Genomic DNA, 113,435 nt, shown 5'->3' with positions numbered 1-113,435 from the left:
GAGGTCGATGCGCTTGTCGATCGCGCGCGGCACCGCCTCGCGCACCACCTCGATCGTGAGCCGCGCGATGTCGCAGGACTGCCGCCCGATGCTGCCGCCGTTGCCTTCCGCGCGGGCGAGCGAGAGGAGCTGGTTGACCGTGTGCGTCGCGCGCACGCTGGCTCGGCCGATCTGCTTGAGGGACTTCTTGAGTTCTTCCGCGTTCGCGCCTTCACGCTGCGCGAGGTCGGCCTGCATGCGCAGCCCCGCAAGCGGCGTCTTCAACTGATGCGCCGCATCCGCGAGGAAGCGCTTCTGCGTGCCGATCGAATCGTTGAGCTTGCGCAGCAGGTCGTTGACCGAGAGCACCAGCGGCACCACTTCGAGCGGCACCGAGGATTCGTCCAGCGGGCTCAGGTCGCCCGGCCGGCGCTCGCGGATGCGTGCTTCCACCACCGACAGCGGCTTGATGCCGCGCACGAGCGCCAGCCAGATCAGCAGCACCGCCAGCGGCAGGATCGCGAACTGCGGGAGCAGCACGCCCTTGATGATCTCCGTGGCCAGCACCGATTGCTTCTCGCGCGTCTCGGCCACCTGCAGCAGCGCCATCGGCGCCTCGGGGTTGATGCCGGCGATCCACAGCGACGCGATGCGCACTTGCTGCCCCTGAATCAGGCCGTTGCGCAGGTAGACCACACCGGGCATCGGCGGCTCGTCGGAACTGGGCGGCGGGACGTCAGGCTCGCCGCTGAGCAGTCCGCCGTGCTCGTCGAGCAACTGGTAGTACACGCGATCCGCCTCGTCGCCGCCGAGGATCTCGCGCGCCGGCTGCGGCAGCACGAACTGGATGCGGCCATGGTCCACGTCGACCAGCCGCGCGAGGGTCTGGATGTTGGATTCGAGCGCCCGGTCGAACGGCGCATTGGCGATGCCTTGCGCCACGAGCCACGTCACGCCGATGCTCACCGGCACCAGCAGCAAGAGCGGCGTGAGCATCCAGTCGAGGATCTCGCCGAACAGGGAGCGCTGGGCGCGCTGAAAAAGTTTCACCGGACGGTCACCAAGCCGGCGAGCGGCTCGTCACGAGGGGATCTTCTCGAGGCAATAGCCGAGGCCGCGCACGGTCGCGATGCGCACCGGGCCCTTTTCGATCTTCTTGCGCAGGCGGTGGATGTAGACCTCGATCGCGTTCAGGCTGACCTCTTCGCCCCATTCGCACAGGCGCTCGACGAGCTGGTCCTTGCTGACGAGGCGGCCGGCGCGCTGCAGCAGGACTTCGAGCAGGCCGAGTTCGCGCGCGGAGAGTTCGATCATCTTGCCGTCGATGGTCGCCACGCGACCGGCCTGGTCGTAGACCAGCGGACCATGCTTGATGGCATTGCTCGTGCCGCCCATGCCGCGGCGCGTGAGGGCACGCACGCGGGCTTCGAGTTCCTGCAGCGAGAAGGGCTTGGCCATGTAGTCGTCGGCGCCGTAGTCGAGACCCTTGACGCGCTCCTCCACGCTGTCCGCGGCGGTGAGCACGAGCACCGGCAGCTGCGAGCCGCGTGCACGCAGCCGCTTGAGGATTTCGAGGCCGTGCATGTTCGGCAGGCCGAGGTCGAGGATCAGCAGGTCGAATTCGCTGTTGGTCATCAGGGCCGCATCGGCCTGCGAGCCCGTCGCCACGTGATCGACCGCCGAGCCGGAGGTGCGCAGGCTGCGCAGCAGGGCGTCGGCCAGCACCTGATCGTCTTCCGCAATGAGTATTCGCATCCTGAGTTCGCCCCCAGCCTCGCCCACTTCGTGTGGCTCTGCACCCCCTTCCGGGGGCAACCCCAGCGGCCCGGCGGGGCCGGTTCCGCGGGGTTTCTGGGTTTCGTCGCGCCCAAATTTTAGGCTGCTGCGTAGGCTTCCAGGCCGATGGTTACTACGGTGGCGATCTCGTCGCCGACGCTCGCGCGGAACTCGGATTCGGCTTGGGCGACGGCGTTGCGGAAGGCTTCGAGCCATGCGAGGCCGTCGGCGGTGAACATCACGCGACGGGCGCGTGCATCGAGCGGATCGGGCTCGCGCGTGACGAGGCCCCAGGCCTCGCACTGGTCGACCAGCGTGCCCATCGCCTGCTTGGTCATGCCGGCGCGCTCGGCCAGTTCGGTCAGGCGCGAGCCATCGCGCGACAGGTGCCGCGTGATGTGAATGTGCGCCGCAGTGACCTGTGCGCGTGCCGCCAGGTTGGAAAGTGCCAGCGGCACGTCCGCGTCGTGCGCCATCAGGCTGAGCACCCGCTCGTCGAAGCGGCGCATGGCATGGCCCAGCAGCCGGCCCAGGTGGGTCTGGCGCCAGGCGTCGTGGTCTATGGAAGAGAGTTGATCGACCATGGTGATTTGATAGTAAATCAAACTGACCAAAAAACGAGCCAGCGCCAATCCATTGACCCCTACACTACTGTTCAAGCATCCAGCCTGTGATTAAGCGCAGCGGGATGAATCCAGCACAACCCATTGATATTCAAGGAGTTTTCACATGGACGCAGTCGTCAAGGGCGCAAGCCTCTCGGGCCCCAACAGCGAAAAGGCCAAGGCCCTTCAGGCGGCGCTGGCCCAGATCGAGAAGCAGTTCGGCAAGGGCACGATCATGCGTCTGGGCGAGGGCGAGGTGATCGAAGACATCCAGGTGGTCTCCACCGGTTCGCTGGGGCTCGACATCGCACTGGGCGTCGGCGGACTGCCGCGCGGCCGCGTGATCGAGATCTACGGACCGGAATCCTCGGGCAAGACCACGCTCACGCTGCAGGTCATCGCCGAGATGCAGCGCCAGGCCGGCACCTGCGCCTTCGTCGATGCCGAGCATGCGCTCGACGTGCAGTACGCGCAGAAGCTGGGCGTCAACCTGCCGGATCTGCTCATCAGCCAGCCCGACACCGGCGAGCAGGCGCTCGAGATCGTCGATTCGCTGGTGCGCTCCGGCGCGGTCGACCTGATCGTCGTCGACTCGGTCGCCGCGCTCACGCCCAAGGCCGAAATCGAGGGCGAAATGGGCGACTCGCTGCCCGGCCTGCAGGCCCGCCTCATGAGCCAGGCCCTGCGCAAGCTCACGGCCACGATCAAGAAGACCAACTGCATGGTCATCTTCATCAACCAGATCCGCATGAAGATCGGCGTGATGTTCGGCTCGCCCGAAACCACCACCGGTGGCAACGCGCTGAAGTTCTACGCCTCCGTGCGCCTGGACATCCGCCGCATCGGCACCATCAAGAAGGGCGACGAGGCGATCGGCAACGAGACCAAGGTCAAGGTGGTCAAGAACAAGGTGTCGCCACCCTTCAAGACGGCCGAATTCGACATCCTGTTCGGCGAAGGCATCAGCCGCGAGGGCGAGATCATCGACATGGGCGTCAACGCCAAGCTCATCGACAAGTCGGGCGCCTGGTATGCCTACAACGGCGAGAAGATCGGGCAGGGACGCGACAACGCGCGCGAATTCCTGCGCGAGAACCGCGAGCTCGCGCGCGAGATCGAGAACAAGGTTCGCGAATCGCTGGGCATTCCGCTCCTGGCCGAATCGGCGGCCGAGGCAGCACCCGAAAAGCCTGCGAAGGGTGACAAGTAAAAGGGAAGAGGGAAGGGCGGGCCCGTCGCTCAAGGGCCGCGCCCTGCGCCTGCTGAGCCAGCGCGAACACTCGCGCGCCGAGCTCGAGCGCAAGCTGCGCAAGTACGAGGAAGAGCCCGGCGCGCTGGCCCGGGCACTCGACGAGCTGGCGGCCAAGGACTTCATCAGCGAGGCGAGGGTGGTGCAGTCCGTGCTGCATCAGCGATCGGCCCGGCTCGGCGCCGCGCGTGTGCGCCAGGAGCTGCTGCACAAGGGCATCGCGCCCGAGGCGGTCTCCGAGGCGGTGGCCAGCCTGCAGGAGACGGAGCTGGAGCGTGCGCGCGACGTCTGGCGCCGACGCTTCGGCGCGCCGCCGCAGGACGCGACCGAGCGGGCGCGTCAGATGCGATTCATGATGGCCCGCGGCTTCGCGACCGGTGTGATCGCCAAAGTCCTGAAATACGACCCCGAAGACTAGGCCGGCGAAGCCCGGCCGTGCGCGAAACACCGCGGAACCGGCTTTGCCGGGCCGCCGGTGTTGCCCCCGGTAGGGGGTGGGCGGCTACACGAAGTGAGCAAGCCTGGGGGCGAGCTAAATCCCCAGCATGAGCCGCAGGTTCTGCACTGCGGCCCCGCTCGCGCCTTTGCCGAGGTTGTCGAGGCGGGCGATGACCACGGCATGCCGATGGTCCTCGTTCGGGAACACGCGGATCTCGAGCTGGTTGGTGTCGTTGAGCGCGAGCGCGTCCAGCTTGCCGTCCGCGGTCGGCGGCAGCACCTTCACGAACTGCTCGGGCGTGTTGCTCCTGGCGTAGTGCGCCGCGAGCGCGTCCTGGAGGTCACCGGCCTTCGGCCGATTGGGCAGGTCGTCGAGATGCAGCGGCAACTGGACCAGCATGCCTTGCTTGAAATTGCCGACAGAGGGGATGAACACCGGGCGGCGGGTGAGGCCCGTGTACTTCATGATCTCCGGGATGTGCTTGTGCTTGAGGCCGAGCGCGTAGGTCTCGAACAGCGGGGCTTCGCCCTTTTCGTACGCCTCGATCATCGTGCGTCCGCCGCCGGAATACCCGCTGACGGAGGGCAGGGCGATCGGGAAATCGCGCGGCAGCAGGCCGGCATCGACCAGGGGGCGCACGATCGCGATCGCACCGGTCGCATAGCAGCCGGGGTTCGCGACGCGGTCGGCTTTGGCGACGGCTTCCTTCTGTCCCGCCGCGAGTTCCGGGAAGCCGAACACCCAACCGTCGGCCACGCGGTGCGCCGTCGAGGCATCGATGATCTTCGGACGGCGGCCGGAAAGCTGATCGATGAGCGCCACCGATTCCCGGGCGGCATCGTCGTGCAGGCAGAGAACGACGAGATCCACGCCGGCCATCAGCTCGCGCTTGGCGGCGACATCCTTTCGCAGCTCGGGAGCGATGCTGACGAGTTCGACCTGCGGCATGTTCTGGAGCCGCTCGCGGATCTGCAGGCCGGTGGTGCCGGCTTCGCCGTCGATGAAGACCTTGGGCATGGTGGGGCCTCTGGAGAAAGTACGTATTGACCGCAAAGAAGGCTCTGCCGTGGTGCGGCGCACCATGATACAGTCCTTGGCTGTCCGCCGCCCCCGCCTTCGGCGCCGTGGCCTGTGGGCAACAGCCAATTCTCCCGTTCTCCAAACCCCGTTCCGAGAGACACCCTCATGAAGATTCACGAGTACCAAGGCAAGGAAATTCTTGCCAAGTTCGGCGTGCCTGTGCCGCGAGGCATTCCGGCGTACACAGTGCAGGAGGCGGTCGAAGCCGCCCAGAAGCTCGGCGGCCCCGTCTGGGTTGTCAAGGCGCAGATCCACGCAGGTGGTCGCGGCAAGGGTGGCGGCGTCAAGGTCGCCAAGACCATCGAGGACGTGAAGAAGCTGGCCGGCGAGATCCTCGGCATGCAGCTCAAGACTCACCAGACCGGCCCTGAAGGCCAGAAGGTCCGCCGCCTCTACATCGAAGACGGCGCCGACATCCAGAAGGAGTACTACGTCTCCGTCGTGACCGATCGCGCCACCCAGAAGGTCGCGGTCATCGCCTCCAGCGAAGGCGGCATGGACATCGAGGAAGTGGCGCACTCCACCCCCGAGAAGATCGTCACCGAGTTCGTCGACCCGCTCACCGGCCTCGGCGATGCGCAGGCCAAGAAGATCGCCGACGCCATCGGCATCCCGGCCGACTCCACCGCCCAAGCCGTGGACGTCTTCAAGAAGCTCTACACCTGCTACATGGAAACGGATGCCTCGCTGGTCGAGATCAATCCGCTCAACCGTGACAGCAAGGGCAACATCGTCGCGCTCGACGCCAAGTTCAACTTCGATAGCAACGCGCTGTTCCGCCACCCCGAGATCGTGGCGCTGCGCGACCTCGACGAAGAAGACCCGGCCGAAGTCGAAGCCAGCAAGTTCGACCTCGCCTACATCAGCCTCGACGGCAACATCGGCTGCCTGGTGAACGGCGCGGGCCTCGCGATGGCCACCATGGACACCATCAAGCTCTTCGGCGGCGAGCCGGCGAACTTCCTCGACGTGGGCGGCGGCGCCACCCCCGAGAAGGTCACCGAAGCCTTCAAGATCATGCTGAAGAACAAGAACGTGAAGGCCATCCTGGTCAACATCTTCGGCGGCATCATGAAGTGCGACACCATCGCCACCGGCGTGATCGCCGCGTGCAAGGCCGTGAACCTGCAAGTGCCGCTGGTCGTGCGCATGAAGGGCACCAACGAAGCCGAAGGCAAGCAGCTCCTGGCCGACTCCGGTCTGCCGATCATCAGCGCCGACACCATGGCGGAAGCGGCCCAGAAGGTCGTGGCAGCGGTCAAGTAAGGAACAGTCATGTCGATCTACATCAACAAAGACACCAAAGTCATCACGCAGGGCATCACCGGCAAGACCGGCCAGTTCCACACCGAGAAGTGCCAGGAATACGCGAACGGCAAGAACGCCTTCGTCGCCGGCGTGAATCCGAAGAAGGCCGGCGAGTCGATCTTCAACATCCCGATCTACGGCTCGGTCAAGGAAGCCGCCCAGCAGACCGGCGCAACCGTGTCGGTGATCTACGTGCCGCCACCCGGCGCCGCCGCCGCGATCTGGGAAGCCGTCGAGGCCGACCTCGACATGGCGATCTGCATCACCGAAGGCATTCCGGTTCGCGACATGCTCGAAGTGCGCAACAAGATGAAGGCCAAGGAAGCCGCCGGCGGCAAGAAGACGCTGCTGCTCGGCCCGAACTGCCCCGGCCTGATCACGCCCGACGAGATCAAGATCGGCATCATGCCCGGCCACATCCACCGCAAGGGCCGCATCGGCGTGGTCAGCCGCTCCGGCACGCTGACCTATGAAGCCGTGGCGCAGCTCACCGAGATCGGCCTCGGCCAGTCGAGCGCTGTCGGTATCGGCGGCGACCCGATCAACGGCCTGAAGCACATCGACGTGATGAAGGCCTTCAACGACGATCCCGACACCGACGCCGTCATCATGATCGGCGAAATCGGCGGCCCCGACGAAGCCGACGCCGCCCGCTGGTGCAAGGAAAACATGAAGAAGCCGGTCGTCGGCTTCATCGCAGGCGTCACGGCGCCTCCCGGCAAGCGCATGGGCCATGCCGGCGCGCTGATCTCCGGCGGCGCCGACACCGCGGACGCCAAGCTGGCGATCATGGAAGAGTGCGGCTTCACCGTCACGCGCAACTTCTCGGAACTGGCCAAGCGGCTCAAGGCGCTGATCTGAGTTTGCCGCTCGCGTTCTAACCACAAGAACGAAGGCGCCCGCAATCCAGGTTGCGGGCGCTTTTTTAATCAAACAACAGTGGGATAACGAGACATGGAATTTCTACAAACGACGGACTTCTGGATCGGACTGCTCAAGATCGTCTGGATCAACATCATCCTGTCCGGCGACAACGCCGTGGTGATCGCGATGGCAGCGCGTTCGCTGCCGCCGCATCAGCAACGCACGGCGGTGCTGTTCGGCTCCGGTGCCGCGGTGGTGCTGCGCATTGCGCTCACGGTTGTGGCGGCAAAGTTGTTGGCGCTTCCTTACTTGCAGATCGTCGGCGGCGCGCTGCTGCTCTGGATCGGGACGCAACTGCTCAGCGAAGAAGATGAGGGCGAGGGCGAAGACAAGGAATACGGCAGCATGTTGGCCGCCGTGCGCACTATTTTGCTGGCCGACCTCGTCATGAGTCTGGACAATGTGATCGCCGTCGCCGCGGCCGCCCAGGGCAGCATGGTGCTCCTCATCCTTGGGCTGGCGATCAGCATTCCGCTGGTGATTTTTGGCAGTACGCTCATGATCAAGCTTATGGAACGTTTCCCGATCATCGTCATGCTTGGCGCCGCCCTCATCGGCTGGGTCGGCGGCGAGACGATCGTGAGCGATACCATCCTGAGCGATGTCCTGGCAGCGAATCCGTGGCTCCACTATGCCGGGGCCGTGGCGGGTGCCGTCTTCGTGGTGTTGATCGGCCGCTGGCTGCAGAAGCGCGGCCAGGCCGGGAAGCTGGCCACCTGAACCACACCGTCCATACACCCATGTCGAACACGAGCGCGCCCGTATCCGTCGAAGCCGGCGCGCTGTCGTGGGATTTCGCCGCGCTCACGGACCCGGGCCGGGTACGCGCCAACAACGAAGACACCATTGCCTTCGATGCGTCCCTGGGGCTGGTTCTTCTGGCCGACGGCATGGGCGGCTACAACGGCGGCGAAGTGGCGAGCGGCATGGCGATCGCGCTTCTCCAGGCCAGCTTCGGACGGTGGCTGGCGCATGCGGGCCCGCACGCGCATCCCAAGGCGATCCGGCGCGCCCTGCAGGCGGGCACCGATGAGGCCAATGCGGCGATCCTCGAAGCGGGCATCGCCAATGTGCAGCTCCAGGGCATGGGGACCACCCTCGTGCTGGCGACCTTCGGCCAGCAGCGGGTCATCGTCGGCCACATCGGCGATTCCCGTTGCTATCGCCTGCGCGGCGAAAAGCTCGAGTTGCTCACGCGCGACCATTCGCTGCTCCAGGAGCAGCTCGATGCGGGCGCCATCACACCGGAGCAGGCGGTCCAGTCCCCGCATCGCAACCTCGTGACGCGGGCGCTTGGCATCGAGCGGCAGGTCGAGCTCGAAATGCATGAACACAGCGTTCGGCCCGGCGATCTCTTTCTGCTATGTTCGGACGGCTTGAGCGAGATGGTTCCGGACGCGCAGCTTTTCACACTTTTGTTACAGAATATCGCGCTCCCGGAAAAAGCAACACTTTTGGTTGCAGCTGCGAATGAAAATGGGGGCAGGGACAATATTTCAGTTGTCCTGGCCCGGGCATGTGGAGCAGGAGTGCCCGAGACACCCGCATAGACGAGGAACACAAAAAGGGCCGGTGTGAACAAAAAAAGGATATCCAGGAGTCGGCCATGCCGAAATTGATCGTTTCGATCGACGGGGTCGTCATCAAGGAAGTGACGCTCGCCAAGGACCGCACCACGCTGGGACGGCGCCCGTACAACGACATCGTTGTCGACAACCTCGCCATCAGCGGCGAGCATGCCGTGCTGCACATGATCGGCGGCGATGTCTACCTGGAAGATCTAAACAGCACCAACGGCACCTACGTCAACGGACGACCGATCAAGAAGCAGGCGCTTGAGCAGAACGACGTCATCGAGGTCGGCAAGTACAAGGTGCGCTATGTGGCGGGTTCCGGCGCCGCAGATGCATCCGTCGCGACGCGTGCGGTCGTCCCGCCGGCGCCCTCTGGACCGATTCCCCTCTCATCCGCGCCCACGGTGCAGGCCCCACTTGGCGGCGGAACTGCAGGCGTCGCGGTCATTCGTGTTCTCTCAGGCAGTGGGGCGGGGCGCGAACTGTCGTTGCAGAAGGTCGTGACGACCATCGGCAAGCCCGGCGTGGCCGTGGCGGCAGTCACCCGCCGCCTGCATGGTTACGTGGTCGCGCCGATCGACGGCGGCACGGCGCTCAATGGCGAACCGCTCGGCAGTGAGGCCGTTGCGCTGCAGGATGGCGACGTGCTCGAACTCGGCGGCACGCGGATGCAGTTCGTCGTCAGCTGACCGTTCGCTGGGGCCCGTCACGCCCGAGAGCTCGCCGCAATGAGTGCGCTGCGCCAGCACTGGGCGCGGATCGCCATCACGCTGGTGCCCGTCGTGTTCGCCCTGGCGCACGCGGGCGGCTTGTGGCAATCGACTTTCCTGGACGCTCTCGATCACTTCATCTACGACACGCGCCTGCGCGCCACGATGCCGCGGACGCTCGATCCGCGCATCGTGATCGTCGACATCGACGACGCGAGCTTGCAGCAAATGGGGCAGTGGCCCTGGCGCCGTGACCAGTTGGCAAAGCTCACAACCGAAGTGATCGACCGCCAACAAGCCGCGGTGCTTGGCTTTGACGTGCTGTTCGTCGAGCCCGACTCATTTTCCGCGCACGACTTTCTGCCGCACCTGGAGGAGGGTCCGTTCGCCGGGCAACCTCAAGCTGTGGAGGCCATCAGGCGTTTCGCGCCGAAGGTGGATCCGGATGCCGTTCTTGCCGGCGCGCTTATCGGGCGCCCCGTCGCCCTCGGCTTCTACTTCACCCGGACCAAGGTGTCGCAGGCGAGGGGGCAACTCCCGGCACCGGTCTTGCCGCCCGACAGCTTTCCAGATGGTCGTCACTATGCGACGCGATGGAACGGGTTCGTCGGAAGCATTCCGGAGCTGGCCGAGCGCGCTCCGGCAGGAGGCTTTCTCAATGTGCTGCTCGATGCCGATCAGGACGGTGTCGTGCGCTCCGTGCCGCTCATTGCGCGCTACGTCGGGCAGGTCGGACAGCCCGGCTATTACGAGTCTCTCGCACTTGCCGTGTTCCGCACGGCCACGGATTCCCGGGCGCTGGTGCCGATCTTCGCGCCGGGCGGCGGGGGCGGCGCACCGCCAATGGAATCGCTCGCGCTCTCGAACAGCGCCAGGCAGCTTCGCGTGCCGCTGGACGCCAGTGCCAGCATCCTGGTTCCTTATCGCGGCCCCGGCGGTGCAAGCGGAGGATCGTTTCGGCACATCCCGGCTGCCGACGTGATCCACGGAGCGCTGGCGCCCGGCGAACTCAAGGGCAAGATCGTGCTGGTGGGATCCAGCGCGCCGGGGCTGGAGGATCTCCGCTCCACGCCGGCGGGCGCGGCCTTTCCGGGCGTCGAAGTGCATGCCAACATCATTTCCGGTCTGCTCGACGGCCGGCTCCATGGCGTTCCCGACTATGCCGTGGGCTACGAATCAATCGTCCTGATCATTGCCGGCCTCGTGCTGGCGTTCGGACTTTCGCTCGGTACGGTGCAGCGTGCGGTGGCGATCGCCGTGCTCACCGTCGCGGTCGTGATCGGCATCAACAGCTTGCTCTTCATGCGGGCCAACCTGGTGCTGCCCCTGGGCGCGACGCTGGCCATGATCGGTGCGGCCTTCGTCCTCAACATGAGCTGGGGTTACCTGGTCGAGGCCCGCGCGAGCCGGCGTCTGGCCAGCCTGTTCGGCACCTACGTGCCTCGCGAACTGGTCGCCGAAATGCAGGTCGATCCCGCCCGCTACAGCATGCGGGCAGAGAGCCGGGAACTCACCGTGATGTTCTGCGACATGCGCGGATTCACCCGGATGGCCGAGCACATGGCGCCGCTGGACCTGCAGGATTTCCTGAACGATGTCTTCAGCCGTCTGACCGAGGTCATCAGCGCGCATCGCGGAACGGTCGACAAATACATCGGTGACTGCGTCATGGCGTTCTGGGGCGCGCCAGTGGACACCCCGAACCATGCCGAGCTGGCGGTGCGGGCGGCGATCGACATGGTCGCGGCGGTCCGGGAGCTGAACGAAGTCCATCGCCGAACCGGCCGGCCGCAGATCAGCGTCGGCATCGGCCTGAATTCCGGCGTCATGAGCGTCGGCGACATGGGTTCCGCCATCCGCCGCAGCTACACGGTCGTCGGCGACGCGGTCAATCTCGCCTCCAGGATCGAGGGTCTCGGGGTGCATTACGGCGTCGAAATCGTCGCCACGGAAGCGACGCAAATGCTCGCGCCGTCGATCGGCTGGCAGGAACTCGATTGCGTCAGGGTCCAGGGCAAGCTCAACGCGGTGCGGATCTTCACGCCAGTCGATGCAGCACGTGCGCCGACCGCGGAGGGCCAGGAGGCGCTCGAACGCTGGAACGCCGTGATTTCGGCCTACCGCGCCCAGGATTGGCAGCGCGGCCAAGCTATGCTTGCGCCCCTGCTTGCCATGGATGCCAAAAAAGTCCTTTACCAGCTGTACGAACAGCGATTAGCCTCAATGGCGTTGCAGCCAAAAGACCCGGATTGGGACGGTGCGACCCGGTTCGAATCGAAATAACAGCCGACGAGCTGAAAGGTCAAGGTCTAGCGAAATGCAGGTGCGTGTATTGGGGTGCTCCGGCGCCATCGCCAAGGACTGCCGCACGACTTCATTCCTGGTCGATAGCGACCTGCTGGTCGACGCTGGCACCGGCGTCGGCGACCTCACCCTCGACGAGATGGCCGGGATCGACGACGTGGTGCTCACGCATTCACATCTCGACCACGTCGCAGCCCTGCCGCTGATGCTGGACGCCATCGCCAGCCGCCGCACGCAACCACTGCGGGTGCATGCGCTTCGCGCCACCATCGAGGCCTTGCGGGCCCATGTCTTCAACAACGTCATCTGGCCCGATTTCGCGAGCATTCCGAGCCGCGAGGCGCCGTTCGTGAGCTTCCACGATCTGGTGATCGGGCAACAGCTGCAGCTGGGCAGCAGCGCGCTCAAGAACATCGAAGTACTGCCGGCGGTTCATACCGTGCCCGCCTGCGGCTTCGCCGTGCGCCCGGCCCAGGGCGGGCCCCACTGGATCTTCAGCGGGGATACCGAGCGCAACGCGCCGTTCTGGGATCGCGTGAACCAGCTCGATGTCGGCATGCTCGTGATCGAGACTGCGTTCAGCAACCGCGAAAAGGTGCTGGCGCAGCGCAGCCTGCACCTGTCGCCATGTGCCTTGGCCGGCGAGTTGGCGCAGATCGCCCCAGGCAAGGACTTTCCGATCTACATCACCCATACGAAGCCCGCGGAAACCGGCGAGATCATGAGCCAGATCGAGGAGCTCACCAAAGGCACGTGCCCGGACGGCAACCGGGGCTGGGATATTCGGTGGCTTCAGGCCGCTGGCACGTTCGAAATCTGACCAGCTTTGGCAGGAGTGACAAAAAACGTCACCTCTTGTTCGGTCTTCGCAACAAGGTTTGTCACACGTTGTAACCAGAACGAGAACAAGTTCCTCCCGACTGGGGCTTCAGACGACGGTGGCGCGCATGGCATGGATGCTGCGGTTACTTCAGCGCACCGGGGGCTCTCCTCGGGGTCCCTAGCAACCAACCAGGAGTAGTGAAATGAACCGTCGTTCCATCGCACGCCGCGCACAAGCCGGCTTCACCCTTATCGAATTGATGATCGTTGTGGCGATCATTGGTATCTTGGCCGCCGTCGCCCTGCCGGCCTATCAGGACTACACCGTCCGCGCCAAGGTATCGGAGATGGTCCTGGCCGCCTCGTCCTGCCGCACCTCGGTCACCGAGATGTACCAAAGCGCATCGCAGGCCGACATCAGCGCCAGCCTCCCCAACGCCTGCTCGACGACCGCTAGCAAGTACGTCAAGAAACTTGCGGTCGACGCCAACGGGGTTATTACCGTTCAAGGCGACGCTGCCACGCTGGGCGGTTCGGTGGTGGCTAACAAGGACTCCATCTCGCTGACGCCGTACATTGATGCAGCTCAGGCGACGGCCATGGACGGAACGAAAGATGGCGGGAAAGTCATTGCAGCTTGGAAGTGCCTGACGGATGCCACGAATCCCTTGGACAACCGCTACCTGCCGGGCTCCTGCAAGTAATCGAGCTGGCAGCACACACCAAGAGCCGCCCGAGGGCGGCTTTTTCGTTTCAAGTCCCCAAGTCGCCGAACCCAGTTGTCTCTATCAGCCGGCGCGGAATGGCTCGCGCCTATCGAGGGAACAGCGAGCGCACCTTTCCAATGGCGCTCGAGTGTCCAAATTCGCCCGAAGCGGCGATGCGCTCCGTGACCTCAAGCAATCCCTTGATGAGGCTGAACGCCGCGAACGGCAGCCTGTCGGCGTAGGTTCGGTGATGTCCATGTGTGTGTCTTCCGGCGTCGCCGTGGAGTTGATGATGCCGCGCAGTTCGCCGCGGGCTTTTAGGATCCTTCGGCTCATCGATCACCATCTCGCCTCGCTCGGACCGGTTCACAAATCAGGTCGCCTGCCCCGTCAATGCTGATCGCTCACAGGCGTGTTGTCGACACAACCTCCACCCGCACCCGAGACTTCACCGCCTTTCCATCGAGCTGGCCCGGTGAGAACTTGGTACCCATAAAGGCTTCGCGTGCGGCTTCCTCAAGAGCTTCCGGCAGTCTGGCTCATCCCCTTGGATGCGCTGGACCTTGCCATCCTCGTCGATGAACAGCGCAAGAACGCCCGTGAGCCGGGTGGCTTCCGTCACCCCAGGTGGCGCGCTGACGATGACGGGTCCCTGAACAACGGGGACGACCGAGAGTTGGGAGTGGGGAATGTATTCACCTTCTTGTTCGGCTGCATATCGCGCAACCGCCAGGACATCTGGCGAGCCGGATGTTTCCGGTGTTATCGCACTCTGGTCAGACGAGGCCTCGTGCGCCGGCCCGAGAGACGCCCCGGATCGTTCGACCGGCGGTTTTGTCTTGCGGCTGACAAGGTCTGCCGTCGCGGCGGCATCGGGCGCAGGCACCAATGTCTCCGGAGCCTGAGTCGCATTTCGAGACACCGGCGTTTGGACAAGCCTGGCGTGGAGCGTTCCGGCCGAGCCCGCGTAAGCGACCGGGACTTGCGCCCGTCCGGAGGAAGGCAGCCCGAGATCGATCAACAGCAGATGGATCGCAAGGGATGCCGCCGCGCACACCGGCAATGCGTGCCTCAATTCGCGTGCGCGCGCTCCCTCATTCCAGCGGACGCCCCAGGGTGCCGCAACTGCTCCGGTCGTCGACGCTTCAATCCGACAGTTCGCGCCACGAAGTCCGATGCGCGCTACCGGTCCCCGTCGTCGGCTTGTTCGGCGGCGTCTTCGTTCCCAGACTGCCGTCGCTTCCCTGCACGATGACGCGGACGTTGCCGTTCGTGTCCTTCACCCAGCTCAGACCGACGATCAGCGCGTTGGCGCTGAACTGCTGGCCAACAGGGTTGTTGGTGATCACGCCGCCATTGGCCACGTTGAGGAAGTACAGCCATGACGAGCCCCCCGACGAGCAGGCATCGCCGGTCGGGATCGCCGACGAGACGACGAGGGAATTGAACTGCAGCCCCATGTTCGTCGCCACGCGCTCGCCGGTGTGCGGCATATCAACCCACCAGCCGCCCTTCGTCGCCCAGTCCACTGAGTTGTTCGATACCGAGGCACTGACCGCAGTCGCGGCAGCCCCGTCCAGCGTGAAGGTCTGCTTCACGAAATCGGCCGTGTCGGCGCGGACGTCGCCCCAGGACGTCGCCGTCAGCGGATCCTTGACGGCATAGACAGACTGCTGCGTCGTATCCGTGATGTCCGTGACGCCTAGGTAGCGGCCCGTCCCGACCACGACCACCGGCTTGCCGGAGACCTGCGCCAGTTCCGGCTTGGTGGTGATGGGTTGCGTCGTCGTCGTGTTGACCTGGAACTTGGCGAGCTTCTGGGCGGCCTGGTTGGGCGCCACGAGCTTGTCGATGTCGAACCGCCACAAATTGCCCTGGAGGTCGCCGCCGTAGTAGCGCTTCGCCGTGTTATCCGAGGTGCTGTCGATCCAGGCGTTGATCTTCGCCAGGCCGCTCGGATCGCTGCTGCTGCCGACACCCGTCGAAATATCGAACAGCTTGGCGCCGGTGTTGGCATTGAGCACATAGAGGTGCCCCTGCCCATCGCCGCTCGTGTTGTTGTAGCCCGAGGTGAAGGCCACCACCCATGTTCCGTCGGCACGCTTGGTGATGATCGGATTGCCATAGGTCAGGCCCATGTTCGCGTCGGTGAACTCCCACAGGGTCGCCGGGTTGTTCGGATCGGTGATGTCGAGCGCGTAGTAGCTGCGGCCGCCGGAGTTGAGTCCGGCCACGAGGATGGTCTTCCAGTTGTTGCCGACCTTGATGTCGCCCATGACCGGTGCACCGTCGGTGAGGTACTGGTGCTTGTTCGCGTAGTTCGCATCGGCCAGCTTGTAGAGGTTGGGCATCACCGCGGTGGGGATGTAGGCCCAGAGTTCTGTGCCGCCCGAAGAGGTTGCGTCGGCCTGGAAGGCGTGCAGCATGCCGTCGTTGGCCGCCACATAGACGACATTCATGCGGGTGCTCTGCGCCGTCACGAAGTCCGCGTAGCCCGCATCCCCGTACTTGAACGGCGGCTTGCCCACGTGCACCGGGGCTCCGTTGATGATGTCACCGAGGACATGATCCCGCTTTCTGAAGAGCGCCGCGGACGTGGTGCTGATGCCCGTGGAAGAAGTCGTGACCACGGTCTCGTAGGTCCGGTCCCCCTTCAGGTAGTTGACGAGGTTGGAGCCGGTATTGGCAAGCGCCTTGTCGGCGGTGTTGAGCGTTGAGCACTGCGATGCCACGACGGACTGGGAACACAGGTTGTCGAAATACGCCTTCTGGGCCGTGCTCAGGTTGCCGTAGGTGAAGGCCTGAAGTCCGCCGGTCCCGGCGAAGTAGATCTTGCGGCTCGACACCCCCATGGCGTCGAGCTTGGCCTGCGCAGACCAGCTTGGCGTCGTCGTGATCGTTGCATCGGCGGCGTTGAGCGGATAGGCCTTCAGGTCGCCCGTCCACGACACCGTGGTGTAGCTGGCGCCATAGACCTGGTTGTTGTTGCCCGCGACGAGTTCGAGCGAACTGGTCGACGCCGCAGACGCGGAGCCGGCGACCTGCTGCACGCTGTTGATCACGCCGTTGATCGCGTCGGCCAGCAGCCCCGCATTGAGCGCCGAATAGTACTGGCCGCGGCCGTTGACGGCGGCGTGCCAGAGGTCGTCGACGTTGGTGGCGTTTCCGCCGTTCGAGGTTTCTGCTGGCGCCGGCCAGTTCAGCGCACCGCTCTTCAGGTCCGCGAAAGCCCCGACGGTCTGCGTCAGGTAGTTGCGGTCGTAGGGCAGGGTTCCGCTCACGCCCAACCCGATGGTGAACGTGTTCATGTGCTGCTTGGTGTTGGTGTCGCCGCCGGCGGGGCGAACGATGTCGGAGCAGACGTTCTCGCCGGAGGAGCCTGACGTGCAATTGTTGAGCGAGGCGTCCCGCAGGTCGGTGGTGTAGTAGTACTCGGCGACGTCCGCAAGCGTGTTGGATGCGCCGCCTGAAGTAGAAGGCGTCTGGCTCGTGCTCGAGGTGACCACGGAAGAGACCTGGGGCGATGTGTAGGTGTAGGTCAATCCGGGAGACCAACTGCCATCCACGTGCGTAGAGCCGACGCTCGGCAGGTTGATGGGGCCCTTGTCGCAGGAGACGGAGGTAGTCTCTGCCGAATAGGCGTTCGCGGGAGGCTCGATCGGATCGCTCGTGGTGGGGCTGGTCGTGCCCGATTTGTTGGTGTCGGTGATCGCGACCGTTGCAGGGTTGTTGGGATCGTTGGCCCAGTTGCCAATCGTGGGTGTGGATTGGGTCGTGGAAGTCACGACACCATTCGTCGTCACGACGGTGACGGTGTAGGAGGAAGTGCCGACCTGCGGCGTGGTGAACTGTTGTGTCTGCGTTTCGGTCGCGGTTCTTTGCTTGACGGTGACCAGGTAGTAGTTCTTCTTGGTGCAGTTGGCTGTCGTCGTGCCGCCATTGTTCTGAGTGCCCGGGCCAGTACTCGTCGCGCTGGTGATCTTCGTCCAGTTGATGGTTCGCGACTGCTGGTTGGAGACCTCGCTCCGCGTAGCCGGCGACGAATAGGTCGTCACTTTGGTGAGGATGTTGACCGTCTCGTCCAGCATAGGGCGATCTTCGGCGCCGTCCTGATTGCCGACATAGGTCGAGTTGTCGAGTTTGTACGGCCCGAACTTCGGCGAGCTCGTGCTCTCCAGGCCGGTGTTCCAGTAGCCGTCGGTCGACAGCAGTGCATAGTTGCGCTGGCAGGAATACTGAACCGGATCGTAGGTCTGTCCGGATACCTTGTTCGCGTAGTAGCGCCCGGCTTTCGAGAGCGCGCCGCGCAGTGGCGTGTTGCCGCTCGGGGTCGCGGCGTACAGGCTGGTGTAGAAGTTCGTCTTCTGCGTCGCGTCGAAATCCTTGACGTCCCGGAAGTTGTTGGTGCCGTCCACTGCGGACTTGTCGCTGATCGTGCTGAACCCGACGCGATAGCTCGAGTCGAGTGCCGCGATCGCGCGCCCCATGGCGGTTCGCATCAGCAGGTAGCGCTTGCGGTAGTACGAATACCAGTTGGCGTAGTTCTGGGCCTCGGCGGCGGATCCGCTGGTCAACGTGACTTTCGAGAACACCGTACTGGAGCTTCCGGCCGAGGTGTTGCACTCCTGGTAGAAAGTCGTGTTCAGAGGACCATTGCTGTCATAGGTCCAGCCCATCTTCGGTTGCTTGGTCCCGTTGTTGCCGTTGTAGACGTAGTAGTAGCTGTTGGTGAGGTCCTTGGTGGTGCTCGACGACGAGAACCCGTCGTCCTTCGCGGCGATGAAACTTGCGTTGGGAAAAGAGGTTCCGTCGGCGTTGAGCGGCGGCGAGTAGGTCAGCGTCGGGTCGTACGCGACTCCGTTGCATTGGGCCGAGTAGTAGCCGTAGGTGCTGGTGCCGTTCATGTCGTCCGGCATGTAGGCCGAACCCATGCTGCCCGAGTTGTCCAGGATGAACAGCAGGTTGGGTTTGGCCTGCACGTTGGGACGCGTCGCCAGCGGCTGGTTCGACAGGTCGGTCTCTCCGGCCTGGGCCCACGGAGCCCATGACGCCATCAGGAGCGCGGACACCAGCGTCAGCCTCGCGCAAGGGGCGAGGTGCCTTCGCTGCGCGAGGGCCAGGGGAGCTATTGAAGTGGTCTTCATGGCAGTGGGTTCCTCTCTCCGTGGGCGCAGGTTGGCGCTCCCTCGTCAGAAATGCACGATCGTTTCGGTGAAGCTGGTCGTGTTGCGCGCACCCTGCACGCGGACCAGGACCCGGTAGTAAGCAGTGATTGCCGAGCAGTCCAGCGACTGATTGGCGTAGTCCTGTGCCCCCTTGGCCCCGCACGAGTCCGAGGTCGTGGCCCTTTGCGCACAGTTGATGGTCTTGTCCGTCGTGAAGTCCCCGGCCTTCGAGCACAGCCTGAAGATGACGTACCGCGCGGCGTTGCCGTTGATCGTGCCGGCGCTCGCCGTCTGGATGGCGCATCCGTTGTAGCTGCCGTCCAGTGTGCTCTTGCAATTGTTGCCGTCCCAGTCGATGAGTTGGCGGTTGGCCGTGGTGGCGAGTTGCTGCCCCGTCGCGTCGACTGGTGGCTTCACGGTGACACCATCCGACGCGAATTCCTGCGTGCTGGCGTAGTAGCCGTTGGCGGACATGTCGGTGTTCAACGTGGTGCTGTTCACGGTCAGCCAATTGATGGCCTGCCTTGCAGCCTGGTCCGCAGCGGCTGTCGCGTCCTGCTTGAAGCCGATGTTGCCCAGCAAGAGCGCGCTGGTGTCGACGGAGCGGACCAGCGCCAGCGTCGCGAGCGAAAGAGCGACCAGGGCGAGCAGCGCGAACAGCAGTGACACGCCGCGCTCGCTGCGTCGACTCGATGAAACGGGTGGATTCGGCAGGTTCATGGTGCTTGATCAGGAGTTCCAGAGCACGTTCCGCAGCGGGACAATCGTGTCGTAGACCTTGTAGCGGTAGTGCTGCCAATCGGTGAGCTGGTCCACCTTGAGCGCGATGCACTTGCTGGTGCCGTGGCACGTGGCCGTGCCGGCGATCGTGGCTGTGGAACCGACATCCCACTGCGGTGAATTCGTGGCCGTGGTGACGATGTCCTTCTCGTACTCCGCGCTGCGGGCCACCACGGCGATGCGGATGGCCACCACCCTGCGCCAGTCGGCATTGGTCAGCGGCGTCACGTTGTCATAGGTATCGACGATGACGTTGCCGCTGGGATCGACAGTCCCTTTTCCGTAGAGCGCCTGCAGATTCACGATCTGCGGATAGAGGTCCTGCGGCGAGGTCAGGCCATTGACAAGCGAGAGATCCTCGACCTGCAGCGTCTCGGCGTTGTTGGTCGTATTGATGGAATACGTCCGCGAGACGAACGACCCCATGTTCAGCAGGTAGTCGCCCTTTTGGTAACCGGCGGCGGGAAGCACGCTGTTCTGGTTCCATTTGCTGCTGCTGGTCAGTACGTGCGGAACCACGGTCGCGCTCAGCGTGGTGGTCACGTCGGAGGTGTCGTTCGTGACGCTGAACAGGCTGCACCAGTGGGTCGCGTCCTGCGCTGCAGGCACTGCGATCATCCAGGTTCCGGCCGTCGTGCCGAAGGAGGCATTGACCGAGAAGTGGTTGTCGGTGCTGGTATGGGCGCCCGCGAGTGCGACGGGAATGGAGAACCCGGTCGAGCGCCCGCGCAGGATGGTGATCTTGTCGGATGCGCCGTTCGCGCCGTCCTCGATGACGACGGGCGCCAGCGTGAAAGTGAATGCCGCATTGGTGTCGAACTGCGCCTTCACGGGGCAGCCCAATGCGTCCAGGCTCTGCGTCGCGCCGTAGCCCGCCATCTGGATTTCCCGCTGCAGCGTGTAGAGCGCCATGGCGCCGTTCACCTGCGCGTCGCTGCCCATGGACACCGAACGCTTCTTGCCCTCGGCGAGAACCAGGACCTGTGCGATCACCAGGACCGTCAACATGCCGAGCACGAGGCCGACCATGAGTTCCACCAGCGTGAATCCGCTCTGGCCGGCGCGTGTGAGGATGGACTTGCGCATATCGATCAGCCCCCGGGTTGTGCCACGGTGGTGTGGGTCACGTACTGGTGCGACTCGCCGCCCGGTACGGCCCAGGTGATGGTGACCGCCACGTCTCCGGTCGTTGCATCGACCGTGACGGCGCCGGTGCCGGCGGGCAGGCTGTTGCTCACCTTCGTCTGCCATTCCTTGCACATGGGCTTGGAGGCGCACCCCGAGCCGTTGTAGCTCGCCATGTTCGTCAGGTCGGCCCACATGCGGCCGACGATATCGTTGGCGAGCAGCGAAGCATCGGCGCGGAACTTGGCGTTGGTCTGCGCATGCGTCATCGCGGTCTGCAGGCCGACCAGGCCGATCACCCCGAGCATGAAGATGAGCATCGCGACCAGGACTTCGATCATCGCGACGCCGCGCACGCGACCGCCGGAAGACGCGCGCTGCCTTCTTCGGTTCAGGTTTCGGGTGTGCATCTTCATTCCTCGCTTCAGCACTTGCGCGGATCGGTGTTGTCGGAGACGCGGGGGTCGCACATGCGAACCAGCCCGGCCGAGGAGAGGACGAGCCGCAGATCCAAGCTGTTCTTGGTGCCCTTGACGTCGATCTTGCGGATGGAGTCGGCGTTGGCAACACGGCCGAATCCGTCGAACGTGACGGTCGTAGCGGCGGTGGTGCCGTCGGATTGCAAGGCGGCAACGCTGACGCTGCCACCCGCGTCACCAACGGCGCGGCCCGTGACGATCATGGGCGAGGAGGTCGTCGACGGTTCGTCGGCGCAGTGGCCAACCGGTGAATTCACGCTCACCACCCAGGAGCCGCTGACACTCGACAACGTGCAGTCGTTGCTCAGGACGCTGGGGTTGCTTGGCGCCACGAGCCAGAACGAAACGTTCTGATTGCGGCGCACCGCCTCCCCGCGGGCGATCTGAAGTCCGTTCTGAAGGGTGTCGGCGACGTTGCGTATGCGCGCGTTGCCCATCCAACTCGCGACATTCGGTGCCGCGACGGCGAGGATCATCGCCAGCACAGCGACGGTGACGACGATTTCAACGAGCGTGAAGCCGCGTTGGCGCATGATCTTTTCGCCCGTGGTCAGCAGGTGGTTGATTTGGTGAGCCAGCAACTCACGCCGCTCACGGTCGTGCCCTTGAACTTCGTGGTGGCGCGATCACCGTTCTGGTTGATCGTGTACACGTTACCCAGCGCCTGGCCGGCGCTGCCCGTTGCAGTGACGGTGTAGGTCTGTTGCGTCGTGTCGCCCGTGCCGGTGTTGGTGGCGCAGCTGAAATTGAAGTACTTCGCACTGCTCGGGGCGAAGCTGTTCCACGTGTTCGCCGTCGAATCCGATGCGCAGGCCGTGCTGGAACCGTAGTTCCGGTTGTCCTGGTAGTACTGCTCCATCTTCGCCCGGTAATCGGACAGGAACCCGAAGGCTTCCTGGACTTGACCGCGCCGGATGTAGTCGTTGTATGCCGGCAGCGCCACGGCCGCCAGGATGCCGATGATCGCCACCACGATCATCACTTCGATCAACGTGAAGCCCCGGGCGTCAACGCGTCCGGCGGCGGTGCGTGAGCAGAGCTGTTTTTTCACGGTGCGGGCTTTCGGGTTGCGGGAGCAACCTGCGGAAAATCAGATGTTTCTGATTGTGTTGCCCGCCTTTTGGTGGGAATGCACCGCTGATCAGCGGCCGGCCACCGTCCGTCTTTTTTGGCCGTTGGCAGGCCAACTCCCGCACGCTTGCGTGAAATGTCTTGTTTGGGAGAGAGATGTGGTTGCGGCGGCTGGGAATGGCCTGCCAACGGCCGCCAAGGGGTATGGGCTGGGCCGGGCGCCGTCTCCCGAAGACAGAGGCGATGAGATGGTGCCGGGCGGTGTGTTTAGCGCCCCGCCACCCAACTCCCCGACTTGCCCCCATGCTTCTCCAGCACGCGAACGTCCGTGATCGTCATCCCCCGGTCCACCGCCTTGCACATGTCGTAGACGGTCAACAGCGCCACCTGGACCGCGGTCAGCGCCTCCATCTCGACCCCGGTCGGCCCCACCGTCTCGACCGTCGCGGTGCAGGTGACTTGCGGTACGGGGCCGTCCGCCAGCGCAAAGTCGACCGCGACCCGGGTCAATGCAAGCGGGTGGCACAGCGGAATCAGGTCGCTGGTCTTCTTGGCCGCCTGGATGCCGGCGATGCGAGCGACGCCGAGCACGTCGCCCTTTTTCGCCGTGCCGGATTCGATCAGCGCCAGCGTCGCGGCCTGCATCTCGATGCGGCCGGTCGCCACTGCCACGCGGTGGCTGGCCGGCTTGGCGGCCACGTCGACCATGTGGGCCCGACCCTGGGCATCGAAATGGGTGAGTGTGCTCATTGTGAACGTTCCGCTGACTGCCGCATCATACGGGGCCGAGACGATGACGAATGCCGCGTTCCGATGACTGCATCCTCTGATTTCCACCCCAGGCAACCCTCTGGCGGCCGCCGTCCGCTGCGTGCCCTGTGCGCCGCCCTGGCCATCGCCGCGCAACTGCTGATCCCGGTCCCGGCGGCGGCCCAGCTGCCGAGCATGGGCGACGGCGAAATGACCGCCGCGGCCGAGCGCCATCTCGGCGACACGATTGCCCGCGAGCTCTACCGCGACCCCGACTACATCGATGACCCGGTGCTGCTCGAATACGTGAACGACATCTGGCAGAAACTGCTGGGCGCGGCGCGGATGCGCGGTGAGCTCACGCCGGAACTGGAAGAGCGGTTCGCCTGGACCATTCTTCTGGGCCGTGACCGCACGATCAACGCCTTCGCGCTGCCGGGCGGCTACCTCGGCGTGAACCTGGGGCTGATCGCGGTGGTCGGCAGCCGGGACGAACTTGCCACGGTGCTCGGGCACGAAATGTCGCACGTCACCCAGCGCCACATCGCGCGCATGATGACCTCGCAGAACAAGCAGCTGCCGCTGATGCTCGCGGGCATGATCCTCGGCATGATCGCGGCGAGCAAGAGCCGTCAGCCCGACGCCGGCCAGGCGGTGATGATGGGCAGCCAGGCCGCGTTCATGCAGAACCAGCTGAGCTTCTCGCGGGACATGGAGCGCGAGGCCGACCGCATCGGCTTCGGCGTGATGAGCCAGGCGGGCTTTGCGCCGCAGGGTGCGGCGTCGATGTTCGAAAAGCTCCAGTACGCCTCGCGTCTGAACGACAACGGCTCGTACCCCTACCTGCGCAGCCACCCGCTGACCGGCGAGCGGATCGCGGACATGCAGGCGCGTTTCCAGATGCAGCCCGGAACGAAGACGCCCCTGCCCCTGCTCATGGATCACTCGATGATCTCCGCCCGCGCGCGCGTGCTGACCCGACCGGGCGTCGATGTGCTGCGCCAGTGGGTCGATGTGCCTTCCGGCAGCGAGTTCGCCCGGAGCTCGCCCGCGCAGCAGGCCGGCTTGCTCTACGCGGCGGCGCTCTCCGCGAGCGAGCTTCGTGATTACAAGACGGCACGTGCGTTGGCGCAGCAGCTGCAAACGCGCACCGCCGGGGATCCCGCGGCCGCGCGACTGGCGCGCCTGCTCTCGGCGGAGATCGAGTTGGCGGCAGGCGCCGCGCCGGCCGCTACGGCGCTGCTCAATCCCAAGGCCCAGGACCGGCCGGAAATGCTGCTCGCCGCGCAGGCCGCCGCGGCGACGCGCAACCCGGCGCCGATGGTTCAGCCTTTGCGTGATTGGGTCGCGACGCATCCACGCGACGCGACCGCATGGCGGACCTTGTCGAGCCTCTATGGCGCGCAGAACGACGCCGTTCGAGCGATCCGCGCCGATGCCGAGGCCAACGTCGCGACCCTGGACTATCCGGCGGCGCGCGACCGCCTCAAGGCGGCGCAGGACCTGATCCGCGCCAGCGCACGAGCGCCGGGAGCGACCGTGGACAACTACGAGGCCTCGATCATCGACACGCGCGCGCGCGCAGTGGAGGCGCTCGTGAAGGAGCAGGCCGCAGACATGCGCGCCAACAGGTGATCGAGGTCAGCGCCTGGCGAACAAGCCGCCCAGCGCGGATTCGATGATCAGCCCCAGGATCGAATAGAGCAGCGACCCGATCAGCGCGGCGACGAAGCCGTCGACGTGAAAGCCGGACAGCAACCCCGAAGCGGCCCAGAAGAGTAGTGCGTTGATCACGAACAGGAAAAGTCCCAGCGTGACGATGGTGACCGGCAAGGTCAGCACCACCAGCACCGGGCGCATGAACATGTTCAGAAGACCGATCACCGCGGCAGCGAGAAGCGCCGAGGTGTAGGTCGTGATCTGCACGCCGCTGTAGACGTAGGCGACTGCCAGCAGCGCGAGCGCGCTCAGCAACCACTTGATGAGAAGACGCATTCGCCCGGCGCGTGCCTACTCGGACAGCTCGTTCGCCAGCAGCAGCAGCGCACCCATGCCGACCACTGCGCCCGGGAGAGCCCAGCTCGATTGCCCCGGCGGTGCCACATCCGGTGCTACGGGCTCGAGGTCGACGCCCACCTTCGGCCGGCGCGCGTCGATCACCTGGGCTGCACCGTGTTCGAGCTTCAGCCGCTTGGTCAGGTCCGTCAGCGGCCCCTTGGCGAGGACCGGCGTGACCTGGCTTGCCCGCGCCTGCAGCAATGGCAGGAGTTGTTCCTGCACCTTCGCGAACCACTTGCTGCGCCAGTTCTCGCGCGCGCTGTGGCTGACCCATTTGCTGATGCGGTGCGTCATGCGCGGGGCGCAGGCCACCAGCACCCAGTGGCGCACCAGGACATCGGCCTGCGAGGCCGCCATCCGGGCGAGAAACTCGCGCGCGTAGGCGGGGTCGTCGACGTAAAGAATGACCTTTTCCATGAGTGCTCCTTCTTTCGTTGGTTGGAGTGGCAGAGACATTGGGTCCAGGGGACTGATCAGGCCGTGACGGTCTCGCCCACCTTGGTGCGGCGGGCGGCCAGCCATTTGCCGATCCCGAGCACCAGTAGCGCGCCGATGACACCCGCTGCATAGCGGACGAGGTCGCTCTGTGGCAGCTTCGGCACCCAGGTCCAGTCGGCCGGGTTCGCGATGGACGGGTCCGACACCGCCATCGTGCCGGCGATCCAGCCGAGCAGCATGCCGCCGAGCGTGATGATGATCGGGAAGCGGTCCATCAGCTTGATGACCAACTGGCTGCCCCAGACGATGATCGGAATGCTCACGAGCAGACCGAAGATCACCAGCGGCATCTGGTGGCCCTCGCCCGCGCCTTGCGCGGCGCCGGCGATTGCGATCACGTTGTCCACGCTCATCACGAGGTCGGCCACGATCACGGTCTTCACCGCGGCCCAGAGCTTGTCGCTCGCGGCGATGTCCCCGTGGGCGTCGTCATGTTCCGGGGCCAGGAGCTTGACGCCGATCCACACCAGCAGCAGCGCGCCGGCCAGCTTCAGGAACGGGATCGCCAGAAGGGTGAGCGCGAAGAAGATCAGGACGACGCGCAGAAGAATCGCGCCCGCGGTCCCCCAGAGAATGCCCTTCGTGCGTTGCGCCGGTGGCAGCTTGCGGCAGGCAAGCGCGATCACGACGGCGTTGTCGCCACCGAGCAGGATGTCGATCATGATGATCTGGCCGACCGCGACCCAGAACTCGGGGGTCAGAAACTGTTCCATAAAGTCCTCTGTTCGTTTCGATTCCTTCCGTGTAGGTCGGATTGAAGCGCTCGGATGAGGACCCTCGCCCTCGTGGAACATGCAATCGCTTCGATCGAACCCGCACAGGTCAAATCGAAGGTCTTGCTCGACAGCGTGGGGCTGCCCGACAGGCCGGAAGTGTTGTGCTTCGTATTGACGACCTGGCGATACCCGCTTCTCGGAAAGGCGGGCGGGAGCTACTCCCCTTCGTGGGCGGGATTAGAGCATCGCCGCCGCATCGTGGCAACCCGACGCGCGGAGGGATTTAAAAGAAAGGCGCCGGAATTCCGCGTGGCTAAAGGCTCGGCTGCTATGCATTCGCTAGCGCGCAAATCCTTTGCGGATCCCGGGAAATAGCCGGACTATGATCGCCGCCTTGCATTTTTCGACCCATGGCCGCCATTCACATCACCGACATCGAGGCCGCCATCAATTACTGGCGCGACCGGAAGCCCTCGCCCGACGGGATCACCCTCGCACCCGAGCTGCGGGCTCTGGCCGAGGTCTATGCGCTGATGATCTTCCACCACGAAGACGAGGTCGACGAAGTCGGCTTTCCCGCCAAGGCCTGGGACGCCTGGCTCGCCTGGTACCAGACCACGCCCGACACGCCCTGCATCGCGATCTGCTCCACCAGCCAGGGCGACGATGAGTGCAAGGGCTGCGGACGCAGCTTCGACGAAGTCCAGCATTGGCCCGCCATGACGCCGGCGGAGAAGCGCTCGACCTGGCGCCGCATCACGATGCAGGATTCGGCCTGGCGCTTCAACCGGTATTCGGAGCGTGCCCGTGAGGCCGAACACATCCGCCCGGATGACGAAGACGGCGAGCCGGTTCCCGAAAGCGACAAGAACGCAGGCTGAGCCCATGCGCCGCATCGCGCAAGCCCCCAATCTCGCCATTGCGACCCTGTGGGTGCACGCCCTGCGCGAGGGCGGCGTCGATGCCTCGGTACAGCGCGAATACCTGGGCGCCGCAGCCGGCCAGTTGCCGCCCGATCAATGTCTGCCGGAGGTCTGGATCGAGGACGAAGAGCAGTTCGATCTCGCCGAACGCCTGCTGCACGAATTGCGGCACCGGCCTCAACGGCGCTGGCAGTGCCAGTGCGGTGAACTCGTGGAAGGCGGCTTTGAGCAGTGCTGGCGATGCGGCGCCATGATGCCGCGCATTTAGCTGGCCCCCAGCCTTGCCCACTTCGTGTGGTTCTGTCGTGCGGCCGCCAGAGGCGGCGGCTCTTCGCGCACGTCCAAGCCTGCGCAGGCAGGCTTGGAGCCGCGGCCCTCAGCCCCCTTTCCGGGGGGCAACACCAGCGGCCCGGCAAAGCCGGTTCCGCGGTGTTCCAGGCCGGGCTTCGCCGGCCGTGAGCGCCGGGGCCTCGGGTGGCGCGCAGCGCACGCCCATTCGTGGGCAGTCGCGGAACCGGCTTTGCCGGGCCGCTGACTGCGCCCCCGGTAGGGGGTGGGCGGCTACGCGGAGCGAGCAAGCCTGGGGGGGAGCAACAAAACCGGCTCGATGTCGACGTGGCGCGTACCGTCGCCGAGCATCAGCACGCCTTCCTGAATGGTCGCCTGCAATTGCATCGAACGCTGCGCCAGCGTGGCCAGCGATTGTGATGCCGCAGTCGGGATGCGGAACACCGACAGGTTCTGCGGCCGCGTCAGCTTGCCCTCGATGCCGCGCCACCAGATTTCGGCAGCATGGTTGAAGGCGTAGACGATCACCTCTTCGGACTTGCCGCAGGCTTTCACGATCGGCTTGTCCTCGGGCTGTCCGACTTCGATCCACAGCTTGGTCTCGCCGGTGAAATCGCGCAGCCAGACGTCCGGCTCGTCCGGATTCGACAGCCCGGCGCCGAACGCCAGCGTGCCGTCGCCGTTGCAGACGTCCTGCAGCTTGTACGCGTTGAGCGCCAGCGCGGCGAGGCGAATCATCATCCGCTCGTCGGTCTCGCTCGGATGCCGCGCCAGCGTCAGCGCGTGGTCCGCGTAATAGCCGTGATCGATGTCCGCGACGGCGAGATTCGCCTTGAAGATGGTGGATTTAAGTGCCATCAGATTCGCCGCCGGGGCGCCCCAAGGCGAATCAACCCCCTCGGGGGGCAGCGAGGACACGAAGTGCCGAGCGTGGGGGCGTTCATTCGCCGCCGGGGCGCCCCAAGGCGAATCAGCCCCCTCGGGGGGCAGCGAGGACACGAAGTGCCGAGCGTGGGGGGGGCCTTCATGCCCGCCGGGCCAGTTCGGCTGCCTTGCCGATGTAGCTGGCCGGCGTCATGGCGAGCAGGCGCTCCTTCTCCGCTTGGGGAATCTCGAGCGAACGGATGAGCCCGTGCAGCGCTTCGGCGGTCACCGTCTTGCCGCGGGTGACTTCCTTCAACTGCTCGTAAGCGCCCTGCACGCCGAATCGGCGCATCACGGTCTGGATGGGCTCGGCGAGCACCTCCCACGATGCGTCGAGGTCTTCCGCGAGCGCTTCCTCGTTCAGCTCGAGCTTGCCCAGACCTGTCGCGAGGCTTGCATACGCCAGGGTCGCATAGCCGAGCGCCACGCCGATGTTGCGCAGCACCGTGCTGTCGGTCAGGTCGCGCTGCCAGCGGCTGATCGGCAGCTTTTCGCTCAGATGGCGCAGGATCGCGTTCGCGAGACCGAGGTTGCCCTCGGCGTTCTCGAAGTCGATCGGATTGACCTTGTGCGGCATCGTCGACGAGCCGATCTCGCCCTTCTTCAGGCGCTGCTTGAAGTAGCCGAGGCTGACGTAGCCCCAGATGTCGCGCGAGAAGTCGACCAGGATCGTGTTGAGGCGCGCCACCGCATCGAAGATCTCGGCCATGTAGTCGTGCGGCTCGATCTGGATGCTGTAGGGCTGGAACGTCAGGCCCAGGCCCAGCGGCGCCGGCGTCTCGACCACCTTGCGGCTGAAGGCTTCCCAGTCGAAATCGGGCCACGCAGCCATGTGCGCGTTGTAATTGCCCACGGCGCCATTCATCTTGGCGAGCAGCTTCACCCCGGCGATCTGCTCGCGCGCCTTGGCGAGGCGCACGGCGACATTGGCGATTTCCTTGCCCACGGTGGTCGGGCTGGCGGTCTGGCCGTGCGTGCGCGAAAGCATCGACACGTCGGCGAACTTGGTCGCCATCTCGCGCAGCGTCGCGATGAGGCCGTCGATCGCGGGCAGCACCACCTTCTCGCGCGCCGCCTGGATCTGCAGGGCGTGGCTGGTGTTGTTGATGTCCTCGCTCGTGCAGGCGAAGTGCACGAACTCGGAAGCGGCAAGCAGCTCGGGGCGGGCCTCGAACTTGGACTTGATCCAGTACTCGACCGCTTTCACATCGTGGTTGGTGGTCTTCTCGATCTGCTTGATCGCGATCGCGTCGGCTTCGGAGAAGTTGGAGACGAGCCCGAGCAGGTACTTGCGGGCGCCGCCGGTGAGGGGCTTGAATTCGGCGAAGCCGCAGTCGGAAAGGGCGATGAACCATGCCACTTCCACCTGCACTCGCCTGTGCATGTAACCCTGTTCGCTCATCAGCGGACGCAGGGCCGCCAGCTTGGCCGCGTAGCGGCCGTCGAGCGGGGAAAGGGCGGAAACAGTGGAGAAAGTCATGCGCCAATTTTAGGTCGCGCCATGTTCCCGGCAATTTCGGTCGGCCGTGGCTTCCCGGTAGAAGGCGATCCGTCCGGCCGTGGCGCTGGCCTCGTTCTCATAGAATCAAAGCGCTACAACGATGACCCTGATGGGGGGAATGCCCGCATGAAACTGATCGGATCCGCTGCCAGCCCTTACGTGCGCAAGGTGCGCGTGGTCATGGCCGAGAAGCGGCTCGACTACCAGTTCGTGTTCGAAGACGTCTGGTCTGACGACACCACGATTTCCAGTGCCAACCCGCTCGGCAAGGTGCCTTGCCTGATCATGGACGGCAGCGAAGCGATGTTCGACTCGCGCGTGATCGTCGAGTACCTCGACACGATGTCGCCGGTCGGCAAGCTGATCCCGCAGCAGAGCCGCGAGCGCGCCGAGGTCAAGACCTGGGAAGCGCTGGCCGACGGCGTGATGGATGCCGGTGTCCTGTGGCGCCTCGAGGTCACCTGGCCCAAGCGCAGCGAGGGCGAGCGCAGCCAGGCGTGGATCGATCGCCAGCGGGCCAAGGTGCTTGCAGGCATCGCGGCCATGTCCAAGGGGCTGGGCGACAAGCCCTTCTGCAGCGGCATCCACCTCAGCCTGTCGGACATCGCGGTTGGCTGTGCGCTGGGATGGATCACCTACCGCTTCCCGGAGATCGACTGGCGCGCCGACCACGCCAATCTCGCCAAGCTCTACGACAAGCTGATGCTGCGCCCGAGCTTCGCCGATACCCAGCCCTGACGCCTTCGGCGTCCACAAGGCAGAAAGCCCCGCATCGCGGGGCTTTTTTGTTGTCCGGCCGCTGGATCAAGCGCCGGAGAGTCGAATGAAAAATGTTGCGAGGCGCCCCGAAACGAAGGAGGGAGGGAGGGAGGAGGAGAAGAATCGCCTCGGGATTTCAGCCAAACGGCAGGCGCCTGGAAGACCTCGCAACATGAAAACCGCCGGGTGTTTCGCACCCGAAACCGTATGAGCGTGCCCCCGCGACCCGGTTCCCTGCGTAGAGGTAAACATTTGTGACGCTTCGGTAAAGAGATTGTCAATCCGGGTTGACCGCGAGTTGTTTTTCCACGTCGCGGATGAAGCCCCGGTCATCCGGCGACGTGAGGCTCGAATAGGACTCGACGACCCTGCCGTCGCGCGCTATCAGGTATTTGTAGAAATTCCACTTCGGCGTGGTTCCGGAAACCTGCGCCAACTCCTTGAACAGCGGGTTCGCTTGGGGGCCTCGCACCGAACTCTTGGTGAACATCGGAAATTTGACGCCGAAGGTGCTTTCGCAGAAATCGGCGATTTCCTTGTTCGAGCCCGACTCCTGCGCGAAGTCGTTCGAAGGAAAGCCCAGCACCACCAGCCCGCGCGACCGGTACTTCTGGTCGAGCGCCTCAAGGCCCTTGTACTGGGGCGTGAAGCCGCAGAAGCTCGCCGTGTTGACCACCAGCACCACCTTGCCGGCGTACTGGCACAGGGCCTGGGGCTTTTCGTCCTGGAGCCGCGCGAACGTGTGCTGCAAAATCGCGGGGCAGGTGGAGGGTGTGGCGTCCTGGGCGGCGGCGCTCGCGGCCGCGCAGCCGGAAATCAGGGCCATCAGACAGATCCGGATCGAGCTTCGCATGGCGAATTCCCTTCGAAAAAGCGGCGCAAATGGCGGTGCGGATTGCCGTGTCGTCCCGGTGCGCAACCCGCATCATCGCTCGCGTGTCACGGGGCCGCCAAACCCCCCCGATTAAAATCCTGCGGCTCAAGAAAGAACCCTATGCTGTACCCGGAACTCTTCAGACAACTCGAATCCGTCCGTTGGGACATGGACAAGGACATTCCGTGGCAGTCCTTCGACGGGTCGCTTCTCTCTGAAGAACAGGCCCAGACCATCAAGATGAACGCGATCACGGAATGGGCGGCGCTGCCTGCCACCGAGATGTTCTTGCGGGACAACCGGCACGACAGCGACTTCTCCGCGTTCATGTCCATCTGGTTCTTCGAGGAGCAGAAGCACTCCCTGGTGCTGATGGAATACCTGAAGCGTTTCAGCCCGCAGCATGCCCCGACCGAGCAGGAACTGCACGACGTGCGCTTCGACTTCGACCCCGCCCCGCCGCTGGAGACGCTGATGCTGCACTTCTGCGGCGAAATCCGCCTCAACCACTGGTATCGCCGCGCGGCCGAGTGGCACACCGAGCCGGTCATCAAGCACATCTACACCACGCTGAGTCAGGACGAGGCCCGCCACGGCGGCGCTTACCTGCGCTACATGCGCCGCGCGCTCGAGAAGTTCGGCGACGAGGCGCGCGCCGCCTTCACCAAGGTCGGCGTGCTCATGGCGAGCGCGCGTCGAACCGCGCAGGCCTTGCATCCGACCAACCTGCACGTCAACAAGGCGCTGTTCCCCAACGACACCATCCAGAGCCGCGTGCCCGACCCCAACTGGCTCGAACACTGGCTCGACAAGCAGATCAAGTTCGATGCCGTCTGGGAAACCAAGGTCGGCGACCGCATCCTGCACAACCTGAGCCTGCTGATGAACCGCAGCTTCAAGACGGTGCAGGAACTCAACCGCTACCGCAAGGAAATCACCACCTCGCTCGGCCCCAAGCCCGAGTACCAAGGCGCATAGGGAGCTCGCCCCCAGCCTCGCCCACTTCGTGTGGCTCGGACACCCCCTACCGGGGGCAACACCAGCGGGCCGGCGAAGCCGGTTTCGCGGTGTTTCGCGAATGGGCCCGGCTGCGCCGGCCAAGATCCCGATCAGCGGCGTTCGACGATGACGGGTGCCAGTGGCAGTCCGTTGCGGGCCTGCTCGGCCGCATCGCGCGCCATATCGCGTGTTGCGTAGGGGCCGGCTTGGATGCGGTGGACGCCACGCTCGCTGAAGATATTCAGAGACGCAGCCAGCCCTGGCATCTCGCGTGCGACCTGCTGTTGGAAGCGCACCGCCCCTTCGCGCTGACTGAAGGCGCCGAGCTGCACCCAGAACCCGGTAGACGGGGCCGCCGTCGGTTGCGCACCGACAGTCAGCGGCGACGCATCCAGGGGTGCCGGCCCTGGCGCAGCGAGCGGCGTCATTGGCGGCAGCGCCGTCACTTCCATCGTTTCTACGCGCGGTGTCGCTGCGACCGGGGCGGTCAGTGCCAGGGGCACGGCGACGCTCTCTGTCGCGGCGACCTGGATCGGCCTGGCCACCGGCGTCGGCTGCTGCGCGAACTGCGTCGTGTCGGCATTGCCGCGCCGCCATGCCCCGGTCCGGATGTCCTCGTTCGTGATGCGCTCGATCTCCACGGGCGCGACGCCGCGCAGCAGGTCGAGCTTCAGTGCGGCGGTGTAGCTCAGGTCGATGACGCGATCGTCGTGGAAAGGCCCACGATCGTTCACGCGCACGATCACCTCGCGCCCGTTGGCCGGATTGCGCACCCGAACGTAGCTCGGCAGCGGCAGGGTCTTGTGCGCCGCAGTCATCGCGTACATGTCGTAGGGTTCGCCGCTCGCGGTCGACTGGCGATGGAATTTGGTGCCGTACCAGGACGCGAGCCCGCTCTCGCGGAACGGCCGGTCGTCCACGATGGGAACGTACGACCTGCCCATCACCACATACGGCTTGCTGGTGCCGCCGTTGCTGCGGATGGCCTCGAGGCGCGGCTCCGCGTCGGGAACCTGGCTGATATTGCCCGGCGGAGTGGCCTCGGCGCCGTCGCGGCCGCCGCGCGGGCCGCTCGCGCAGCCGGCGAGAAAGAGAAACGTCGCGCCGGCGATCAACGCCAGGGCGCGTTGGGATGAGCGTTGCGGCGCCTCAGTCAAAGACCGACTTCCATAGCGCCAGCATGGCTTCGCGCTCGGTCACGAGCGAGGTCAGCGGAACCTGCGTCGGCTCCTCGTTGAGCCGCGCCCGATGCTGCACCCGACGTAGCTCGCGATACGCTGCGGCCGCTTTCCGGCCGACACCTTCGGGCAACAGGCCCGCGTCTTCGGCGCGCTGCAGCAGGGCGATGTTGCCGACGTTGGGGATCAGCTCCGGGTGGTCCTTGGCCGCCGACAGCAGCAGGAACTGCACCGCGAACTCGGCGTCCACCATGCCGCCCGCGCTGTGCTTGACGTCGAAGCGGTCCGGCTTCACCGGACGCGCCGAGCGCACCTTCTCGCGCATCGCGACGATCTCGGCCTTGAGCGCCTCCCGGTCGCGCGGCGCGGTGATCACCGCCTCGCGGACGCGATCGAAGCGCTCGCCCAGCGACGGCTCGCCGAGCACGAAGCGCGCGCGTGTCATGGCCTGGTGTTCCCAGGTCCATGCGGTGTTGCTGCCGCGGCCGAGCTGGTACTTCTCGTAAGCCTCGAAGCTCGTCGTGAGCAGCCCCGAATTGCCGTTGGGCCGCAGCGCGGTGTCGATCTCGAAGAGGTCGCCCTCGCGCGTCTGCACCGTGAGCCAGTTGATGAGCTTGCGCACGTAGGCGGCGTAGACCTCGCCGGCGCGGTCGTCGTCATCGTCGTAGACGAACACGATGTCGAGATCGCTGCCGTAGCCCAGTTCCTTTCCGCCGAGCTTTCCGTAGCCGATGATCGCGAACTGCGGCTGCTCGCGGTGCGGGTTGCGCACATGCGGCCAGCACCACCGCGCGGTCACGCGCAGCACGGAGTCGGCCAGTGCACTCAGGTCGTCGGCCACCTGCTCGACGGTGATGCGGTCGTCGACGTCGCGCGCGAGCGTGCGGAACACCTCGGCGTGATGCGCGTGGCGCAGCAGGTTCAGAAGCCGCTCCTCGTCCGCTTCGCCGGTGCGCGTGAGCGACTCGCGGCGCGCCTCCAGCTCGCGCTCGAACTCCGACACCACGAAGCGGCCCGACAGCATCTCGTCGCTCGCGAGCTCGTCGATCACGCCCGGGTGCTGCATCAGGTAGCGCGCCGGCCATTTGGCCGAACCCAGCAGGCGCAGAAGCCGTTCCTGCACCGCGGGACGCTCGACCAGCAGCGCGATGTAGTTCTCGCGCCGCAGCAGGGGCTCGATCCAGTCGGCCCAGCGCAGTGCGCCGTCGACGTGGTGGCCGACCTTGCCCGGCGCTTCGCTGTCGGGCTCGCGCAGCCACTGGCCGGTCCGCTGCACCAATTGGCGCAGCCGTGCGCGCGTTTCGTCGCGCAGCGCAAGAATTCGCGGGTTGTCGCGCCAGGCCTTGATGCGCTCCGCGAAGGCCCCGGGCAACTCCTCGATCAGGTCGGAAAGGTCGGCCGGCGGCGTACTGCGTCCGCCGCCGTTGCAGCCTTTGCAGGGCGCCTTGCCGCCGAGCAGCTTGTCGAACTCCTGTGCGACGAGTTCGCGGTGCGTGTCGAGTTGCGCGAGAAAGGCGCAGCAGTCCGCATAGCCGAGCGTCTCGGCGATCCACCGCACATCGTCGTCGTTGACCGGCAGCACATGCGTCTGCTGGTCGTCCAGGTACTGGATGCGGTGCTCCACCCGGCGCAGGAACTCATAGGCAGAGGCCAGCGCATCCGCCGTTTCCTGCGGCATCAGGCTGGCACGCGCGAGGCGTTGCAGCGCATCGAGCGTCGGGCGGGTGCGCAGCTCCGGGAACTGGCCGCCGCGCACCACCTGCAGCAGCTGCACGGTGAATTCGATTTCCCGAATGCCGCCGCGCGACAGCTTCACGTCGTTCGCGCGCTCCGGCCGGCCCGCGCTGCGGCGCGATGCCTGCTCGCGGATCTGGCGGTGCAGCGTGCGCAGCGAATCGAACACGCTGTAGTCCAGGTAGCGGCGGAACACGAAGGGCAGCACCACGCCGCGCAATGCCTGAGCCGAGCCGCTGGTCACCACCGAACGCGGTGCGACCACGCGGCTCTTGAGCCACGCGAAGCGCTCCCATTCGCGGCCCTGCACCTGGAAGTACTCTTCCAGCGCATCGAGCGAGACCACGCTGGGGCCCGAGTTGCCGTTGGGCCGCAGCGCGAGGTCGATGCGAAACACGAAGCCGTGCTCGGTGGTGTCGCCGACCAATGCATAGATGCGCTTGACGGCCCGTGCGAAGTACTCCTGGTTGGAGAGCCTGCCGCGGCCGTCGACATCGCCGGCGGTCTCGCCGTCCTGGTCGTAGAGATAGATCAGGTCGATGTCGCTCGAGACATTGAGCTCGCGTGCGCCGAGCTTGCCCATGCCGACGACCCAGAGCTGGGCGCGCTCGCCGTTGGGGCCGATCGGCGAGCCGTGCATCGCGTCGAGCTCCGCGCAGGCTTCGTGGCAGGCGACGTCGAGGGCGAATTCGGCCAGTTCGGTGACCGCCGTGGTCACGACCGCGAGCGGCGCCTGTTCGTCGCAGTCGAGCGCGATGAGCCGCTCCATGACGAGCTGCCGCACGGTGCGCAGCGCATCGGCGACATTGACCCCTCGGCCGCGAAGGGATTCGTATGCCGCGGCCATATGTGACAGCACCGGTGCGCCCGGCGGCAGCAACGGCAGTTCCGCGGCATAGCGCCGGCGCAAGCGCTGGACGAATCGCGAATGGCCCGAGAGGGGCGAGGGAAGGCTGGGGAGAGGCGATGGCCGATGCGACACGGGGTGGGGGTGGGTGGAACCCGGTTGGGGGCTGGCAGTCATAATTCCCGGCACAGCGCGATCCTCAATGAACGACACGACGTCTTCCCCTTCACGTCTGCTCAAGGTCACCGCTGTCGCGGCGCGCTGGCTGCTGGGGCTTCTGGTCGGTGCATGGCTGCTGCTGGCGCTGTCAGTCGTTGTCCTACACGTCTGGATTGTGCCGCGAATCGGCGATTACCGTGGCGCGCTCGAGGCGCAGGCCACACGCGCCATCGGCGTACCGGTGCGCATCGGCTCGATCGAGGCGCGTTCGGGCAGCTTCTTTCCGACCGTCGAACTGCGCGACGTGGTCCTCGAAGACTCACGGGGGCAGGAAGCCCTGCGGCTCATGCGGGTGATCGGCAGCGTCTCGCCGCGCTCGCTCTGGAACCTGAGTTTCGAGCAGCTCTACATCGAGCAGCCGCAGGTCGACGTCCGGCGCGACACCGAAGGCCGGCTGCATATCGCGGGCCTGGAGATGTCCACCCAGACCAGCGGCGGCGGCGATGGCGCCGACTGGTTCTTCGCGCAGCGCGAAGTCCTCGTGCAGGGCGGCACCGTGCGCTGGATCGACGAGGCCCGCAAGACCGAGCCGCTGTTGCTGACCGACGTGCAGTTCGTGGCCCGCAACGGCGGCCGCAGACACGCGATGCGCATGGACGCCACGCCGCCGACCGGCTGGGGCCAGCGCTTCACGCTGATCGGCGACTTGCGCCAGCCGCTTCTCTCCGTGCGCCGGGGGAACTTCAAGACCTGGGACGGCCAGCTCTTCGCCAACCTCCCCTACATCGACGTGACGCGGCTCGGGCGCTACGTGGACCTCGATGCCCGGATCCGCGAAGGCAGCGGCGGCTTGCGTCTCTGGGCCGACGTCACGGACGGCCAGCTTTCGGGGGCGGTCGCCGATCTCGCGCTCAGGAAAGTCGACGCCTCGCTCGCCAAGGACCTCCAGCCGCTGGTGCTGCGCGATGTCAGCGGCCGCCTGGCCGGCCGGCTCGACGAGGGCACCTTCGAGTTCTCCACCACCAACCTGCAGTTCGAGACCAGCGACGGCATCCGCTGGCCCGGCGGCAACGTCTGGCTGCAGCACACACCCGCGAAAGGCAGGGTGACCGAACGGGGCGCCTTCCGTGCCGACCGGCTCGATCTCGCGGCGCTGGCGCTGATCGCGGACCGGCTTCCAATCGGCGATGCGAGTCGCAAGCTCATCGATTCCTATGGCCTGCGCGGTCTGGTGGAGCGAATCGACGCCAACTGGCAAGGCCCGCCCGGCGCGCCCGACAAATACCAGTTGCGCGGCCGCGTGAGCAACTTCAGCGTGGCATCGCAGCCGGGCGAACATGCCGAGTCCGCGGCCGGGCCCGCCCGCCCCGCGGCCCCCCGCAACGGCCAGCACGCCGGCGCACCGGCGATCGCGGCGAGTACGGCGGCCGCGGAGCCGCCTCGGCCGCCCGTGGGGGTTCCTGGCGTACAGGGAGCCACGGTCGAGTTCGATGCAAACCAGGCTGGCGGCCACGCCACTGCGTCGATCGCCAAGGGTTCCCTGGACTTCCCGGGCGTGTTCGAAGAGCCGGTGATCCCCATCGATCAGCTCTCGACGCAGCTGCAGTGGAAGATCGACGGCCCCGCGGTCCAGTTGCAGGTCGCGGGCCTGCGCTTTTCCAACGCCGATGCGGAAGGCGAGGCGACCGCGAACTGGCGCACCAGCGATCCGGCGATGTCGCATGGCCGCGGGCGCTACCCGGGCGTGCTCGATCTGCAGGGCAAGCTCAACCGCGCCGACGGCACGCGCGTGCACCGCTACCTGCCGCTGGTGATTCCCAAGCAGACGCGCGATTACGTGCGCGACGCGGTGACCAAGGGCACGGCGAGTTCCGTGGACTTCAAGGTCCGCGGCGACCTCTACGACATGCCTTTCATGGACCCGAAGCACGGCGACTTCCGCATCGCCGCGCGCGTGGCCGACGTGACCTATGCGTACGTGCCGCCGGTGCAAACCACCGTCGCGTGGCCTGCGCTGACGGCCCTGTCGGGCGAACTCGTCTTCGAACGCGCCGGCATGCTGGTGCGCAATGCGCGCGGTCGCATCGTCGGTGCGCCAGGGGTGGAGGTGACGAAGGCCGAGGCGCAGATCGCCGACATGTCGCACCATGCGGCGCTGCTCAGGGTCGACGCGCAGGCCAAGGGGCCGCTCGGCGAAGTGCTCAAGGCCGGCGCGCCGCTTACCGGGCCCGCCGAATCGACGCTGGCCGCCATGCGCGCCACCGGCCAGGCGGACTACAAGCTCCGGCTCGAACTACCGCTCGCGGCCATGGAGAAGTCGAAGGTGCAGGCCAGCGTCGCGCTGCTCGACAACGAAGTCCAACTCGCGCCATCCGCGCCGTCGCTGACGCAGGCGCGCGGCACGCTCAATTTCACCGAGGCGGGCTTCTCGCTCGCCGGCATCCAGGCCCGCGCGGCGGGCGGTGCGGTGCGCCTCGAGGGCAGCGGCCGCTTCGGCGCGTCGAGCGACATGAGCTTCCGCGCCCAGGGCACCGCGACGGCCGAAGGACTGCGTGCAACGCGCGAGGTCGACTGGATCGCGCGCCTTGCGAAGAACGCGTCCGGCAGCACCGCCTACACGGCCAATCTCTCGCTCCGCGACGGCACGCCCGAGTTCCTGGTCACCAGCAGCCTGCAGGGGCTGGGGTTGCAACTGCCGCATCCGCTGACCAAGGCGCCCGACGAGTCGATGCCCCTGCGGGTGGAGAAGAAAGTCGTTTCTCGCGAGAACCGCCCGGGCGGCGCGAAGCCGGTGGTGATCGACCAGATCTCCGCCGAACTCGGCCGCGCCGCTTCGGCGACCTACGTGCGCGACATCTCCGGCGACGACGCGCGGGTGCTGCGCGGCGGCATCGGCGTGGGACTGGCCGCCGGCGAATCGGCCGCGCCGCCCGAGCGCGGCGTGTTTGCGAATCTGCGCTTCGAACGGCTCGACATCGCGGCCTGGCAGGCGCTCTTCGGCGAAACGACCGGCAGTTCGGCGGGCAGGGCATCGGATGCGGGCGGCGGCGACGCCGCCGACGAGTTCCTGCCGACGCAGATCGCGCTGCGCGCGCAGGAGCTCGCCTTCGGCGGCCGCACGCTCCACAACGTGGTGCTCGGCGGCACGCGCGACGGACCGGTCTGGCGCGCCAACATCGACGCGACCGAACTCAGCGGCTATGCGGAATACCGCCACGCGCAGGCCGGGCGCCTGTATGCACGGCTGGCGCGGCTGAAGATCGCGCGCTCCGAGGCCACCGCGGTCGAGTCCCTGCTCGACGAGCAGCCGAGCACGCTGCCGGCGCTCGACATCGTGGTCGATGACTTCGAGCTCTTCGGCCACCGGCTCGGGCGCGCCGAGATCGACGCGGTCAACCGCGGCGGCCTGGGGCGCGAATGGCGCCTCAACCGGCTTGCGATGATCAATCCCGATGCGACTTTCACCGCGCAGGGCAGCTGGGCGGCGGCGCCGGGCGCGGGCGCCCCGGGGGGCGGCCGCGATGCGCGCCGCACCGGCATGGACTTCAAGCTCGAGATCGCCGATGCCGGCGGGTTGCTCGGCCGCTTCGGCATGAAGGACGTGGTCCGCCGCGGTCGCGGCCGGCTGGAAGGCGACGTGAGCTGGAACGGCTCGCCCTTCTCGCTCGACTACCCGAGCCTGGCCGGGCAGCTGCAGATCAACGTCGAATCGGGGCAGTTCCTCAAGGCCGATCCGGGCATCGCCAAGCTGCTCGGCGTGCTCAGTCTGCAGGCCCTGCCGCGCCGGCTCACGCTCGACTTCCGCGATGTGTTCAGCGAGGGCTTCGCCTTCGATTTCCTGCGTGGCGACGTGAAGATCGACCAGGGTGTAGCCTCCACCAACAATCTGCAGATGAAGGGCGTCAACGCGGCCGTGCTGATGGACGGCTCCGCCGACCTCGCGCACGAGACGCAAAGCCTGCGCGTGGTGGTCGTGCCCGAGATCAACGCCGGCACCGCCGCGCTCGTGGCGACCGCGATCAATCCCGCGATCGGGCTGGGCACCTTTCTGGCGCAGATGGTGTTGAGCAGGCCGCTGGTCGCGGCCGCGACCCAGGAATTCAAGATCGACGGCACCTGGACCGACCCGAAAATCACCCGGGTGCCGCGCCGGCTGGCGTCCGAAGCCGCGGGCTCGCCCGCGACGCCGGCCCCGCGATGAGAACAAGGAGTCACCGCACATGAGAGTCGCTGCAATCCAGATGGTGTCGTCCATCGAGCGCGAGGCCAATCTCGCGCGCGCCCATGCGCTGCTGGCCGAGGCCGCGGAGGCGGGCGCCGAACTGGCTGTTTTGCCCGAGTACTTCTGCATGATGGGCGCGCGCGATACCGACAAGCTCGGGCTGCGCGAGACCGCCGGCACGGGCACGGTGCAGAACTTCCTGGGCGATGCCGCGCGCGAGTTCGGGCTCTGGATCGTCGGCGGCACGCTGCCGCTGGAGACGGACGACGACCACCACGTGTTCAACAGCTCGCTCGTGTATTCGCCCGATGGCGCATGCGTCGCGCGCTACGACAAGATCCATCTCTTCTATTTCGACAACGGTCGCGAGCGCTACGACGAACGCCGCGTGATCGCGCCGGGCAGCAAGCCGGTGCTGTTCGACCTGCCATCGCGCGATGGCCACATGTGGCGCGTGGGCCTGAGCGTCTGCTACGACCTGCGCTTTCCCGAGCTCTATCGGACGCTCGCTCGCGAGGGCGCGGAGCTGATGCTCGTGCCCAGCGCGTTCACCCGCACCACCGGCGCCGCCCACTGGGAAGTGCTGCTGCGTGCGCGGGCGATCGAGAACCTCGCCTGGGTGGTGGCCCCCGCGCAGGGCGGCAAGCACGAGAACGGGCGGCAGACCTGGGGCCAGTCGATGGTCGTGGACCCGTGGGGCAGCGTCGTCGCGCAGCAGGCCGTGGACGAGGCCGTGGTGCTGTTCGACATCGATGCGCAGCAGGTCGAGCGTGCACGCGCGCAGCTCCCGGCCCTGTCCCACTGCGTGCTCTGAAGCAAAGCGAGCCGGTGTCCGCGCCAACCTTGCCCGTCTCCCGCGCGTTGCGCCCCGCGTTCGCGCGGCTGCGCTTCCTGCGCTCGGTGTGGCGGCGGTGGTTCCTGTGGGTGCTGCTGGCGATGCTCGTCCTGGCGCTGCTGGTCACCGTGGTCTGGCTCGCGGGCCGGCACGAGATCGAGCAGACGCAGTCGGTACTGGAGCGCGACACCGCGGATGCGGTGGCGGACCTTCGCGGCGACCTCCAGCGCAATGCGCAGACCCTGCGCGCCTCGCTGGCCGGCGGCGTCGATGCCCAGCAGTGGGAAGTGCGCGCCGCGGCGCTTCTGCGCGAGCATCGCGAGTGGCTGCGGCTGGAGTGGCTCGATCCGATGATGCGCACGCTGGCGGCGTCCGACACGCCGTATCGCCGCCGCATCTTCGATGACCAGCACCGCTCGGAGAGCTTCTCCGACGTCTCGCTCGCCTGCGTCACCGCGCGCAAGCTCGGCGCGCCGGCGTTCTCGCCGAGCCACTACATCGCGATCGCGCAGGGCAGCGGCCTCGAGGTCATGGAGATGTGCCTGCCGGTCGAGGGCGGCGGCTACCTCGTGGCGGCCTACTCGCTGCGCGACATCCTGATCGAGCTCGTCGCGCCGACGCTCAGCCGGGGCCAGGAAGTCGCCTTCACCGAGATCGACGGCACGCGCCTGGTCGCGATCGGCGCGCAGCGCCGCATGGGCACGCGCGTCTTCACCGCCCAGCAGCTGATCGACCTGCCCGGCGCGCCGGTGATGCTGCGCGTCGACGGCTGGCGCGCGGTGCCGGACCTGTTCCCGAACGTGCTCACCGCACTGGTCACCGGCATCTCGATCGCGCTGGTGTCGGTGCTGGTGCTGCTCGCGCGCGATACGCGGCGCCGCCAGCGTGCGGAGGAGGACCTCGCCGACGCGCTCGCCTTCCGCAAGGCGATGGAGGACTCGGTCATCACCGGGCTGCGTGCGCGCGACCTGCAGGGGCGCATCACCTACGTGAATCCGGCGTTCTGCGAGATGGTCGGATTCAGCGCCGAAGAGCTCATGAACAGCGATCGCGAGGCGCCTTACTGGCCGACCGAACTCGCGCACGAATACCAGCACCGGCAGGCCGTGCGCCTGGCCGGCGCGGTGCCGCCGCGGGAGGGCTTCGAGTCGGTCTTCATGCACAAGGACGGCCGTCGCTTCCCGGTGCTGATCTTCGAGGCGCCGCTCATCAACGCGCATGGTTTCCAGACCGGCTGGATGAGCGCGTTCATCGACATCAGCGAGCAGCGCCGCAGCGAGGAGCTGTCGCGCGCGAGCCAGGAGCGGCTGCAGGCCAGCGCACGGCTCGCCACGGTCGGCGAGATGGCCTCGCTGCTCAGCCATGAGCTGACACAGCCGCTCGCGGCCATCGCCAGCTACGCGACCGGCTCGCTGAACCTGCTCCAGGCCAAGGGCCCGTCGGGCGACAGTGACCATGACGATGTCGCGATGGCGGTGCAACGCATCGCCGAGCAGGCCGACCGCGCCGGGCAGGTGATCCGCAGCGTGCACGACTTCGTGCGGCGGCGCGACCGCACGCGCGAGGCGGTCGCGCCGCAGGCGCTCATCGATGCGGTGCTGCCGCTGGTGCGGCTGCAGGCGCGCAAGCTCGGCGTGGATATCGAAGTGGTGCTCGACGAGCGTCTGCCGATGGTCTATTGCGATCGCACGCTGGTCGAGCAGGTGCTGCTCAATCTCGCGCGCAACGGCATGCAGGCCATGGACGTACCGGAGCTGACCCAACGCGTGCTGCGCATCAAGGTGGTTCGCGCCGGCGCGATCGGCCGTGGCCGCGACGCGGGCACGGCGGCCGATGCGCGCCGTTGGCTCGAGTTCTCCGTGACGGACTTCGGCGCCGGCATCGGCGACGAGGTGGCGGCGCGCCTGTTCACGCCTTTCTTTACCACGCGCTCGGACGGCATGGGGCTGGGCCTGAGCCTGTGCCGCACCGTGGTCGAGCAGCACGGCGGCGTGCTGATCTTCGAGCCGCAGCAACCGCGCGGCACGGTCTTCCGCTTCACGCTCCCGGTGAAATGACGCTCACCCCCATGCGCCTTCGGCGCTCCCCCTCTCCGGGGGCGCACCCGGCGGCCCGGCGAAGCCGGTTCCGCGGGTGCCCTGGACTGCGCTGCGCTCGTTGGAAACTGCCACTCTTATGCAACCCCTCATCGATGCCTTGATCTTCATCGTCGACGACGATGCCAGCGTGCGCGAGGCGCTGGCCTGGCTGCTGCGCTCGCGCCGTCTCGCCAGCGAGAGCTTTCCGAGCGCGGAGGCTTTCGAAGCGTATCTGGCCGAAGAGCCGCTGCGTGCCCAGCCGCATTGCCTGCTGCTCGACGTGCGCATGCCCGGCACCAGCGGGCTGGTCCTGTTCGACCGCCTCGCCGAACGTGGATTGCTGGAGACCCTGCCTGTGATCTTCCTGACCGGCCACGCGGACGTGCCGACGGCGGTGGATGCGGTCAAGCGCGGCGCCTTCGACTTCTGCGAGAAGCCTTTTTCGGACAACGCGCTCGTCGACCGCATCGAGCATGCGCTCGGCGCCTCGGTGCGCGCGATCGAAGCCCAGCGCACGCGCCAGGTGCTGAAGCGGCGCATCGACGAACTCACCGATCGCGAACGCGACGTGATGAACTGCGTGATCGAGGGGCTGCCCAACAAGCTGATCGCCGATCAGCTCTCGATCAGCGTGCGTACGGTGGAGGTCCACCGCGCGCGCGTGTTCGAAAAGATGGAAGTGAAGTCGGCCGTGGAGTTGGCCAACCTGCTCAGGGGGATTTAGCTCACCCCAGCCTCGCCCACTTCATATGGCTCGGGCACCCCCTCTCCGGGCGCAACCCCAGCGGCCCGGCAAAGCCGGTTCCGCGGGGGTTCCTGGGTTTGGGGTGCGAGTCTTTAGCCTTGCGCTTGGCGTTCGCCGACGTAGATCTCCACGCGGCGGTTCTGGGCGCGGCCGGCTGGGGTGCTGTTGTCGGCGACGGGCTCGCGCGAGCCGCGGCCGTCGATCTTGAAGGCGGCGGGCGAGACGCCCCGCGACACGAGGTAGTCGCGCGTGGCGGCCGCGCGCTGGATCGACAGCGGATCGTTGATCGCATCGGTGCCGGTGCTGTCCGTGTGGCCGATGATCCGGACCTCGGCGTTCGGGTTGTTGCGCAGGCCCTGCGCGAACTGGTCGAGGATCGGCGAGAAGTTCGGCTTGATCACCGAGCGGCCGACATCGAAGGAGATGTCGCTCGGGATCGCGAGCTTGAGCTCGTTGTTCTGCGTCTGCGTGACTGCGACGCCGGTGCCGCGCGTAGCGGCTTCCATCTGGCGCTTCTGGTTCTCCATGCGCTGCGACCACAGGTAGCCGCCGCCCGCGCCCGCCAGTGCGCCGATCGCTGCACCGGTGCCTGCACTGTGGCCCGTGGCGGAGCCGATCGCTGCGCCCGCCAGTGCGCCGATGCCGGCGCCGATGCCCGTGGTGGTGGCCGTGCTCTTCTGCGAGTCGCTCATGTTCGCGCAGCCCGCGAGCACGTAGACCGCGGCGCTGGTGGCAAGTACGATTTTTTTCATTGGAGTCCTTCCTTGAGGTGATGGAAAAAGGCCGGTCGATTATCCGGAGACCACAGGGGCTTCGAGCCGTTGCCGCGGTTTCCGCATGTAACACGAGACGCGCACAAGCCGTCCACAGGGTGCGCCGACACTGGTGATCGTGCTATTGAAAGCGTAGCGCACGGGATGTGCGCCGACGTCCCGGCGCGGCATCGGACCACAACGTCAGTTGCGCTTCCGCGACTCGTCGCGCGTGTGTGCATCGTCCGCTTCAGGCTCGTCGTCCTGCAGCTCGCCGTGCTTGCGCCCCGAGAACATGGTCCACCAGACGATGAGGATGAACACGACGCCGGCGGCGAGGGCTTCAAGCAAAATCAGACCCATGAAAAATGGACTCCAGTGGCTGGTCGGGCTCGCGATCGTAGCAACGCTCGCCGCCTGCTCCACCGGCACCCGGCAGCCCGAATGGACGTCGCAGACGCCGCCGGCCACCACGCCGCCGCCGCGCGACCTCGGACCGCTCACCGGTTCGCTTTCGCATCCCAAGAGCCGCTGGGTGCCTGTCGCATGGTCGGAGCTTCCGGGCTTCAACGACGACGCGCTGCACGAAGGCTGGATCGCGATGATCACCAACTGCGCACGGCCCAACGCGGCCTTCGCGCCCTTGTGCCGCGAGGTGCGGCAACTGTCGCTGGCCGAGAACGACCAGCAGCGCGAATGGATGATGCAGCGCTTGCAGCCCTATCGCGTCGAGGCCTACACCGGCCCGACGGACGGCAAGCTCACCAGCTACTACGAGCCGGTGTTCGATGCGACGCGCCGTCCGACGGCGACGAACATCTACCCGCTCTACCAGGCGCCGGCGGGGCTGGTCCCGAAGCGGCCCTGGTACACGCGGCAGGAGATCGACACGCTGCCGCAGGCCCAGGCCGCGCTGCGCGGCCGCGAGATCGCGTGGCTCGCCGATCCGATCGACGTGTTGATGCTGCACATCCAGGGCTCCGGGCGCCTGCGAATGACCGAGCCGGACGGCCTGCAGCACGTGATTCGCGTGGCCTTTGCGGCGACCAACGAGCAGCCCTATCGCAGCGTGCAGCAATGGCTCATCAGCCAGGGCGTGACGAAGATCAGCGCGTGGCCCGACGACACCAAGCAATGGGTGGCGCAGAACCCGCAGCGGCTGCAGCCCTTGCTGTGGAGCAATCCGCGCTATGTGTTCTTCCGGGAGGAAGCCTTGAGCGACGTCGATGCGGCTTCCGGCCCGGTCGGCGCGCAGGGTGTGCCGCTGACGCCGGGGCGCTCGATCGCGGTCGACCGCGACAGCATTCCGTATGGAACGCCCGTGTGGCTCGCATCCCCGGGGCCGGCGCTTTCGCTGGCGAAGCTGGTGGTGGCGCAGGACACCGGCAGTGCGATCGTTGGCGCTGTTCGCGCCGACTACTTTGCTGGAACTGGCGCAGAAGCGGGCCGGGTGGCGGCCCGCATGAACCAGCCGCTGCGCCTCTGGGCCCTCTGGCCAAAGCAGTAGCAGAGGGCCGCGAAGCCAGGCCCGTTCGTGGAACACCGCGGAACCGGCTTCGCCGGGCCGCTGGTGTTGCCCCCGGAAGGGGGTGCAGAGCCACACGAAGTGGGCGAGGCTGGGGGCGAACTATTACAAGCCGATGACGCCGCCGTCGTCCTTGGTGATCATCACCGTCGCCGAGCGCGGCCTTGCGGTCGCACCGCCGGGGCCGTAGGCCGCCACGCCGGCGCCGTTGCCGGGCCAGTGGCTCTCGTACTTGCTCGGGTCCGCGATGTTGGCGGCGGCGGTGTTCTCGCCCGGGTGCTGGATGTTGATGAACAGCGCCTTGCCGTCGGGCGACTCCGCGAGGCCGGTCACTTCCGCGCCCAGCGGGGCCGTGAGGAAGCGCTTGAAGATGGTGTCGTTCATCTTCTTGCCCGCATAGGTGGTCACCGTGACCGGCCCGGTGCCGGCCGCGCCGGGCTTGCCGTTGGCCTGGTTCACCACGTCGATCTTGCCGCCGTCGCCCCACTGGCCCGGAACGGCCGCCAGCAGCATGCAGTTGCTGACGTCTGTGTAGGCGTTGTCGTCGGTCTGGATCCACAGGATGCCGCTCGCGCGCGAGAACCAGCAGCCGTCGGGCTTCGAGAGGTCGTTGAAGTCGGAGAGGCCCGACAGGTTCACGTTCTTCTGGTAGTTGACGTCATCGAGTCCGGCATCCGCCTTGGCCTGGCTGCCGAAGAGGTAGATGTCCCAGTTGAAGGTGGTCGCCGACGCGTCGTTGCCGGTTTCGCGAATGCGCATCACCTGCCCGTTCACGTTGCCCTTGAGCGTGGTGGCCGACGCGTTCTGCGTGGAGACGCCCTTGTTGTCGAGCCAGTAGCGCGGGAAGGCCGGCTCCACGTCGGGGTTGGACACGTTGTTGCTGCTGGTGGTGCCGACCGAGCCGCGATCGGGGTTCTCGGTCATGGTGATGTAGATCTCGCCGTTCTTCGGATTCACGGCGGTCCACTCGGGGCGGTCGCACTTGGTGGCGCCGGCCGCATCGGCGGCGAGGCGCGCATTGACCAGCACGTCGGCGAGATCCGCGAAGGCGTAGGTGCCGTTGCCCGAGATGGCGGGATTGCTCAGGTCCAGCCTGAGCCAGGTGCCGGTGCCGTCGGCGTTGAACTTCGCGGCGTAGAGCGTGCCGTCGTCGAGGTACTTCGCACCGGTCGCGAGGCGGTCGGCGGGGTTCGCGTCGGCGGCGTCCCAGACGGCCTTCGAGACGTACTTGTAGACGTATTCGCTGCGCGAATCGTCGCCCATGTAGAAGGCCAGCGGCTTGCCGACCACCGGGTTGCTCGGCCATGCGCCTTCGTGCGCGAAGCGGCCGAGCCCGGTGTGCTTCACCGGCGTCGAGGTCGGGTCGTACGGGTCGATCTCGACGACCCAGCCGAAGGTGTTGACGGTGTTGCGGAAATCGTCGGTGCCGTCGGTCGAGGCGCCGAGCTTGCTCGTGTCCCAGCGCGCGTACTCGGTGCTCGTGCCGTCGACCGGCACGACGGTCGCCCAGCGCTGGCCGCCGCCCGCGCCTTGCGCGAGGCCGATGCGCTTGAAGGCGACCAGTTCCTTCGCGGTGCGCGCCGCGTCATCGGCCCCGCCGCGACGGAAGAAGCCGGCGAAGTTCTCCTCGCAGGTGAGGTACGTGCCCCAGGGCGTGTAGCCCGAGGCGCAGTTGCCGATCATGCCGCGCGTGTCGGTGCCGGCGGGCGAGTACTTGGTCTTCAGCAGTGCCGAACCGCGCGCCGGGCCGCCGAAGCTCATCGGCGTGCGCGGCGTGATGCGGCGGTTGAACGCCGAATTCCTGACCACCGCGAACTTGCCGCCGGACTTGGCGATCTCGACCACCGATGCGCCGTGCGCCTCGACTTCCTTGAGCGCTTCGGCTTCGGGGCGCGGACCGGCACTGGAGCCGGCGTTGGTCTGGCCGCTCGCGTGCATGAAGACCACCGTGCCGTTGATGGCCTCGTGGTTGATGGCCATCAGCGCGCGGTCATTGGACGTGAGCGTGGGCTTGCCGCCGGCGTCGAGGCCGAAGTAATGCATGCCGTCGTGGTGGTCGCCGCTGCGGCGGCCGAAGTTGTCGTCGGAGCCGTCGTTCTTGTAGTCGGTCACGGCCGGGTCGATCGAGTCGCCGGTGGCGTAGATCACCGTGGCGGTGTAGCCGGCCGGCACCGTCACGCGGTCGGCGAGGTCCTTGGCGACCGCATTGAAGCCGAGCTTGGGATCGGCGGCCGCGGGCGCCGGGGCGGGTGCCGGTGCGGGCGCTGGTGAAGGCGCTGCCGACACGGGGGCAACGAATCCGTTGTTGCTGCCACCGCCGCCGCAGGCGGAGAGTGCGAACGGGCCGAGCGTCGCTGCGGTCAGAGCGCCGACGCCGCCGCGCAGCAGATGCCGGCGATGCATGCGCGTGGCGATGACTTCCTGAAGGCTGGCGTTCGAGCTGGTGTTGTTGTCGAGGTCGTCCGGATCGATCGATTCAATGGGCGACGCAGGCGTAGGCAGATGTTTCATCGTGATGGGTTGACTGACGGGAGTCTGACCATAGCGATGCAATATGAAACTTTTGTTGCACCCCGTACGGCTGCGGACAACCGCCCGAGCCTCGGGGCGCGTCGTCGCCATCTTCGCGTGCAGGCGGGAATGCCCTTGCTTTTCAAGTCGGTCGCTTCCACAGTGGCTCGACAACGCGGCAAATTGGGGGCGAGCATGGAAACCGATGCACTGGGGACAGCACGCGCAGGAGAGCGTCTAGACGAGGTCGTCGACCTGATTCGCACCCGGGTCGTCGCGGACCAGGCGGACCTGCTCGCCGGCTTCGCGAGTCGGTACTTCGGTCAGGTGGACCCTGAAGACCTGGCCGATCGCCAGGTGGCCGATCTCTACGGCGCCGCGCTGTCCCATTGGAGCTTCGCGCGCAAGCGCGAGCCGGGGCGCGCCCGGGTGCGCGTGTTCAATCCGACGATCGCGGAGCACGGCTGGCAGTCGACGCACACCATCGTCGAGATCGTCAACGACGACATGCCCTTCCTCGTCGATTCGGTGACGATGGAAGTCAACCGCCATGGGCTGACCCTGCACCTGATCATCCATCCGCTGGTGGCGGTGATCCGCGGCAGTGACGGCGTGCTGCAGGGCCTGCCGACGGAAGCGCCTTCGTCCGATGCGCGCCGCGAGTCGTTCATCCATGTCGAGGTGGATCGCGTGGCCGATCCGGGCCGGCTCGAGGCATTGGCTGCCGACCTGGCGCGCGTGCTCGGCGACGTGCGGCTGGCCGTGGCCGACTGGAAGGCGATGAAGGAGCGGCTGCTGGCCATCGTCCAGGGCCTCGACGAGCGCGCGCCGCCGATCCCGCCGCAGGAGCTGGCCGAGGGCCAGGCGTTCCTGCGTTGGCTGTCCGAAGACCATTTCACTTTCCTCGGACACCGCAGCCACGAGCTGGTGAAGGTGGACGGCGAGGACGCGCTCAAGGTCGTGCCGGATTCGAGCCTGGGCATCCTGCGCGAGGTCATCAAGGATCCGGCCGCCGCCTACGCGGCTCTTCCGCCCGAGGTGCGCGCCTACGCACGCCGGCCGGAATTGCTGGTGGTCACCAAGTCGACCTCGCGCTCCACCGTGCACCGGCCCGGCTACCTGGACTACATCGCCATCAAGCGCTTCGATGCCGAAGGCCAGGTGTGCGGCGAGGATCGCTTCCTCGGGCTCTTCACCTCCGCGGCGTACAGCGCCAACCCGGCCGAGATTCCGCTGCTGCGGCGCAAGGTGGCCGACGTGATCGAGCGCGCGGGTCTCGCCAGAGGCAGCCACTCGGGCAAGGCCCTGGTCAACATCCTCGAGACCTATCCGCGCGACGAGCTGTTCCAGACCGGCACGGACGAGCTGCTGTCCACGTCCATGGGCATCCTGCACCTGGGCGAACGGCAACGCTTCCGCCTCTTCGTGCGGCGCGATCCCTTCGAGCGCTTCGTGGCGTGCATGATTTACGCGCCGCGCGAGAACTACACGACCGAGCTGCGCCAGAAATGGCAGGCGATCCTGATGCAGGCGTTCAACGGCACGAGTTCCGAGTTCAACGTGCACGTGTCGGAATCGGTGCTCGCCCTGATCCAGATCACCGTGCGCACCCGGCCCGGCCAGATCCCGCCCTTCGACGTCCACGAGGTCGAACAGCGCCTGGTCGCGGCCGCCCGCCGCTGGGACGACGACCTGAAGTCGGCGCTGATCGAGGCGACGGGCGAAGCGCGCGGCAACGAGCTGCTGCGCCAGCTCGGCAGCGCCTTCCCGGCCGGCTACCGCGACGAGTTCGCGGCGCGGGCGGCCGTGCACGACATCGAGCTGATGGAGCGGCTGAGCGACGCGCGACCGCTCGGCATGAACCTCTACCGGCCGCTTGAAGCGGCGCCCGGCATGTTGCGCTTCAAGGTGCTGCGGCGCGGCGATCCGCTCATCCTGTCGACCAGTCTGCCGATGCTCGAACACCTGGGGATGAGGGTCCTGGACGAACATCCGTACCGGATCGCCCCGCAGGACGGGTCGCCGATCTGGGTCCATGACTTCGGCCTGCGCAGCGCGGTGGGCGATGCCGAGATCGAGGTCGACGCGCTGCGGCCGGTCTTCGAGGGCGCGTTCGCCGCCGTGCTCGGCGGCGAGGTCGAGAACGACGACTTCAACCGCCTGGTGCTCGCGGCGCGCCTGCCCGCGAACGAGATCGTCGTGCTCCGCGCCTACGCGAAGTACATGCGGCAGATCGGCTTCGCGCTGTCCCAGCCGTTCATGGAGAGCACGCTGGTGGCCAACGCGCCCATTGCGCGCGCGCTGGTCGAGCTGTTCAAGCTGCGCTTCGATCCGGCGCCGGTTGCCGGCGCCGACAGGCTGGCCGGCGAGAAGGTGCGCGAGATCGAAGCCGCGCTGGAGAACGTGGCCAACCTGTCGGAAGACCGCGTGCTGCGGAAGTACCTCGCGCTGATCCTGGCCACCACGCGCACCAACTACTGGCGCCGCGACGCGGGCGGGCGGCCGCGCGGCTTCCTGTCGTTCAAGTTCGATTCGTCGAAGGTGCCCGACCTGCCGGCGCCGAAGCCGATGTTCGAGATCTTCGTGTACGCGACGCGCTTCGAGGGCGTGCATCTGCGCGGGGGGCGCGTCGCGCGCGGCGGGCTGCGCTGGTCGGATCGGCCGGAAGACTTCCGAACCGAGGTGCTGGGCCTCGTGAAAGCGCAGATGGTCAAGAACACCGTGATCGTCCCGGTGGGGTCCAAGGGCGGCTTCGTGCTCAAGCGCGCGCCTGCGGCGAGCGACCGCGACGCCTACCTGCGCGAAGGCGTGGCCTGCTACCAGGACTACCTGCGCGGCCTGCTCGACATCACCGACAACCGGGGCGGGGACACCATCGTGCCGCCGCCGCAGGTCAGGCGCCACGACGAGGACGATCCCTACCTCGTGGTCGCCGCCGACAAAGGCACGGCCACCTTCAGCGACTACGCCAACGGCATCAGCAAGGAATACGGCTTCTGGCTCGGCGACGCCTTTGCCTCCGGCGGTTCGGTGGGCTACGACCACAAGGCCATGGGCATCACGGCGCGCGGCGCCTGGGAATCGGTGAAGCGCCATTTCCGCGAGATGGGCATCGACACGCAGACGACCGACTTCAGCGTCGCCGGCATCGGCGACATGTCGGGCGACGTGTTCGGCAACGGCATGCTGCTTTCTCCCCACATCCGGCTCGTGGCGGCCTTCGACCATCGGCACGTCTTTCTCGACCCGGATCCCGATGTGGCGAAGAGCTTCGCCGAGCGCGATCGCCTGTTCAGGCTGCCGCGCTCATCGTGGGCCGACTACGACGCATCGCTGATCTCCGAGGGCGGCGGGATCCACGCGCGCAGCGCCAAGTCGATCCCGATCACGCCGCAGGCGAAGCAGGTGCTGGGCATCTCCGCGGATGCGCTCGCGCCGACCGAACTGGTGAACGCCATCCTCAAGGCGCCGGTCGACCTCATCTACAACGGCGGCATCGGCACCTACGTGAAGGCCACGAGCGAGAGCCATGCGCAGGTGGGCGACCGCGCCAACGACGCCTTGCGCGTGGATGGCCGGGAGCTGCGCTGCAAAGTCTTCGCCGAAGGCGGCAACCTCGGCTGCACGCAGCTGGGCCGGATCGAGTTCGCCCGGGCGGGGGGGCGGATCAACACCGACGCGATCGACAACTCGGCCGGCGTGGACACGTCGGACCACGAGGTCAACATCAAGATCCTGGTCGGCCTGCCGATCGCCGAAGGCGAGCTCACCGAGAAGCAGCGCAATGCGCTTCTGCCCGAGATGACCGACGACGTGGCCGCCCTGGTGCTGCGCGACAACATCTTCCAGACCCAGGTGCTGTCGGTCACTGGCCGCATCGCGCCGCAGCTGCTCGATGCGCAGACCCGCTTCATGCAGTACCTGGAGAAGTCCGGGCGCCTGGACCGCGCGATCGAGTTCCTGCCGTCCGACGAGGAACTGGCCGAGCGCCGCGCGCAGGGCCAGGGCCTGACCAGTCCCGAGCGTGCGGTGGTGCTGGCCTACAGCAAGATCTGGCTCTACGACGAACTGCTGGCGTCGCCGCTGCCCGACGATCCCTGGGTGGCGACGGCGCTCGCGCGCTACTTCCCGAAGCTGCTCGGCGAGAAGTTCGCGGCCTACATGCCCAGGCATCCGCTGCGGCGCGAGATCATCGCCACCCACGTCACCAACAGCGCCGTCAACCGCGTCGGCAGCACCTTCGTGCATCGCCTGGTCGAGACCACCGGCGCTCGCGCGTTCGAGGTCGTGCGTGCCTACCTGTTGAGCCGCGAGATCTTCGGCATGGTGCCGCTGTGGCTGTCCATCGAGGCGCTGGACAACCGCGTCGACGACGCCGTGCAGTCGAGCCTGCTGATCGGCACCAGCCGGCAACTGGAGCGCGGCACCAAGTGGTTCCTGCGCTCGCGGCGCCTGAACGAGGACATGGAATCGACCATCGAGCACTTCACGCCGAATGTCGAGGCGCTGTCGGCACGGCTGGCCGAACTGCTGGACGCCGACGAGCGCGCCCGCGTCGACGCTGCGGTCTCGCACTACCTGGCGGCCGGCGTGCCACGCGAACTGGCGGAGCGCGTCGTCACCTTCGACTCGTTGTACGCCACGCTCGACATCGCCGAGATTGCCGGCAGTGCCCGATGGCCGGCGGCCCTGGTGGCGGCCATCTACTTCGATCTCGCGAACCGCCTCGGCATACCGTGGCTGCGCGACCGCATCGCGGCATTGCCCGGCGACCAGCATTGGCAGATGCTCGCGAAAGGCGCGATGCTCGACGACCTGTCGAGCCTGCAGCGTTCGATCACCGGCGCGGTGCTGGCCGGCGGCGGCGAGATCGAGTCGCCGACGGCGCTGGTCGAGGCGTGGCACGCCACGAACGGCCGGGCACTCGAGCGCGCGGCACAGCTGATGGGCGAACTGCGTGCGGTGCCCGCGCCCGACGCCGCGATGCTGTCCGTCGCGTTGCGGGAACTGAGGGCGCTGGGATGAGGGGCCGTGCCTATTGCGGCAGCGGCAGCGCCGTCTTGTAGCGGACCTGCTTGAGCGCAAAGCTGGATCGGATCTTCTCGATGCCGCTGATCGGCGTGAGCTGTTCGAGGATGAATTTCTCCAGCGCAGCGATATCGGCGACCGCGACGCGGATCAGGTAGTCGCTGTCGCCGGTCATGAGGTAGCACTCCATGACTTCATCGTGTTCGGCGATGCGCTGTTCGAAATCGGCGAGCGACTGCTTGCTCTGCGTCTTGAGGCTGATCGAGATGAACACGTTGAGCCCGAGACCGAGCGCGCTCGCGCTGGCGAGCGCCACGTAGCGCTGGATGACGCCGTGGTGCTCCAGGGCCTTCACGCGTGCGAGGCACGGCGACGGCGAGAGGTGGACGCGGCGCGCCAGCTCGACATTGGAGAGCGAGCCGTCGCGCTGCAGCTCATCCACGATGCGCAGATCGATCGCGTCCAGTTCCATTGAATGCTGAAAAATGTGGGAATCACAGCATTTTATGCTGCGTATATCCCTGAGGCGGTGTAGAAAACAGCATCCCATTCCATGGGCTGCGGCCTAGAGTTCGGTCATGAACGCCCCGATCCCGCCCGACCAGCTCCGCGCATTGCTCGACACCGCCCTGCACGACCCGGACCCCGTAGAAACCGCCGAGTGGCGCGAGGCCTTCGTCGCGCTCGCGGAAACGCAGGGGCCGGCACGCGCGCGCTGGATGCTCGACGAACTCGCGCGCATGGCGCGCGCGCAGCGCATCGGCTGGCAGCCGGAGCTGTCGACGCCGTACGTCAACACCATCGCGGTCGAAGCCCAGCCGCCGTTCCCCGGCGATCTCGCGATCGAAGAGCGGCTCGCATCGCTGATGCGCTGGAACGCGCTCGCGATGGTGGTGCGCGCCAACCAGGCTTACGGCGAACTCGGCGGCCACATCGCGAGCTACGCGAGCGCCGCGGACCTGTTCGAAACCGGCTTCAACCACTTCTTCCACGCGCGCACGCCGGCGCATCGCGGCGACCTCGTCTTCTTCCAGCCACACAGCGCGCCCGGCGTTTACGCACGTGCCTTCCTCGAAGGCCGGCTCGGCGAAGACGACCTGATGCACTACCGCCAGGAGCTGACCGCGCCCAACAGCAACGCGCGCGGCCTCAGCAGCTATCCGCATCCCTACCTCATGCCGGACTTCTGGCAGTTCCCCACCGGCTCGATGGGCATCGGGCCGATCAGCTCGATCTACCACGCGCGCTTCATGCGCTATCTCACGCATCGCAACCTGCTGAACTGCGAAGGCCGCAAGGTCTGGGGCGTGTTCGGAGACGGCGAGATGGACGAGCCCGAATCGATGAGCGCGCTCACGCTCGCGGCGCGCGAGAAGCTCGACAACCTCGTGTGGGTCGTCAACTGCAACCTGCAGCGGCTCGACGGGCCGGTGCGCGGCAACGGCCGCATCATCGACGAGCTCGAAAAGCTCTTCGCCGGCGCGGGCTGGAACGTCATCAAGCTGGTGTGGGGCAGCGACTGGGACGGCCTCTTCGCGCGCGACGTGAACGGCGCACTGACGCGCGCGTTTGCGAACACCGTCGACGGCCAGATGCAGACCTTCGCCGCCAAGGACGGCCGCTACAACCGCGAGACCTTCTTCGGCCAGGACCCGGAACTCGCGCGCCTCGTCGAAGGATGGACCGACGAGCAGATCGACCGCCTCAAGCGCGGCGGCCACGACCTCGTGAAGATCCACGCCGCCTATGCCGCGGCGGCCGCGCATCGCGGCCAGCCGACCGTGATCCTCGCCCACACCAAGAAGGGCTACGGCATGGGCAGCGCGGGGCAGGGCAAGATGACCACGCACTCGCAGAAGAAGCTGGACGACACGGATCTCATCGAGTTCCGCAACCGCTTCAACCTGCCGCTTTCCGACGAGCAGGCGACCACCGCCGCGTTCTACCGGCCTGCCGCCGATAGCCCTGAGATGCACTACCTGCTCGGCCATCGCGCCGCGCTCGGCGGCAGCATGCCGCGCCGCGAGACCGCGTGCGAGGTGGTGGCCAAGCCTGACATCGCGGCCTACGCGCAGTTCGCCGTCGCCGCTGCGGGCAAGGAGATGAGCACCACCATGGCCTTCGTGCGCATGCTGGGCAATCTCATGAAGGACAAGGCGCTCGGCCCGCGCGTGGTGCCCATCGTCGCGGACGAGGCGCGCACCTTCGGCATGGCCAACCTCTTCAAGCAGGTCGGCATCTACTCGAGCGTGGGACAGCGCTATGCGCCGGAGGACATCGGCTCGGTGCTGTCGTACCGCGAAGCGACCGACGGGCAGATCCTCGAAGAGGGCATCAGCGAAGCCGGCGCGATCGCGAGCTGGACGGCGGCCGCGACCAGCTACAGCGTGCACGGGCTCGCGATGCTGCCGTTCTACATCTACTACTCGATGTTCGGCTTCCAGCGCGTGGGCGACCAGATCTGGGCCGCCGCCGACCAGCGGCCGCGCGGCTTCCTGCTCGGCGCGACCTCGGGCCGCACCACCCTGGGCGGCGAAGGGCTGCAGCACCAGGACGGATCGAGCCACCTCATCGCCGCGACCATCCCCAACTGCAAGGCCTACGACCCGGCCTTCGCCGGCGAGATGGCGGTGATCGTCGATGCGGGCATCCGCGAGATGATGGTCGAGCAGAAGGACGTGTTCTATTACGTCACGCTCATGAACGAGAACTACGCGCAGCCGGATCTTCCAGCCGGTGCCGAGGCGCAGGTGCTGCGCGGCTGCTACCGCTTCAGCGGCGCCGAGGAGGCGAAGGTCACGCTGCTCGGTTCCGGCGCGATCCTCACCGAAGTCAACAAGGCCGCCGCGCTGCTGGCCGCCGAAGGCATCGAGGCCGAGGTGTTCAGCATCACGAGCTGGAGCGAGCTCGCGCGCGACGGCCAGGCGTGCGAAGAACGCGCGCTTGCCGGCGTTCCCGATGCGGGCACGCCCTTCATCGCGCAGCAGCTCGCGGGCGGCACGGGCCCCGTGATCGCGGCGACCGACTATGTGCGTGCGGTGCCCGAAAGCATCCGCGCCTTCGTGCCGCAAGGCCGCCGCTATCTCACGCTCGGCACCGACGGCTTCGGCCGCAGCGACACGCGCGCGGCGCTGCGCAGCTTCTTCGGCGTCGATGCAGAGAGCGTCGTGCGTGCGGCACGCCACGCGCTGGCCGCGCGCTGAGCGGAAAAGGGGTTAGTCCGGCTGTACGGCGCGGGCGTGGATTCCTAAGATCGAGGGTTCGTGCCGCGCGGCGTCTTCACGCCGTGCCGGCCTCCATTCGACTTCCACGGGAATCTCCATGAAGAAGGCAGGACTCATCGGCCTGGGCGCCATGGGCGCCGGCATCGCAGCAACGCTGCGTGGCCGCGGCTTCGAAATGCATGTGTGCGATGTGCGGCCGGGTGCCGCGCTGCAGTTCGCCGAGCATGGCGGCGTGGCGTGGGGCACGCCGGCACAGGTGGCGGGTGCGTGCGATGTGGTCGTCTCGGTCGTGGTCAACGCGCAGCAGACCGAGGCGGTGCTTTTCGGCGAGCACGGCGCGGCGGCGGCGATGAAGCCGGGCAGCGTGTTCATCATGTGCTCGACGGTGGACCCCAACTGGTCGGTCGCGCTCGAAGAGCGGCTCGGCGCGCTCGGCATCCATTACATCGATGCGCCGATCTCCGGCGGCGCGGCCAAGGCCGCGAGCGGGCAGATGACCGTGATGAGCTCCGCGAAGCCGCAGGCCTACGAGAAGGCCGGCGAGGTGCTCGACGGCATGGCCGGCAAGGTGTACCGGCTCGGCGACCGCGCGGGTGCGGGCAGCAAGGTGAAGATCATCAACCAGCTCCTGGCCGGCGTGCACATTGCCGCCGCCGCCGAAGCCATGGCGCTCGGGCTGCGCGAGGGGGTGTCGGCCGAGGCGCTCTACGAGGTCATCACCCACAGCGCGGGCAACAGCTGGATGTTCGAGAACCGGATGGCGCACGTGCTCGCGGGCGACTACACGCCTCTGTCGGCGGTCGACATCTTCGTGAAGGACCTCGGGCTGGTGCTCGACACCGCGCGCGCCAGCAAGTTTCCGCTGCCGCTCGCATCGACCGCGCACCAGATGTTCATGCAGGCGTCGACCGCCGGTCACGCCAAGGAGGACGACAGCGCGGTCATCAAGATCTTCCCGGGCATCGAGCTGCCGCCATCGAAGGGCAGGAAATGAGCGTGCTGCTCGGCTGCATCGCCGATGACTTCACGGGCGCGACCGATCTCGCGAACAACCTCGTGCGCGCGGGCATGCGTGCGGTGCAGACCATCGGCGTGCCGTCCGCCCCGCTGGATGCGGATGTCGATGCGGTGGTGGTCGCGCTCAAGTCGCGCACCATCGCGCCGGAAGACGCCATCGCCCAGTCGCTGGAGGCGCTGCGCTGGCTGCAGGCGCAAGGCGCCCGGCAGATCTACTTCAAGTACTGCTCGACCTTCGACAGCACGCCTCGCGGCAACATCGGCCCGGTCACCGAGGCGCTGATGGACGCGCTGGGCTGCGACTTCACCATCGCAACGCCGGCGTTTCCGGACAACAAGCGCACCGTCTTCAAGGGCTATCTCTTCGCGGGCGACGTGCTCCTGAGCGAGAGCGGCATGCAGAACCATCCGCTCACGCCGATGACCGACGCGAACCTCGTGCGCGTGATGCAGGCGCAGACGCGGCGCAAGGTGGGGCTCGTCGACTACGGGGCGGTGGCGCGCGGCCCTGCGGCGATCCGCGAGCGCTTCGAGCAACTGCGCGCCGAGGGCGTGGGCGTCGCGATCGTCGATGCGGTTTCCAACGACGATTTGATGCGACTCGGCCCGGCGCTGGCGGACATGCCGCTGGTCACCGCAGGTTCGGGCGTGGCGATCGGCCTGCCGGCGAACTTCGGCATCGCGCCTTCGTCCGCCGCGAGCGCGTTGCCCAAGGCCGGCGGACTGCGCGCGGTGGTGTCCGGAAGCTGCTCGCTCGCGACCAACCGGCAGGTCGCGGACTTCGTGGCGGCAGGGCGTCCCGCGCTCGCGATCGATCCATTGCAGATCGCCGCCGGCATCGATGTCGCCTCGCAGGCGCTCGAATGGGCCGCACCCTTGCTCGAACGCGGGCCGGTGCTCATCTATTCGACCGCCGATGCCTCGGCCGTGAAATCCGTGCAGGGACGCCTCGGCGTCGACGAAGCCGGCGCGATGGTGGAGCGCACCATCGCCGCGATCGCGCGCGGGCTGGTCGAGCGCGGCGTGCGCCAGCTCGTGGTGGCGGGCGGCGAAACCTCGGGCGCGTGCGTGCAGGCCCTGGGCATCGCGCAATTGCAGATCGGTGCGCAGATCGATCCCGGCGTGCCGTGGTGCCATGCGCGCAGCGAAGCGGCCGGCGGCGCTGGTCTGCATATTGCATTGAAGTCCGGTAACTTCGGCACCGATGACTTCTTCTCCAAATCCTTCACATCGATCGAATGAGTGACGCCCAACTACGCGAGGAGATCTGCCGTGTCGGCCGCAGTCTTTTCGAGCGCGGCTACGTGCACGCCACGGCCGGCAACATCAGCGTTCGGCTCGATGATGGTTTCCTGATCACGCCGACGGATGCCTGCCTCGGCCATCTCGACCCGGCGCGGCTCGCGCGGCTCGATGGCAGCTTGCGGCAGATCCACGGCGACCTCGCCAGCAAGACCATCGCGCTGCATGCCCGCATCTACGGTGCCGCGACGAACTTCGACCCCGGCACGCGCTGCGTGATCCACACCCACAGCACCCACTGCGTGGCGCTCACGCTCGACGCGCCGGACCATGAACTGCTGCCCGCGCTCACGCCGTACTTCGTGATGAAGGTCGGCCATGTGCCGGTCGTGCCCTATCACCGCCCGGGTGCGCCGGAGGCGGCGGCGCTGGTCGCGCAGATCGTCGAGCGCTACGGCGCGCAAGGCACGCCCATCCGTGCGGTGGTGCTCGAACGGCTCGGGCCGAATGTGTGGCACGACTCGCCGGCCGCGGCGATGGCGGTGCTCGAAGAGCTGGAGGAAACGGCCAGACTCTGGTTCATGAGCCGCGCCTCGCCGCAAGGCGCACCGAAGCCATTGGACGAGACGCAGATCAATGAGCTGCGTCGCAACTTTGGCGCGAGGTGGTGATGTGGCCCCCAGCCTCGCCCACTTCGTGTGGCTCTGGCACCCCCTCTCCGGGGGCGATGCCAACGGACCGGCGGAGCCGGTTCCGTGGCGTCCCTGGGTTGGGAATGCCGTTTGAAATTTCGTGGAGTTGTTGATGCCCCGATTCGCCGCCAATCTGTCGATGCTCTATCCGGAGCTGGACTTTCTCGATCGCTTCGAAGCCGCCGCAAGGGATGGATTCAAGGCCGTCGAATATCTCTTCCCCTATGCCTACGACCCCCGCGAACTCGCCGCGCGGCTGTCGGCGAATGGTCTTCAGCAGGTGCTTTTCAACGCCCCGCCCGGCGACTGGGATCGTGGCGATCGCGGGCTGACCTGCGTGCCGGGGCGCGAAGCCGAATTCCGCGAAGGGCTCCTGAAGGCCATCGACTACGCGGTCGCGCTCTCGTGCCCGCGCATCCACGTCATGGCAGGGCTCGTGCCCGAGAACACGGAGCGCGAATCCGTGCAGCCGACCTACCTCGACAATCTGCACTGGGCCGCTGTCGAGGCCGCCAAGGCCGGGCGCGACCTGCTGCTGGAGCCGATCAACACGCGCGACATCCCGCGCTTCTTCCTCAACCGGCAGGACCATGCGCACGAGATCGTCGAAGCCATCGGCGCGCTCAACGTGCAGGTGCAGATGGACCTTTACCACTGCCAGATCGTCGAGGGCGACGTGGCGATGAAGATCCGCAAGTACCTGCCCACTGGCCGCGTCGGCCACTTCCAGATCGCCGGCGTGCCCGAACGGCACGAACCCGATGTCGGGGAGATGAACTACCCGTATCTCTTCGACGTCATCGACGAGGTGTCGGCGCAATGCGGCTGGCAGGGCTGGGTCGGCTGCGAGTACCGGCCCCGGCGGGGCGCGGTCGCGAACGGCACCAGCGACGGACTCGGCTGGCTGCGAGCGCTGCCGCGCACGGCGGGCGCATGAGACTGGAGGCGGTACGCATTCCCCCGCGGCTGCGCGCCTTCGCGGCGGGAAGCGCCGACGTGTTCGATGTGTCGATCGATGGCGGCGTGGTCCAGTCGATCGAGCCCTCGGCGAGGGCGGCGCGCGGCACGCTGCTCAGCGGCCTGGTCGATGCGCACGCGCATATCGACAAGAACTACACCGTTCGCGAAGTCGGCGCGGCACAAGGCGATCTCTTCGCAGCCATCGGACGCATGGCAGCGCATCGCGCCGGCTGGACCGCCGATGCGCTGCGCATCCGAATGACGCGCGCGCTGGGCGACGCCTGGCGCTCGGGCACACGCGCGCTGCGCACGCATCTCGACTGGGGCGAGGCGGGCGCGCCGGCATCGCTCGCCGTGTTCGAGGAACTGCGCGAAGCATGGCGCGACCGCGTCGAGCTCCAGTTCGTGGCGCTGACGCCGCTCGACCTGTTCGCCGACGCCGAGGCCGGCGCGCGCATCGCGCGCACCGTGAAGCGCGCTCATGGTGTGCTCGGCGCGTTCGTCTATCGCAACGAAGGCATCGTCCACAAGCTGGGGCGCGCGTTCGATCTCGCGCAGGAGCACGGGCTCGCGCTCGACTTTCACGTCGACGAAGGCCTGGATGTGCAAGCGACCGGGCTGCGCACTATCGCGCAGCTCGCGATCGCGCGCGGCCTGATCGGGCGCGTGACCTGCGGGCATGCGTGCTCGCTGTCGGTTCAGGACGATGCGGCGGCGCGCGACACGCTGGGGTTGTGCGCAGAGGCCGGCATCCATCTGGTCGCGCTGCCGACCACCAACCTCTACCTGCAGGGGGCTTGGGACCGCACGCCGCTGCAGCGCGGCATCACGCGCATCCGCGAGGCCGCATCGCTGGGCGTGCGCGCCAGCCTCGCGACCGACAACGTGCAGGACGCCTTCTATCCCTACGGCAGCTACGACCTGGTCGAGACCTTCGGGCTCGGCGTGCAGATGGCGCACCTCGCGCCTGCATCGGATTGGCTCGACGCGATCACGGTGAGCCCCGCGAAGGCGCTGCGCCTCGCCTGGGACGGCCGCATCGCACCCGGATGCCCGGCGGACCTCGTGCTGCTGGCGGCCGCCGACGAATATGAACTTCTGGACCCGCGCGGACGGCGCCGCACCGTCATCCGTGCGGGCCGCATCGTGGAGAACACCGAATGAGCATGGGCAAACCGATGGCCAACTACGCGGCCGCCAAGCGCGTGGGGGACTTCGTCTTCATGAGCGGCGTGGTCGCGGTCGATCCGGCCACGCGCCGCGCGGTCGCGAGCTACGACGACATTCCCGAAGCCGCGCGCGAAGCGCTGCGGCCGCTGGGCTACGCGACCGGCCAGATGTCGGTGGACATCTTCGAAGCGCCCATCGTCGCGCAGAGCTGGTTCGTGCTCGAGCGCATCCGGCAGATCGCCGCCGAGCACGGCGGCACGATGGACGACGTGGTGAAGCTGGTGCAGTACTTCACGCATCTGCCCAACTACGCGCCCTACAACCGCGTGCGCGGCCTGTTCTATCCGGGCGAGCCGCCGGTGAGCACGGTGGTCGAGGTGTCGCGCTTCCTGCCGGGTGACGAGGTGCTCGTCGAGGTGGAGGCGACGATGTACCTGCCGCAGCACTGAACCACTGAAGCACCGGCTTCAGCGGACCGATGCACCCTTGAGCAGGAAGTCGGTCACCTGCTCGATCAGGTAGCGCCGGTCCTTGTCGTCGCCCTCGGCGGTGTTGCGGAAGTACGCGACCTGCGTCGCGTGGTCCGCATAGAACTGCGTCACCGCCCACAGGTGGAAGAGAAACAGCATCGGATCGACCGGCCCCATCAGTCCCTGGTTGATCCAGTTCTGGATCACCGCCACCGCCTGCTCGGTGCGCTGCTTGCTCGTCCCCATCATCTCCCTGAGCACCGGCGCGCCGCGCATCATCTCGGCCGTGAAGATGCGAGAGCGCAGCGGGTGCTCGAAGGAGAACATCATCTTGCGATGGACGAGGTCGGCGAGCACCTTGCGCGGCCCGAAGGCCTCGTCGCTGAAGCCGAAGACGCCGATCCAGTCGTTGATGATGTCCTGCAGGATCTGCCGGTACAGCGCTTCCTTGCTCTCGATGTAGTAGTGAAGCTGCGCCTTCGACAGGCCCGCCTTGTCGGCGATCGCCTGCGTGGAGGCGCCTGCCAGCCCGTCGTTCGCGAACACCTCCACCGCCGCCTGGTAGATCACCGCGAGCACCTGCGTGTACTTGCGCGCGCGGCCACGCGTGGCCGGGGTCTCGGGGCCGTCTTCGACGGATTTCTGCGGGGCGCTGCTGCGTGCGGTGCTCATCGGGAATGCATGGTGCCAGAGCGGTCACCGACAGAGGTCACAGATCGATCGCGAGCGCATCGCCCTTTGCGCGCGAACAACAAAGCGCGACTTTCTTCACGCGTTCGCCGCGGGTGAGGCAGAAGTCGCGATGCTCGGCGTCCTCGCCGTCCGCGTCGACCACGCAGGTGCCGCACAGGCCCTGCTCGCAGGAGACGGGCACGTCGATGCCGAAGGCATGCAGCGCATCGACCGCGGTCTGGTCGCCGGCGACCGGCACCGTGATGCCGCGGCGCCTGAGCTGCAGCACGAACGGCTTGCCGGTGCCGCCGGCGGCATCGGCCGGCGCGGCGAAGTACTCGGTGTGCACCGCGTCGTCGGGCCAATGCGCAGCGGCGTGCCGCACCGCCTGCATGAAGCCCGCGGGCCCGCAGACGTAGAGGTGCGTGCCGGGCTTGCGCGCCGCCAGCAGCTGGCGCAGGTTGATCTTGCGCGACGCATCGCCATCGTCGAAGTGCACGCGCAGGTGCGATGCGATGGCGGGATCGCGCAGCGCGTCGGCGAACGCGAGGTGCTCCTCGCTGCGCACGAAGAGGTAGAGCTGGAAATCCGCCCCCGCGCGCGTCAGCGCCTGTGCCATCGCAAGCAGTGGCGTCATGCCGATGCCGCCCGCGAGCAGGATGTGGTGCCTGGCCTCCTCGCGGATCGGGAAGGTGTTGCGCGGCGTGCTGACCGGCAGCAGGTCGCCCTCGCGCACTCGCATGTGCATCGAGTGCGATCCGCCGCGGCTCGCCGGCTCGCGCTTGACGCCGATCAGGTACGACGAGGCACCGTCCTCGGCGCCGGCGTCGCGCGCCAGCGAGTACTGCCGGGTGAACCCGCCGGGCATGTGCACGTCGATGTGCGCGCCGGCCCGGTAGCCCGGCAGCCGGCGGCCCATCGGATGCGCGAGCTCGAAGGACAGGATCTCCGGCGTCTGGCGCGCGATGCGCGCGACCTGCACGGTGAGGGTGCGCTCGACCATGTTCGCGGCTTTCCTTACCTGGCGGCCGCCTTGCGCAGCTCGACGCCCGTGCCCTTGTTGACGAACTGCGTGGTGTAGGCGTCGCGATAGTTGAAATCCGTCGGCCTGTAGAGGCCGGCCGAGACGCTCTTGTCGTAGAAGTCCTTCATGCGCTCGTCGCTCATCGCGCCGATGCCCTTGGTGGTGGCGTCGCCGACGTCGATGTGCGCGCGCAGGATCGGGATCGACTTCTCGATGTACTCGTCGGTGATGTCGGGATTGATCTTCTTGATCATCTCGTCGGCCGCGTTGCGGTCGCCGTACAGGTAGTTGTAGTAGCCGATGTTCGAGGCCTCGACGAAGCGGCGGACCATGTCGGCCTTGTTCTTCACGAGGTCCTGACGCGTCTCGATCACCATGCCGTAGGTCGACCAGCCCGCATCGGCGAGCGACAGCACGACCGGCTTGAAGCCCGCCTGCTTTTCCACCGCGAGCGGCTCGGAGGTCGCATAGGCCTGCTGCACCGCCTGCTTGTCGGCGAGGAACTGCGACAGGCTGTAGTTGTACGGGCGCACCTGCTCGTCGCGCATGCCGTAGGCCTTCTTCATCCACTGCCAGTAGCTGATCTGGCCGTCCTTCGCGAGCAGCACCGTCTTGGCCTTGGCGAGGTCCGCGAAGGTGTCGAAGCCCTGGCCCGGGTGGGCGATGATGGCCTGCGGGTCCTTCTGGAAGTAGGCCGCGACCACGACCGTCGGCACCTTCTGCTTGATATTGTCGAAGGCCATCAGCATGTTGCCGGTCATCAGGAAGTCGACCTTGCCCGCCGGCAGCATCGGACGGTTGTTGACCTGCGGGCCGCCCTGCTGGATGTCGACGTCGAGCCCGTACTTCTTGTAGGTGCCGTCGGCCAGCGCCTGGTAGAAGCCGCCGTGGCCCGGTTGTGCGCGCCAGTTGGTGGCGAGCACGACCTTGTCCTGCGCGAACGCGGCGGCGGCGCTGCCGGCGATGAGCGCGGCGACCAGGCCGCGTGCGATGAAGTTCGGTGCGAAGTGCATGGTGGTTCCTTGGTTGTCTCTGTGAGTGGTTCAGGGGATCATCGGCCGCCGCCGGGCCGCCCCAAGGCGGCCGAGCCTCCCCCTCGGGGGGTGGAGAAGCACACGAAGTGGCAAGCCGGTGGGCTCATGTACTTCTGGCCATCTCGGGTTTCCAGCCGCGCGTCTTGCCGGGGTTCATCAGGCCCATCGGGTCGCTGCGTTTCTTGAATTCGATCTGCTGCGTGTCGATGGTCTTCATGCCGCCGTCCTCGATGGTCACGACATGCGGGTTGAAGATCTGGCAGCCCCCCTGCGACTCGATCTCGCGCATCACCTCGTACTGGTGCGCCTCGCCTTTCCAGCGCACGAGCAGGATCGCGAAGGTGCCGTATTCGCCGCCCGCGCGCGCGAACTCGTGGTGCTGCAACACGTCGTCGCCGAAGATCGCGATGTGGCGGTCCACCACCGCGGGGTCGAAAGGTTGCGCATACGCCACCTGCAGGTAGGTCCAGGTGCGATCGACCTTCAGCGCCTGCAGCGTGGTGTGGTTGTAGGCGCACTCGTAGGCGGGCGGCAGGCCGGCGGCGTGGAGCTGGGCCTCGGTGCCTGCGAGCGAGATGCTGCCGCCGTGCGCGGCCACGAGCGCGCGGAACCGATCCATCGAATCCGGCGCCACCATCGCGAACATCGCATGCTTGTCCCGCGGAAAGTGCGAGCCGAGCATCGCGTAATACGGCGAGAACCGCGCATCGACGGCCGACAGGAGGAAGAGTTCCAGGGACGGCGTGCTCGCGGCGACGCCGAAGTCCAGCACGCCGCGATAGGTGTCGAAGAGCGCGATGCAATGGACCCACTCCACGGCGGGGCTCAACGCCACTTCCACCTCGGTGATGACGCCGTTGGTGCCGTAGGCGTGATGCACCTGCTGGATCTCGTCGCCCTGCAACTCGATGATGCGGGGCTCGCGCTCCACCGTCATCACGCGTGCGCGCAGCAGGTTGCCCGTGTCGCGCAGGATGCCGTGCCGGATCGAGCCGATGCCGCCGAAGCCGCCTGCGATGAAGCCGCCGATCGACGCGACGTGCCAGGTCGACGGCCACATGCGCAGTGCCTGCCCGGTCTCGGCGACGGCCAGTTCGATGTCGTGCATGCGCGCGCCGGCCTGCACGCGCACGCGGCCGTCGGCGATCTCGAGCACGCGGCTCATCTGCGTCACGTCGAGCACCAGGCCGCCTTCGAGCGGCACGCACTGGCCGTAGTTGCCGGTGCCGCCCGCGCGCACGGTGATCGGCAGCTTCCACTTCGCCGCCACCGCGGCGGCCTGCCGCACGTCGTCCTCGGTCGAGACCTTGACGACGAGATCGGCTACGCAGCCGGCGAGCCGTTCCGTGAGGATCGGGCTGTACCAGTAGAAGTCCTTGGACAGCTGCTTGCGCTGCCCCGGCGAGACGATGACGTTGAGGCCATGCAGGTCCTGCGCGACGGCCGACCAGTCGACCTCCGGCGCGGCGGGGCGCTCCATCAGGCGTGCGCTCATGTCACCGCTCCCTCTTCATTTCGCTCTCGTGCCAGTGGCCGAGCACCGCGCGGGAAAGGGCCGCGAAGACCAGGAAGATCACGATGCCCAGCAGAGACACCAGCAGCAGCGCCGCGAACATCATCGGGATCTCGGTGCGGAAGCTCGACTCGAGGATGCGCGATGCGAGGCCCGTCTCGCGCCCCGCGGTGCCGGCGGTGAACTCGGCGACCACCGCGCCGATCAGGCTCAGCCCGCCGGCGATCTTCAGCCCGGCCATGAAGTACGGCAGCGCGCTCGGCACCAGCAGGTGGCGGAACAGCTGCCACGGCGAGGCCCTGTAGAGCTGGAACAGGTCGCGCAGGTTGCTGTCGGCGCTCTTCAGGCCGATCACCGTGTTCGACAGGATCGGGAAGAAGGCCACGATCCACGCGCACAGCAGCAGCGCGGCGGTGGTGCTCGACACGTAGATCAGGATCAGCGGCGCGATCGCGATGATCGGCGTCACCTGCAGGATCACCGCGATCGGGAACAGCCCGATCTCCACCCACTTGAAAAGCGCGAACGCGATCGCGAGCAGCACGCCGCCGACGATCGCCGCCACCAGCGCGAGCAGGGTGAGCTTGACGGTGAACCACAGCGCGCCCGAGAGCGTGTCCCAGTTGTCCACGAGCGTGGTGAGGATCAGCGAGGGCGCGGGAATGATGTAGTGCGGCACGTTGTTCACGCGCACCAGCACTTCCCACAAGAGCAGCAGGCCCGCAATGACGATGGTGGGCACCGCGATGCGCAGCAGCGATTCGCGGCGGCGGATGCGGTCGTCGCGCGCCTGCAGGTCGGCGGCCGAAGGCGCGGCCTGCACGTCGGCGAGCGCCGGGTTGTCAGTGATCGATGTCGACGCCATGGAGGGCTCCGTGCAAGGACTGCGACACCGCGGTGCAGTGCGCGTTGTAGCGGCTGGAGGTGCGGAAGGCTTCGCCGCGCGGGTAGGGCTCGTCGATGCGGATCTCCTCGATCACGCGGCCCGGCCGCGGCGCCATCACGACGATGCGGTTGGACAGGTAGACCGATTCGTAGACGCTGTGCGTGACGAAGATGATCGAGAAGCGATGCTCGCGCCAGATCGCCAGCAGATCGTTGTTGAGCTTGATGCGCGTCATCTCGTCGAGCGCGGCGAAGGGCTCGTCCATCAGCAGCAGGCGCGGCCGGGTGACCAGCGCGCGCGCGATCGACACGCGCATCTTCATCCCGCCCGACAGCTCGCGCGGATAGACGTTGGCGAAGCGCGAGAGCCCCACCATTTCGAGCGCCTGCGAGACGACCGGCTCGGCCGCGTCGCGCCCGACGCCGGCGAGCTTGAGCGGCAGCCAGACGTTGTCGAACACCCGCGCCCAGGGCATGAGCGTCGGCTCCTGGAAGACGAAGCCGAGTTCGCGGTCGATCCCGGACGATGCGGCGGCGGTCTTCGACCACCTCACTTCGCCCGAACTGATGCGCGTGAGGCCGGCGATCAGGCGCAGCGCGGTGCTCTTGCCGCAGCCCGAGGGGCCGAGGAAGCTGATGAAGTCGTGTTCGCCGCAGTCGAGCGTCATGCCCTGCAGCGCCAGCGTGCCGTTGGCGAAGCGCTTGCTGACGTTGCGCAGGCTGACCAGCTGCTGCGTGGAGGATGGGGTGTCGTTCATGACCAGGCCGGCTCGTTGTCGAGACGTTCGAGAGGGAAGCGGTCGACCTCGCGCAGCAGTTCGACGAAGCGCTCGCCCACGTGATCGAGCACCGCCTTGCCCTTCACCGCGGCTGCGCGGGTGGCGTCGCCGGCAGCGCCCGCCGGGTTGATGTCGTGCATCTGCCAGCCGAGCTTGCCGCTGGGCGTGATCGAGAGGTACCTGTTTTCCTTCGCGAGGTCTTCCGTCATCGAGTGGAAGTTGCGGAAGTTCTCGGGCCGCACGTGGTCGGGCGTGAGGTGCAGCATCACCGAGCTTTCGAGATCGCCGGCATGCACGCCGTGCTTGCCTTCGTGCGCGGTGAAGAGGCCTTCGGGCAGGCCCAGGGTGTACCAGTTGGCGGCCACCACCATCATTCCGTGCGCTTCGCGCAGGTCGCGCGCGACGATGTCCATCACCGACATCTGCCCGCCGTGGCTGTTGTAGAGCACCAGCTTGCGCACGCCGGCCTTCGCCACGCTGGCGCCGATGTCGGTCCACAGCGAGATCAGGGTGGTGGCGGAGACGGTCAGCGTGCCCGGGTAGCGCGAATGCTCGTTGCTCTTGCCGTAGGGCACCGTGGGCAGGAAGAGCACCGGAAGATCGTCCGGCAGGTGCGGAACGGTGGCCTGCACCATGCCGTCGATGGTGGCGGTGTCGGTGGACATCGGCAGGTGCGGGCCGTGCTGCTCGGTGGCGCCGACCGGCAGCACGGCGATGAGCCGGGAGCGATCGAGGCGGGAAAACTCTTCGCTGGTCAGGTCGGACCAGAAGCGGCTGCGCGGTCGGGTGGAGCTCATCGAACACCTCGTTCATCGTGAAGGTGTCTAAATTATCCATTTGGTCAAAAAAGGACTCTTATCGTTTTCCCGATGTGATGCTTCCGATGATGAAACGAAGGGTAATTGCGCGGCAGGATGGGAGGTTTAAGTGACCGTTCGGTCAAATTGGCGCCTCCAGACGCTGCTTGAGCCGGCGCACCGCGATGCGCGATTCCTCATCGACCTGATTCCGGATGCGCACGCGGTCGAGCAACGCGAACAGCAGGTTCGGCGCGCCATATTCGAACTCGCGCAGGAAGTGCGTTCCGCCGGCAGTGGGCGTGAGCGTGTAGCTGACGGTGCCGGCTTCCCGGCCCCCGATCGTGCCGGCGATGCGCCAGTAGCGATCGGGTTCGCGGGCAGTCACGCGCCAGGTCACCCGGCCGGTGCGGCCGGCGACGCTGAAGTCCTCCTCCACCGATTCGCCGACCGCGAGCGAATGGTCCACGGCGCCGCGCACCGCGAGCGACGACGGATGCCACTCCGGCCAGTGGCCCGGGGTGGTGACGTAGGCGTAGACATCGGCCGGCGGTCTCGCGATGTCGGCCTCGGAGACGATCCGCGTCTTGCCGAAGTCCATCGGCACGAACAGCGCCACCGCGACGACGACCAGCGTCAGCGCGGACGAGGCGATCAGTTTCGATACGCGGCTCATGGCAGGCCCTCCTTCCCTGCGGGAGCGGCGCGTGCGCGAAGCCGGCCGTAATATCGGCGACCTCTCACTGGAACCCGCGATGTCGAACCCGCAGATGCCTTCATTGTCCGCGTGCGACGTGCTCGTGATCGGCGCGGGGCCGGCCGGCAGCGCCTGCGCGCAGATGCTGGCGCGCGCGGGGCTCGATGTCGTGCTCGCCGATCAGCACGAGTTCCCGCGCGACAAGGTCTGCGGCGATGGCTTGATCCCGGATGCGCACCGCGCGCTCGAGCGCCTCGGCGTGCAGGGCGAAGTGCTCGCGCGCGCCCGCGCGTCGGCGCAGGTCGGCTGCGTGGGGCCGAGCGGCGGGCGGGTCGAGGTGCCGGCGCGGCTGGCGGTGCTGCCCCGCCGCGAGTTGGACGAGATTCTTCGGCGGGCGGCGCTCGCCGCGGGTGCACGCTGGCTCGCGCCGGCGAAGTTCGAGGCCCCCCTCGTCGATGCCGACGGACGTGTGGCCGGCGCGCGGCTCGCATTGCCGGGCGGTATTTCGCAGTCGGTCGCGGCGCACTGGACCGTTCTCGCCACCGGCGCCGCATCGGGCCCGCTGACGGCGGCTGGCCTGTGCACGCGCAAGGCGCCAAGCGGCATCGCGCTGCGCGGCTACGTCAGGCACGAGGCGATGGCGGCGCGCGGCAACGGCCTCGAAGTGGTGTGGCATCGCGCGCTGCGGCGCGGCTACGGCTGGATCTTTCCGTGTGCCGCCGGCGTCTTCAACATCGGCGTCGGCGTGACGCACGACGGCGACGTGAACCTGCGCGACCTCTTCGATGCCTTCAAGCGCATTCATGCGCCCGCGCGCGAGCTGTTGGAAGGCGGCGAGCCGCTCGGCCCGTTCAAGGGCGCGCCGCTGCGCTGTTCTCTCGAAGGCGCGCGCTGGTCACGCCCCGGGCTGCTGGTCGCGGGCGAGGCGGCCGGCAGCACCTACCAGTTCACTGGCGAGGGCATCGGCAAGGCGCTGGAAACCGGCATGCTCGCCGCACAGGCGATCGCCCTGGGGCATGACGCCGGCGCGGAAGCGCAGGTCGGCGCACGCTACGAGGCCGCGCTGGATTCGCTGAAGCCGCGCTTCGCGGCCTACGAGTTGGCGAACCGCATCAACGACCACCCCTGGCTCGCCGACCTCCTCGTGTGGCGCGCTCGGCGCAGCCCGAGCCTGGTGAAGCGTTTGAGCGGCGTGCTCGAGGAGACCCATGACCCCGGCCGCCTCGTCACCGCAGGCGGCGTCCTCCGGCTGCTGCTGCCGTTGAGCTGACCCGGCGGTTCGACTTGATCAACGCGCCCCATGGGCATATAAGTCGTCATGGTTCCTTATTCGTCGCAAGACGGAAAGGAGGGTGCGATGCGCAGACGCATTTACTGGCTGATGCCGGACCTGGCGAGCGCCAGGCGCGCGATGCACGATCTCGTGCAGGCGCGCGTCGACGTTGCGCACATTCATTTCGCCGCTTCGGAAGGCACGGACATGGCTGGCCTTCACGCGGCGAATGTCTGGCAGACCTCGGACCTCGTCCACGCGGCGAAGACGGGTTGGGCCATCGGCAGCGCCTGCGGAATGATCCTCGGGCTGATCGCGGGCCTCAACTTCCCCGTCTTGGGCGACGAGCCCGAATGGGAACTGGCTGTGGTGCTGGGCGGGATGGGCGGCGTGGTCGGCGCCTGGTCGGCCAGCATGATCGGCATCTCGATTCCGAGCCCCGGCGTGCAGCGCTTCGAAGGAGCGATGGACCGGGGATGGATCCTGCTGATGGTCGATCCGCCGCGTGCGCGCGCCGAGCAGATCGAGGCGCTGCTGCGCACGACTCATCCCGAGGCCCTGTTCGAGGGCGAAGCGCAGCAGGTCCCGGCGTTTCGCTGAACGCCGCGGACCACCACACGATGGCGATGACGAGACAAGGAACCGCCCATGGTCATGGCCATCGTCCTCATCGTCATCGTGGTCGGCTCCGTCCTGTTCCACCTCGTCAGTCCGTGGTGGACCACGCCGCTCGCTTCCAACTGGAAGTCGATGGACGACACGCTGACGATCACGCTGGTCATCACCGGCGTCTTCTTCGTCGCGATCAACCTCTTCGTCGTCTTTGCGCTGATTCGCTACCGCCATCGCGAAGGCCGGCGCGCGCGACTTGAGCCGGAGAACCGCAAGCTCGAGCGCTGGTTGATCATCGGCACCTCCGTCGGCATCGCCGCGCTGCTCGCGCCGGGGCTGCTGGTCTATGCGAACTTCGTGAAGTCGCCGCCGGATGCGATGGTGCTGGAAGTGCTCGGGCAGCAATGGCAGTGGCACTACCGCTTCCCGGGCGCGGACGGCAAGCTCGGCGCGACCGATGCGCGCTTCGTCACGGGCGGCAATCCCTTCGGGATCGACCCGGGCGATCCGGCGGGGCAGGACGATCTGCTCGTGGTTTCCAACGAAGTGCACCTGCCGCTCGGCAAGCCGGTGCTGGTGCTGATCCGCTCGCACGACGTGCTGCACGACTTCTATGTGCCGCCCTTCCGCGCGCGGATGAACAGCGTGCCGGGGCAGATCAGCCGCTTCTGGTTCACGCCGACGGTCGAGGGGCGCTACGAGGCGCTGTGCGCGCAGCTGTGCGGCGTGGGGCATCCGAACATGCGCGGTTTCGTCGTGGTGGAGGACGCGGCGGCCTTCCAGGCCTGGCAGGCGGCGTTGCCGACATTTGCGAAGACCCAGGTCAAGGCCACGCCCGCGCCGTCGGCCGAAGGCGCCGCCGGCGCGGGTGCGCGCATCGAACAAGGGCGCGCGCTTTCCGAATCGAAGGGCTGCGTGGCCTGTCACACCGTCGACGGCACTCCGCGCGTCGGGCCCACCTGGAAGGGCCTGTTCGGCAAGACCGAGACCATGGAAGACGGCTCGCGGGCGCTGGTGGACGAGGCGTACCTGCGCAGCTTCATCACCGATCCGATGGCGCGGCGGGTGAAGGGCTTCCCGCCGGTCATGCCGAAGATGGACCTGAGCAAGGAAGAGCTGGATGCGCTGGTGGCCTACATCCAGAGTCTCGGCAGCGCACCCGCGCAGGCCGCCACCGAACAGAAGGCACAGCGATGAATCCGCACGATGAAGACGACGACAGCGGGCATCAGCACGAGCCCAGGACCTTCCTGACGCGCTACGTCTGGAGCCAGGACCACAAGGTGATCGCGGTGCAGTACGCCTGCACCGCGATCGCGGTCGGCGTGGTCGGTCTCGTGCTGTCGAACCTGATGCGGCTGCAGCTCGGCTTCCCGGGCCACTTCGAGTTCATCAATCCCGAGCGCTACTACCAGTTCGTGACGATGCACGGAATGATCATGGTGATCTACCTGCTCACCGCGCTCTTCCTCGGGGGCTTCGGCAACTACCTCATTCCGCTGATGGTGGGCGCGCGGGACATGGTGTTCCCCTACCTCAACATGCTGAGCTTCTGGGTGTACCTGCTCTCGGTGCTGGTGCTGATGGCGAGCTTCTTCGTCGGTAGCGGGCCGACCGGCGCAGGCTGGACGCTCTACCCGCCGCAATCGATCCTGCCCGGCACGCCGGGCTACGAAGGCGGCATCCAGCTGATGCTGGTGTCGCTCGTCATCTTCATCGTCGCGACCACGATGGGCGGCCTGAACTACGTGACCACGGTGCTGCAGGCGCGCTGCCAGGGCATGACGCTGATGCGGATGCCGCTCACGGTCTGGGGCATCTTCGTGGCGACCATCCTCGCGCTGCTGGGCTTCCCGGCGCTGTTCGTCAGCGGCGTGATGCTGCTGCTCGACCGCACGCTGGGCACCAGCTTCTTCATGCCGGCGCTGGTGTCGATGGGGCAGGTCACGAACTACAAGGGCGGCAGCCCGCTTCTGTTCCAGCACCTGTTCTGGTTCTTCGGCCATCCGGAGGTCTACATCGTGGCGCTGCCGGCCTTCGGCATCGTCTCCGACCTGATCAGCGTGCATGCGCGCAAGTGCATCTTCGGCTACCGGATGATGGTGTGGGCCATCGTCGCGATCGGCGGGCTCAGCGTGGTCGTGTGGGCGCACCACATGTTCGTCGCCGGCACGAATCCTTACTTCGGCTTCTTCTTCGCGACGACGACCTTGATCATCGCGGTGCCGACCGCGATCAAGGTCTACAACTGGCTGCTCACGCTCTGGCGCGGCGACATCCATCTGTCGGTGCCGATGCTGTTCGCGCTCGCCTTCGTCTGCACCTTCGCGATCGGCGGGCTGACGGGGCTCTTCCTCGGCAACGTGAGCGTGGACATTCCGCTGTCGGGCACCTATTTCGTGGTCGCGCACTTCCACATGGTGATGGGCGTGGCGCCGCTGCTGGTGGTGTTCGGCGGCATCTACCACTGGTATCCGAAGGTCAGCGGCCGCATGCTGGACGACCGGCTCGGCCACCTGCATTTCTGGATCACCTTCCTCGGCACCTACCTGATCTACTTCCCGATGCACTACCTGGGCGTGCTCGGCATGCCCAGGCGCTACTACAACTTCGACGGCTACAAGTTCATTCCGCAATCGGCGTTCGAGCTGAACGAGTTCATCACGGTGGTCGCGCTCATCGTCGGCGCCGCGCAGTTCATCTTCATCTTCAACCTCGCATGGAGCCTGTGGCGCGGCCGGCCGGCGATTGCCAATCCATGGAAGTCCGCATCGCTCGAATGGCAGACGGCCACGACGCCGCCGCCGCACGGCAACTGGGGGCCGCGGCTGCCGGTGGTCTACCGCTGGGCCTACGCCTACGGAACGCCGGGCGCCAAGGACGACTTCATTCCGCAGAACGCGCCGCCGGAGGCGGGCGGGGTGGAGCCCGAGCCGCATGGCAAGGGCGAGGCCCATGGGGTGCCGGCATGACCGCGGCATGGATCGCCCCGCGCATCGACGCCGGCACCGGTCCCGGCGTGGCCCGGGCAGGCGCCGCGAGCATCGGGCTGTGGGTCTTCATGGGCGTGGTCACCGCGCTGTTCTCGCTCTTCGCGACGGCCTACCTGATGCGCATGAACAGCAGCGATGCGGTGACGCTCGCGCTGCCGTGGCAGCTCTGGACCAGCACGGCGCTGCTCGTCGCCGGCAGCATGACCCTGCAACGCGCGAGCGCGGCCGCGCGCCGCGCGGATGCCCTGCGCACGCGCAGGCTGCTGCTCGTGGGCGGTCTTTGCGCGATCGCATTCCTGTGCGCGCAGCTCTGGGCCTGGAACGCGCTGCTGAATGCCCAGGTGATGCCTGCGGGCAACCCGGCCGGCAGCTTCTTCTATCTGTTGACCGCGATGCACGGGCTGCACGTGGCCGGCGGACTGATCGCCTGGGCCTGGGTGATGCGCACCTTCCGGCGCGAGACGATCGATGGCGGCTGGCGCATCGCGCTTTGCGCACGCTACTGGCATTTCATGCTGGCGGTGTGGCTGGCGCTGTTCGCCCTGCTCGCATGGGTCACGCCGGAGGTGGCGCGCTTCGTCTGCGGCGCCGTCTGAATGTGAAAGGGCCGCCATGAGCACCGTGACCGCTGCACCCCATCACGCCACTGCGGGCAGCGCCGCCCTCGAAGGGCTGCGCGGCCTGGTCGCCGACTGGTCGTCCGATCGTCGCGCCTTCCACGTCTCGTGGGGCAAGGCGATGATGTGGATCTTCCTCCTGAGCGACACCTTCATCTTCAGCTGCTTCCTCATCGGCTACATGACGGTGCGCGTGTCGACCACCGCGAACTGGCCGAATCCGAGCGAGGTGTTCGGGCTGAATGTGGGCGGCGCGGACGTGCCGCTCCTGCTGATCGCGATCATGACCTTCGTCCTCATCAGCAGCAGCGGCACGATGGCGATGGCGGTCAACTGCGCCTATCGCCGCGACAAGATCAACGCGGCCACGCTGATGATCGTCACCGCCACCTGCGGCGAAATCTTCGTCGGCATGCAGGCCTTCGAGTGGTCCAAGCTCATCCTCCACGAAGGCGTACGGCCCTGGGCCAACCCGATGGGCGCGGCGCAGTTCGGCTCGGCCTTCTTCATGATCACCGGCTTCCACGGGCTGCATGTTTCGGCGGGCGTGGTCTACCTTCTCACGGTGGCGTTCAAGCTGGTGCGCGGCGACTACGACAGGAGCGGCAACTATCAGATCGTCGAGATCGCGGGCCTGTACTGGCACTTCGTGGACCTGGTGTGGGTGTTCATCTTCGCGCTGTTCTATCTCTGGTGAGGTCGACCATGAATCCATCCGGCACATCCAGCGGCACCGGCCAGCAACATCCGATCAGCCTCTATCTCAAGATCTGGGGGCTGCTCTTCGTGCTCAGCACGATGTCGTACCTGGTCGACTACTTCCACTTCCAGGGGCTGCTGCGCTGGTCGCTGATCGTCCTCTTCATGCTGCTGAAGGCGGGGCTGATCGTCTCGGTCTTCATGCACATGGCGTGGGAGCGGTTGTCGCTGGTCTACGCGATCCTGGTGCCGCCCCTGGCGCTGCTGGTGCTCGTCGGGCTCATGTTCGCGGAGGCCGGCCACACCTTCCTGACGCGGCTGCTGTTCTTCAAGTAGCCGGCTACGGCTTGGCGGCGGTCGCGTCGACGAAGCGCGCCGCCTCGTCGTCGCTGATCGGCGTCAGCGGCAGGCCGAAGGCCTCGCGAAGGCGCGCGAGGATCGATTGCGCCCAGAGCACGTTCCAGCCGAAGCCGGGATGGTCGTCGACGAGCATGGTGTTGGAGGGCGCGTCGCCCATCGTGTGGGTCACGGTCAGGTGGCCGAGGCGGACGGACTTGAAGTCCGGCTCGCCATGGGGGCCGCGGATGCCCCAGCGTTCCACGGCCCAGGCGTTGGCGTCGAAGAAGGCGATCCGTTGCGGATCGGCCTCGGCGATCCTGCGTAAGGCGGCGTTCGCACCGGCGAGTGCCCGGCGGATGTTGGACGGCGAGGTGGCGTCGCGGTACTTGTCTTGCAGGGCCGGGTCATCGCCCTGGTTGGTGATGCCGGCGAGCAGGATGCGCACCGAGGGGTGCGAGGCATGAATCGCCTCGATGGCGCGGCCGATCTGCTGCGTGCAGTAGTCGATCACGCGGTGCAGTTCGGGCGCTTCGGGCTCGCGCGCCATCAGGTCCAGGTAGGGATTCCAGTCGTTCGCGCCGATGTAGATCACGACCACGCCGTTCTGCCACCGCTCGGGCTGCTGCTTCATCAACGAAAGCAGGCGCGGCACCTGCGGGTAGCGGAAGCCGAGCCCGTCGCCCATGAGGTTCTTGCAGGCGCCGCCGGAGTTCGCGAAGTTGTAGAGGTAGTCCTCCTTGATCGGCGTGCGCGACGGCAGCAGTCCCACCTTGTCGCGCACCCAGGCCGACCACCACGGGCGTCCCCAGTGCACCCAGGGGCCGAAGTCGAGTTCGTTGCCGCGCATCCGGGCGAGCACCTCGGTCCACTGGAAGGTCTGATCGCGCAGCGCGCCCCCGCGCTCGTGGCTTCCCAGCGGAAAGGCCACGCGGTCCTGGTACGAGTGGCTGTTGGAATCGCCGAGCACCGCGATCGGGATCGTTCCAGGCCGGACCGCGGGCTTCGTCGCGCCGGGCGGAGCGCCGTCGGACCATGCGAGGGCTGTTGCGAAGGCCGCGACCACAACCGCCGCGGCGGCACAGACCAGAAGGAAGCTGAAAAGGCGTGGGCTCATGCTCGCGGATTCTGACGGAATGAGCCATGCGATGCCGCCACCCGGCTCCCGGGGTCGACCGCGCGCCGGGATCGAGCCTTCAGCGGTGCACGACGTAGCGCGTCACGACCGGCAGCGATTCGCCCTGATGGAACGTCAGCCGGCGTTCGCGCAGCGCCATGTCCGCCGCCGTGGCGCGATGGAAGCGCCGCAGGTGCTCGGTCCACGACTCGTCGGTGATCTGCTCGACATAGCGGTTCGGTTCGGCGATGTCGTGCAGCAGATCCCAGGCGATCGCGCCCTGGCTCAGCCGTGCGCGGCGCGTCTCGTGCATCACCAGCCGGAAGGCGGCGGCGCGGGCGGGGTCGATCAGGTATTCGACGGTGATCACGACCCGGCCTTCCTCCTCGGGCGGGCTCTTGGGCGGGCCCGCGGCCCAGCCTTGAGTCGCGGGGCTGGTGTCGTCTTCCTCGCCCATGCCGTCGGTGACCCACCGCAGCGCCGCCAGCATCGCCAGGGTGCCGCTCACCGCCGCGATGCCCAGGCTGACATAAAGAGACGTCATCTCCGCGACCTGTCCCCAGAACGCCGCCCCCAGCGCGCTCGCGCCCATGATCGCCATCTGGTACATCGACATGCCGCGCGCGCGGACCCAGTCGGGCAGCGCGAGCTGGGCCGAGACCGAGAGCGAATTCGCGACGGTGATCCAGGCCATGCCGCCGAAGAACATCGCCGGCACGGCGACCCAGGCGTTGGGCGCGGCCGCCATCACCGCGGTCGACGCGGACTGCAGCATCGTTCCGCGAATCACGAGCTGGTCGCGCACCATCGCCTGGCGCAGCCGGGGCAGGAACAGCACCGCCACGATGGCGCCCGAGCCCATGGCCGCGAGCAGCAGCGTGAAGGTGCCTGCGCCGCCGCCCTGCAGATTGCGCGCCAGGAGCGGCAGCAGCGCGAGCAAGGCCGTGGAATGCAGGAAGAAGATCGCCACCCGCGTGAGCACCGCGCGCATGCGTTGCGACTGGCGCACGAACTGCACGCCCACGCGCATCGCGCTGATCAGCTTCTCGCGCCCGAGCGGATTGGGCGTGTGCTCGCGCCGCCAGTGCATCACCACGAAACCCGACGCGACGCACATCACCGCGTTGAGCCCGAACACCCAGACCGTGCCCGCGCTCGCGATCAGCGTGCCCGCCAGCAGCGGCCCGATGATGCGCGACGCATTCATCGCGATGCCGTTCAGGCCCAGCGCTGCCGGCAGGTGCGTGCGCGGCACCAGCTCGGGCACGATCGCCGAGAACACCGGCCAACGCATCGCCAGACCGATGCCGTTGGCAAAAGTCAGCGCCAGCAGCAGCGGCGCGCTCATCGCGTCGAGCACCACCGTGGCGCACAGCACGATGGCCGTGGCCGCCAGCCAGAACTGCGTGGCAACGAGCCAGCGCCGCCGGTCGAGGATGTCGGCCAGCGCGCCGCTCGGCAGGCCGAGCAGGAACACCGGCAGGGTCGACGCCGACTGCACCAGCGCCACCCACATGGGCGAAGTCGTGAGCGAGGTCATCATCCACGCCGCCGCCACGTCGTTCATCCACATGCAGATGTTGGCGATGAGCCAGGTGCTCCACAGCATGCGGAACACGGGGAGCTTGAGCGGTTCGAGAGGGCCGACGCGAGCCGTGAGGCTCGGGCGCAGCGTGACGGGGGTCTCTTCGGGCGTGATCGGTGGCATGTCTTTCGTCTTGGTCAACCCGCGCCCGCTCCAGGTGGTCTCAGCCGCGGTCGCTGCGCGCGAGCCGGTGTTCGAGCCGGCGCAGCATCGTCGTGAGCGCCAGCGTCATCAGCCAGTAGATCACGGAGATGGCGAGGTACGGCTCCCAGTAGCGGCTATAGGCGCCGGCCACGGTGCGGGCCGCATACGCCAGTTCGGCCAAGCCGATTGCCGACACCAGCGAGGTGTCCTTGAGCAGTGCGATCGCATTGTTGCCCAGCGGCGGCAGCATGCGGCGGAATGCCTGTGGCAGCACCACATAGCGCATCACCTGCGCATGGGTGAAGCCGAGCGACCGGCCGGCATCGACCTGTCCCCGCGAGATCGACTGGATGCCGGCGCGAAATACCTCGGAGATATAAGCGGCCGAGTTCAGGGTGAGCGCCACGATGCCCGAGATCAGCGCGCCGTGTTCCTGCTTCAGCTCGCGCGCCAGATCGCCGGTCACGATCAGGCCCGAGGTCGGATGAATGAACAGGGGCATCACCGCGAAATGGATCAGCAGGATCTGCACGAACAGCGGCGTGCCGCGAAAGAAGCTCACATAGACCGTCGACGGCCAGCGCAGGAAGAAGCGCGCCATCCAGCTCCAGGGCGCGTGCGTGGGCCGGGCCAGGCGCGCCAGCGCGAGGCACAGGCCCCAGGTCGCGCCCAGCAGCACGCAGACCACCGTCATGCGCAGCGTCATCCAGGCGCCTTCGATGAACAGGCTTTTGTATTCGAGCAGGATGTCGACCCGAAACCAGCCAAACCAGACGATGGGCTCCATCGAACTTCCCCTCCTCAGCGGTCAACGAGAAACGGCCGCGGTGAGCGGCCGTGTGTGATTTGTCGGTGCGGAAAGCCGGCTACCTGGCGCCCGGGTCCTTGTCGAACCACTTCTTGTAGATCGTCGCGTAGGTGCCGTCGGCGCGGATCGCCGCCAGGCCGGCCGCGAGCTTGTCCTGGAGGGCCTTGTCGCCCTTCTTCACGACGATGCCGAATGCCTCTTCCGGGAACGACTTGTCGTCCACTGTCTTGAGCTCGGGGTTCTGCGCCACACGATAGGCGATCACGCCGTTGTCGCCCACCGCGGCATCGACGCCGCCCCCGGCCAGTTCGGAAATGATCAGCGGCGTGCTCTCGAAGCGGCGCAGGTTCGGGTTGGTCTTGCCGAACTCGCGGGAGACCACGTCGTCGGCGGTCGACGCGTTGACCACCGCGATCTTCTTGCCGGCGAGGTCCTTCAGCGACGTGACGCTGCTGCTCTTGGGCACCGCGATCAGCTGCTTCGCGGCGAAATAGGGCGGGGAGAAATCGTAGCTCTGCTTGCGCTTCTCGTTGATCGTGACACCCGAGATGATCAGGTCGACGTCGCCGTTGTTGAGCGCGGCGAAGATGCCGCTCCAGGGCGTGTTCACCAGCTTGATCTTGAAGCCCTGCTGCTTCGCGATGGCGTTGATGATGTCGATGTCGAAGCCGACGATCTGCTTGTCCTTGTTCTCGAAGGCGAAGGGCGCATAGGTGGCGCTGGAAGCCACGGTGAGTTCGCGGCTCTGCGCGTGGGCGCCGAGCGTCAGCGAGGCACCCAGCAGACCGAGCGAAAGCAGGAGGGTGCGGCGGAATCGATTCATCGGGTGCCTTTTGTCGGGATGGTGGGGCGAGATTCTAGGGCGCGCGCGAAGGGGTTTTCGGGGCCAGATGCCCCAGCGGCAGCGCATGGCTCGCCTTGACCTCGCCGAGCGAGAAGCTGGTGTGGATGTCCTTCACGTTCGGCAGATTCAGCAGGTGCTGGAGTGCGAAGCGCGAGAAGCTGTCGAGGTCCTGCGCCACCACCTGGAGCTCGAAGGTGCCGGTGCCGCTGATGTAGTGACAGGCGATCACTTCCGGCAGCTTGCGGATCGCATCCTCGAGCCTGCGCGTGAGATCGCCGGTGGTGCGTTCGGTGTCCACCCGCACAAAAGCGAGCACGCCAAGCCCGATCTTGTGCCGGTCGATCTCGGCGTGGTAGCCCTTGATGTAGCCGGCGTCCTCCAGTGCGCGCACCCGGCGCCAGCACGGGGCCGCCGAAAGCCCCACGCGCTGCGCAAGTTCGGCATTGGTCAGCCGCCCGTCGGCTTGCAGTTCTTGCAGGATCGCGAGGTCAAACTTATCGATGCTTTCCATATTCCGCCATTATAAGAAAGAATCTTTCTGAAAGCTGGCCTATGCGGGCAAAGAAAGCAAACACCTGTCAGGGCAGCAGGCATACACTTTGCGACACGATGGCCGAGGGCTTTCCGATCTGGAGATCCCGCAAGCCACGCCCACAAGGCAAAGCCCACTGGAGACAGACACGATGAACGCCCCACTGCCCGAGCACATCCGCAAGGCCCTCGAAACCGTCACGCTCGACGACAAGTACTCACTGGACTACGGCCGCGCCTTCATGAGCGGCGTCCAGGCGCTCGTCAAGCTGCCGATGCTGCAGCGGCTGCGGGACCAGCAGCAGGGCAAGAACACCGCCGGCTTCGTCAGCGGCTACCGCGGCTCCCCGCTTGGCGGCTACGACCAGGCGCTGTGGAAGGCCAGCAAGTACCTCAAGCAGCAGAACATCGTCTTCCAGCCGGGCGTGAACGAAGAACTCGCCGCCACCGCGCTTTGGGGCACGCAGCAGCTCGGATTCGCGCCGCCGGGCACCAACAGGTTCGATGGCGTCTTCGGCATCTGGTACGGCAAGGGCCCTGGCGTGGACCGCTGCTCCGACGTCTTCAAGCACGCCAACATGGCCGGCACTACCCCGTGGGGCGGCGTGATCGCCGTGGCGGGCGACGACCACATCTCCAAGAGCTCGACCGCCGCGCACCAGAGCGACCACATCTTCAAGGCCTGCGGCACGCCGGTGTTCTTCCCGGCCAACGTGCAGGAAATCCTCGACCTGGGCATCCACGCCTTCGCGATGAGCCGCTTCGCCGGGATCTGGTCGGGCATGAAGACCATCCAGGAGATCGTCGAGTCGAGCGCCACCGCGATGATCGACCCCGAGCGCGTCGAGATCGTGACCCCCACCGACTTCCAGATGCCGCCGGGCGGCCTGCACATCCGCTGGCCCGACCACGCGCTGGAGCAGGAAGCGCGCCTGATGCACTACAAGTGGTACGCGGCGCTCGCCTACATCCGCGCCAACCGGCTCAACCACAACGTCATCGAGGGGCCCAACGACCGCTTCGGCATCATGGCCAGCGGCAAGGCCTTCAATGACACGCGCCAGGCGTTGATCGACCTGGGCCTCGACGACGCGGCCTGCCGACAGCTCGGCATCCGCCTGCACAAGGTCGCCGTGGTGTGGCCGCTGGAGGCGCAGCTCACCCGCGCCTTCGCCACCGGCCTGCAGGAAATCCTCGTGGTCGAGGAAAAGCGGCAGGTCATCGAGTACCAGCTCAAGGAAGAGCTCTACAACTGGCGCGGCGACGTGCGCCCGAACGTCGTCGGCAAGTTCGACGAAGGCGAGGTGTACGAGGCCGAGGGTTATTCGGGCGGCGAATGGTCGATGCCCAACCCGACATCGCACACGCTGCTGCGCGCCAATGCCGACCTGAATCCGGCGCTGATCGCCAAGGCGATTGCGCAGCGGCTCAAGAAGACCGGCATCCTCGCGGCGGCCGGCGCCGACATGGCCGCGCGCATCGATGCGCAGCTCGCCATCCTGGAAGCCAAGGAACGCGCGATGGCCGGCCCGCAGATCGTCAGCGCGGCGGATGCGACCCGCCAGCCGTGGTTCTGCTCGGGATGCCCGCACAACACCAGCACCGTGGTGCCGGAAGGCTCGCGCGCGATGGCCGGCATCGGCTGCCACTTCATGGCGACGTGGATGGACCGCTCGACCATCGGCTTCACGCAGATGGGCGGCGAGGGCGTGCCATGGGTCGGCCAGCAGCCGTTCACCAACGAGCAGCACATCTTCGCGAACCTCGGCGACGGCACGTATTTCCACAGCGGCCTGCTCGCGATCCGCCAGAGCATCGCGGCCGGCGTGAACATCACCTACAAGATCCTCTACAACGACGCGGTCGCGATGACCGGCGGGCAGCAAGTCGGCGAGCGGCCCGAGGGCCACTCGGTGCTGCAGATCGCCGAGAGCCTGCATGCCGAGGGCGCGGCGAAGGTGGTCGTCGTCACCGACGAGCCCGAGAAGTACGAAGGTGTGCACGTGCCGGGCGACAACGTCAAGGTGCGGCACCGCGACGAACTCGACCAGATCCAGCGCGAGTTCCGCGAGATCAAGGGCACGACGGCCATCATCTACGACCAGACCTGCGCGACTGAGAAGCGTCGCCGCCGCAAGCGCGGCACGGCGGTCGATCCGGCCCGGCGCGTGGTGATCAACGAGCTGGTCTGCGAAGGCTGCGGCGATTGCAGCGTGCAGAGCAACTGCCTGTCGGTCGAGCCCCTGGAGACCGAATTCGGCCGCAAGCGCACGATCAACCAGAGCACCTGCAACAAGGACATGAGCTGCCTGAAGGGCTTCTGCCCGAGCTTCGTGACCGTGGAAGGCGGCCAGCTCAAGAAAAAGGCCAAGGGCAAGAGCGCTGCGCCCGCCGAGTTGGGCGCGCTGGCCGACCCGGCGATTCCTTCGCTCGCGGGCGGCAATGTCTGGGGCGTGGTGGTGGCCGGCGTCGGCGGGACCGGCGTCATCACCATCGGCCAGCTGCTCGGCATGGCCGCGCACATCGAAGGCAAGGGCATCGTCACGCAGGACGCGGCCGGCCTCGCCCAGAAGGGCGGCGCGACCTGGAGCCACGTGCTCATCGGCGACACGCAGGACGACATCCGCACCACGCGCGTCGGGACCGCGGCGGCCGACCTGGTCCTGGCCTGCGACCCGCTGGTCAGCGTGAACGCCGAGACCATGGCGCGCATGCGCGAAGGACGCACGCACGTGGCGCTCAACAGCCACAGCAGCCCGACGGCAGCGTTCGTGCGCAACGCCAACTGGCAGAACCCGCAGGAAGCTTGTGCCGCCGAGATCGCGCGCGCTGTCGGCGCCGATGCGGTCGGCGCCTTCGATGCCGACGCGGCGGCGACCTCGCTGATGGGCGACAGCATCTACGTCAACCCGATGATCCTGGGCTATGCCTGGCAGAAAGGGTGGATCCCGCTCGAGCATGCGTCGCTGATGCGCGCGATCGAGCTCAATGCCGTGGCAGTCGAGAACAACAAGACGGCCTTCGAGTGGGGCCGGCAGGCCGCAGAGCGTCCGCAGGAGGTGCAGAAGCACGTCCAGCCCGGGCAGATCATCGAGTTCAAGAAGCGCGATTCCGTCGACACGCTGGTGGCGCGCCGCGTGGAGTTCCTGACCGGCTACCAGAACGCCGCCTATGCGGAGGAATACAAGGCCTTCGTCGCCCGGGTGCAGAAGGCCGAAGCGGCGTTGGGCAAGACCAGCTTCAGCGAAGCGGTGGCGCGCCACCTGTTCAAGCTGATGGCCTACAAGGACGAGTACGAGGTCGCGCGCCTTCAGAGCGATCCGGCCTTCCTCCAGCGGATCGAGGGCATGTTCGAGGGGCAGATGGGCAAGGACTTCAAGCTCAACTACCACCTCGCGCCGCCGCTCACCGCGAAGAAGAACGCCAAGGGCCAACTCCAGAAGCAGAAGTTCGGCCCCGCCATGCTGACCGGCTTCCGGCTGCTGGCGAAGCTCAAGGGGCTGCGTGGCACCGCGCTCGACGTCTTCGGCCGCACCGAGGAACGCAGGACCGAGCGCGCCCTGATCGGCGAATACCGCGCCGCCGTCGACGAGGTGCTCGCCGGGCTGAACGCCGGCAACCATGCCCTGGCGGTAGAGATCGCGAGCCTGCCCGAGCAGATCCGCGGCTACGGCCACGTGAAGGATCGCAACCTGGCGGCTGCGCGCGCCCGCTGGGCCGAGCTGATGGCCAAGTGGCGCCATCCGCAGCCCGCCCGGGCGGCAGCCTGACGGCCCCCGGGGGCTCTTCTCTCGGCTGACCTCAAAGCCCTGATCGCCCCGGCGGGTTGCCCCTGCCGGGGCGCTTTCCGCCGAATACAATGCCTGATGGTGCGCGGCCAGGCGCCGCGCTGCGCGGCGTGTTCGCATCGCCGCGGACCGGCGGACCTCCCGTGTTGTGCGGGAGGCCGGCGCGCTTGTTTTCTTCCCTCTGCTGGAGATTCCCTTGTTCATTTCCTCTGCTTTCGCCCAGTCCGCGCCCGCCGCCGGCGGCGGTGACATGATGTCGTCGCTCGGCAGCATGCTTCCGCTGCTGCTGATGTTCGTGGTGCTGTACTTCGTCATGATCCGGCCGCAGATGAAGCGCCAGAAAGAAGCCCGCGCCATGATCGAGGCGCTGGCCAAGGGCGACGAAGTCGCCACCGCGGGCGGCGTGCTCGGCAAGATCACCCAGCTCGGCGAGCAGTACCTGACGATCGAGATCGCCAAGGGCGTCGAAGTCCAGATCCAGCGCAGCGCGGTCGTCCAGGTTCTCCCCAAGGGCGCGATCAAGTAATGCTCGCCCCCAGCCTCGCTCACTTCGTGTGCTCGGGCACCCCCTGCCGGGGGCAACACCGGCGGTCCGGCGAAGCCGGTTCCGCGGTGTTTCACTAACGGGCCCGGCTCCGCCGGCCGAAATCATGAATCGTTATCCGATTTGGAAGTACGCGATCATCGTGATCGTGCTGCTGGTGGGGCTGATCTACGCCCTGCCCAATTTCTTCGGCGAGGCGCCTGCGGTGCAGGTGTCGGCGGCCAAGTCGACGGTCAAGGTCGATGCCGGCACGCGCAACCGCGTCGAGGAAGCGCTCAAGACCGCCGGGCTGGCGCCTGATCTTCTGACGCTCGACGCCACCTCCGTGCGCGCACGCTTCACCAACACCGACGACCAGCTCAAGGCGCGCGACGTGCTGCAGCATGCGCTGGTCCCGGACCCGAGCGACCCGCCCTACGTGGTGGCGCTCAACCTGCTGTCGCGCTCGCCGTCCTGGCTGACCGCGCTGCACGCCTTCCCCATGTACCTGGGTCTCGACCTGCGCGGCGGCGTCGATTTCCTGCTGCAGGTCGACATGCAGGGCGCCATGGACAAGCGCGCCGAATCCTTCGCGGGTGACATCCGCACGGGGCTGCGCGACAAGGGCGTGCGCGGCACCTCGGTCACGCGCGTCGGCCAGACCGTCGAGGTGCGCTTCCGCGACACGGCCGGCCTGAACGCGGGCAAGGCGCTGCTCCAGGACCAGTTCCCGGACCTGGTTGCGGTCGAAAGCCAGGAAGGCGCCGACTACAAGCTCGCGCTGTCGATCAAGCCCGAGGCCGCACGCCGGCTGCAGGACGCGGCGCTCAAGCAGAACATCACCACGCTGCACAACCGGATCAACGAACTCGGCGTGGCCGAGCCGGTCATCCAGCAGCAGGGCCTGGACCGCATCGTGGTCCAGTTGCCGGGCGTGCAGGACACCGCGAAGGCCAAGGACATCCTGGGTCGCACCGCGACGCTCGAGATGCGCCTCGTCGACGAGAGCGCCGAGGGCCGCGCGGCCGAGCAGGGCACCGGCCCGGTGCCGTTCGGCTCCGAGAAGTTCATCGATCGCACCGGCCGTCCGGTGATCGTAAAGAAGCAGGTCCTCGTCACCGGCGAGAACCTCACCGATGCCCAGCCCGGCTTCGACTCGCAGACGCAGCAGCCCAAGGTCGACCTGACCATGGATGCCAAGGGCGGCCGCATCATGCGCGACGTCAGCCGCGAGAACATGCATCGGCGCATGGCGATCCTGATCTTCGAAAAGGGCCGCGGCGAGGTGCTCACCGCGCCGTCGATCAACGGCGAACTGGGCAACCGCTTCCAGATCTCCGGCGCCATGAACGTGGTCGAAGCCAACGACCTCGCGCTGCTGCTGCGTGCCGGCTCGCTGGCCGCGCCGATGGAAATCATCCAGGAACGGACCATCGGCCCGAGCCTCGGCGCCGACAACATCCAGAAGGGCTTCAACAGCGTCATGTACGGCTTCCTGGCCATCATGGTGTTCATGTGCGTTTACTACGCGCTGTTCGGCCTGTTCTCGTCGATCGCGCTGGCGGTCAACCTGCTGCTGCTGGTGGCGATCCTGTCGATGCTGCAGGCCACCCTGACCTTGCCGGGCATCGCGGCCATGGCGCTCGCCATCGGCGTGGCGATCGACTCGAACGTGCTGATCAACGAGCGCATCCGCGAGGAACTGCGGGGCGGTGCGTCGCCGCAGGCCGCGATCCACGCGGGTTACGACCGGGCCTGGAACACGATTCTGGACTCCAACGTGACCACCCTGATCGCCGGCATCGCGCTGCTGGCCTTCGGCTCCGGGCCGATCCGCGGCTTCGCGGTGGTGCATTGCATCGGCATCGTCACCTCGATGTTCTCGGCCGTGTTCTTCTCGCGCGGCCTCGTCAATCTCTGGTACGGCGGCAAGAAGAAGCTCAAGACCCTGTCGATCGGCACCGTGTGGAGGCCGGCCAACCAGGCCGCCGCCGACGCGAAGTAAGGGGCAGACCAAATGGAATTCTTCCGTATCCACAGAACCATCCCGTTCATGCGCCATGCGCTGGTGCTGAACGCGGTGTCGGTCGTCACCTTCCTGCTCGCGGTGTTCTTCCTGTTCCACCGCGGGCTTCACCTCTCGGTCGAATTCACCGGCGGTACGGTCATGGAAGTGGCCTACACGCAGCCGGTCGACATCGGAAAGGTGCGCGAGACCATCAGCAAGCTCGGCTACCAGGACGTGCTGGTGCAGAACTACGGCACCTCGCGCGACGTGCAGATCCGCCTCCCGGTGCAGAAGGGCCAGACCTCGGCCCAGCAAAGCGAGCAGGTGATGGGGGCGCTCAAGGCGGTCGAGCCGTCAGCCACCTTGCGCGGCACCGAGTTCGTCGGCCCGCAGGTCGGGGAGGAACTCACCACCAACGGCCTCAAGGCGCTCGGGATGGTGGTGGTGGGCATCATGATCTACCTCGCCTTCCGGTTCGAATGGAAGTTCGCTCTCGCGACCGTGCTGGCCAACCTGCACGACGTGGTGATCATCCTGGGCTTCTTCGCCTTCTTCCAGTGGGAGTTCTCGCTGGCGGTGCTCGCGGCCGTGCTGGCGGTGCTGGGCTATTCGGTGAACGAGTCGGTGGTGATCTTCGACCGCGTGCGCGAGAACTTCCGCCGCTATCGAAAGATGTCCACGCGCGAGGTCATCGACAACGCGATCACCTCGACCATCAGCCGGACCATCATCACCCACGGCTCGACCCAGCTGGTCGTGCTGTCGATGTTCTTCTTCGGCGGCCCGACGCTGCACTACTTTGCGCTGGCGCTGACCATCGGCATTCTTTTCGGCATCTACTCCTCGGCCTTCGTGGCCGCGGCGATCGCCATGTGGCTCGGGGTCAAGCGCGAGGATCTGGTCAAGGGGCCGGTCAAGCGCGAGGGCGATCCGGACGATCCGAACGCGGGCGCGACGGTCTGATCATGGAAGGCTGGCGCTGCGCAAACGGGGTGTTGGGGTTGCCGAGCATTGCCGGCCCTTGTGCGCTTGGCCTTCCCGATGCAAGCTCGTGATTGTCGAATCATCCAACTGACGTCCTGACTCACCCCTCCATGGCCACGCGGTCCAACGCTTCTTCCCTCCAGATTTCCCGCGAGACGCGCGAGCGTTTCGTCGCCGCCACCGAGGGGGTGATCGAGCCGGCGGCCCATGCGATCACCGAACGACTGGTGGCGTTGGCCTCGCAGACCGGCAACTCGCGCGACATGCAGGAGAACCGGGACGGCTTCCTGGCATTCCAGTCGCACGGGGCCGCGTGGGTCGCCCAGTCGCGCCAGGCGTGGCGCAAGGCGCTGGCCAGCAGTTCATCGGGCGGGTCGTCTTCCAATTCGCTGCGCCTGGAGCTGATCGGCGACGACGTGGTCGAGACGAACATCCTGTCGTCGCGGCTCGCGCAGACGATCCAGGACAAGGCGAGCTTCGAACTCAACGACCTGCGGCTGCGAATCCAGCATCTCGAAGGAACGAGCGAACTCGACGCCAAGGACGTCCTGAAGCCCGAGGCGTTCGCGAAGGTGCTGGTCGATCAGTGGCTTGCCAGCGGGCTGAGCCGGGAGCTCTGGACCAAGGTTCAGGATCAGATGCAGTTGCACATGGTCGACGGGATGGTGAAGGCCTACAAGGACGCCAACGCCTACCTGATCAGCAGGGAAGTGATGCCGGAGATCGACCTCAAGAGCTTCGTGCGCCGCACGGGGTCGGTCAATTCAGGTGCGGCGGGGCTCGGCGGCAGCTTCGCGGCTTCGCATGCGTCGGGAAGCGCGTCGATGGGCATGACGGCGCAAATGCCGCAGGGCGGGCGCGGCGGCTATGCCCTGCCTGCGGGCAGCTTCGCGCCGGCTGCGATCGGCGTCGGCATGGGGCGCGGCGGCGCGGCGGTGTCGTCTGCCGACGCGATGGGTGCCAACGGGGGCTCGCCGCTTCTCGTGGCGCGACAGCGCGCCCAGGGCGTCCTGCTCAACCTCAAGCGTTTCGTGACCGCGCGCATCGGCGGCGACATCACACAGCATCGACCGGCAGTCGGCGTCAGCGATGGGGCGGGCGGGCCGATGGGAATGGCGGGCGCGCCGGCCTTTGCCGCGGCGATCGCGGATGCCGAGGTCGCCTATCAGGCTGCCGCGTCGCAATATGTCGTGGGCGACGAGGCCACGGCCGTCCTCCAGGCAACCGTCGATCTTCGGCGGCGCAGCGCCGAGCTGAAGAAGCGGGCGCCGACCACGGCCGACAAGGCGACGGTGGAGATCGTGGCGCTGATGTTCCAGGCCATCCTCGCCGAGGAGCGCATCCCGTTCTCGGCGCGCGTCTGGTTCGCGCGCTTGCAGATGCCCGTGCTGCGCGTGGCGATCGCCGAGCCCGAGTTCTTCGGCACCCTGCAGCACCCGGCGCGCATGCTGATCGACCGCATGGGTTCCTGCGTGATGGGCTTCGATGCCGCGGCCATCTCGGGCAGTGCGCTCGAAGGCGAGATCCGCCGCGTCGTGCAGGTGATCGAGCAATATCCGGAAACCGGCCAGCGCGTGTTCAAGCTGGTGTTCGACGAGTTCGTCGCCTTCCTCAACAAGTACCTCACGCAGAGCGACACCGCCCAGAAGGTGATGAGCGTCGCGCAGCAGGTCGAGCAGAAGGAAACGATGGCGATCCAGTACACCATCGAGTTGCGCAAGATGCTCAACGACATGCCGGTGCGCGAGGAGATCCGCGAGTTCCTCTTCAAGGTATGGGCCGAGGTGCTGGCCATCGCCGCACTGCGCTACGGTCCGCAGGACGAGCAGACCGTCATGCTGAAGCGTTCCGCTTCGGACCTCGTCTGGGCCGCCAGCGCCAAGCCGAACCGCAACGACCGCACCCGCGTGATCCAGGACCTGCCCAAGCTGCTCCAGCGCCTGCGACAGGGGATGACGTTGCTGGGCATCGTCGGGGACGCGCAGGAACAGCACATCAAGACCATCGGCGCGACCTTGTCCGATGCGTTCATGTCGAAGACCGAGGCGATTCCGCAGGCCAAGATCGAGGCCATGGCGAAGCGTCTGGCCAACCTCGAGGATTTCGTGTCGGACGAAGGCACGATGGACGTGCCGCTCGACGCCGCCAGCATCGAACTCTTGCTCGGCGTGGATGCCTCCTCGATCGAAGTCGTGCCCGACACCGGCACCAAGGTCGGCGAAGACATGCTCGCCTGGGCGCATGAGCTTCAGGTGGGCAACTGGTTCATGCTCGACCACAACGACCGGGTCAGCCAGGTCCAGTTCGTGTGGCGCAGCGAGCGCAAGCAACTTCACCTGTTCGCATCCAGCGACGGACGCAGCTTCCTGATCCAGGTGGGCCGTCTGGCGTCCTACCTGCAGGCCGGCCTGCTCGTGCCCGCCGAGGAAGAAACCCTCACCGTTCGCGCCACCCGCGAAGCCCTGGCCAAGCTCGACGCCAATCCCGAGCGCCTGCTTAATTAGCTCGCCCCAAGGCTTGCTCGCCCCCAGGCTTGCTCACTGCGTGTAGCCGCCCACCCCCTACCGGGGGCGCAGTCAGCGGCCCGGCAAAGCCGGTTCCGCGACTGCTCGCGAAGGGGCGAGCGCTGCGCGCCGCCCAATACAGCGCCATGACGCGGTATTCAACGGCCGGCGAAGCCAGGCCCGTTGGTGAAACACCGCGGAACCGGCTTTGCCGGGCCGCTGGTGTTGCCCCCCGGTAGGGGGGGCCCGAGCACACGCAGTGAGCGAGGCTGGGGGGCGAGCCTAGTGCGCCACGCGCTCGGATGCGTCGTCGCAGAGCTCGTCCAGCACCAGCGCATCGGGCTCGACGCCGGTGGACCAGTGCACCATGAGCACGATGATCTTGAGCTCGTCGATCGTCAGGGGCTCGCCGGACGTCGCCATCGCGCGCTCGATCACGATCTCGCGCATGCCCGTTGGCAGCACGCCGGAGGATTCGAGGAAGCTGATGAAGCCCAGGCACTCGGCGCCGATGTGCTCCTGTTCCGCGTTCGAATAGACGCGGATCGAGTGCGGCGATTGGGGAATGACTTCGTCGCTCCGGCTGCGAATGCCGACCGTCGCGGTCGTCTCGTCGGCATGCCTTACGAGCTGGATGCCCTGCGTGGCGTGGCTCAGGCCGTCGAGCCAGTGCAATGCTTCGCGGATTTCATCCGCATCGAAGCCCTGTGCACTTAGCTTGCGGCCCAACTGTTCGGGTGCGGGACATGCATCGCCGCGCCAATAGTTTTCGTAGACAAAAACAAGCACTTCGAACATGGGTTCAATATAGCCCAGTCAAGGTGCCCTGCCGCGTCAGTTGCGTGAAGACGACGATGTTTTGTGAAGGACGGTTCAGCCTCGCACCACGCGCTGGAACAAGCCTCCCGGAAGCCGCGCCACATGGCCTTCCAGTTCGAGTTCGAGCAGCCGAGCCTGCAACTCGGCAGCGCCGTAGCCGGTGCGGGCTGACAGGGCATCAAGGCTCATCGGGTCGAAGCCGAGATCGGAGAGAAGCCCCCACTCGCCGGTCGAGCTTGTCGCGGTCTGATCGCCCTGCGCATCGGCGGAGACCGGGGCGTCGAAACGCAATTCTTCGAGAACGTCGCCCACCGATTCGACGAGCTTTGCGCCCTGGCGGATCAGGGCATGGCAGCCGCGCGATTGCGGCGAATGGATCGAACCGGGAATCGCGAACACCTCCCGGCCCTGTTCCGCCGCCAGTCGTGCGGTGATCAGCGAGCCCGAGCGAAGCGCAGCCTCGACGACCAGCGTGCCGCGGGTCAGGCCGGCAATGATCCGATTGCGCTTCGGGAAGTTCTGATTGAGCGGCGGCGTGCCGAGCGGGTATTCGCTCACGATCAGGCCGTGGGCCGCAATGCGATGCGCCAGATCGCGATGCCGTGCGGGGTACACGCGGTCGAGCCCGGTGCCGACGACGGCCACGGTGGCCAAGCGCCCGGAGCCGCCGACTGCCTCGAGCGCCCCGGTGTGCGCCGCGCCGTCGATGCCCAGCGCGAGGCCGGACACCACCGCGATATCCGCCTCCCCGAAAGCCCGTGCGAATGCGCGCGCGGTCTGTTCGCCCTGTGCGGTGGGATTGCGGCTGCCGACCATCCCGACGCTGCGGTCGAGCTGCGTCAGATCGAACGCCGGGGCGCCGAGCAGGTAGAGCATCAAGGGCGGGTCCGCCGTCTCGAGCAGCGAAGCGGGGTATCCCGCATCGCCCAGCGTCACGATGCGCCGGGTCGCGCCGCCGGCCTCGGTGCCTTGCAGCCAGTCATCGGTTCGCCGGAGCTGGTCCTGGAAATCGCGCGGCAGCGCCTGCAACGCATGCGCTTGCGCATCGGTCACGACCTGCCGGAGCGCATCCAGCGATTGCGCGAAAACCTGCGACGGCAGCCCGAACGCCGCCAGCAGCTTGCGTCCGGATGTGCTGCCGATGCCCGGCGTCAGCGCAAGTCGCAGCCAGCCTGCGAGGTCCTCGCGTTCCACTCGAAACCGATAACCGCCTCAGGGATTGACGAGCAGATCGCCAATGCGCGGGGTGTCGTTGATCTCCAGCACGAGCGCATAGGACACCTTCTCGAACGGACGGAACACCATCAGCAGGCCGATGCGCTCGTTCGGCAGCTTCAGCGTTTCCTTGCCGGCGCCGGTCTTGTCGACGATGGTTTCGCCATTCTTGAGGATCGCCAGCACGTGTCCGGACTCGATGCCGTCGCGCAGGCCCTTGTTGATCGCCACGACCTGGTTCTGCGCGGCGAACTGGACGGCGTTGCCGTAGACCGAGACGATGCGGCCCTCGATCGGCTGCTGCGGGGCGCGGGGCGCGTAGCTCAGGAGCTGGCGCGGCGGCTCGGGCAACAGGCGGTCGCCGGCCCGCATTTCCTCGCGTGCGGCAATGATGTCGATGGTGGCCGGCACGACGCTGACGACTTCCTTGCCCTCGACCATTTCGCTCATGGTCGATTCGCCGCGCTGCAACTGGGCCTTGCCGAGGTACTGGGCTTCATAGCCGAGGATCTCGCCGGTGCCCGGGTCCTTCAGCGGCGTGGCGTCGCGGAAGATGCGGAAGGTCTGGATCGGGCCGGCCGTCTCGATGAGCGGTGATTGGACGTTGCCGCGTGCGTAGGCACGATCGCCGCGCGACAGCAGCACACGGCTGTCGTTGCCCGCGACGATGCGCGGTGCGATGAGCAGGGTGTTGTCGTCCACCACGACCGGCTCGGCGAGGAACGGCTCGATCAGGCTCGGGTTGAGCGTCGGAAGGGCCATGCCGGAGAGCGATTCATAGCGCGTGCGCGGCGACAGCTTGATGGTGCCTTCGGCGCCGCCGGCGCCGCGCCGGGTGCTCAGGCGGGCGCGGCCGCCGGACTTGTCGAGATAGAGCACCTGGCCCGGATAGATGCGGTGCGGGTTCGAGATCTCGCTGATGTTCATGCCCCACAGCTCGGGCCAGCGCCACGGGCTGCGGAGATAGAGGCGGGAAATGGCCCAGAGCGTGTCGCCGGGCTTGACCGTGTATTCGTCCGGCGCATTGGGCGCCAGTTCGCTGATCGGAATGCCGGCCTGCGCCGTCTGCTGGGCGGTGGCGCGCTGTTGGGGGGTGACGGGGTAGTTTTGTGCGGATGCCGTCGTACCTGCAAGGCCCGCCATGGCAAAGACCGCCAACGTGGCGACGAAGCGGGGACGCAGATGTTCGTTGGTTGGGAATTTATTCATGGTTGATGGTGCACACACTGCGCCACGCAGAACGTACGAATCCTCACAATTTGCTACGAATTTTGCGCTGAAGCCCCAGATCGGGCAATGTAAATCCCGCCAGCCGCTCCGAGCCGTCGCGGAAATGGCGAAAATAGCGACAACTTTTCCTCGCTTTCATGTCAAAACGAACCATTTTGAGTTACCCGGACGCTCGCCTGCACACGGTGGCCAAACCGGTGCAGGGCGTCGATGCGCGCATCAAGACACTGGTTGCCGACATGCTCGAAACCATGTACGACGCCAACGGCATCGGGCTCGCCGCCACGCAGATCGACGTGCACGAGCGGCTGGTCGTGATCGACGTGTCCGAGGACCGCGACCAGCCCCTGGTGCTCATCAACCCGGAGATTGTCTGGGCGAGCAACGAAAAAGTCGTCAATGAAGAAGGCTGCCTGTCGGTGCCGGGCATCTACGACGGCGTGGAGCGCTCCACCGCGGTGCGCGTGACGGCGCTCGACGCGGAAGGCGAGCCACAGACCCACGAAGCCGAGGGCCTGCTCGCGGTCTGCATCCAGCACGAACTCGATCACCTGCTGGGCAAGGTCTTCGTCGAATACCTCTCGCCGCTGAAGCGCAACCGCATCAAGAGCAAGCTGCTCAAGCAGCAGCGCGAAGAACAGAAACTCGAACAGCGCGAAGGACGTCGTTGATCATGAAGCGTTCCTGGCTCGCGGCCGTCGTGGTGGCGTCCGCCTTGGCGGGGTGTGCCAGCGAGCCGACGCGACTGCCGCTCGGCACCACGCGCGACCAGGCGCTTGTGCAACTGGGCACGCCGACCGCGACCTATCCGCTGCAGGGCGGCGGTGAGCGGCTCCAGTATTCCCGCGCGCCGATGGGCTTCGAAGTCTCGAACATCGACGTCGACGCGAGCGGCCATGTGGTGTCCATCCGGCAGGAACTCTTCGAAGGCCTCTTCGACAGCACCATCAAGCCCGGCGTCTGGCGCGTCGACGATGTTCTGCGCACCTACGGGCGGCCCTACGAGATCACCCGCGTGACCTCCTTCAACGGCGATGTCTGGACCTGGCGCTACAAGTCCATGAATGCGCGCCGGCTGCTCTATATCTATGTGAGGCCGGACGGCGTGGTGGACCACTATCACACGGGCGACGACCTGAACGTCTTTCTGATCCCCCGGTGAGCGCCATGAAAGTCGCGTTCGCGGGTACGCCCGAGTTTGCCCGCGTCGCGCTGGAGGCCATCGCCGCGGCCGGCCACGAGATCGTCCTCACGCTGACCCAGCCGGATCGCCCGGCGGGCCGCGGCATGAAGATGCAGGCCTCGCCGGTCAAGCAGTTCGCGGTGTCGCGCGGATGGCCGGTGATCCAGCCGCGAAGCCTGCGGTTGGACGGCAAGTATCCGGATGACGCAGAAGCCGCGCGCACCGCGATCGCGGATTCGAAGGCCGAGGTCATGGTGGTGGCTGCCTACGGACTGATCCTTCCTCAGTGGGTGCTCGATGCTCCGCGGCTCGGCTGCTTGAACATCCACGCGAGCCTGCTCCCCAGATGGCGCGGCGCCGCGCCGATCCATCGCGCGATCGAAGCAGGCGACGCCGAAACGGGCATCACCATCATGCAGATGGACGCCGGCCTCGACACTGGTGACATGCTGCTGCGCGACGCCGTTCCGATCGGCGAAGACAACACCGCCCGTCTGCACGACCGGCTTGCCGCGCTCGGCGGCCGCATGATCGTCGATGCGCTGGAGCAGGCGGACGCCGGTGCGCTCCGTGCCGTTCCGCAGCCCGAGGCAGGCGTGACCTACGCGCACAAGGTCGAGAAGGCCGAGGCGCAGGTGGACTGGTCGCAGGGCGCCGACGCGATCGTGCGACGCGTCCGCGCCTTCGATCCATTTCCCGGTGCGAGCAGCGTGCTCGATGGCGAGACCATCAAGCTGTGGGCCGCGCAGGCGCGCCAGGATGCACCGTCAGAAGCGCCCGGAACCGTTCTTGCCGTCGGCGCAGCGGGCATCGTGATCGCCGCCCAGGGCTCGACGGTCGTCGTCTCCGAACTGCAGCGCGCAGGCGGCAAGCGCCTGCCGGTGGCCGATTTCCTGCGAGGCTTCGACGTCAAGCCCGGACAGGTCTTCGGCTGATGTTCCTCGCCTCCTCCGTTCGCAGCCAACCGGAGTTTCGCGAAGGCATCCGCGACATGTCGCCGATCGCCCTGGGCATCGGCGCGTGGGGCCTCATGACCGGGGTCGCGATGCTCAAGTCCGGCATGAGCGTGGTCGAGGCGGTCGCAATGACCCTGCTGGTCTACGCGGGCAGTTCGCAACTCGCGTCCATCCCGTTGCTGATCGCCGGCGCGCCGGCCTGGGTGATCCTGGCAACCGGCTTCTGCGTCAACCTGCGCTTCGTGGTCTTCAGCCTGCATCTGCGGCCCTACCTCATGCACATGCCGCGCTGGCGCCGCATGACGCACGGCTATCTCACGGCCGACATGAGCTACGCGATGTTCACGCGCAGGTACGCCCGCGCGCCCGAGACCGAGGCCGAGAAGCGCGCGCAGGAGGCCTACCTCACCGGCAACTATTGCGTGACCTGGTGCTCGTGGATGGTCCTGAGCCTGCTCGGCATCGTGCTGGCGAACATGATTCCGCAGAGCTGGGGCCTGGGCTTCGCGGGCGTCCTGAGCCTGGTGGCGATCGTCTGCTCGATGGCGACCACGCGCCTTCGCGTGCTGGCGGTGGTGATTGCCGGGGCCACGGCGGTCGCGGCCTATGCGCTGCCGCTCAAGCTCAACATCGTCGCGGGCATCGGCGTCGCAGTGCTGCTGTGCTTCTGGCTCGAGAAGCAGTTCGGGCTTGATCCCGATGCAGAGGACGACAAGTGAGCCTGGGCGGGGCGCAGACCGATTTCTGGACGCTGGCGGTCATCGTCGGCCTCGCGGGCGTCACCGTGCTGACGCGCTGCTTCTTCTTCATCCTCGACCGGCCGTGGGGTCTGCCGGACTGGGCGCATCGCGCGCTGCACTACGCGCCCGCCGCGGCGTTGGCGGCAGTGGTCATTCCCGAGGTCGTCATGACGCAGGGCCATCTGACAACGACCCTGCAGGATGCGCGCCTCTACGGCGCGGTCGCCGGCGTCCTCTACTTCTTCTGGCGCGGCGGCGTGCTCGGGACGATGCTCGCGGGCATGGCAATCTATTTGCCGCTGCACCTGGGCCTCGGCTGGTAGGCGATCAGGGCGATCGCGGTGCGACCCGACTTTCCAGCGAAGCCGGGTGCCAGCCGGGCTGGATGTGACAGTCGTTCTTCCCGTCCGGGCGATAGCGCGGCATCACGGCCTTGCACAGCAGCGCGATGCTCTCGGGCGTGGGCTTCTCGCCCTTGTCGATCCAGTCGAGGAGCGCAGTGAAGAGCGCCGGATATTCCGAATCGCTCAGGTAGCTGTGCTCGCGCTCGGCGCTGAAGGTCTGTACCAGCCTGTCGCCGGTGCCGGCCGATTCGCGGATGCGGCGGTAGAGGTCTTCGAGTTCGACGAAGGCCGTGGGATCGTTGATCGCATGCAGCGTCACGGTTGGCAGCGAGGTGCGGCCGCTCGGCAGGCTGTCGGTCGCCAGTTCGCCTTGCGCCTGGGGATCGGCCGCGTATCGCGCGACGCCCGCATTCAGCGCCGTGTCGTCGTTCGAGCCGCGATAGACCACGCCGATGTTGCCGAAGGGATTGCGACCCTCCAGCCGCAACTGCACCAGATCCTGGAACAGCCACGTCGCCCACGACAGATGGCCGACCAGCGAGCGTTCCTCGATCTTCGTGGCGGCCAGGATCGTCTTGAGCCGCGCCGCTTGCTCGGGCGTTCGTTGCGCCGCTGGCAGGCCGGCGCCGGTGCACGCCTTCACGCGCTCGGCAAGCTCGGCGCGCGTGAGCTTCGAATCCCTCGGCAGGCCCGTCCAGAGCGGGTACTGCGCCTCGTCCGGTCGTGGGTGGTTGCGGCAGACGTACTGGTAGACCACGCGCAGGTCGAGCCGGAAGTCGTAGGCGTTGTTGCCGCCGCCGAGCACGCCGCTGGTCAGCACCAGCCCGTCGTAGGGACTCTTGGCGCCGGGCGGCGCGTACAGCTCCGCGGCCTTCGAGGCCACGCCGCCGCCGTAGCTCTGTCCGTGCAGCAAGGTGCGGCGCGGCGTGCCGAAATAGCTCACGAAGATCTGTCGGAGCCGCTCTGTGTCCTCCGCCGCCATCGTCACGCCGTAGCCGCCGCGCCGGTAGGTGGAGGCGGCCCACGCATAGCCCGCGCGCAGGGTGACGGCCCAGCGCTTGAGGTCTTCCACGCTGCGCTCCAGCTTCGGCGGCCCGGTCTCGGGTCCGCCATGCGCATGCATCACGAGGACGTGGTTCCAGTCCTTCGGGATCGCGATCACGTAGAAGGCACCGGCGTCGTCCTGGCCGGTGTAGCAGCGGGCCGCGTCGGGAACGGGCGCGGGGCAGTCGGCGGGCCTGGGCGCATTCGCGGCGTGGGCCTGTGCAAGGCAGAGCGAAAGCGCCAGCGAGGGCAGCAGATGTCGTTTCACATGCATGTGGGCGTCTTCGATGGAGGGGCGAGGCGATCATGCACGAGATCGCTTCGCCATCGCCGCACCGCTAGTCGAGCTGCACGCCGGCCGTCTTGATGATCTGGCCCCAGCGCTCGTTCTCCGCGCGGGCGAGCTTGTAGAAGTCCTGCGGCGTTCCGGGCAGCGCCTCGAAGCCGAACTCCGAGAAGAGCTTGACCACCCTCGGCGCCTGCATCGCCTTGTTCAACTCGGTGTTCAGGCGGGCGACCACATCCTTTGGCATGCCCGCCGGGCCAATGAGACCGTGGAAGGCATACGCGTTGACGTCCTTGAAGCCGAGCTCGTTGAAGGTCGGAACGTCGGGCAGGGCCGCAGCACGCTGCGGCAGCGCGATCGCCAGCACGCGCACCTTGCCGCTCTTGATGATCGGCAGGCCGGAGGCGAGGTCCAGCATCATGGTCGGCACCTGCCCGCCCATCACGTCGGTCATCGCCGGCGCGGCGCCCTTGTACGGCACATGCTGGATGTCGATGCCGGCCTTCTGCTTGAAGAGTTCCATCGCCATGTGGTGCGGCGAACCGTTGCCCGGCGAGGCATAGCTCACCTTCTGCGGATGCGCCTTCACATAGCTCACGAACTCCGCGACCGTCTTCGCGGGGAAGTCCGGATGCACCACCAGCGCGACCGGGAAGCGGCCGATGGCGCCGATGTAGGTGAAGTCGGTGGCGGGCTTGTACGGCAGCTTGGCGAACATGTGCTCGTTGAAGAGCAGTGCCGCGTTCTCGGCCTGCATGATCGTGTAGCCGTCGGGCTTGGCCTGCATCATCACCTGCACGCCGATGTTGGTAGATGCGCCGGGCCGGTTGTCGATCACGATCGGCTGGCCGAGCGAGGGCTGCATGGCTTCGGCGAGTGCGCGCGCGAGGTTGTCGGTGCCGCCGCCTGCGACGTAGGGAACGATCCAGCGCACGGTTTGCGTGGGATAAGTGGACTGGGCCGGCGCATGGCTCGCCAGGGTGATCGCGAGGCCGGCGGCCAGCAGCTTGAGAAATCGTCGCATTCGGTTTGTCTCCGTTAAAAGATGTCGATATCAGTGAGCCGTGACGGTCCAGGCCAGGAATACCGCGGAACCGGCTTTGCCGGGCCGCTGGTATTGCCCCCGGTAGGGGGTTGGCGAAGCGACACGAAGTGCGCGCGGCCTGGGGGCGAGTTCATTCAGCCTCTGAGCACCTGCCAGAGCTCGCGGTCGCGCTCGGCGGTCCAGATCACCGGGTGTTCGATGCCGCGCAGTTCGTCATAGGCGCGCGACACGTCGAAGGGCAGAACGTGCTGGAAGACCGGCCAGTTGCCGAAGCGCGGCTTCATCGCCTGCTCGGCGCGCTCGAAGCAGCCGCGCAGGCTGTCGCCGGCAGCGATGCCGGCACGCACGCTGTCGAGCAGCGTCGAGAGGAAGGCCTTGGTGAGTGCAACCGCTTCGGCACACGCGGCCTCGCCTTGAAGCACTGCGCCGCGACCCGGCACCAGCACGCGCGGCTTCAGCGCGGCGACCGCGTCGAGCGTGCCGGCCCAGTCCTGGATGTAGGCATCGCCGGCGTACACGCCGCAGCGGTTCTCGACCACGTCGCCCGAGAAGAGCACGCCGCAGTCCGCCAGCCATGCGATCGTGTCGCCGCCCGAATGGCCGCGGCCGAGGCACATCAGGCGCAGTTCGCGCCTTCCGAGCCAGAGGCTCATCTCGCGCTCGAAGCTCATCGTCGGCTCGGTCAAGCCGGGGATTTCCTCCACGCCGGCGAAGAGGCGCGGAAAGCGGCCGACTTCCGAATCGAAGTCGGCCTGCCCGCGCTCGTGCACCCACTCCAGCGTGCCCTTGCTCGCGATGATGGCCTCGACTTCGCTAAAAGCGCTCGCGCCCATCACGCGGACCGCGTGGTAGTGGGTGAGCACGATGAACTTGATCGGCTTGTCGGTGACCTTGCGGATGTCGGCCAGGAAGTCGCGCGCCATGCGCGGCGTGGGGCGCGTGTCGATCAGCACCACGTGTTCGTCGCCGACGATGAAGCCGCAGTTGGGATCGAAGTCGCTGATGTAGCCGTAGACGTTGGGCGCGAGTTCGCGCACCTGCGGCTTCTGCTCGCGGGTGTCCGAGGCAGAAGCGAAGGAAACGGATGTGCTCATGGGGGGGTGCTTGTGTTGTCGGTCGACGGAGATGTGCCGCTGTCCCGCGCGGCGGCGATGCAGTCCAGCAGCACCTGTTGATTGCCGCACTGGTTGGCCAGCAGCAGCACGAGGCGCGCGTTGTAGTCGGCGCTATGCGTTTCGTTCAGGCCTTCCTGCGCGGCGATCCAGGCCGCGTAGAAGCCATCGGGGTCGGGGATGTGGGGCTCGGTGATCATGGTTCTGTGAAGTCAGCGATGCGCGAGCGCGGTGCGGAGCGCGGCGGCGATCGATGCGGGCGTCGGGTCGTTCAGCAGGGCGCCGCGATAGGCGTCCGGGCGCACGATGCACAGGGTGCCGGGCGCCGGGTTGTCGAGGTGGCGGGCCAGCACGTCGTCAGGCTGCAGCGCGGGCAGGCCGCTTTCGCCACCGACGGCGACGAGCCGCAGCGGCAACGAGGCATCGAGATCGGTCGCCGTACTCGCCTGCGCGCGCGTCGGCGCGAACCATAGGCCGAGGCATTGCGTGCCTTCGGCCAGCAGCTGCGCGATCGTGGTCGGCGTTCCATCGCGCCATCGCAGCGGGAGGTTCTGGACCGTCTTCGCGCCGGCGGGAAGATGGGCGGCCGCTGGGTAGTCGTTGGCGACCGACATTCGCCCCGTGTTGACCAGCGCGCGCGCGAACGGGTAGCGCTGCGCGAGCGCGACGACCGCGCGGCGCATCGTGTGCTCGGCCGGCGACCGCGGCGCGAGGAAGCGCGCGGAACGGCTGGTGACGCGCAGGTTCTCCGCCGCGGCGGGTCGGCGTTCGGCGTCATACGTGTCGAGCAGCACATCGTCCGCGAGCCCTTGCGTGACCAGCGCGAGCTTCCATCCGAGATTCGCCGCGTCCTGGATGCCGCTGTTGCCGCCGCGTGCGCCGAACGGACTCACCACGTGCGCCGAATCGCCGATGAACAGGATGCGGCCGTGCCGGAAGTTGTCGAGCAGGTGGTCGCGGTAGCCATAGGGGCCGATCCAGACGAACTCGAATTCCACGCCGGGACCGAGCTGTTCGCGAAGCCGCGCGCCCGCGACTTCCGGCTTGCTGATGTAGGCGGTGTCGCAGTCCTCGGGCATCTGGTAGTCGATGCGCCAGACGCCGTCGCCCATCAGGTGCTGCCACACCGCCCGGCCTTCGTTGAAGGGCGCATCGACCCAGGTCCAGCGCTCGACCGGCAGCGGCTTCTTGAAGCGCACGTCGGTGATGCACCACCGGTCGGTGCTGCGCGACGGATGCGCCTCGATGCCGAGTTGCGTGCGGATCGGGCTGTTCGCGCCGGTCGCGTCGATGAGGTGATCCGCCTCGATGTTGTAGCTGCCGGCCGGCGTCTCCACCGTGAGGCGCACGCCATCGGCAAGCGGCGTCACTTGCGTCACGCGATTCTTCCAGCGCAGGTCGGTCAGGCCGAGTTCGTGGATGCGGTCGACCAGGAACCACTCGATGTAGAACTGCTGCAGGTTGATGAACGGCGGCTGCACCGAGACGCTGTCGGTCTTCAGGTTGAAGTTGTAGACCTCGGTGTCGCCCGAGAAGGTGCGGCCGAAGGACCAGGTGATGCCCTTCTCGGCGATGCGTTCGTAGATTCCGAGCCGCGCGAAGATTTCCAGGCTCTTCTGCGCATAGCAGATGCCGCGCGACGATGCGCCGCGCACGCCGACCGTGTCGTCCTCGTCGAGCAGCACTGCGCGCACGCCGCGGCTCGCGAGGTCACAGGCGAGCGTGAGGCCGGCGGGGCCGGCGCCGACGATCACGATCGGGTGACGCCCGGCCGACGTGCTTTGCAGTTCAGGCGGCGGCACGAACGGCCAGCTCGGCAGTTCGTAAGGGGGAGCGAAGGTGAAGGTTTCCATCGGGGAATGCGGTCGGTTCACAGGGCGTGGGCCCATTCGGCGATCGCGTCGGCAGCTTTCGGCACCAGCTCCGGCTGCCCTGCGAGGTAGTGGTTGCCGCCGACGATGTCGACGTTGCGGATGCGATCGCCGCCGGCCGCCATCCACGCATCGCGAGTGCTCGGGAAGGTGGACTGGTCGGCGGTGTAGGTCAGCAGCAGCTTGGGGCAGGTGGTGCGCGCGAGGTTGGTCGGGCCATCGGCCTGCGAGCGCGAGGACCATTGCGAGAGGAAGGCCGTGAGCGAAGTGGTGCGGCCCATCGCGTTGCACGAGTAGTTCACTTGCCGCGCGTCGCCCCACACGCTGCCCGGCGCGCGATCGTTGGGGTCGAGCGAGAGATCCACGCAGCGCGGATCGGCGTGCGTCCGGTAGACGATGAAGGCCTGGTCGCGCGGTGCGCCCGGCGTACTGCGCAGCTGCCGCAGCCGCTCCAGCGCCCAGTGCTCGATGCGGTCGAGCCGCGTCTTCTGCGCCGCGCTGAATCGTGCGAGGAAGTCGGCGTCGTAGGGCAGGCGATGGCGCGCGTCGTACATGTCGAGCTCGGGGTCGACCGAGAGCGGATCGTGCTCGTCCGTCACCGAAGGGTCGATCCAGTCGCGCATCAGCCGCGAGCGGCCGAGGTGCGCGGCGCACAGCGCGATGCCATCCACCGGCGGCAGGTCGTCCGGATGCAGGTGCGTCGGATCGCCGTCCGCGAAGTGATGCGCGGTGAGCTTCTCGGCCTGCGCCTGGTAGAAGCTCGCGAGCGCCGCGCCGCCGGAGTTGCCGATCAGCACGACCTTCTCGTAGCCCATCGCGCGCAGGTGCTTCACGCCGGCGCCCAGATCCTGGATCGCGCGCTCCATCAGCAGCACGGTGTCGTTGCCCATGTAGCGCGAGTTCAGGCCTATGCAGCAGATGCCGCGCTCGGCCAGCGGACCGATCAGGTAGTGACCCATGAAGTTGCTCGTCGGGTGCATCACGATCGCGGCGAGCTTCTTCGGGCCGGCCGGCGCGCGGTAGGCGCCGTAGATGCGCGGGCGCAGCATCTGCAGCCCCGACTGGCTTTCGAGCGCCGCGCCGGGCTTGACGTCGATGACGGCGAGTTGCAGGTCAGCCATGCGGCGCCTTTCGCAACTGGGCCTTGCGTTCGGTCCATGCATCGAGCGCGGCGCGCGCCTTGAGCGCATGCGCGTCCATCTCGGACTTCGGGACCGTGGGCGTGGTGAGTTCGAGGCGGATGCCGTTCGGATCGAAGAAGTAGATCGATTCGATGATGTGATGGTCCGTGGGACCCAGCACTTCGACGCCTGCGGCTTCGAGCCGGGACTTGGCCGCCATCAGCTCCTCGACCGAGTCGACGCGCAGCGCGATGTGATTGACCCACGCGGGCGTATTGGGCGAGGGCAGCGCGGCGACGTTGTCGCCGAGGTCGAAGAAGGCGATGTACGAGCCATCGCGCATCTGGAAAAAGATGTGCACGTAGGGGCAGTACTCGCCGGTGCTCGGCACGTGGTCGCTCTTGATCACGTGTGCGAGCGGCAGGCCCAGCAGGTCTTCGTAGAAGCGGCGGGTCTCCTCGCTGTCGCGGCAGCGCCAGGCGAAGTGGTGCAGGCCCTGCACGGGCACGGGTGGCGCGGCGATGGCGCTCTCGTCGGGCATGGTTGTCTCCATCGGGGGGCTCGATGGGGTGGATTGGGCCGCGGTTCTTCTTATGATTCAATCGAAATAAATTCATCGATTGATGAAATAACGCCATGAATTTGACTTTGCGCCAGTTGCGTGCGTTCGCGGCCGTTGCGGAGACGGGCAGCTTCACCGCGGCCGCCGCGAGCCTGCATCTCACGCAATCGGCGCTGAGCGTGCTGGTGCGCGAGCTGGAACGCGAGATGGGCGTGCAGCTGTTCGATCGCCATACGCGCCGCGTGCAGCTTTCCGAAGCCGGGCGCGAGTTCCAGCCCTCGGTGCAGCGCCTGCTGGCTGACCTCGCGGGCGCGGTGGCCGGCGTGACCGACCTCCGCGACAAGAAGAAGGGCGTGCTGCGGCTCGCCGCGCCGCAGCTCATGGCCTGCACGCTGATGCCGCGCGTGATCGCGGCGTACCGCGAACGGCATCCGGACATCGACGTGCGCCTGGCCGACACGCTGCCGGAACATCTCCTGAGCGGCGTGCTGTCGGGCGAGGTCGAGCTGGCGGTGGGGCAGGACGTGCCGGTCGACTCGGCGATCGAGCGGCGCACGCTCTTTCGCGACCGGCACTGGCTGATCTGCCCGCCCGGCCATCCCTTCGCGCGCCGCCGCAAGGTGCGCTGGCACGAGCTGGCGCCCTACACCTTCATCGCACCGACGCGTGATTTCCGCCAGCGCGTGCTTCCTGAACTCGAACCTGCCGAGCGCGAGTTCATGCTGCGATCGACCACGCAAGAGGTCTCGTACATGACCACGGCGCTGGGCATGGTCGCCTCGGGGCTGGGGCTCACGGTCTGCCCGACTTACTCGTCGTCGCTGGTGCGGGCGCACGGGCTGCAGATGGTGCGGCTGGAGCAGCCGGACTTTCATCGCGAAGTCTGCGTCTACGGCGCGTCGAAGCGATCGCTGTCGCCGGCCGCGGCGAGCTTCGTCGAACTGCTGGAAGGCTTCGTCCATACACCGGGGCTGGCGGGCTGAAACCTACAATGTCCGCTGCCGCCCGCCGGGGCGTTCCCACTCGCATTCATTTCGCCGACACCTCATGAACATTCTTCGATTCACCGACCTCTGTGCGCAAGGCAAAGTCACCGGCCAGCGCGTGTTCATCCGAGCCGACCTCAACGTGCCGCAGGACGATGCCGGCAACATCACCGAGGACACGCGCATCCGCGCCTCGGTGCCGTGCATCCGCCAGGCGCTCGATGCCGGCGCGGCGGTCATGGTGACGTCGCACCTCGGCCGCCCGACCGAAGGCGAGTTCAAGCCCGAGGACTCGCTGGCGCCGGTCGCCCTGCGGCTCGGCGAACTGCTCGGCCGAGAAGTGCCGCTGGTTTCCAACTGGGTCGATGGCGTGCAGGTGCAGCCGGGGCAGGTCGTGCTGCTCGAGAACTGCCGCCTGAACAAGGGCGAGAAAAAGAACGACGAGGCGCTTTCGCGCAAGCTCGCGGCGCTGACCGACATCTACGTCAACGACGCCTTCGGCACCGCGCACCGCGCCGAGGCCACCACCTACGGCATCGCCCAGTTCGCGAAGATTGCCTGCGCCGGTCCGCTGCTGGCGGCCGAGATCGACGCGATCACCAAGGCGCTGGCGCAGCCCAAGCGTCCGCTGGTCGCGATCGTCGCGGGCTCGAAGGTCAGCACCAAGCTCACCATCCTCAAGAGCCTGGCCGACAAGGTCGACCAGCTCATCGTCGGTGGCGGCATCGCCAACACCTTCATGCTGGCGTCGGGCCTCAAGATCGGCAAGTCGCTGGCCGAGCCGGACCTGATCGACGAAGCCAAGGCCGTGATCGAGGCCATGCGCGCGCGCGGCGCCGGTGTGCCGATTCCGGTCGACGTCGTCACGGCGAAGACCTTCGCGGCCGACGCGGCCGCGACGACCAAGGGCGCCGATGAAGTCGCCGACGACGACCTGATCCTCGACATCGGCCCGAAGACCGCCGAACTGCTTGCTGCGCAGCTTCGCGAAGCCGGCACCATCGTGTGGAACGGCCCGGTCGGCGTGTTCGAGTTCGATGCTTTCGCCAACGGCACCAAGGTGATCGCCCAGGCCATCGCGGAAAGCAAGGCCTTCTCGATCGCCGGCGGCGGCGACACGCTGGCCGCCATCGCCAAGTACGGCATCGAAGACAAGGTCGGCTACATCTCGACTGGCGGCGGTGCGTTCCTCGAAGTGCTGGAAGGCAAGAAGCTCCCCGCCTTCGAAATCCTCGAGAAACGCGCTGTATAAGTTCGCCCCCAGGCTTGCTCACTTCGTGTAGCCGCCAACCCCGTTCCGGGGGCAACCCCTGCGGCCCGGCGGAGCCGGTTCCGCGGGGTTCCTGGATTGGGGGATTCCGGGATCAGGTCGGATAGTTCTGGTTGTTCTCGGCAAAAGTGTATACAGTACGGAATACAAATCGGAGACCTGAATGAGCACGCAGCCCCGCCTTCCCCGCCACGCCACCAAGATCGTCGCGACGCTTGGCCCGGCTTCGAGCAGGCTCGACCTGCTGGAGCAGATGATCCTGCACAAGGTCAGCGTCGTGCGGCTGAACTTCAGTCACGGCACTGCACAGGACCACATCGACCGTGCGGCGATGGTTCGCGAGGCGGCACGCCGCACTGGGCGCGAGGTCGCGATCATGGCAGACCTGCAGGGGCCGAAGATCCGGGTCGGCAAGTTCGCCGAAGGCAAGGTCTGGCTGGAGCCGGGCGCGAAGTTCGTGCTGGACGCCTCCCGCACCGAACCGGGCGACGTCAACGAAGTCGGCCTCGACTACAAGGACCTGCCGCGCGACGTGAAGGCCGGCGACACCCTGTTGCTGAACGACGGCCTCATCGTGCTCGACGTCACGGCGGTCAAGGGCGATGCGGTGCACACCACGGTGCGGCTCGGCGGCGAACTCTCCAACAACAAGGGCATCAACAAGCAGGGCGGCGGACTGACCGCCCCGGCGCTGACGGCCAAGGACATGGAGGACATCAAGACCGCCATGAGCTTCCAGGCCGACTACGTTGCGGTGAGCTTCCCCAAGAACGCGACCGACATGGAAATGGCGCGCCAGCTCTGCAACGTGGCGGCGGCTGAATTCGGCCACAAGCCCGGGATGATCGCGAAGATGGAGCGAGCCGAAGCCATCCCCAAGCTGGAGGACATCCTGCGCGCGAGCGACGGCATCATGGTCGCCCGCGGCGACCTCGCGGTCGAGGTCGGCAACGCGGCCGTCCCGGCGCTGCAGAAGAAGATGATCCGCATGGCCCGCGAGATGGACAAGGTCGTGATCACCGCCACGCAGATGATGGAGTCGATGATCACCAACCCGGTGCCCACCCGCGCCGAGGTCAGCGACGTGGCGAACGCGGTGCTCGACGGCACCGATGCCGTGATGCTCTCTGCCGAGACGGCTTCCGGGCGCTATCCGCTCGAGACCGTGCAGGAGATGAGCAAGATCTGCGAAGCTGCCGAGGCGGCCGAAGACCCGCACCTCGACGCCGATTTCAGCGGCCAGAGCTACAGCCGCATCGACCAGTCGATCGCGATGGGCGCGCTCTTCACCGCGCACCACCTGGGCGCCAAGGCCATCGTCGCGCTGACCGAATCGGGCTCCACGCCGCTCTGGATGAGCCGCCACCGTGCCCACATCCCCATGTATGCGCTGACTTCGCGCCTTTCGACGCAGCGCAAGATGGCGCTCTACCGGAACGTCCGGCCGCTGCTGATGGACTCCGAAAGCGACCGCGACACCGCGCTGATGCAGGCCGAGGCGCACCTCAAGAAGCGCGGCATCGTGCAGACCGGCGACGTCTACGCCATCACCTGCGGCGAGCCGATGGGCGCGCCCGGCGGCACCAACATGCTGAAGATCTGCCGCGTCGGCTGATCGCTGGCCCGTTCAGACGATGACGACCGAAGCCCCGCTCCTGGCGAGCCAGATCGTCGTCCAGGTCTGCCTGTTCCTTTTCGCTGCCATCGGCATGTTCGGTGGCGCGGTCCAGTTCTTCCTCGGCCAGCCCGACACCACGCCGCGCCTGGACAACGTTCACCGCTTCATGGCGGGCATCTACTTCTCGACCGGCGTGATCTGCCTGTGGACGGCGCTGACGATCCGGCAGCAGGGCACGCTGGTGTACATCCTGGCCTTCGGCGTGCTGCTGGCCGGCTTCGGACGGATCGTCTCGATCGCGAAGGTCGGGCTGCCCCGGCCGGCGGCGGTCTGGCTGGGCTACCTGATTCCCGAACTGGTGCTGCCGATCGTCATCCTCGTGGCGCACCGCTCGCACGCCTGAGGCCGAGCGGTGGGGAAAGTCGGCCCCTGGCTTGGGGCTTCTTCCCACAGGGGGGTCGGTAGAATCGATGTAGTTTTTTCGTTTCCACCCTAGATTCCCGCGAGGTATTCCCATGGCTCTCGTCTCGATGCGCGAACTGCTCGACCACGCCGCCGCCAACGGCTACGGCATTCCGGCTTTCAACGTCAACAACCTCGAACAGGTGCAGGCCGTGATGGAGGCCGCCAAGGAAACGGGCGCGCCCGTGATCCTCCAGGCCAGCGCCGGGGCCCGCAAGTACGCCGGTGAATCCTTCATCAAGTACCTGATCCAGGCCGCGATCGAGGCCTACCCGCAGATCCCGCTGGTGATGCACCAGGACCACGGCCAGAGCCCCGACGTGTGCCGCGGCGCCATCGACCTGGGCTTCAGCTCGGTGATGATGGACGGTTCGCTCGAATCCGACGGCAAGACCATCGCCAGCTACGACTACAACGTCGACGTCTCCAAGAAGGTGGTCGACATGGCCCACAAGGTCGGCGTCACCGTCGAGGGCGAACTCGGCTGCCTCGGCTCGCTCGAGACCATGAAGGGCGACAAGGAAGACGGCCACGGCACCGACGCGACCATGACGCGCGAGCAGTTGCTGACCGACCCCGAGCAGGCCGCCGACTTCGTCAAGCGCACCCAGATCGATGCGCTGGCCATCGCCATCGGCACCAGCCACGGCGCGTACAAGTTCACGCGCAAGCCCACCGGCGACATCCTCGCGATCGACCGCATCAAGGAAATCCACCGCCGCATTCCGAACACCCACCTGGTGATGCACGGCTCGTCCAGCGTGCCGCAGGAGCTGCTGGCGATCATCCGCCAGTACGGCGGCAACATGAAGGAAACCTACGGCGTGCCGGTCGAGGAAATCCAGGAAGCCATCAAGCACGGCGTGCGCAAGATCAACATCGACACCGACATCCGCCTCGCGATGACCGGCGCGGTGCGCAAGTTCCTGGCCGAGAACCCCGAGAAGTTCGACGCGCGCGAATGGCTCAAGCCTGCGCGCGAGGCCGCCAAGCAGATCTGCAAGCAGCGCTACATCGAGTTCGGCTGCGAAGGGCAGGCCGGCAAGATCAAGGGCGACAACCTCCAGGTCGTCGCGGCCAAGTACGCCAAGGGCGAGCTGGCCCAGGAAGTGGTCTGACCCTCTCGCCCTGACGCAGAAGCCACCTTCGCGGTGGCTTTTTTCTGCGGGTTGGCGCGCGCACAATCTCCCGACCTCCCCGCCCCGCACAGCTTTTTTCGCCATGACCACCGTCCACACCTCCTCCATCAAGAGCCTTCCGCTGCTCGCGCGCGGCAAGGTGCGCGACAACTATGCCGTCGGCAACGACCGCATCCTGATGGTCGCCAGCGACCGCCTTTCCGCCTTCGACGTGATCATGGGCGAGCCGATCCCGGGCAAGGGCGAGATCCTCACGAAGATGGCCCTCTGGTGGTTCGACCGGCTGGGTCACCTGTGCCCCAACCACCTCACCGGCGAGGCGCCCGAGAGCGTGGTGAAGCCCGAGGAAGTGCCGCAGGTGCAGGGTCGCTCGATGCTGGTCAAGCGGCTCAAGCCGATCCCGGTCGAGGCGGTGGTGCGCGGCTATCTCGCGGGCAGCGGCTGGAAGGAATACCAGGAAAGCCGCTCGGTCTGCGGCGTGCCGCTCCCCGAAGGGCTGAGCAATGCCAGCAAGCTGCCGCGCCCGATCTTCACGCCGGCGGCCAAGGCGGCCGCGGGCGAGCACGACGAGAACATCAGCTACGACAAGGTGGTCGAGGTCGTCGGCCCCACGCTGGCCCAGCAGATCCGCGACACCAGCATCGCGATCTACGAGGCGGCGGCCGAGATCGCGCTGGGCAAGGGCATGATCATTGCCGACACCAAGTTCGAGTTCGGCCTCGACGAGTCCGGCACGCTGGTGTTGATGGACGAGGTGCTCACGCCCGACAGCTCGCGCTACTGGCCGGTCGAAGGCTACCAAGAGGCGCTCTCCGCCGGCGCCAATCCGCCGAGCTACGACAAGCAGTTCGTGCGCGACTGGCTCGAGGCCGTCCGCATCAACGGCAAGCCCTGGGACAAGACGCCGCCCGCGCCGCGCCTGCCAGCTGATGTCGTCGCGAAGACCGCGGCCAAGTACCGCGAGGCGCTCGACCGTCTCACCCATTGAGGGGTTGCGCGACCGGCCGATGTGAATAAGTCACAAAGCGCCGGGCAATACTCACATCCCGGAAAGACCGCTGTCTTCCAAACTCTTCTCATCCCGATAGATGAGGAGTGCGAAATGGAAATGCTGTCCGAGTTCCGGTTTCCTTACGTGCCGGCTACCGACCGTACGCCAGCTTCGCCGCCGGACCCGCTCCAGCCCGGCATGCTGGCCCGTGTGCTCGACGAGATCGACCACGGCCTGCTGCTGCTCGATCTGACGGGGCGCATCCTCCATGCCAACTTTCCGGCACGCCGGGAGCTGACGAGCGCCCACACCCTGCGGAGCGTCGACGGCATGCTTTGCGCGAGCCACGCGGGCTCGCAGCCGAAGCTGCGCCAGGCACTCAAGGACGCGGAGCGCGACTATCGAAGCATCGTCGAACTCGACGACGATCCGGAGGATCCGCTCTCGCTGGCCTTCATCCCGCTGGCGGCGCTGCACGGCGCCGCGACCGTGGACACCGTCCTGGTGATGTGCAGCCGGCGCCCGGGCTGCGAATCGCTCACGATGCAGATGTTCGCGCGCTCCAAGCGCCTGACGAGGGCCGAGCAGAACGTGCTCGCCCGCCTGTGCGCGGGCCATGGTGCGGAGGAGATCGCCTGCCTGGAGGGCATTCGCATGTCCACAGTGCGTACGCACATCAAGAACGTCCGCCAGAAGACCGGCAGCAACAGCATCCGCGAGGTGGTCTACCGCGTCTCGCGCATGCCGCAGATCGTGTCGGCACTGCGGATCGCCAGCGAAAACTGAGTCGCTGCCGGATCCATCCATACGCATTTGCGCGGCGCGGGCCGTATAGTCCGCGCATGCCGCAACCGACTGCCGCGTCGCGCCCTGATCCCGCAGCCGCCTTGCCGCTGCATGTGCAGAAGCTCGCCGCTCTCGGCGTGCAGCGCCGCTACCGTACCCACAGCCTGCTGATCGAGGAAGGCGACGAAGGCAGCGCCGTCTACATCGTCCTGTCGGGGAGGCTGCGGGCTTTCGTGTCGGATTCGCGCGGTCGCGAGGTGACCATGGCGCTGCATGGCCCCGGCGACTACGTCGGCGAAATGTCTCTCGACGGCGGCCGGCGCTCCGCCAGCGTGCAGGCCATGGAGCCGACGCTCTGCGCCATCGTGACGCGCGAAACGATGCTGCACCACATCGAGAAGGATCCGGAGTTCGCGATGGCGCTGATCGTCCGCTTGATCCGCCGCGCCCGGCTCGCCACCGAAAGCGCCCGCAGCATGGCGCTGCTGGATGTCTACAGCCGACTGAAGAACCTGCTCGAGTCGCGGGCGGCCCTACAGCCCGATGGCACGCGCCTCATCGCCGAGCGTCTGACGCACCAGGCGATCGCGAGCGAGATCGGCTGTTCGCGGGAGATGGTCAGCCGGCTGATGAAGGACCTGGAGTCGGGTGGGTATCTATCGGTGGTCGAGCGGCAACTCGTGCTTGCGCGCGAGTTGCCAGCGCGTTGGTAGGGCGCGATTTCACACCTTCCCCTTGCCAAACCGTATCGGAAACGCTGGCTTGGCAACCACGTTGTCGGACACCGCCAATTGCCTCGTCAGCTGAGGCGCAGCGATGCTGGTGCCCGAAAGTCGCATGTTGATTCCGCTCCGATTTCCCTTGCCGAGCAACCCCGCGAGCACCCGGCTCTGCTCGGTCGGGAAGGCGTAATCCGGACTGTTCCTCGGGGCCTGCGGGCGGCACAGCCCTCCGCTGCTGTAGGGGGCTGGTAATCCGTCGTTGAGCCGATAGCCTGCCGCGACCCAGGTGCAGGCGCCCGTGGCGATGCCGTTCAGGCTACCGCGCGCGAATACTTCTGCCGGGCCCATGCCCGGTGGATTGGTAGCCAATTCGTCACTGGGGAACGATCC

At 67.0% G+C, this 113,435-nt stretch carries 100 protein-coding genes (2 of these 100 only partly in view); 53 read left to right on the top strand and 47 right to left on the bottom strand.

The features are described from left to right. From WKW77_RS13215 to WKW77_RS13205, 3 genes are all read right to left on the bottom strand, one after another. Positions 1-1,029, bottom strand: partial view of a sensor histidine kinase gene (locus WKW77_RS13215; RefSeq protein WP_340357301.1) — the 5' portion only. The gene continues 435 nt to the left of window position 1, outside the view; the window shows 1,029 of its 1,464 coding nt (coding positions 1-1,029); the start codon lies at positions 1,027-1,029; its stop codon lies beyond the left edge, outside the window. 30 nt (positions 1,030-1,059) lie between these two features. After that, on the bottom strand, positions 1,060-1,734 hold the full coding sequence (locus tag WKW77_RS13210) for a response regulator (protein WP_093165483.1): 675 nt from the start codon (positions 1,732-1,734) through the stop codon (positions 1,060-1,062). A 119-nt stretch (positions 1,735-1,853) separates the two neighbouring features. Beyond that, positions 1,854-2,339 carry a MarR family winged helix-turn-helix transcriptional regulator gene (locus WKW77_RS13205; protein ID WP_340357300.1) on the bottom strand — a complete coding sequence of 162 codons (486 nt, stop codon included), beginning with the start codon at positions 2,337-2,339 and terminating at the stop codon, positions 1,854-1,856. 145 nt (positions 2,340-2,484) lie between these two features. Here WKW77_RS13205 and recA point away from each other — a divergent pair, with 145 nt between their 5' ends. Continuing rightward, complete coding sequence (gene recA, locus WKW77_RS13200; RefSeq protein ID WP_340357299.1) at positions 2,485-3,570, top strand: recombinase RecA; 1,086 nt, start codon at positions 2,485-2,487, stop codon at positions 3,568-3,570. Beyond that, the gene (gene recX, locus WKW77_RS13195) at positions 3,560-4,027 is read left to right on the top strand and encodes a recombination regulator RecX (RefSeq protein WP_340357298.1); all 468 of its coding nucleotides are present in this window, start codon (positions 3,560-3,562) and stop codon (positions 4,025-4,027) included. The genes recA and recX overlap by 11 nt, the downstream gene beginning before the upstream one ends. Before the next feature lie 114 nt (positions 4,028-4,141). Here the strand turns inward: recX and argC are convergent, their stop codons facing one another. Beyond that, complete coding sequence (gene argC / locus WKW77_RS13190) at positions 4,142-5,065, bottom strand: N-acetyl-gamma-glutamyl-phosphate reductase (RefSeq protein WP_340357297.1); 924 nt, start codon at positions 5,063-5,065, stop codon at positions 4,142-4,144. Between the two features lie 168 nt (positions 5,066-5,233). Between argC and sucC the strand changes: the two genes are divergently transcribed. From sucC to WKW77_RS13150, 8 genes are all read left to right on the top strand, one after another. After that, the gene (gene sucC, locus WKW77_RS13185) at positions 5,234-6,394 is read left to right on the top strand and encodes an ADP-forming succinate--CoA ligase subunit beta (RefSeq protein WP_340357296.1); all 1,161 of its coding nucleotides are present in this window, start codon (positions 5,234-5,236) and stop codon (positions 6,392-6,394) included. Positions 6,395-6,403: 9 nt separating this feature from the next. Beyond that, positions 6,404-7,297 (top strand): succinate--CoA ligase subunit alpha, encoded by an 894-nt coding sequence (gene sucD / locus WKW77_RS13180; protein WP_184530810.1) that lies wholly within the window; start codon positions 6,404-6,406, stop codon positions 7,295-7,297. A 93-nt stretch (positions 7,298-7,390) separates the two neighbouring features. Further along, positions 7,391-8,080 carry a TerC family protein gene (locus tag WKW77_RS13175; RefSeq protein ID WP_340357295.1) on the top strand — a complete coding sequence of 230 codons (690 nt, stop codon included), beginning with the start codon at positions 7,391-7,393 and terminating at the stop codon, positions 8,078-8,080. Between the two features lie 20 nt (positions 8,081-8,100). Continuing rightward, the gene (locus WKW77_RS13170; protein WP_340357294.1) at positions 8,101-8,910 is read left to right on the top strand and encodes a Stp1/IreP family PP2C-type Ser/Thr phosphatase; all 810 of its coding nucleotides are present in this window, start codon (positions 8,101-8,103) and stop codon (positions 8,908-8,910) included. A gap of 56 nt (positions 8,911-8,966) precedes the next feature. Beyond that, positions 8,967-9,623 (top strand): FHA domain-containing protein, encoded by a 657-nt coding sequence (locus tag WKW77_RS13165; RefSeq protein ID WP_093165467.1) that lies wholly within the window; start codon positions 8,967-8,969, stop codon positions 9,621-9,623. Positions 9,624-9,662: 39 nt separating this feature from the next. Continuing rightward, entirely contained in the window at positions 9,663-11,927 is a 2,265-nt protein-coding gene (locus WKW77_RS13160; protein ID WP_340357293.1) for a CHASE2 domain-containing protein, read from the top strand. 34 nt (positions 11,928-11,961) lie between these two features. Beyond that, the gene (locus WKW77_RS13155) at positions 11,962-12,768 is read left to right on the top strand and encodes a 3',5'-cyclic-nucleotide phosphodiesterase (protein WP_340357292.1); all 807 of its coding nucleotides are present in this window, start codon (positions 11,962-11,964) and stop codon (positions 12,766-12,768) included. Positions 12,769-12,973: 205 nt separating this feature from the next. After that, on the top strand, positions 12,974-13,474 hold the full coding sequence (locus WKW77_RS13150) for a pilin (protein ID WP_340357291.1): 501 nt from the start codon (positions 12,974-12,976) through the stop codon (positions 13,472-13,474). A gap of 1,148 nt (positions 13,475-14,622) precedes the next feature. Here WKW77_RS13150 and WKW77_RS13145 read toward each other — a convergent pair. The 7 genes from WKW77_RS13145 to moaC all read right to left on the bottom strand — a co-directional run bounded on the left by WKW77_RS13145 (position 14,623) and on the right by moaC (position 22,847). Beyond that, positions 14,623-18,621, bottom strand: coding sequence for a pilus assembly protein (locus WKW77_RS13145; RefSeq protein WP_340357290.1), 3,999 nt, complete (start codon positions 18,619-18,621; stop codon positions 14,623-14,625). Between the two features lie 45 nt (positions 18,622-18,666). After that, on the bottom strand, positions 18,667-19,362 hold the full coding sequence (locus tag WKW77_RS13140; RefSeq protein WP_340357289.1) for a pilus assembly protein PilX: 696 nt from the start codon (positions 19,360-19,362) through the stop codon (positions 18,667-18,669). 9 nt (positions 19,363-19,371) lie between these two features. Then, complete coding sequence (locus WKW77_RS13135; protein WP_340357288.1) at positions 19,372-20,508, bottom strand: PilW family protein; 1,137 nt, start codon at positions 20,506-20,508, stop codon at positions 19,372-19,374. Between the two features lie 5 nt (positions 20,509-20,513). Beyond that, complete coding sequence (pilV, locus tag WKW77_RS13130) at positions 20,514-20,963, bottom strand: type IV pilus modification protein PilV (RefSeq protein WP_340357287.1); 450 nt, start codon at positions 20,961-20,963, stop codon at positions 20,514-20,516. Between the two features lie 8 nt (positions 20,964-20,971). Beyond that, positions 20,972-21,607, bottom strand: a complete 636-nt coding sequence (locus WKW77_RS13125) for a GspH/FimT family pseudopilin (RefSeq protein ID WP_340357286.1) — start codon at positions 21,605-21,607, stop codon at positions 20,972-20,974. Continuing rightward, complete coding sequence (locus WKW77_RS13120) at positions 21,577-22,077, bottom strand: type IV pilin protein (RefSeq protein ID WP_340357285.1); 501 nt, start codon at positions 22,075-22,077, stop codon at positions 21,577-21,579. The genes WKW77_RS13125 and WKW77_RS13120 overlap by 31 nt, the downstream gene beginning before the upstream one ends. 287 nt (positions 22,078-22,364) lie before the next feature. After that, the gene (moaC, locus tag WKW77_RS13115; protein WP_340357284.1) at positions 22,365-22,847 is read right to left on the bottom strand and encodes a cyclic pyranopterin monophosphate synthase MoaC; all 483 of its coding nucleotides are present in this window, start codon (positions 22,845-22,847) and stop codon (positions 22,365-22,367) included. Between the two features lie 63 nt (positions 22,848-22,910). On the opposite strand from moaC, the gene WKW77_RS13110 reads away from it, so the two are divergent. Beyond that, entirely contained in the window at positions 22,911-24,482 is a 1,572-nt protein-coding gene (locus WKW77_RS13110; RefSeq protein ID WP_340357283.1) for a M48 family metalloprotease, read from the top strand. A gap of 6 nt (positions 24,483-24,488) precedes the next feature. On the opposite strand, the gene WKW77_RS13105 is transcribed toward WKW77_RS13110, so the two are convergent. The 3 genes from WKW77_RS13105 to WKW77_RS13095 are packed head-to-tail and all read right to left on the bottom strand — an operon-like array spanning position 24,489 to position 26,116. Next, the gene (locus tag WKW77_RS13105; protein ID WP_340357282.1) at positions 24,489-24,842 is read right to left on the bottom strand and encodes a phage holin family protein; all 354 of its coding nucleotides are present in this window, start codon (positions 24,840-24,842) and stop codon (positions 24,489-24,491) included. Between the two features lie 15 nt (positions 24,843-24,857). Then, entirely contained in the window at positions 24,858-25,322 is a 465-nt protein-coding gene (locus WKW77_RS13100) for a hypothetical protein (protein ID WP_340357281.1), read from the bottom strand. 56 nt (positions 25,323-25,378) lie between these two features. Continuing rightward, complete coding sequence (locus WKW77_RS13095; protein ID WP_340357280.1) at positions 25,379-26,116, bottom strand: TerC family protein; 738 nt, start codon at positions 26,114-26,116, stop codon at positions 25,379-25,381. 413 nt (positions 26,117-26,529) lie between these two features. Between WKW77_RS13095 and WKW77_RS13090 the strand changes: the two genes are divergently transcribed. Together WKW77_RS13090 and WKW77_RS13085 are read left to right on the top strand one after the other, a co-directional pair. Further along, entirely contained in the window at positions 26,530-27,000 is a 471-nt protein-coding gene (locus WKW77_RS13090; RefSeq protein ID WP_340357279.1) for a DUF3717 domain-containing protein, read from the top strand. Between the two features lie 4 nt (positions 27,001-27,004). Then, positions 27,005-27,310: a DUF2007 domain-containing protein gene (locus tag WKW77_RS13085; protein WP_340357278.1), complete on the top strand. Its 306-nt coding sequence runs from the start codon at positions 27,005-27,007 to the stop codon at positions 27,308-27,310. 293 nt (positions 27,311-27,603) lie between these two features. Here the strand turns inward: WKW77_RS13085 and WKW77_RS13080 are convergent, their stop codons facing one another. Continuing rightward, on the bottom strand, positions 27,604-28,188 hold the full coding sequence (locus tag WKW77_RS13080) for a YaeQ family protein (protein WP_340357569.1): 585 nt from the start codon (positions 28,186-28,188) through the stop codon (positions 27,604-27,606). A 166-nt stretch (positions 28,189-28,354) separates the two neighbouring features. Then, the gene (purB, locus tag WKW77_RS13075) at positions 28,355-29,734 is read right to left on the bottom strand and encodes an adenylosuccinate lyase (protein ID WP_340357277.1); all 1,380 of its coding nucleotides are present in this window, start codon (positions 29,732-29,734) and stop codon (positions 28,355-28,357) included. A gap of 147 nt (positions 29,735-29,881) precedes the next feature. Here purB and WKW77_RS13070 point away from each other — a divergent pair, with 147 nt between their 5' ends. Beyond that, positions 29,882-30,493, top strand: a complete 612-nt coding sequence (locus tag WKW77_RS13070) for a glutathione S-transferase N-terminal domain-containing protein (protein WP_340357276.1) — start codon at positions 29,882-29,884, stop codon at positions 30,491-30,493. 298 nt (positions 30,494-30,791) lie between these two features. Here WKW77_RS13070 and WKW77_RS13065 read toward each other — a convergent pair whose 3' ends face one another. Then, entirely contained in the window at positions 30,792-31,340 is a 549-nt protein-coding gene (locus WKW77_RS13065; protein WP_340357275.1) for a glutathione peroxidase, read from the bottom strand. 168 nt (positions 31,341-31,508) lie between these two features. Between WKW77_RS13065 and WKW77_RS13060 the strand changes: the two genes are divergently transcribed. Next, the gene (locus tag WKW77_RS13060; protein WP_340357274.1) at positions 31,509-32,366 is read left to right on the top strand and encodes a ferritin family protein; all 858 of its coding nucleotides are present in this window, start codon (positions 31,509-31,511) and stop codon (positions 32,364-32,366) included. Positions 32,367-32,497: 131 nt separating this feature from the next. Here WKW77_RS13060 and WKW77_RS13055 read toward each other — a convergent pair whose 3' ends face one another. Together WKW77_RS13055 and glnE are read right to left on the bottom strand one after the other, a co-directional pair. Further along, positions 32,498-33,502 (bottom strand): septal ring lytic transglycosylase RlpA family protein, encoded by a 1,005-nt coding sequence (locus tag WKW77_RS13055; RefSeq protein WP_340357273.1) that lies wholly within the window; start codon positions 33,500-33,502, stop codon positions 32,498-32,500. A gap of 34 nt (positions 33,503-33,536) precedes the next feature. Beyond that, positions 33,537-36,323 carry a bifunctional [glutamate--ammonia ligase]-adenylyl-L-tyrosine phosphorylase/[glutamate--ammonia-ligase] adenylyltransferase gene (gene glnE, locus WKW77_RS13050; RefSeq protein ID WP_340357272.1) on the bottom strand — a complete coding sequence of 929 codons (2,787 nt, stop codon included), beginning with the start codon at positions 36,321-36,323 and terminating at the stop codon, positions 33,537-33,539. A 25-nt stretch (positions 36,324-36,348) separates the two neighbouring features. Here glnE and WKW77_RS13045 point away from each other — a divergent pair, with 25 nt between their 5' ends. From WKW77_RS13045 to WKW77_RS13030, 4 genes are all read left to right on the top strand, one after another. Beyond that, positions 36,349-40,506 (top strand): YhdP family protein, encoded by a 4,158-nt coding sequence (locus WKW77_RS13045; protein WP_340357271.1) that lies wholly within the window; start codon positions 36,349-36,351, stop codon positions 40,504-40,506. Positions 40,507-40,525: 19 nt separating this feature from the next. Further along, complete coding sequence (locus WKW77_RS13040) at positions 40,526-41,341, top strand: carbon-nitrogen hydrolase family protein (RefSeq protein ID WP_340357270.1); 816 nt, start codon at positions 40,526-40,528, stop codon at positions 41,339-41,341. Positions 41,342-41,463: 122 nt separating this feature from the next. After that, complete coding sequence (locus WKW77_RS13035; RefSeq protein ID WP_340357568.1) at positions 41,464-43,419, top strand: two-component system sensor histidine kinase NtrB; 1,956 nt, start codon at positions 41,464-41,466, stop codon at positions 43,417-43,419. A 118-nt stretch (positions 43,420-43,537) separates the two neighbouring features. Beyond that, on the top strand, positions 43,538-44,164 hold the full coding sequence (locus WKW77_RS13030) for a response regulator transcription factor (RefSeq protein WP_340357269.1): 627 nt from the start codon (positions 43,538-43,540) through the stop codon (positions 44,162-44,164). A gap of 113 nt (positions 44,165-44,277) precedes the next feature. Here WKW77_RS13030 and WKW77_RS13025 read toward each other — a convergent pair whose 3' ends face one another. After that, entirely contained in the window at positions 44,278-44,937 is a 660-nt protein-coding gene (locus WKW77_RS13025) for a YiaD family glycine zipper/OmpA-like lipoprotein (RefSeq protein WP_340357268.1), read from the bottom strand. Positions 44,938-45,141: 204 nt separating this feature from the next. After that, entirely contained in the window at positions 45,142-45,300 is a 159-nt protein-coding gene (locus tag WKW77_RS13020) for a hypothetical protein (RefSeq protein WP_340357267.1), read from the bottom strand. Between WKW77_RS13020 and mltA the strand changes: the two genes are divergently transcribed. Beyond that, positions 45,299-46,444: a murein transglycosylase A gene (mltA, locus tag WKW77_RS13015; RefSeq protein ID WP_340357266.1), complete on the top strand. Its 1,146-nt coding sequence runs from the start codon at positions 45,299-45,301 to the stop codon at positions 46,442-46,444. The genes WKW77_RS13020 and mltA overlap by 2 nt on opposite strands. Before the next feature lie 123 nt (positions 46,445-46,567). Here the strand turns inward: mltA and WKW77_RS13010 are convergent, their stop codons facing one another. Further along, a complete protein-coding gene (locus WKW77_RS13010) occupies positions 46,568-48,973 on the bottom strand; it encodes a PhoX family protein (protein WP_340357265.1) in 2,406 nt (801 codons plus the stop codon). A 195-nt stretch (positions 48,974-49,168) separates the two neighbouring features. Between WKW77_RS13010 and WKW77_RS13005 the strand changes: the two genes are divergently transcribed. Then, positions 49,169-53,998: an NAD-glutamate dehydrogenase gene (locus WKW77_RS13005; protein ID WP_340357264.1), complete on the top strand. Its 4,830-nt coding sequence runs from the start codon at positions 49,169-49,171 to the stop codon at positions 53,996-53,998. 10 nt (positions 53,999-54,008) lie between these two features. On the opposite strand, the gene WKW77_RS13000 is transcribed toward WKW77_RS13005, so the two are convergent. Further along, entirely contained in the window at positions 54,009-54,473 is a 465-nt protein-coding gene (locus WKW77_RS13000) for an Lrp/AsnC family transcriptional regulator (RefSeq protein WP_340357263.1), read from the bottom strand. 106 nt (positions 54,474-54,579) lie between these two features. Here WKW77_RS13000 and mdeB point away from each other — a divergent pair, with 106 nt between their 5' ends. The 7 genes from mdeB to WKW77_RS12965 all read left to right on the top strand — a co-directional run bounded on the left by mdeB (position 54,580) and on the right by WKW77_RS12965 (position 62,755). Next, on the top strand, positions 54,580-57,204 hold the full coding sequence (mdeB, locus tag WKW77_RS12995; protein ID WP_340357262.1) for an alpha-ketoglutarate dehydrogenase: 2,625 nt from the start codon (positions 54,580-54,582) through the stop codon (positions 57,202-57,204). A gap of 40 nt (positions 57,205-57,244) precedes the next feature. Continuing rightward, positions 57,245-58,219 carry an L-threonate dehydrogenase gene (gene ltnD / locus WKW77_RS12990; protein WP_340357567.1) on the top strand — a complete coding sequence of 325 codons (975 nt, stop codon included), beginning with the start codon at positions 57,245-57,247 and terminating at the stop codon, positions 58,217-58,219. Then, positions 58,216-59,484 (top strand): 3-oxo-tetronate kinase, encoded by a 1,269-nt coding sequence (otnK, locus tag WKW77_RS12985; protein ID WP_340357261.1) that lies wholly within the window; start codon positions 58,216-58,218, stop codon positions 59,482-59,484. Before ltnD ends, otnK begins: the two co-directional genes overlap by 4 nt. Continuing rightward, positions 59,481-60,155 carry a class II aldolase/adducin family protein gene (locus WKW77_RS12980; RefSeq protein ID WP_340357260.1) on the top strand — a complete coding sequence of 225 codons (675 nt, stop codon included), beginning with the start codon at positions 59,481-59,483 and terminating at the stop codon, positions 60,153-60,155. Before otnK ends, WKW77_RS12980 begins: the two co-directional genes overlap by 4 nt. 133 nt (positions 60,156-60,288) lie before the next feature. Continuing rightward, entirely contained in the window at positions 60,289-61,113 is an 825-nt protein-coding gene (otnI, locus tag WKW77_RS12975) for a 2-oxo-tetronate isomerase (protein WP_340357259.1), read from the top strand. Continuing rightward, positions 61,110-62,300 carry an amidohydrolase family protein gene (locus WKW77_RS12970; RefSeq protein ID WP_340357258.1) on the top strand — a complete coding sequence of 397 codons (1,191 nt, stop codon included), beginning with the start codon at positions 61,110-61,112 and terminating at the stop codon, positions 62,298-62,300. The genes otnI and WKW77_RS12970 overlap by 4 nt, the downstream gene beginning before the upstream one ends. Then, complete coding sequence (locus WKW77_RS12965) at positions 62,297-62,755, top strand: RidA family protein (RefSeq protein WP_340357257.1); 459 nt, start codon at positions 62,297-62,299, stop codon at positions 62,753-62,755. The genes WKW77_RS12970 and WKW77_RS12965 overlap by 4 nt, the downstream gene beginning before the upstream one ends. A gap of 18 nt (positions 62,756-62,773) precedes the next feature. Here WKW77_RS12965 and WKW77_RS12960 read toward each other — a convergent pair whose 3' ends face one another. The 8 genes from WKW77_RS12960 to WKW77_RS12925 form a co-directional block, all read right to left on the bottom strand. Next, positions 62,774-63,448, bottom strand: a complete 675-nt coding sequence (locus WKW77_RS12960; protein ID WP_340357256.1) for a TetR family transcriptional regulator C-terminal domain-containing protein — start codon at positions 63,446-63,448, stop codon at positions 62,774-62,776. Positions 63,449-63,485: 37 nt separating this feature from the next. Continuing rightward, entirely contained in the window at positions 63,486-64,451 is a 966-nt protein-coding gene (locus WKW77_RS12955; protein WP_340357255.1) for a PDR/VanB family oxidoreductase, read from the bottom strand. 14 nt (positions 64,452-64,465) lie between these two features. Beyond that, positions 64,466-65,485: an ABC transporter substrate-binding protein gene (locus WKW77_RS12950; RefSeq protein ID WP_340357254.1), complete on the bottom strand. Its 1,020-nt coding sequence runs from the start codon at positions 65,483-65,485 to the stop codon at positions 64,466-64,468. Between the two features lie 124 nt (positions 65,486-65,609). Further along, positions 65,610-67,001 carry an FAD-binding oxidoreductase gene (locus WKW77_RS12945; protein ID WP_340357253.1) on the bottom strand — a complete coding sequence of 464 codons (1,392 nt, stop codon included), beginning with the start codon at positions 66,999-67,001 and terminating at the stop codon, positions 65,610-65,612. 1 nt (position 67,002) lies between these two features. Next, positions 67,003-67,884, bottom strand: a complete 882-nt coding sequence (locus tag WKW77_RS12940) for an ABC transporter permease (RefSeq protein WP_340357252.1) — start codon at positions 67,882-67,884, stop codon at positions 67,003-67,005. Beyond that, positions 67,862-68,662 (bottom strand): ABC transporter ATP-binding protein, encoded by an 801-nt coding sequence (locus WKW77_RS12935; protein ID WP_340357251.1) that lies wholly within the window; start codon positions 68,660-68,662, stop codon positions 67,862-67,864. Before WKW77_RS12935 ends, WKW77_RS12940 begins: the two co-directional genes overlap by 23 nt. After that, on the bottom strand, positions 68,659-69,480 hold the full coding sequence (locus WKW77_RS12930; protein ID WP_340357250.1) for a creatininase family protein: 822 nt from the start codon (positions 69,478-69,480) through the stop codon (positions 68,659-68,661). Before WKW77_RS12930 ends, WKW77_RS12935 begins: the two co-directional genes overlap by 4 nt. A 142-nt stretch (positions 69,481-69,622) precedes the next feature. Next, positions 69,623-70,156 (bottom strand): SRPBCC family protein, encoded by a 534-nt coding sequence (locus WKW77_RS12925; RefSeq protein ID WP_340357249.1) that lies wholly within the window; start codon positions 70,154-70,156, stop codon positions 69,623-69,625. On the opposite strand from WKW77_RS12925, the gene WKW77_RS12920 reads away from it, so the two are divergent. The 7 genes from WKW77_RS12920 (at position 70,155) to WKW77_RS12890 (ending at position 76,707) form a co-directional block, all read left to right on the top strand. Further along, complete coding sequence (locus tag WKW77_RS12920) at positions 70,155-71,447, top strand: NAD(P)/FAD-dependent oxidoreductase (RefSeq protein WP_340357248.1); 1,293 nt, start codon at positions 70,155-70,157, stop codon at positions 71,445-71,447. The genes WKW77_RS12925 and WKW77_RS12920 overlap by 2 nt on opposite strands. An 87-nt stretch (positions 71,448-71,534) precedes the next feature. After that, entirely contained in the window at positions 71,535-72,050 is a 516-nt protein-coding gene (locus WKW77_RS12915) for a DUF1269 domain-containing protein (RefSeq protein ID WP_340357247.1), read from the top strand. Positions 72,051-72,098: 48 nt separating this feature from the next. Continuing rightward, on the top strand, positions 72,099-73,259 hold the full coding sequence (locus WKW77_RS12910; RefSeq protein ID WP_340357246.1) for a cytochrome c oxidase subunit II: 1,161 nt from the start codon (positions 72,099-72,101) through the stop codon (positions 73,257-73,259). Beyond that, complete coding sequence (locus WKW77_RS12905; protein WP_340357245.1) at positions 73,256-75,034, top strand: cytochrome c oxidase subunit I; 1,779 nt, start codon at positions 73,256-73,258, stop codon at positions 75,032-75,034. The genes WKW77_RS12910 and WKW77_RS12905 overlap by 4 nt, the downstream gene beginning before the upstream one ends. Beyond that, positions 75,031-75,651, top strand: coding sequence for a cytochrome c oxidase subunit 3 (locus WKW77_RS12900; RefSeq protein WP_340357244.1), 621 nt, complete (start codon positions 75,031-75,033; stop codon positions 75,649-75,651). Before WKW77_RS12905 ends, WKW77_RS12900 begins: the two co-directional genes overlap by 4 nt. A 16-nt stretch (positions 75,652-75,667) precedes the next feature. Then, positions 75,668-76,369 (top strand): heme-copper oxidase subunit III family protein, encoded by a 702-nt coding sequence (locus WKW77_RS12895; protein WP_340357243.1) that lies wholly within the window; start codon positions 75,668-75,670, stop codon positions 76,367-76,369. Positions 76,370-76,377: 8 nt separating this feature from the next. Continuing rightward, positions 76,378-76,707, top strand: a complete 330-nt coding sequence (locus WKW77_RS12890) for a cytochrome C oxidase subunit IV family protein (RefSeq protein WP_340357242.1) — start codon at positions 76,378-76,380, stop codon at positions 76,705-76,707. 4 nt (positions 76,708-76,711) lie between these two features. On the opposite strand, the gene WKW77_RS12885 is transcribed toward WKW77_RS12890, so the two are convergent. The 5 genes from WKW77_RS12885 to WKW77_RS12865 form a co-directional block, all read right to left on the bottom strand. After that, complete coding sequence (locus WKW77_RS12885) at positions 76,712-77,824, bottom strand: SGNH/GDSL hydrolase family protein (protein WP_340357241.1); 1,113 nt, start codon at positions 77,822-77,824, stop codon at positions 76,712-76,714. 79 nt (positions 77,825-77,903) lie between these two features. Further along, on the bottom strand, positions 77,904-79,532 hold the full coding sequence (locus tag WKW77_RS12880; protein ID WP_340357566.1) for an MFS transporter: 1,629 nt from the start codon (positions 79,530-79,532) through the stop codon (positions 77,904-77,906). A 40-nt stretch (positions 79,533-79,572) separates the two neighbouring features. Continuing rightward, complete coding sequence (locus WKW77_RS12875; protein ID WP_340357240.1) at positions 79,573-80,340, bottom strand: amino acid ABC transporter permease; 768 nt, start codon at positions 80,338-80,340, stop codon at positions 79,573-79,575. A 79-nt stretch (positions 80,341-80,419) separates the two neighbouring features. Further along, entirely contained in the window at positions 80,420-81,184 is a 765-nt protein-coding gene (locus WKW77_RS12870; protein ID WP_340357239.1) for a basic amino acid ABC transporter substrate-binding protein, read from the bottom strand. 34 nt (positions 81,185-81,218) lie between these two features. Further along, positions 81,219-81,716, bottom strand: a complete 498-nt coding sequence (locus WKW77_RS12865; protein WP_340357238.1) for an Lrp/AsnC family transcriptional regulator — start codon at positions 81,714-81,716, stop codon at positions 81,219-81,221. Between the two features lie 172 nt (positions 81,717-81,888). Here WKW77_RS12865 and WKW77_RS12860 point away from each other — a divergent pair, with 172 nt between their 5' ends. The 5 genes from WKW77_RS12860 (at position 81,889) to WKW77_RS12840 (ending at position 91,543) form a co-directional block, all read left to right on the top strand. Further along, entirely contained in the window at positions 81,889-85,506 is a 3,618-nt protein-coding gene (locus WKW77_RS12860; protein ID WP_340357237.1) for an indolepyruvate ferredoxin oxidoreductase family protein, read from the top strand. Positions 85,507-85,720: 214 nt separating this feature from the next. Next, on the top strand, positions 85,721-86,050 hold the full coding sequence (gene yajC / locus WKW77_RS12855) for a preprotein translocase subunit YajC (protein ID WP_093165411.1): 330 nt from the start codon (positions 85,721-85,723) through the stop codon (positions 86,048-86,050). A 124-nt stretch (positions 86,051-86,174) separates the two neighbouring features. Next, positions 86,175-88,052: a protein translocase subunit SecD gene (gene secD / locus WKW77_RS12850; RefSeq protein ID WP_340357236.1), complete on the top strand. Its 1,878-nt coding sequence runs from the start codon at positions 86,175-86,177 to the stop codon at positions 88,050-88,052. A 12-nt stretch (positions 88,053-88,064) separates the two neighbouring features. Beyond that, positions 88,065-89,018 (top strand): protein translocase subunit SecF, encoded by a 954-nt coding sequence (gene secF, locus WKW77_RS12845; protein WP_340357235.1) that lies wholly within the window; start codon positions 88,065-88,067, stop codon positions 89,016-89,018. Between the two features lie 131 nt (positions 89,019-89,149). Then, positions 89,150-91,543, top strand: coding sequence for a DUF1631 family protein (locus WKW77_RS12840; RefSeq protein ID WP_340357234.1), 2,394 nt, complete (start codon positions 89,150-89,152; stop codon positions 91,541-91,543). A gap of 282 nt (positions 91,544-91,825) precedes the next feature. Here the strand turns inward: WKW77_RS12840 and WKW77_RS12835 are convergent, their stop codons facing one another. From WKW77_RS12835 to WKW77_RS12825, 3 genes are all read right to left on the bottom strand, one after another. Beyond that, positions 91,826-92,341 carry a Smg family protein gene (locus WKW77_RS12835; protein WP_340357233.1) on the bottom strand — a complete coding sequence of 172 codons (516 nt, stop codon included), beginning with the start codon at positions 92,339-92,341 and terminating at the stop codon, positions 91,826-91,828. A gap of 75 nt (positions 92,342-92,416) precedes the next feature. Further along, on the bottom strand, positions 92,417-93,556 hold the full coding sequence (gene dprA / locus WKW77_RS12830) for a DNA-processing protein DprA (protein WP_340357232.1): 1,140 nt from the start codon (positions 93,554-93,556) through the stop codon (positions 92,417-92,419). 18 nt (positions 93,557-93,574) lie between these two features. After that, complete coding sequence (locus WKW77_RS12825; protein ID WP_422823184.1) at positions 93,575-94,786, bottom strand: LysM peptidoglycan-binding domain-containing protein; 1,212 nt, start codon at positions 94,784-94,786, stop codon at positions 93,575-93,577. Between the two features lie 158 nt (positions 94,787-94,944). Between WKW77_RS12825 and def the strand changes: the two genes are divergently transcribed. The 5 genes from def to WKW77_RS12800 are packed head-to-tail and all read left to right on the top strand — an operon-like array spanning position 94,945 to position 98,009. Beyond that, a complete protein-coding gene (gene def / locus WKW77_RS12820) occupies positions 94,945-95,478 on the top strand; it encodes a peptide deformylase (RefSeq protein WP_340357231.1) in 534 nt (177 codons plus the stop codon). Between the two features lie 2 nt (positions 95,479-95,480). Beyond that, positions 95,481-95,969, top strand: coding sequence for a hypothetical protein (locus WKW77_RS12815; RefSeq protein WP_340357230.1), 489 nt, complete (start codon positions 95,481-95,483; stop codon positions 95,967-95,969). A gap of 5 nt (positions 95,970-95,974) precedes the next feature. Beyond that, complete coding sequence (gene fmt / locus WKW77_RS12810; protein ID WP_422823183.1) at positions 95,975-96,925, top strand: methionyl-tRNA formyltransferase; 951 nt, start codon at positions 95,975-95,977, stop codon at positions 96,923-96,925. Continuing rightward, on the top strand, positions 96,925-97,665 hold the full coding sequence (locus WKW77_RS12805) for an AzlC family ABC transporter permease (RefSeq protein WP_340357228.1): 741 nt from the start codon (positions 96,925-96,927) through the stop codon (positions 97,663-97,665). Before fmt ends, WKW77_RS12805 begins: the two co-directional genes overlap by 1 nt. Then, positions 97,662-98,009, top strand: a complete 348-nt coding sequence (locus tag WKW77_RS12800; RefSeq protein WP_340357227.1) for an AzlD domain-containing protein — start codon at positions 97,662-97,664, stop codon at positions 98,007-98,009. The genes WKW77_RS12805 and WKW77_RS12800 overlap by 4 nt, the downstream gene beginning before the upstream one ends. A gap of 4 nt (positions 98,010-98,013) precedes the next feature. Here the strand turns inward: WKW77_RS12800 and WKW77_RS12795 are convergent, their stop codons facing one another. From WKW77_RS12795 to WKW77_RS12765, 7 genes are all read right to left on the bottom strand, one after another. After that, the gene (locus WKW77_RS12795; protein ID WP_340357226.1) at positions 98,014-99,348 is read right to left on the bottom strand and encodes a hypothetical protein; all 1,335 of its coding nucleotides are present in this window, start codon (positions 99,346-99,348) and stop codon (positions 98,014-98,016) included. Positions 99,349-99,412: 64 nt separating this feature from the next. Continuing rightward, the gene (locus WKW77_RS12790) at positions 99,413-100,384 is read right to left on the bottom strand and encodes a Bug family tripartite tricarboxylate transporter substrate binding protein (protein WP_340357225.1); all 972 of its coding nucleotides are present in this window, start codon (positions 100,382-100,384) and stop codon (positions 99,413-99,415) included. A gap of 155 nt (positions 100,385-100,539) precedes the next feature. After that, entirely contained in the window at positions 100,540-101,499 is a 960-nt protein-coding gene (locus tag WKW77_RS12785; RefSeq protein ID WP_340357224.1) for an MBL fold metallo-hydrolase, read from the bottom strand. After that, positions 101,496-101,717, bottom strand: a complete 222-nt coding sequence (locus WKW77_RS12780) for a DUF2783 domain-containing protein (RefSeq protein WP_340357223.1) — start codon at positions 101,715-101,717, stop codon at positions 101,496-101,498. The genes WKW77_RS12785 and WKW77_RS12780 overlap by 4 nt, the downstream gene beginning before the upstream one ends. A gap of 12 nt (positions 101,718-101,729) precedes the next feature. Further along, a complete protein-coding gene (locus WKW77_RS12775; protein ID WP_340357222.1) occupies positions 101,730-103,370 on the bottom strand; it encodes an FAD-dependent monooxygenase in 1,641 nt (546 codons plus the stop codon). Between the two features lie 17 nt (positions 103,371-103,387). Continuing rightward, positions 103,388-104,509: an alpha/beta hydrolase family protein gene (locus WKW77_RS12770; RefSeq protein ID WP_340357221.1), complete on the bottom strand. Its 1,122-nt coding sequence runs from the start codon at positions 104,507-104,509 to the stop codon at positions 103,388-103,390. Then, entirely contained in the window at positions 104,502-105,050 is a 549-nt protein-coding gene (locus WKW77_RS12765) for a VOC family protein (RefSeq protein WP_340357220.1), read from the bottom strand. Before WKW77_RS12765 ends, WKW77_RS12770 begins: the two co-directional genes overlap by 8 nt. A gap of 95 nt (positions 105,051-105,145) precedes the next feature. On the opposite strand from WKW77_RS12765, the gene WKW77_RS12760 reads away from it, so the two are divergent. From WKW77_RS12760 to WKW77_RS12725, 8 genes are all read left to right on the top strand, one after another. Next, positions 105,146-106,054: a LysR family transcriptional regulator gene (locus tag WKW77_RS12760; RefSeq protein WP_340357219.1), complete on the top strand. Its 909-nt coding sequence runs from the start codon at positions 105,146-105,148 to the stop codon at positions 106,052-106,054. A 64-nt stretch (positions 106,055-106,118) separates the two neighbouring features. Further along, positions 106,119-107,309 (top strand): phosphoglycerate kinase, encoded by a 1,191-nt coding sequence (locus WKW77_RS12755; RefSeq protein WP_340357218.1) that lies wholly within the window; start codon positions 106,119-106,121, stop codon positions 107,307-107,309. A gap of 181 nt (positions 107,310-107,490) precedes the next feature. Beyond that, a complete protein-coding gene (gene pyk / locus WKW77_RS12750) occupies positions 107,491-108,942 on the top strand; it encodes a pyruvate kinase (RefSeq protein ID WP_340357217.1) in 1,452 nt (483 codons plus the stop codon). 19 nt (positions 108,943-108,961) lie between these two features. After that, on the top strand, positions 108,962-109,348 hold the full coding sequence (locus WKW77_RS12745) for a DUF4345 domain-containing protein (RefSeq protein WP_340357216.1): 387 nt from the start codon (positions 108,962-108,964) through the stop codon (positions 109,346-109,348). Positions 109,349-109,460: 112 nt separating this feature from the next. Further along, positions 109,461-110,525, top strand: a complete 1,065-nt coding sequence (gene fba / locus WKW77_RS12740) for a class II fructose-bisphosphate aldolase (RefSeq protein WP_340357215.1) — start codon at positions 109,461-109,463, stop codon at positions 110,523-110,525. Between the two features lie 103 nt (positions 110,526-110,628). Then, positions 110,629-111,534 carry a phosphoribosylaminoimidazolesuccinocarboxamide synthase gene (locus tag WKW77_RS12735; RefSeq protein ID WP_340357214.1) on the top strand — a complete coding sequence of 302 codons (906 nt, stop codon included), beginning with the start codon at positions 110,629-110,631 and terminating at the stop codon, positions 111,532-111,534. A 114-nt stretch (positions 111,535-111,648) separates the two neighbouring features. Continuing rightward, entirely contained in the window at positions 111,649-112,323 is a 675-nt protein-coding gene (locus tag WKW77_RS12730) for a helix-turn-helix transcriptional regulator (RefSeq protein ID WP_340357213.1), read from the top strand. 56 nt (positions 112,324-112,379) lie between these two features. Continuing rightward, a complete protein-coding gene (locus tag WKW77_RS12725; protein WP_340357212.1) occupies positions 112,380-113,036 on the top strand; it encodes a Crp/Fnr family transcriptional regulator in 657 nt (218 codons plus the stop codon). Positions 113,037-113,045: 9 nt separating this feature from the next. On the opposite strand, the gene WKW77_RS12720 is transcribed toward WKW77_RS12725, so the two are convergent. Continuing rightward, a protein-coding gene (locus WKW77_RS12720; protein ID WP_340357211.1) for a S8/S53 family peptidase crosses the window boundary here: on the bottom strand, positions 113,046-113,435 show its end. The gene runs 1,464 nt beyond the window's last position; only the last 390 of its 1,854 coding nucleotides appear in the window; the start codon falls outside the window, past its right edge; its stop codon occupies positions 113,046-113,048.

It is taken from the genome of Variovorax ureilyticus (genome assembly GCF_037889935.1).
Lineage (GTDB): Bacteria > Pseudomonadota > Gammaproteobacteria > Burkholderiales > Burkholderiaceae_C > Variovorax > Variovorax ureilyticus.
Note: the sequence above shows the minus strand (reverse complement) of the source record. Positions and strands in the feature narration are given on the sequence as shown.

Excerpts from the sequence above, each read along its gene's own strand:
- WKW77_RS13210 (WP_093165483.1), bottom strand. The coding sequence starts at position 1,734 with ATGCGAATACTCATTGCGGAAGACGATCAGGTGCTGGCCGACGCCCTG.
- WKW77_RS13205 (WP_340357300.1), bottom strand. The coding sequence starts at position 2,339 with ATGGTCGATCAACTCTCTTCCATAGACCACGACGCCTGGCGCCAGACC.
- recA (WP_340357299.1), top strand. The coding sequence starts at position 2,485 with ATGGACGCAGTCGTCAAGGGCGCAAGCCTCTCGGGCCCCAACAGCGAA.
- argC (WP_340357297.1), bottom strand. The coding sequence starts at position 5,065 with ATGCCCAAGGTCTTCATCGACGGCGAAGCCGGCACCACCGGCCTGCAG.
- sucC (WP_340357296.1), top strand. The coding sequence starts at position 5,234 with ATGAAGATTCACGAGTACCAAGGCAAGGAAATTCTTGCCAAGTTCGGC.
- sucD (WP_184530810.1), top strand. The coding sequence starts at position 6,404 with ATGTCGATCTACATCAACAAAGACACCAAAGTCATCACGCAGGGCATC.
- WKW77_RS13175 (WP_340357295.1), top strand. The coding sequence starts at position 7,391 with ATGGAATTTCTACAAACGACGGACTTCTGGATCGGACTGCTCAAGATC.
- WKW77_RS13170 (WP_340357294.1), top strand. The coding sequence starts at position 8,101 with ATGTCGAACACGAGCGCGCCCGTATCCGTCGAAGCCGGCGCGCTGTCG.
- WKW77_RS13165 (WP_093165467.1), top strand. The coding sequence starts at position 8,967 with ATGCCGAAATTGATCGTTTCGATCGACGGGGTCGTCATCAAGGAAGTG.
- WKW77_RS13160 (WP_340357293.1), top strand. The coding sequence starts at position 9,663 with ATGAGTGCGCTGCGCCAGCACTGGGCGCGGATCGCCATCACGCTGGTG.
- WKW77_RS13155 (WP_340357292.1), top strand. The coding sequence starts at position 11,962 with ATGCAGGTGCGTGTATTGGGGTGCTCCGGCGCCATCGCCAAGGACTGC.
- WKW77_RS13150 (WP_340357291.1), top strand. The coding sequence starts at position 12,974 with ATGAACCGTCGTTCCATCGCACGCCGCGCACAAGCCGGCTTCACCCTT.
- WKW77_RS13145 (WP_340357290.1), bottom strand. The coding sequence starts at position 18,621 with ATGAAGACCACTTCAATAGCTCCCCTGGCCCTCGCGCAGCGAAGGCAC.
- WKW77_RS13140 (WP_340357289.1), bottom strand. The coding sequence starts at position 19,362 with ATGAACCTGCCGAATCCACCCGTTTCATCGAGTCGACGCAGCGAGCGC.
- WKW77_RS13135 (WP_340357288.1), bottom strand. The coding sequence starts at position 20,508 with ATGCGCAAGTCCATCCTCACACGCGCCGGCCAGAGCGGATTCACGCTG.
- pilV (WP_340357287.1), bottom strand. The coding sequence starts at position 20,963 with ATGAAGATGCACACCCGAAACCTGAACCGAAGAAGGCAGCGCGCGTCT.
- moaC (WP_340357284.1), bottom strand. The coding sequence starts at position 22,847 with ATGAGCACACTCACCCATTTCGATGCCCAGGGTCGGGCCCACATGGTC.
- WKW77_RS13110 (WP_340357283.1), top strand. The coding sequence starts at position 22,911 with ATGACTGCATCCTCTGATTTCCACCCCAGGCAACCCTCTGGCGGCCGC.
- WKW77_RS13105 (WP_340357282.1), bottom strand. The coding sequence starts at position 24,842 with ATGCGTCTTCTCATCAAGTGGTTGCTGAGCGCGCTCGCGCTGCTGGCA.
- WKW77_RS13100 (WP_340357281.1), bottom strand. The coding sequence starts at position 25,322 with ATGGAAAAGGTCATTCTTTACGTCGACGACCCCGCCTACGCGCGCGAG.
- WKW77_RS13095 (WP_340357280.1), bottom strand. The coding sequence starts at position 26,116 with ATGGAACAGTTTCTGACCCCCGAGTTCTGGGTCGCGGTCGGCCAGATC.
- WKW77_RS13090 (WP_340357279.1), top strand. The coding sequence starts at position 26,530 with ATGGCCGCCATTCACATCACCGACATCGAGGCCGCCATCAATTACTGG.
- WKW77_RS13085 (WP_340357278.1), top strand. The coding sequence starts at position 27,005 with ATGCGCCGCATCGCGCAAGCCCCCAATCTCGCCATTGCGACCCTGTGG.
- WKW77_RS13080 (WP_340357569.1), bottom strand. The coding sequence starts at position 28,188 with ATGGCACTTAAATCCACCATCTTCAAGGCGAATCTCGCCGTCGCGGAC.
- purB (WP_340357277.1), bottom strand. The coding sequence starts at position 29,734 with ATGACTTTCTCCACTGTTTCCGCCCTTTCCCCGCTCGACGGCCGCTAC.
- WKW77_RS13070 (WP_340357276.1), top strand. The coding sequence starts at position 29,882 with ATGAAACTGATCGGATCCGCTGCCAGCCCTTACGTGCGCAAGGTGCGC.
- WKW77_RS13065 (WP_340357275.1), bottom strand. The coding sequence starts at position 31,340 with ATGGCCCTGATTTCCGGCTGCGCGGCCGCGAGCGCCGCCGCCCAGGAC.
- WKW77_RS13060 (WP_340357274.1), top strand. The coding sequence starts at position 31,509 with ATGCTGTACCCGGAACTCTTCAGACAACTCGAATCCGTCCGTTGGGAC.
- glnE (WP_340357272.1), bottom strand. The coding sequence starts at position 36,323 with ATGACTGCCAGCCCCCAACCGGGTTCCACCCACCCCCACCCCGTGTCG.
- WKW77_RS13045 (WP_340357271.1), top strand. The coding sequence starts at position 36,349 with ATGAACGACACGACGTCTTCCCCTTCACGTCTGCTCAAGGTCACCGCT.
- WKW77_RS13040 (WP_340357270.1), top strand. The coding sequence starts at position 40,526 with ATGAGAGTCGCTGCAATCCAGATGGTGTCGTCCATCGAGCGCGAGGCC.
- WKW77_RS13035 (WP_340357568.1), top strand. The coding sequence starts at position 41,464 with ATGCTCGTCCTGGCGCTGCTGGTCACCGTGGTCTGGCTCGCGGGCCGG.
- WKW77_RS13030 (WP_340357269.1), top strand. The coding sequence starts at position 43,538 with ATGCAACCCCTCATCGATGCCTTGATCTTCATCGTCGACGACGATGCC.
- WKW77_RS13025 (WP_340357268.1), bottom strand. The coding sequence starts at position 44,937 with ATGAAAAAAATCGTACTTGCCACCAGCGCCGCGGTCTACGTGCTCGCG.
- mltA (WP_340357266.1), top strand. The coding sequence starts at position 45,299 with ATGAAAAATGGACTCCAGTGGCTGGTCGGGCTCGCGATCGTAGCAACG.
- WKW77_RS13020 (WP_340357267.1), bottom strand. The coding sequence starts at position 45,300 with ATGGGTCTGATTTTGCTTGAAGCCCTCGCCGCCGGCGTCGTGTTCATC.
- WKW77_RS13010 (WP_340357265.1), bottom strand. The coding sequence starts at position 48,973 with ATGAAACATCTGCCTACGCCTGCGTCGCCCATTGAATCGATCGATCCG.
- WKW77_RS13005 (WP_340357264.1), top strand. The coding sequence starts at position 49,169 with ATGGAAACCGATGCACTGGGGACAGCACGCGCAGGAGAGCGTCTAGAC.
- WKW77_RS13000 (WP_340357263.1), bottom strand. The coding sequence starts at position 54,473 with ATGGAACTGGACGCGATCGATCTGCGCATCGTGGATGAGCTGCAGCGC.
- mdeB (WP_340357262.1), top strand. The coding sequence starts at position 54,580 with ATGAACGCCCCGATCCCGCCCGACCAGCTCCGCGCATTGCTCGACACC.
- otnK (WP_340357261.1), top strand. The coding sequence starts at position 58,216 with ATGAGCGTGCTGCTCGGCTGCATCGCCGATGACTTCACGGGCGCGACC.
- WKW77_RS12980 (WP_340357260.1), top strand. The coding sequence starts at position 59,481 with ATGAGTGACGCCCAACTACGCGAGGAGATCTGCCGTGTCGGCCGCAGT.
- otnI (WP_340357259.1), top strand. The coding sequence starts at position 60,289 with ATGCCCCGATTCGCCGCCAATCTGTCGATGCTCTATCCGGAGCTGGAC.
- WKW77_RS12970 (WP_340357258.1), top strand. The coding sequence starts at position 61,110 with ATGAGACTGGAGGCGGTACGCATTCCCCCGCGGCTGCGCGCCTTCGCG.
- WKW77_RS12965 (WP_340357257.1), top strand. The coding sequence starts at position 62,297 with ATGAGCATGGGCAAACCGATGGCCAACTACGCGGCCGCCAAGCGCGTG.
- WKW77_RS12960 (WP_340357256.1), bottom strand. The coding sequence starts at position 63,448 with ATGAGCACCGCACGCAGCAGCGCCCCGCAGAAATCCGTCGAAGACGGC.
- WKW77_RS12955 (WP_340357255.1), bottom strand. The coding sequence starts at position 64,451 with ATGGTCGAGCGCACCCTCACCGTGCAGGTCGCGCGCATCGCGCGCCAG.
- WKW77_RS12950 (WP_340357254.1), bottom strand. The coding sequence starts at position 65,485 with ATGCACTTCGCACCGAACTTCATCGCACGCGGCCTGGTCGCCGCGCTC.
- WKW77_RS12945 (WP_340357253.1), bottom strand. The coding sequence starts at position 67,001 with ATGAGCGCACGCCTGATGGAGCGCCCCGCCGCGCCGGAGGTCGACTGG.
- WKW77_RS12940 (WP_340357252.1), bottom strand. The coding sequence starts at position 67,884 with ATGGCGTCGACATCGATCACTGACAACCCGGCGCTCGCCGACGTGCAG.
- WKW77_RS12935 (WP_340357251.1), bottom strand. The coding sequence starts at position 68,662 with ATGAACGACACCCCATCCTCCACGCAGCAGCTGGTCAGCCTGCGCAAC.
- WKW77_RS12930 (WP_340357250.1), bottom strand. The coding sequence starts at position 69,480 with ATGAGCTCCACCCGACCGCGCAGCCGCTTCTGGTCCGACCTGACCAGC.
- WKW77_RS12920 (WP_340357248.1), top strand. The coding sequence starts at position 70,155 with ATGGCAGGCCCTCCTTCCCTGCGGGAGCGGCGCGTGCGCGAAGCCGGC.
- WKW77_RS12925 (WP_340357249.1), bottom strand. The coding sequence starts at position 70,156 with ATGAGCCGCGTATCGAAACTGATCGCCTCGTCCGCGCTGACGCTGGTC.
- WKW77_RS12915 (WP_340357247.1), top strand. The coding sequence starts at position 71,535 with ATGCGCAGACGCATTTACTGGCTGATGCCGGACCTGGCGAGCGCCAGG.
- WKW77_RS12910 (WP_340357246.1), top strand. The coding sequence starts at position 72,099 with ATGGTCATGGCCATCGTCCTCATCGTCATCGTGGTCGGCTCCGTCCTG.
- WKW77_RS12905 (WP_340357245.1), top strand. The coding sequence starts at position 73,256 with ATGAATCCGCACGATGAAGACGACGACAGCGGGCATCAGCACGAGCCC.
- WKW77_RS12900 (WP_340357244.1), top strand. The coding sequence starts at position 75,031 with ATGACCGCGGCATGGATCGCCCCGCGCATCGACGCCGGCACCGGTCCC.
- WKW77_RS12895 (WP_340357243.1), top strand. The coding sequence starts at position 75,668 with ATGAGCACCGTGACCGCTGCACCCCATCACGCCACTGCGGGCAGCGCC.
- WKW77_RS12890 (WP_340357242.1), top strand. The coding sequence starts at position 76,378 with ATGAATCCATCCGGCACATCCAGCGGCACCGGCCAGCAACATCCGATC.
- WKW77_RS12885 (WP_340357241.1), bottom strand. The coding sequence starts at position 77,824 with ATGAGCCCACGCCTTTTCAGCTTCCTTCTGGTCTGTGCCGCCGCGGCG.
- WKW77_RS12880 (WP_340357566.1), bottom strand. The coding sequence starts at position 79,532 with ATGCCACCGATCACGCCCGAAGAGACCCCCGTCACGCTGCGCCCGAGC.
- WKW77_RS12875 (WP_340357240.1), bottom strand. The coding sequence starts at position 80,340 with ATGGAGCCCATCGTCTGGTTTGGCTGGTTTCGGGTCGACATCCTGCTC.
- WKW77_RS12870 (WP_340357239.1), bottom strand. The coding sequence starts at position 81,184 with ATGAATCGATTCCGCCGCACCCTCCTGCTTTCGCTCGGTCTGCTGGGT.
- WKW77_RS12865 (WP_340357238.1), bottom strand. The coding sequence starts at position 81,716 with ATGGAAAGCATCGATAAGTTTGACCTCGCGATCCTGCAAGAACTGCAA.
- WKW77_RS12860 (WP_340357237.1), top strand. The coding sequence starts at position 81,889 with ATGAACGCCCCACTGCCCGAGCACATCCGCAAGGCCCTCGAAACCGTC.
- secD (WP_340357236.1), top strand. The coding sequence starts at position 86,175 with ATGAATCGTTATCCGATTTGGAAGTACGCGATCATCGTGATCGTGCTG.
- secF (WP_340357235.1), top strand. The coding sequence starts at position 88,065 with ATGGAATTCTTCCGTATCCACAGAACCATCCCGTTCATGCGCCATGCG.
- WKW77_RS12840 (WP_340357234.1), top strand. The coding sequence starts at position 89,150 with ATGGCCACGCGGTCCAACGCTTCTTCCCTCCAGATTTCCCGCGAGACG.
- WKW77_RS12835 (WP_340357233.1), bottom strand. The coding sequence starts at position 92,341 with ATGTTCGAAGTGCTTGTTTTTGTCTACGAAAACTATTGGCGCGGCGAT.
- WKW77_RS12825 (WP_422823184.1), bottom strand. The coding sequence starts at position 94,786 with ATGAATAAATTCCCAACCAACGAACATCTGCGTCCCCGCTTCGTCGCC.
- def (WP_340357231.1), top strand. The coding sequence starts at position 94,945 with ATGTCAAAACGAACCATTTTGAGTTACCCGGACGCTCGCCTGCACACG.
- WKW77_RS12815 (WP_340357230.1), top strand. The coding sequence starts at position 95,481 with ATGAAGCGTTCCTGGCTCGCGGCCGTCGTGGTGGCGTCCGCCTTGGCG.
- fmt (WP_422823183.1), top strand. The coding sequence starts at position 95,975 with ATGAAAGTCGCGTTCGCGGGTACGCCCGAGTTTGCCCGCGTCGCGCTG.
- WKW77_RS12805 (WP_340357228.1), top strand. The coding sequence starts at position 96,925 with ATGTTCCTCGCCTCCTCCGTTCGCAGCCAACCGGAGTTTCGCGAAGGC.
- WKW77_RS12795 (WP_340357226.1), bottom strand. The coding sequence starts at position 99,348 with ATGCATGTGAAACGACATCTGCTGCCCTCGCTGGCGCTTTCGCTCTGC.
- WKW77_RS12790 (WP_340357225.1), bottom strand. The coding sequence starts at position 100,384 with ATGCGACGATTTCTCAAGCTGCTGGCCGCCGGCCTCGCGATCACCCTG.
- WKW77_RS12785 (WP_340357224.1), bottom strand. The coding sequence starts at position 101,499 with ATGAGCACATCCGTTTCCTTCGCTTCTGCCTCGGACACCCGCGAGCAG.
- WKW77_RS12780 (WP_340357223.1), bottom strand. The coding sequence starts at position 101,717 with ATGATCACCGAGCCCCACATCCCCGACCCCGATGGCTTCTACGCGGCC.
- WKW77_RS12775 (WP_340357222.1), bottom strand. The coding sequence starts at position 103,370 with ATGGAAACCTTCACCTTCGCTCCCCCTTACGAACTGCCGAGCTGGCCG.
- WKW77_RS12770 (WP_340357221.1), bottom strand. The coding sequence starts at position 104,509 with ATGGCTGACCTGCAACTCGCCGTCATCGACGTCAAGCCCGGCGCGGCG.
- WKW77_RS12765 (WP_340357220.1), bottom strand. The coding sequence starts at position 105,050 with ATGCCCGACGAGAGCGCCATCGCCGCGCCACCCGTGCCCGTGCAGGGC.
- WKW77_RS12760 (WP_340357219.1), top strand. The coding sequence starts at position 105,146 with ATGAATTTGACTTTGCGCCAGTTGCGTGCGTTCGCGGCCGTTGCGGAG.
- WKW77_RS12755 (WP_340357218.1), top strand. The coding sequence starts at position 106,119 with ATGAACATTCTTCGATTCACCGACCTCTGTGCGCAAGGCAAAGTCACC.
- pyk (WP_340357217.1), top strand. The coding sequence starts at position 107,491 with ATGAGCACGCAGCCCCGCCTTCCCCGCCACGCCACCAAGATCGTCGCG.
- WKW77_RS12745 (WP_340357216.1), top strand. The coding sequence starts at position 108,962 with ATGACGACCGAAGCCCCGCTCCTGGCGAGCCAGATCGTCGTCCAGGTC.
- fba (WP_340357215.1), top strand. The coding sequence starts at position 109,461 with ATGGCTCTCGTCTCGATGCGCGAACTGCTCGACCACGCCGCCGCCAAC.
- WKW77_RS12735 (WP_340357214.1), top strand. The coding sequence starts at position 110,629 with ATGACCACCGTCCACACCTCCTCCATCAAGAGCCTTCCGCTGCTCGCG.
- WKW77_RS12730 (WP_340357213.1), top strand. The coding sequence starts at position 111,649 with ATGGAAATGCTGTCCGAGTTCCGGTTTCCTTACGTGCCGGCTACCGAC.
- WKW77_RS12725 (WP_340357212.1), top strand. The coding sequence starts at position 112,380 with ATGCCGCAACCGACTGCCGCGTCGCGCCCTGATCCCGCAGCCGCCTTG.